99 protein-coding genes, 1 tRNA gene and 1 pseudogene (2 of these 101 cut by a window edge) are annotated in these 115,343 nt (G+C 67.8%); 47 read left to right on the top strand and 54 right to left on the bottom strand.

What is annotated here, in order from left to right:
• Positions 1–223, top strand: partial view of a glutathione S-transferase N-terminal domain-containing protein gene (locus CVV76_RS00705; protein ID WP_102222695.1) — the 3' portion only. It extends 482 nt beyond the left edge of the window; the window shows 223 of its 705 coding nt (coding positions 483–705); its start codon lies beyond the left edge, outside the window; the stop codon is at positions 221–223.
• Between the two features lie 78 nt (positions 224–301).
• Here CVV76_RS00705 and ptsP read toward each other — a convergent pair whose 3' ends face one another.
• The 5 genes from ptsP to CVV76_RS00680 are packed head-to-tail and all read right to left on the bottom strand — an operon-like array spanning position 302 to position 5,635.
• Positions 302–2,554, bottom strand: coding sequence for a phosphoenolpyruvate--protein phosphotransferase (ptsP, locus tag CVV76_RS00700; RefSeq protein WP_102222694.1), 2,253 nt, complete (start codon positions 2,552–2,554; stop codon positions 302–304).
• A gap of 39 nt (positions 2,555–2,593) precedes the next feature.
• Positions 2,594–3,853: an aspartate kinase gene (locus tag CVV76_RS00695; RefSeq protein ID WP_102222693.1), complete on the bottom strand. Its 1,260-nt coding sequence runs from the start codon at positions 3,851–3,853 to the stop codon at positions 2,594–2,596.
• Entirely contained in the window at positions 3,838–4,581 is a 744-nt protein-coding gene (locus tag CVV76_RS00690; RefSeq protein ID WP_199178453.1) for an AAA family ATPase, read from the bottom strand. The genes CVV76_RS00695 and CVV76_RS00690 overlap by 16 nt, the downstream gene beginning before the upstream one ends.
• 42 nt (positions 4,582–4,623) lie before the next feature.
• Positions 4,624–5,082: a DUF1178 family protein gene (locus tag CVV76_RS00685; RefSeq protein ID WP_102222692.1), complete on the bottom strand. Its 459-nt coding sequence runs from the start codon at positions 5,080–5,082 to the stop codon at positions 4,624–4,626.
• 49 nt (positions 5,083–5,131) lie between these two features.
• Positions 5,132–5,635 (bottom strand): NUDIX hydrolase, encoded by a 504-nt coding sequence (locus tag CVV76_RS00680; protein WP_233192654.1) that lies wholly within the window; start codon positions 5,633–5,635, stop codon positions 5,132–5,134.
• Positions 5,636–5,845: 210 nt separating this feature from the next.
• Between CVV76_RS00680 and thpR the strand changes: the two genes are divergently transcribed.
• Positions 5,846–6,430, top strand: a complete 585-nt coding sequence (gene thpR, locus CVV76_RS00675; protein WP_102222690.1) for an RNA 2',3'-cyclic phosphodiesterase — start codon at positions 5,846–5,848, stop codon at positions 6,428–6,430.
• Positions 6,431–6,497: 67 nt separating this feature from the next.
• Here thpR and CVV76_RS00670 read toward each other — a convergent pair whose 3' ends face one another.
• Positions 6,498–7,493: a threonine dehydratase gene (locus CVV76_RS00670; protein WP_102222689.1), complete on the bottom strand. Its 996-nt coding sequence runs from the start codon at positions 7,491–7,493 to the stop codon at positions 6,498–6,500.
• A 93-nt stretch (positions 7,494–7,586) separates the two neighbouring features.
• Entirely contained in the window at positions 7,587–8,132 is a 546-nt protein-coding gene (locus CVV76_RS00665) for a hypothetical protein (protein WP_102222688.1), read from the bottom strand.
• Positions 8,133–8,371: 239 nt separating this feature from the next.
• Between CVV76_RS00665 and CVV76_RS00660 the strand changes: the two genes are divergently transcribed.
• The 4 genes from CVV76_RS00660 (at position 8,372) to CVV76_RS00645 (ending at position 11,527) form a co-directional block, all read left to right on the top strand.
• Positions 8,372–8,446, top strand: a tRNA-Gln gene (locus tag CVV76_RS00660).
• Positions 8,447–8,863 (top strand): DUF6538 domain-containing protein, encoded by a 417-nt coding sequence (locus tag CVV76_RS25660; RefSeq protein WP_408607866.1) that lies wholly within the window; start codon positions 8,447–8,449, stop codon positions 8,861–8,863. It abuts the tRNA gene before it with no gap.
• Between the two features lie 613 nt (positions 8,864–9,476).
• A complete protein-coding gene (locus CVV76_RS00650; RefSeq protein WP_146010219.1) occupies positions 9,477–9,794 on the top strand; it encodes a hypothetical protein in 318 nt (105 codons plus the stop codon).
• A complete protein-coding gene (locus CVV76_RS00645; RefSeq protein ID WP_102222685.1) occupies positions 9,791–11,527 on the top strand; it encodes a lysozyme inhibitor LprI family protein in 1,737 nt (578 codons plus the stop codon). Before CVV76_RS00650 ends, CVV76_RS00645 begins: the two co-directional genes overlap by 4 nt.
• Positions 11,528–11,570: 43 nt before the next feature.
• Here CVV76_RS00645 and CVV76_RS00640 read toward each other — a convergent pair whose 3' ends face one another.
• Positions 11,571–12,446, bottom strand: coding sequence for a DMT family transporter (locus tag CVV76_RS00640; protein ID WP_102222684.1), 876 nt, complete (start codon positions 12,444–12,446; stop codon positions 11,571–11,573).
• A gap of 102 nt (positions 12,447–12,548) precedes the next feature.
• Between CVV76_RS00640 and CVV76_RS00635 the strand changes: the two genes are divergently transcribed.
• Positions 12,549–13,226: a helix-turn-helix transcriptional regulator gene (locus CVV76_RS00635; RefSeq protein WP_102222683.1), complete on the top strand. Its 678-nt coding sequence runs from the start codon at positions 12,549–12,551 to the stop codon at positions 13,224–13,226.
• Positions 13,227–13,625: 399 nt separating this feature from the next.
• On the opposite strand, the gene CVV76_RS00630 is transcribed toward CVV76_RS00635, so the two are convergent.
• Positions 13,626–14,210, bottom strand: coding sequence for a poly-gamma-glutamate hydrolase family protein (locus CVV76_RS00630; RefSeq protein ID WP_102222924.1), 585 nt, complete (start codon positions 14,208–14,210; stop codon positions 13,626–13,628).
• A gap of 343 nt (positions 14,211–14,553) precedes the next feature.
• On the opposite strand from CVV76_RS00630, the gene CVV76_RS00625 reads away from it, so the two are divergent.
• Positions 14,554–15,870 carry a PDDEXK-like family protein gene (locus tag CVV76_RS00625; RefSeq protein ID WP_102222682.1) on the top strand — a complete coding sequence of 439 codons (1,317 nt, stop codon included), beginning with the start codon at positions 14,554–14,556 and terminating at the stop codon, positions 15,868–15,870.
• Positions 15,871–16,273: 403 nt separating this feature from the next.
• Here CVV76_RS00625 and CVV76_RS00620 read toward each other — a convergent pair whose 3' ends face one another.
• The 9 genes from CVV76_RS00620 to hydA form a co-directional block, all read right to left on the bottom strand.
• Entirely contained in the window at positions 16,274–17,722 is a 1,449-nt protein-coding gene (locus CVV76_RS00620; RefSeq protein WP_102222681.1) for a DUF6880 family protein, read from the bottom strand.
• Between the two features lie 163 nt (positions 17,723–17,885).
• Entirely contained in the window at positions 17,886–18,197 is a 312-nt protein-coding gene (locus tag CVV76_RS00615; RefSeq protein WP_102222680.1) for an ETC complex I subunit, read from the bottom strand.
• Positions 18,198–18,290: 93 nt separating this feature from the next.
• Positions 18,291–19,700, bottom strand: coding sequence for an amidase (locus tag CVV76_RS00610; protein ID WP_102222679.1), 1,410 nt, complete (start codon positions 19,698–19,700; stop codon positions 18,291–18,293).
• Between the two features lie 31 nt (positions 19,701–19,731).
• Positions 19,732–20,427, bottom strand: coding sequence for a cyclase family protein (locus tag CVV76_RS00605; RefSeq protein WP_102222678.1), 696 nt, complete (start codon positions 20,425–20,427; stop codon positions 19,732–19,734).
• An 11-nt stretch (positions 20,428–20,438) separates the two neighbouring features.
• A complete protein-coding gene (locus CVV76_RS00600; RefSeq protein ID WP_102222677.1) occupies positions 20,439–21,740 on the bottom strand; it encodes a TRAP transporter large permease in 1,302 nt (433 codons plus the stop codon).
• A 15-nt stretch (positions 21,741–21,755) separates the two neighbouring features.
• Positions 21,756–22,313 carry a TRAP transporter small permease subunit gene (locus CVV76_RS00595; protein ID WP_102222676.1) on the bottom strand — a complete coding sequence of 186 codons (558 nt, stop codon included), beginning with the start codon at positions 22,311–22,313 and terminating at the stop codon, positions 21,756–21,758.
• A gap of 66 nt (positions 22,314–22,379) precedes the next feature.
• Positions 22,380–23,408, bottom strand: a complete 1,029-nt coding sequence (locus CVV76_RS00590; protein ID WP_102222675.1) for a TRAP transporter substrate-binding protein — start codon at positions 23,406–23,408, stop codon at positions 22,380–22,382.
• A gap of 41 nt (positions 23,409–23,449) precedes the next feature.
• A complete protein-coding gene (locus CVV76_RS00585; RefSeq protein ID WP_102222674.1) occupies positions 23,450–24,175 on the bottom strand; it encodes a maleate cis-trans isomerase family protein in 726 nt (241 codons plus the stop codon).
• A complete protein-coding gene (gene hydA / locus CVV76_RS00580; RefSeq protein ID WP_102222673.1) occupies positions 24,172–25,578 on the bottom strand; it encodes a dihydropyrimidinase in 1,407 nt (468 codons plus the stop codon). Before hydA ends, CVV76_RS00585 begins: the two co-directional genes overlap by 4 nt.
• A 75-nt stretch (positions 25,579–25,653) precedes the next feature.
• Between hydA and CVV76_RS00575 the strand changes: the two genes are divergently transcribed.
• Complete coding sequence (locus tag CVV76_RS00575; RefSeq protein ID WP_102222672.1) at positions 25,654–26,436, top strand: GntR family transcriptional regulator; 783 nt, start codon at positions 25,654–25,656, stop codon at positions 26,434–26,436.
• 19 nt (positions 26,437–26,455) lie between these two features.
• Here the strand turns inward: CVV76_RS00575 and CVV76_RS00570 are convergent, their stop codons facing one another.
• A complete protein-coding gene (locus CVV76_RS00570) occupies positions 26,456–27,775 on the bottom strand; it encodes an aspartate aminotransferase family protein (protein WP_199178452.1) in 1,320 nt (439 codons plus the stop codon).
• A complete protein-coding gene (locus CVV76_RS00565; RefSeq protein ID WP_102222671.1) occupies positions 27,772–28,815 on the bottom strand; it encodes a phosphotransferase in 1,044 nt (347 codons plus the stop codon). The genes CVV76_RS00570 and CVV76_RS00565 overlap by 4 nt, the downstream gene beginning before the upstream one ends.
• 311 nt (positions 28,816–29,126) lie before the next feature.
• Here CVV76_RS00565 and CVV76_RS00560 point away from each other — a divergent pair, with 311 nt between their 5' ends.
• From CVV76_RS00560 to CVV76_RS00520, 9 genes are all read left to right on the top strand, one after another.
• Positions 29,127–30,374: a Zn-dependent hydrolase gene (locus CVV76_RS00560; RefSeq protein ID WP_102222670.1), complete on the top strand. Its 1,248-nt coding sequence runs from the start codon at positions 29,127–29,129 to the stop codon at positions 30,372–30,374.
• 151 nt (positions 30,375–30,525) lie between these two features.
• Positions 30,526–31,476 carry a LysR family transcriptional regulator gene (locus CVV76_RS00555; protein WP_158243080.1) on the top strand — a complete coding sequence of 317 codons (951 nt, stop codon included), beginning with the start codon at positions 30,526–30,528 and terminating at the stop codon, positions 31,474–31,476.
• A 440-nt stretch (positions 31,477–31,916) separates the two neighbouring features.
• Positions 31,917–33,494 (top strand): ABC transporter substrate-binding protein, encoded by a 1,578-nt coding sequence (locus CVV76_RS00550; protein ID WP_102222668.1) that lies wholly within the window; start codon positions 31,917–31,919, stop codon positions 33,492–33,494.
• 123 nt (positions 33,495–33,617) lie between these two features.
• On the top strand, positions 33,618–34,586 hold the full coding sequence (locus CVV76_RS00545) for an ABC transporter permease (RefSeq protein ID WP_102222667.1): 969 nt from the start codon (positions 33,618–33,620) through the stop codon (positions 34,584–34,586).
• A complete protein-coding gene (locus CVV76_RS00540; RefSeq protein ID WP_102222666.1) occupies positions 34,583–35,422 on the top strand; it encodes an ABC transporter permease in 840 nt (279 codons plus the stop codon). The genes CVV76_RS00545 and CVV76_RS00540 overlap by 4 nt, the downstream gene beginning before the upstream one ends.
• A gap of 1 nt (position 35,423) precedes the next feature.
• Positions 35,424–37,043, top strand: a complete 1,620-nt coding sequence (locus tag CVV76_RS00535) for an ABC transporter ATP-binding protein (protein WP_102222665.1) — start codon at positions 35,424–35,426, stop codon at positions 37,041–37,043.
• A 52-nt stretch (positions 37,044–37,095) separates the two neighbouring features.
• Complete coding sequence (locus CVV76_RS00530; protein WP_102222664.1) at positions 37,096–38,457, top strand: aspartate aminotransferase family protein; 1,362 nt, start codon at positions 37,096–37,098, stop codon at positions 38,455–38,457.
• A gap of 2 nt (positions 38,458–38,459) precedes the next feature.
• The gene (locus CVV76_RS00525) at positions 38,460–39,905 is read left to right on the top strand and encodes an amidase (RefSeq protein WP_102222663.1); all 1,446 of its coding nucleotides are present in this window, start codon (positions 38,460–38,462) and stop codon (positions 39,903–39,905) included.
• A 3-nt stretch (positions 39,906–39,908) separates the two neighbouring features.
• Entirely contained in the window at positions 39,909–40,832 is a 924-nt protein-coding gene (locus CVV76_RS00520) for a 2-hydroxyacid dehydrogenase (RefSeq protein ID WP_102222662.1), read from the top strand.
• A 15-nt stretch (positions 40,833–40,847) separates the two neighbouring features.
• On the opposite strand, the gene CVV76_RS00515 is transcribed toward CVV76_RS00520, so the two are convergent.
• Entirely contained in the window at positions 40,848–41,741 is an 894-nt protein-coding gene (locus CVV76_RS00515; protein ID WP_102222661.1) for a LysR substrate-binding domain-containing protein, read from the bottom strand.
• A gap of 138 nt (positions 41,742–41,879) precedes the next feature.
• Here CVV76_RS00515 and CVV76_RS00510 point away from each other — a divergent pair, with 138 nt between their 5' ends.
• Complete coding sequence (locus CVV76_RS00510) at positions 41,880–43,043, top strand: TDT family transporter (protein ID WP_102222660.1); 1,164 nt, start codon at positions 41,880–41,882, stop codon at positions 43,041–43,043.
• Positions 43,044–44,008: 965 nt separating this feature from the next.
• A pseudogene (locus tag CVV76_RS25655) lies at positions 44,009–44,275 on the top strand (tripartite tricarboxylate transporter permease); the annotation flags it as partial.
• A 23-nt stretch (positions 44,276–44,298) separates the two neighbouring features.
• Here the strand turns inward: CVV76_RS25655 and CVV76_RS25135 are convergent.
• The 13 genes from CVV76_RS25135 to CVV76_RS00440 form a co-directional block, all read right to left on the bottom strand.
• Positions 44,299–44,469, bottom strand: coding sequence for a hypothetical protein (locus CVV76_RS25135; RefSeq protein ID WP_199178471.1), 171 nt, complete (start codon positions 44,467–44,469; stop codon positions 44,299–44,301).
• A 108-nt stretch (positions 44,470–44,577) separates the two neighbouring features.
• Complete coding sequence (locus CVV76_RS00495; protein WP_233192652.1) at positions 44,578–45,396, bottom strand: FadR/GntR family transcriptional regulator; 819 nt, start codon at positions 45,394–45,396, stop codon at positions 44,578–44,580.
• A complete protein-coding gene (gene yjfF, locus CVV76_RS00490) occupies positions 45,342–46,334 on the bottom strand; it encodes a galactofuranose ABC transporter, permease protein YjfF (RefSeq protein ID WP_102222657.1) in 993 nt (330 codons plus the stop codon). Before yjfF ends, CVV76_RS00495 begins: the two co-directional genes overlap by 55 nt.
• On the bottom strand, positions 46,331–47,419 hold the full coding sequence (locus tag CVV76_RS00485) for an ABC transporter permease (protein WP_102222656.1): 1,089 nt from the start codon (positions 47,417–47,419) through the stop codon (positions 46,331–46,333). The genes yjfF and CVV76_RS00485 overlap by 4 nt, the downstream gene beginning before the upstream one ends.
• Positions 47,416–48,942 (bottom strand): sugar ABC transporter ATP-binding protein, encoded by a 1,527-nt coding sequence (locus CVV76_RS00480; RefSeq protein ID WP_102222655.1) that lies wholly within the window; start codon positions 48,940–48,942, stop codon positions 47,416–47,418. The genes CVV76_RS00485 and CVV76_RS00480 overlap by 4 nt, the downstream gene beginning before the upstream one ends.
• 79 nt (positions 48,943–49,021) lie before the next feature.
• Positions 49,022–49,972 (bottom strand): galactofuranose ABC transporter, galactofuranose-binding protein YtfQ, encoded by a 951-nt coding sequence (gene ytfQ / locus CVV76_RS00475; protein WP_102222654.1) that lies wholly within the window; start codon positions 49,970–49,972, stop codon positions 49,022–49,024.
• A gap of 189 nt (positions 49,973–50,161) precedes the next feature.
• Positions 50,162–50,887, bottom strand: a complete 726-nt coding sequence (locus CVV76_RS00470) for an SDR family oxidoreductase (protein ID WP_102222653.1) — start codon at positions 50,885–50,887, stop codon at positions 50,162–50,164.
• A 46-nt stretch (positions 50,888–50,933) separates the two neighbouring features.
• Positions 50,934–51,665: an SDR family oxidoreductase gene (locus tag CVV76_RS00465; RefSeq protein ID WP_102222652.1), complete on the bottom strand. Its 732-nt coding sequence runs from the start codon at positions 51,663–51,665 to the stop codon at positions 50,934–50,936.
• Between the two features lie 95 nt (positions 51,666–51,760).
• Complete coding sequence (locus CVV76_RS00460) at positions 51,761–52,759, bottom strand: ABC transporter permease (protein ID WP_102222651.1); 999 nt, start codon at positions 52,757–52,759, stop codon at positions 51,761–51,763.
• Positions 52,749–54,266, bottom strand: a complete 1,518-nt coding sequence (locus CVV76_RS00455; protein WP_102222650.1) for a sugar ABC transporter ATP-binding protein — start codon at positions 54,264–54,266, stop codon at positions 52,749–52,751. Before CVV76_RS00455 ends, CVV76_RS00460 begins: the two co-directional genes overlap by 11 nt.
• 68 nt (positions 54,267–54,334) lie before the next feature.
• Positions 54,335–55,255 carry an ABC transporter substrate-binding protein gene (locus tag CVV76_RS00450; RefSeq protein ID WP_102222649.1) on the bottom strand — a complete coding sequence of 307 codons (921 nt, stop codon included), beginning with the start codon at positions 55,253–55,255 and terminating at the stop codon, positions 54,335–54,337.
• A 96-nt stretch (positions 55,256–55,351) separates the two neighbouring features.
• The gene (locus tag CVV76_RS00445; RefSeq protein WP_102222648.1) at positions 55,352–56,236 is read right to left on the bottom strand and encodes an AraC family transcriptional regulator; all 885 of its coding nucleotides are present in this window, start codon (positions 56,234–56,236) and stop codon (positions 55,352–55,354) included.
• Between the two features lie 407 nt (positions 56,237–56,643).
• Complete coding sequence (locus CVV76_RS00440; RefSeq protein ID WP_233192651.1) at positions 56,644–57,861, bottom strand: AGE family epimerase/isomerase; 1,218 nt, start codon at positions 57,859–57,861, stop codon at positions 56,644–56,646.
• Between the two features lie 274 nt (positions 57,862–58,135).
• Here CVV76_RS00440 and CVV76_RS00435 point away from each other — a divergent pair, with 274 nt between their 5' ends.
• Positions 58,136–59,188, top strand: a complete 1,053-nt coding sequence (locus tag CVV76_RS00435) for a homocysteine S-methyltransferase family protein (RefSeq protein ID WP_102222646.1) — start codon at positions 58,136–58,138, stop codon at positions 59,186–59,188.
• Positions 59,185–61,914, top strand: coding sequence for a methionine synthase (gene metH / locus CVV76_RS00430; RefSeq protein WP_102222645.1), 2,730 nt, complete (start codon positions 59,185–59,187; stop codon positions 61,912–61,914). Before CVV76_RS00435 ends, metH begins: the two co-directional genes overlap by 4 nt.
• Before the next feature lie 111 nt (positions 61,915–62,025).
• Here the strand turns inward: metH and CVV76_RS00425 are convergent, their stop codons facing one another.
• From CVV76_RS00425 to CVV76_RS00400, 6 genes are read right to left on the bottom strand one after another with little or no spacing between them, the layout of a single operon-like run.
• Positions 62,026–63,279 (bottom strand): four-carbon acid sugar kinase family protein, encoded by a 1,254-nt coding sequence (locus CVV76_RS00425; protein WP_102222644.1) that lies wholly within the window; start codon positions 63,277–63,279, stop codon positions 62,026–62,028.
• Positions 63,276–64,580 carry a RuBisCO large subunit C-terminal-like domain-containing protein gene (locus tag CVV76_RS00420; protein WP_102222643.1) on the bottom strand — a complete coding sequence of 435 codons (1,305 nt, stop codon included), beginning with the start codon at positions 64,578–64,580 and terminating at the stop codon, positions 63,276–63,278. The genes CVV76_RS00425 and CVV76_RS00420 overlap by 4 nt, the downstream gene beginning before the upstream one ends.
• Positions 64,581–64,598: 18 nt before the next feature.
• Positions 64,599–65,138 (bottom strand): VOC family protein, encoded by a 540-nt coding sequence (locus CVV76_RS00415; RefSeq protein ID WP_102222642.1) that lies wholly within the window; start codon positions 65,136–65,138, stop codon positions 64,599–64,601.
• Between the two features lie 11 nt (positions 65,139–65,149).
• Entirely contained in the window at positions 65,150–66,436 is a 1,287-nt protein-coding gene (locus CVV76_RS00410; protein WP_102222641.1) for a TRAP transporter large permease, read from the bottom strand.
• A complete protein-coding gene (locus CVV76_RS00405; RefSeq protein WP_102222640.1) occupies positions 66,433–66,969 on the bottom strand; it encodes a TRAP transporter small permease in 537 nt (178 codons plus the stop codon). The genes CVV76_RS00410 and CVV76_RS00405 overlap by 4 nt, the downstream gene beginning before the upstream one ends.
• Before the next feature lie 14 nt (positions 66,970–66,983).
• On the bottom strand, positions 66,984–68,015 hold the full coding sequence (locus CVV76_RS00400) for a TRAP transporter substrate-binding protein (protein ID WP_102222639.1): 1,032 nt from the start codon (positions 68,013–68,015) through the stop codon (positions 66,984–66,986).
• Positions 68,016–68,254: 239 nt separating this feature from the next.
• On the opposite strand from CVV76_RS00400, the gene CVV76_RS00395 reads away from it, so the two are divergent.
• The gene (locus CVV76_RS00395) at positions 68,255–69,289 is read left to right on the top strand and encodes a LacI family DNA-binding transcriptional regulator (protein WP_102222638.1); all 1,035 of its coding nucleotides are present in this window, start codon (positions 68,255–68,257) and stop codon (positions 69,287–69,289) included.
• 131 nt (positions 69,290–69,420) lie between these two features.
• Here the strand turns inward: CVV76_RS00395 and CVV76_RS00390 are convergent, their stop codons facing one another.
• The 8 genes from CVV76_RS00390 to CVV76_RS00355 all read right to left on the bottom strand — a co-directional run bounded on the left by CVV76_RS00390 (position 69,421) and on the right by CVV76_RS00355 (position 78,010).
• The gene (locus CVV76_RS00390) at positions 69,421–70,143 is read right to left on the bottom strand and encodes an ABC transporter ATP-binding protein (RefSeq protein ID WP_102222637.1); all 723 of its coding nucleotides are present in this window, start codon (positions 70,141–70,143) and stop codon (positions 69,421–69,423) included.
• Positions 70,136–71,920, bottom strand: coding sequence for a branched-chain amino acid ABC transporter ATP-binding protein/permease (locus CVV76_RS00385; protein WP_233192650.1), 1,785 nt, complete (start codon positions 71,918–71,920; stop codon positions 70,136–70,138). Before CVV76_RS00385 ends, CVV76_RS00390 begins: the two co-directional genes overlap by 8 nt.
• Positions 71,913–72,746: a branched-chain amino acid ABC transporter permease gene (locus CVV76_RS00380; protein ID WP_102222636.1), complete on the bottom strand. Its 834-nt coding sequence runs from the start codon at positions 72,744–72,746 to the stop codon at positions 71,913–71,915. The genes CVV76_RS00385 and CVV76_RS00380 overlap by 8 nt, the downstream gene beginning before the upstream one ends.
• Before the next feature lie 55 nt (positions 72,747–72,801).
• The gene (locus CVV76_RS00375) at positions 72,802–73,947 is read right to left on the bottom strand and encodes a substrate-binding protein (RefSeq protein ID WP_102222635.1); all 1,146 of its coding nucleotides are present in this window, start codon (positions 73,945–73,947) and stop codon (positions 72,802–72,804) included.
• Between the two features lie 58 nt (positions 73,948–74,005).
• Positions 74,006–74,839 carry a nitrilase family protein gene (locus tag CVV76_RS00370; RefSeq protein ID WP_102222634.1) on the bottom strand — a complete coding sequence of 278 codons (834 nt, stop codon included), beginning with the start codon at positions 74,837–74,839 and terminating at the stop codon, positions 74,006–74,008.
• Between the two features lie 179 nt (positions 74,840–75,018).
• Positions 75,019–75,648 (bottom strand): ANTAR domain-containing response regulator, encoded by a 630-nt coding sequence (locus CVV76_RS00365; RefSeq protein WP_102222920.1) that lies wholly within the window; start codon positions 75,646–75,648, stop codon positions 75,019–75,021.
• Positions 75,645–76,793, bottom strand: coding sequence for a transporter substrate-binding domain-containing protein (locus tag CVV76_RS00360; RefSeq protein WP_102222633.1), 1,149 nt, complete (start codon positions 76,791–76,793; stop codon positions 75,645–75,647). The genes CVV76_RS00365 and CVV76_RS00360 overlap by 4 nt, the downstream gene beginning before the upstream one ends.
• 197 nt (positions 76,794–76,990) lie before the next feature.
• The gene (locus CVV76_RS00355; RefSeq protein ID WP_102222632.1) at positions 76,991–78,010 is read right to left on the bottom strand and encodes a 1-aminocyclopropane-1-carboxylate deaminase; all 1,020 of its coding nucleotides are present in this window, start codon (positions 78,008–78,010) and stop codon (positions 76,991–76,993) included.
• Positions 78,011–78,156: 146 nt separating this feature from the next.
• On the opposite strand from CVV76_RS00355, the gene CVV76_RS00350 reads away from it, so the two are divergent.
• The 13 genes from CVV76_RS00350 to arsJ all read left to right on the top strand — a co-directional run bounded on the left by CVV76_RS00350 (position 78,157) and on the right by arsJ (position 93,991).
• On the top strand, positions 78,157–78,633 hold the full coding sequence (locus CVV76_RS00350) for an Lrp/AsnC family transcriptional regulator (protein WP_102222631.1): 477 nt from the start codon (positions 78,157–78,159) through the stop codon (positions 78,631–78,633).
• 152 nt (positions 78,634–78,785) lie between these two features.
• Positions 78,786–79,541 (top strand): IclR family transcriptional regulator, encoded by a 756-nt coding sequence (locus tag CVV76_RS00345; RefSeq protein ID WP_158243079.1) that lies wholly within the window; start codon positions 78,786–78,788, stop codon positions 79,539–79,541.
• Positions 79,542–79,763: 222 nt separating this feature from the next.
• Positions 79,764–81,353, top strand: a complete 1,590-nt coding sequence (locus CVV76_RS00340; protein WP_102222629.1) for an ABC transporter substrate-binding protein — start codon at positions 79,764–79,766, stop codon at positions 81,351–81,353.
• An 84-nt stretch (positions 81,354–81,437) separates the two neighbouring features.
• The gene (locus CVV76_RS00335) at positions 81,438–82,379 is read left to right on the top strand and encodes an ABC transporter permease (protein ID WP_102222628.1); all 942 of its coding nucleotides are present in this window, start codon (positions 81,438–81,440) and stop codon (positions 82,377–82,379) included.
• 80 nt (positions 82,380–82,459) lie between these two features.
• Complete coding sequence (locus tag CVV76_RS00330) at positions 82,460–83,263, top strand: ABC transporter permease (RefSeq protein WP_233192667.1); 804 nt, start codon at positions 82,460–82,462, stop codon at positions 83,261–83,263.
• 5 nt (positions 83,264–83,268) lie between these two features.
• On the top strand, positions 83,269–84,900 hold the full coding sequence (locus CVV76_RS00325) for an ABC transporter ATP-binding protein (protein ID WP_102222626.1): 1,632 nt from the start codon (positions 83,269–83,271) through the stop codon (positions 84,898–84,900).
• Positions 84,900–86,417 (top strand): M81 family metallopeptidase, encoded by a 1,518-nt coding sequence (locus CVV76_RS00320; RefSeq protein WP_102222919.1) that lies wholly within the window; start codon positions 84,900–84,902, stop codon positions 86,415–86,417. Before CVV76_RS00325 ends, CVV76_RS00320 begins: the two co-directional genes overlap by 1 nt.
• Complete coding sequence (locus CVV76_RS00315) at positions 86,404–87,561, top strand: M20 aminoacylase family protein (protein ID WP_102222625.1); 1,158 nt, start codon at positions 86,404–86,406, stop codon at positions 87,559–87,561. Before CVV76_RS00320 ends, CVV76_RS00315 begins: the two co-directional genes overlap by 14 nt.
• Positions 87,558–88,694 carry a M20/M25/M40 family metallo-hydrolase gene (locus CVV76_RS00310; protein ID WP_102222624.1) on the top strand — a complete coding sequence of 379 codons (1,137 nt, stop codon included), beginning with the start codon at positions 87,558–87,560 and terminating at the stop codon, positions 88,692–88,694. Before CVV76_RS00315 ends, CVV76_RS00310 begins: the two co-directional genes overlap by 4 nt.
• Positions 88,695–88,894: 200 nt before the next feature.
• Positions 88,895–90,697: a heavy metal translocating P-type ATPase gene (locus CVV76_RS00305; RefSeq protein ID WP_102222918.1), complete on the top strand. Its 1,803-nt coding sequence runs from the start codon at positions 88,895–88,897 to the stop codon at positions 90,695–90,697.
• A 95-nt stretch (positions 90,698–90,792) separates the two neighbouring features.
• Positions 90,793–91,617, top strand: coding sequence for an arsenate reductase/protein-tyrosine-phosphatase family protein (locus CVV76_RS00300; protein ID WP_102222623.1), 825 nt, complete (start codon positions 90,793–90,795; stop codon positions 91,615–91,617).
• Between the two features lie 62 nt (positions 91,618–91,679).
• Entirely contained in the window at positions 91,680–92,693 is a 1,014-nt protein-coding gene (locus CVV76_RS00295) for an ArsJ-associated glyceraldehyde-3-phosphate dehydrogenase (protein WP_102222622.1), read from the top strand.
• On the top strand, positions 92,690–93,991 hold the full coding sequence (gene arsJ, locus CVV76_RS00290; RefSeq protein WP_408607865.1) for an organoarsenical effux MFS transporter ArsJ: 1,302 nt from the start codon (positions 92,690–92,692) through the stop codon (positions 93,989–93,991). The genes CVV76_RS00295 and arsJ overlap by 4 nt, the downstream gene beginning before the upstream one ends.
• Before the next feature lie 15 nt (positions 93,992–94,006).
• On the opposite strand, the gene CVV76_RS00285 is transcribed toward arsJ, so the two are convergent.
• The 6 genes from CVV76_RS00285 to CVV76_RS00260 all read right to left on the bottom strand — a co-directional run bounded on the left by CVV76_RS00285 (position 94,007) and on the right by CVV76_RS00260 (position 100,462).
• Complete coding sequence (locus CVV76_RS00285; protein WP_102222620.1) at positions 94,007–94,825, bottom strand: sugar phosphate isomerase/epimerase family protein; 819 nt, start codon at positions 94,823–94,825, stop codon at positions 94,007–94,009.
• Positions 94,826–94,851: 26 nt separating this feature from the next.
• Positions 94,852–95,661 (bottom strand): carbohydrate ABC transporter permease, encoded by an 810-nt coding sequence (locus CVV76_RS00280; RefSeq protein WP_102222619.1) that lies wholly within the window; start codon positions 95,659–95,661, stop codon positions 94,852–94,854.
• Entirely contained in the window at positions 95,658–96,533 is an 876-nt protein-coding gene (locus CVV76_RS00275; protein WP_102222618.1) for a carbohydrate ABC transporter permease, read from the bottom strand. Before CVV76_RS00275 ends, CVV76_RS00280 begins: the two co-directional genes overlap by 4 nt.
• 65 nt (positions 96,534–96,598) lie before the next feature.
• Entirely contained in the window at positions 96,599–97,891 is a 1,293-nt protein-coding gene (locus tag CVV76_RS00270; protein WP_233192648.1) for an ABC transporter substrate-binding protein, read from the bottom strand.
• 3 nt (positions 97,892–97,894) lie between these two features.
• Positions 97,895–99,052 carry an ABC transporter ATP-binding protein gene (locus CVV76_RS00265; RefSeq protein WP_102222916.1) on the bottom strand — a complete coding sequence of 386 codons (1,158 nt, stop codon included), beginning with the start codon at positions 99,050–99,052 and terminating at the stop codon, positions 97,895–97,897.
• 240 nt (positions 99,053–99,292) lie between these two features.
• Positions 99,293–100,462 carry a BaiN/RdsA family NAD(P)/FAD-dependent oxidoreductase gene (locus CVV76_RS00260; protein WP_102222617.1) on the bottom strand — a complete coding sequence of 390 codons (1,170 nt, stop codon included), beginning with the start codon at positions 100,460–100,462 and terminating at the stop codon, positions 99,293–99,295.
• 226 nt (positions 100,463–100,688) lie between these two features.
• On the opposite strand from CVV76_RS00260, the gene CVV76_RS00255 reads away from it, so the two are divergent.
• The 11 genes from CVV76_RS00255 to CVV76_RS00205 all read left to right on the top strand — a co-directional run.
• Positions 100,689–102,143: a PAS domain-containing protein gene (locus CVV76_RS00255; RefSeq protein WP_158243078.1), complete on the top strand. Its 1,455-nt coding sequence runs from the start codon at positions 100,689–100,691 to the stop codon at positions 102,141–102,143.
• A 219-nt stretch (positions 102,144–102,362) separates the two neighbouring features.
• On the top strand, positions 102,363–102,947 hold the full coding sequence (locus CVV76_RS00250; protein WP_102222615.1) for an ANTAR domain-containing response regulator: 585 nt from the start codon (positions 102,363–102,365) through the stop codon (positions 102,945–102,947).
• Positions 102,944–104,122 (top strand): CmpA/NrtA family ABC transporter substrate-binding protein, encoded by a 1,179-nt coding sequence (locus tag CVV76_RS00245; protein WP_102222614.1) that lies wholly within the window; start codon positions 102,944–102,946, stop codon positions 104,120–104,122. Before CVV76_RS00250 ends, CVV76_RS00245 begins: the two co-directional genes overlap by 4 nt.
• A 318-nt stretch (positions 104,123–104,440) precedes the next feature.
• Positions 104,441–105,766 carry a CmpA/NrtA family ABC transporter substrate-binding protein gene (locus CVV76_RS00240; protein ID WP_408607869.1) on the top strand — a complete coding sequence of 442 codons (1,326 nt, stop codon included), beginning with the start codon at positions 104,441–104,443 and terminating at the stop codon, positions 105,764–105,766.
• Positions 105,767–105,923: 157 nt separating this feature from the next.
• Positions 105,924–107,006 carry an ABC transporter permease gene (locus CVV76_RS00235; protein WP_102222612.1) on the top strand — a complete coding sequence of 361 codons (1,083 nt, stop codon included), beginning with the start codon at positions 105,924–105,926 and terminating at the stop codon, positions 107,004–107,006.
• A gap of 6 nt (positions 107,007–107,012) precedes the next feature.
• The gene (locus CVV76_RS00230) at positions 107,013–108,698 is read left to right on the top strand and encodes an ABC transporter ATP-binding protein (RefSeq protein ID WP_102222611.1); all 1,686 of its coding nucleotides are present in this window, start codon (positions 107,013–107,015) and stop codon (positions 108,696–108,698) included.
• The gene (locus tag CVV76_RS00225; protein WP_102222915.1) at positions 108,698–109,660 is read left to right on the top strand and encodes a GAF domain-containing protein; all 963 of its coding nucleotides are present in this window, start codon (positions 108,698–108,700) and stop codon (positions 109,658–109,660) included. Before CVV76_RS00230 ends, CVV76_RS00225 begins: the two co-directional genes overlap by 1 nt.
• A 7-nt stretch (positions 109,661–109,667) precedes the next feature.
• Positions 109,668–112,103 carry a nitrite reductase large subunit NirB gene (gene nirB, locus CVV76_RS00220; protein ID WP_199178450.1) on the top strand — a complete coding sequence of 812 codons (2,436 nt, stop codon included), beginning with the start codon at positions 109,668–109,670 and terminating at the stop codon, positions 112,101–112,103.
• Positions 112,100–112,432, top strand: a complete 333-nt coding sequence (gene nirD, locus CVV76_RS00215) for a nitrite reductase small subunit NirD (protein WP_102222610.1) — start codon at positions 112,100–112,102, stop codon at positions 112,430–112,432. Before nirB ends, nirD begins: the two co-directional genes overlap by 4 nt.
• The gene (locus CVV76_RS00210) at positions 112,432–115,098 is read left to right on the top strand and encodes a nitrate reductase (protein ID WP_102222609.1); all 2,667 of its coding nucleotides are present in this window, start codon (positions 112,432–112,434) and stop codon (positions 115,096–115,098) included. The genes nirD and CVV76_RS00210 overlap by 1 nt, the downstream gene beginning before the upstream one ends.
• Positions 115,095–115,343: the 5' portion of a glycosyl transferase family protein gene (locus tag CVV76_RS00205; protein ID WP_102222608.1), read on the top strand. 723 nt of this gene lie beyond the right edge of the window; 249 of the gene's 972 nt are visible here — the first part of the coding sequence; the start codon lies at positions 115,095–115,097; its stop codon lies beyond the right edge, outside the window. Before CVV76_RS00210 ends, CVV76_RS00205 begins: the two co-directional genes overlap by 4 nt.

The raw sequence follows: 115,343 nt of genomic DNA, 5'->3' as shown, positions 1-115,343 counted from the left end.
TGCGGGCGACTTCGTCTCGATCGCGGATTTCGCGATCTGGCCCTGGGCCTCGCTCTGGGAGGGTCAGCAGCAGACGCTGGAGGACAAGCCGAACCTCGCACGGTGGCTCGACGAGATGGCGACCCGGCCGGGGGTGCAGCGCGGCCGGGCCCTCGCGGCCGAGAAGCGCGGCGACCTCGCCAAGGATCGCGACGCGCAGAAGGCGCTGTTCGGGCGCAAGTGACGGCCCCCGTTGGGGGCTCGGCGAGGGCCTCACTCGACGAGACGCGAAAGCGCCCGAGGAGGAGGCGGGAAGGGGCGGTCAGGCCTGCCCGCCGACCCCCGTGGCCAGCCAGTCCATCACCGCGGGCCGGACCGTCTGGCAGCCCGAGGCGCCCGCCTCGTCGATCACCTGGCGCAGTTCGCCCAGGTCGACGCGGCGGATCAGGTGCTTGACCGGCCCGATCGAGGCCGGGCGCATGGACAGCATCCTCAGCCCCATCGCGGCAAGGCAGATTGCCTCCACCGGCCGTCCGGCATCCTCTCCGCAGAAGCTGAGCGGCGTGCCGGTCTCGGCGCAGCGGCCGACGATCAGGTCGATGAACCGCAGGTAGGAACAGTTCAGCGCGTCGTAGCGCCGGCGCACCCGCTCGTTCTCGCGGTCCGCCGCGAAGAAGAACTGCTTCAGGTCGTTGCCGCCGATCGACACGAAATCGGCCAGCTCGAAGAATTGCTGCGGCGCGAAGGCGAGGCTGGGGGTTTCCAGCATCGCCCCGATCTCGACCTTCTCCGGCAAAACGTGGCCCATCTGCCGCTCACGCTCCACCTGCGCGAGGAACAATTCGCGCGCCTCGACGAATTCCTCGAACTGCGCAACGAAGGGGAACATCACGGTGAGCGGCCGACCGTTCGCCGCGCGGATCAGCGCCTGCGCCTGCATCTTCATCACGCCCGGCTTGTCGAGGCCCACCCGCAGCGCGCGCCAGCCCATCGCCGGGTTTGGCTCTTCCGTGGCCTTCATGTAGGGCAGGACCTTGTCGGACCCGATGTCGAGGGTGCGGAACACCACGCGCTTGCCCTGGGCCGCATCCATCACCCGGCCGTAGATCGCCGCCAGCTCCGACCGCTTCGGCACGTTCGAGCGGATCAGGAACTGCAGCTCGGTTCGGAAGAGGCCCACACCCTCGGCGCCCGACCCAGCCAGCGACGGCAGATCCGCCATCAGACCCGCGTTCATGTGCAGCTTGATCTCGGTCCCCGCGCGGTCGACCGCGGGCTGGTCGCGCAGCCCGGCATAGCGTTCCTGTGCCTTCGCCTGCATCGCGATCTTGTCGCGGAAGGCCGAGGCAACGGTTTCCTCGGGTCTGAGGTGCACCACCCCCTGGTCGCCGTCGACCAGGATCGGGTCGCCGTTCAGCGCCTCGGACGTGATCCGGCCGGCGTGGATCACCAGCGGAATCGCCAGCGACCGCGCCACCACCGCGGCATGGCTGCCGACGGCCCCTTCCTCCAGCACCACGCCCTTGAGCTTGCGGCCGTAATCCAGAAGCTCGCCGGGGCCGATGTTGCGCGCGACAAGCACCGGGTCCTCGGGCATCTCGGCCCCGGTCTCGCGGCCCTGGCCGGTGAGGATGCGCAGCAGGCGGTTCGACAGGTCGTCAAGGTCGTGCAGCCGCTCGCGCAGGTAGGGGTCGGGCACCTGGCCCAGCCGCGCGCGGGTCAGCGATTGTTCCTTTTCCACCGCCGCCTCGGCGGACAGACCCCGGCCGATATCCTCTTCCATCCGCTTCATCCAGCCACGGGAATTGGCGAACATGCGGTAGGCTTCCAGAACCTTGGTCTGTTCCATGTCGCCGGTGGAATGCGACAGCAGGTCATCGACCGACAGGCGCAATTCGCCCACCGCCTCCTGCAGGCGTTCCAGTTCCGCCTTGGGGTCGTCGGCGACCGGGTTGGTGACCACGACCCGGGGCTCGTGCAGCCAGACATGGCCCTCGGCCGCGCCCTCCTGCCCCGTCCCGCCGCGGAACATCACCGCGTGCTTGTGCGGCGCGGCCATCGCCTCGCCCTCGCCGATGAAGGCGCCGAGCTCGGCCATCTCGGCCAGGACCATCGCGACCACCTCGAGCGCGTAGACCTCATCCTCGGAATATTCGCCTGCCTCGCGCGACTGCACGACCAGAACGCCCATGCGTTCGCCCACCCGCTGGATCGGCACGCCAAGGAAGCTGGAATAGATCTCCTCGCCGGTCTCGGGCATGTAGCGGAAACCGCGCACCGACGGGGCGTCGCCGGTGTTGATCGGCCGCGCCTCGCGCGCGACCCGACCGACGAGGCCCTCACCCAGCCGCAGGCGCGTCTGGTGCACGGATTCGGCCTTCAGCCCCTCGGTCGCGCAAAGTTCCAGCGTCTCGTCGTCGCGAAACAGGTAGATCGAACAGACCTCGCAGCCCATTGAATCGGCGATCAGATGGGTGATGCGGTCAAGCCGCTCCTGCCCTGCGCCGCGCTCGGCCAAGGTATCCCGCAGGCGCCTGAGCAGGCGGCGGCTGTCTGTCTCGGTCCGCTCTGACATCCCCCTCGCCCCGGTCGTTCGCGGAGGGGCGGCCTTGCCTCAGCCCGCCTTCTCCAGTTCGAAGGCATCATGCAGTGCCTGAACCGCGAGTTCCATGTATTTCCGGTCGATCAGCACGGAAATCTTGATCTCTGAAGTTGTGATGACCTTGATATTGATCCCGTCAGCGGCGAGCGCCTGGAACATGCGCGCGGCAACGCCGGCGTGGCTGCGCATGCCGATGCCGACGACCGAGACCTTGGCCACGTCCGTGTCCTCGACAAGGTCGTCATAGGCGATCGCGCCGGAGGCCCGGGCCTCCTCCATCGCCTTGCGGGCGCGGGCGACCTGGTTCACCGGGCAGGAGAAGGTCATGTCCGTCACGGCGCCGGTGTGGCCCTCGTAGTCGCGCTCGGAGATGTTCTGCACGATCATGTCGACGTTCACCCCGGCCTCGGCCAGCGGGCCGAAGATCGCGGCGGCGATGCCGGGGCGGTCCTCGACGGTGACAAGGGTCATCTTCGCCTCGTCGCGGGAATAGGCGACGCCAGAAACGACTTTCGATTCCATGATATCCTCCTCGTCGCAGACGATGGTGCCGGAGTTTTCGTCGGTATCCTCGAAGCTGGAGAGCACCCGCAGCTTCACCTTGTAACGCATCGCAAGCTCGACCGACCGGGTCTGCAGCACCTTGGCACCGAGCGAGGCAAGTTCCAGCATCTCCTCGAAGGCAATGCGGTCAAGCTTGCGCGCCTTGGCGCTGATCCTCGGGTCGGTGGTATAAACGCCGTCAACGTCGGTGTAGATGTCGCAACGCTCGGCCTCGAAGGCGGCGGCGAAGGCCACGGCCGTGGTGTCCGATCCGCCGCGGCCCAGCGTGGTGATCCGGCCCTCGGGCGAAAGCCCCTGGAAGCCCGCCACCACGGCAACCTTCATTCCTTCGGCGAACTTCTGGTCGATGTTGGCGCGGGGGATGTCGACGAACCGCGCAGCGGCATGGGCCGAGGTGGTGTTGATCGGCACCTGCCAGCCCTGCCAGCTGCGCGCGGGCACGTCCATTTCCTGAAGCGTCAACGCCATCAGGCCAGCGGTCACGTTCTCGCCCGAACTGACGACGGCGTCGTATTCGCGCGCGTCGTAAAGCGGCGAGGTTTCCTCGACCCAGCCGACGAGCTCATTGGTCTTGCCGGACATGGCGGAGACGATGACGATGACGTCGTAGCCGCGCTCTACCTCGCGCCGGACCTTCGCGGCCGCGTTCTTGATGCGGTCGAGGTCGGCCACGGAGGTGCCGCCGAATTTCATCACCAGAAGCGGCATTTGCACCCCCCTGAAGGGACCCGGAAGCGGGTCACGGAACGGGGGCGGTGATAGTGAACGGGGCGAGGGGGCGCAAGGGGAGAATGCGGGACCGGGCCTTCCTGCCGAAGGCCCGCGGCATGGCCCGTGGGTGTGGCCCGTCGGTGTGGGATGGCGGTCGGGGATGACGGGACGCTGCCCCCCCCTGCCCGACTGCCCCGCCGGCACAGCCGCCCCGCTCTAAGATCAGGCCTCGAAACGGCGGCAATCCGGCTGGCGGCCTCGTCAGGGCTGAGGGTGGCGGTGTCGAGGCGGAGGTCAGCCCCGGGCCAGGGGCGGTAGTCGCGGGCAAGGACATCGGTCCAGGCGGGAAGCGTATGGCCGGGGATGTCGGGGCGGCGGCTCTCGACCCGATGACGGTGCTGTGCCGGGTCGGAACAAAGGATTTCGACCTCGAGACAGCGGGCACCGGCCCGCGCGGCGGCGTCGCGAAACATCGCCCGCGTCTCGGACCAGGGGTTGACGCAATCGGTGATCGCATTCTGGCCAATGCGTAGCGTATCGGTGGCAAGGCGGGCGGCGACGAGATAACCGGTCCCCGCGACGTCGACCCCCGGCCGGTCGTCGCGCAGCGCCTGCTCGATCGTGTCGACCCGGATCCAGTGCGCGGCGGTCCTTTGGGCAAGCATCCGCGCCACGGTGGACTTGCCCACCCCCGGCAGCCCGCCCAGTGAAACCAGCGTGATCACGGGAAAAGCGGGGGTCCGCCCTCTGCCCCGCCGGCCGGCATGTCAGTTCGTCTTGCGGGGGCCGGCGAAGGGCAGCGGCGAAACCGGCACGCCCTCCTCGATCAGGTCGCGCACCTCGTCCGGACGGGCCTCGCCGTGGATGATGCGGTCGGGCGCCTCCCCACCATGAATCGCGCGGGCCTCGCTGGCGAACCGGTCGCCGACATATTCGGAATTTTCCTCGACATGACGGCGGAGCGCCTTGAGCGCGGCCTCCATCGGGTGCGCCGGCGCGGAAAGCGGTCGGGCGCCGCCTTCGGGCGGGACGGCGGCGGCGGGTTCTGCGGTGGCCTTGCGACCCGGACGCACAGAGGGCGCCATCAGCGATTTCTCGACCTCGGTAGAGCCGCATTCCGGGCAACTCACCATCCCCACGCGCACCAGCCCGTCGAACGCCTCGGCCGAGGCGAACCAGCTTTCGAAGCCGTGGTCTTGCGTGCATCTGAGGGCGTAACGGATCATCCGGCACCTGCGAAAGGACAGGAAAGATGTAACGATCGCCGGGCGGAAATCAACCGGACTTGCGGCCGCGGCTACCCTTGTTGTCAGGCGACGCCACCGTGCGCGCCACGTTGAGAAGCAGGGCCCCCAGTTCCGGCTCATCCACCTTGCTGGCGGCCTTCTTGGGCGAGAACCACTTGCGCCGACGTTCCTGCGCCTCGGGGAACTTGCCCGCAAGCTTGCGCACCTCGATCGGGTAGACCGCCACCACGCAGGGCACACCGGTGGACCGGTCCGGCCCCAACACCTTGGTGTAGGAATAGAGACCGGCGCAGGCGTCGCGCACCTTGCCGTCGACCCCGGCCTCCTCATATGCCTCCTGCCGCGCGGTCTCGGACGGGCCGAGGCCGGCCATCGGCCAGCCCTTGGGGATCACCCAGCGCCCGGTGTCGCGGCTGGTGACAAGAAGCACCTCGACCCCGTCGCCCGCACGCCGCCAGCACAACGCCCCGTATTGTGTACAGGCGTCGCCGCCGTCCTTTGCCTCGGCAATGGCGGCGGATTTGGGCAGCACCGCCGGAGGCGCGGTTATTTTCGTTTTCTCTTCGGTTTTCATTAGGTCTTGCGCGCCGATGTTCGCTTCGGGTCGTGTATATAATCTGCTCGATCGGTGTAAACATAACGTTTCGTTGATGCTTTCTCAACGCCCTATCCTTTCGGAACGCGCATCCGACGGGCAGTGTGTCCCTTGTTTGCAAGGGAATTAAGCGAAGGAGAGATCCCTATGCCGAGGCGGAGACACCACGGGGGCGGAACGGCCGGTGCCGGCCGGCGGGTGTTCGTTGCGCTCGACCCGCCGGAAGACATCCGCGAAGCGCTCGACCGGCTGGCCTTGATGTTGCCGCTGCCGCGCCGGGTGGCCCGCGAAAACCTGCATCTGACATTGGCATTCCTCGGGCCGCAGCCCGATCCCGCCCTCGAGGAACTGGACCGGGAGTTGCAGGATCTTCACGCGCCGCCGTTCGAGATCGCGTTGCAGGGTCTGGGGCTGTTCGGCGGGACACGGCCGCGGGCGGCCTGGGCGGGTGTGGTGCCCTGCCCGGCGCTCGACACCCTGCAGGCGCAGGTGGCGGCCGCGGCGCGGCGGGCGGGAACGATGCCCGAGGCACGCCGCTTCGTGCCCCACGTCACACTGGGGCGCTTTCCGCCCCGGGCCGTGCTGGCGCCGGGGCTGGAACAGGCGCTGGTGACGCTGGGCGATTTCCGCGCCGGACCCTGGCCGGTCGGCGACCTCACCCTGTTCGAGTCGCTCCTGCACCCCGAAGGCGCGCGCTACACCCCGCTGGCCCGCTACCCCCTGCACGCCTGAACGGACGTTCGACTGCGGAAGATCGGCCAGGAGGAAGTCAGGCGCCAGAAGATCGGTTGGTGGAAGATCAGGCGGCGGGGGTGATCCCGCGCAGCACCTCGGCAAAGACCGCTGTGTCGACGTTGCCGCCGGACAGAACCACGCCGACCTTGCGCCCCTGCATCCGGTCCCGCTCCTGCATCAGGGCGGCAAGGGCGGCGGCCCCTGCCCCCTCCGCCACCGCGTGGATATCGGCGAAATAGACCCGCATCGCCTCGGCCACCTCGTCGTCGGTGACGGTGACGATGCGCTCGGCGCCCCGGCCATAGATCTCCAGCGCCTCTTCCACCGGCACCCGTACCGCGATGCCGTCGGCGAAGGTGCGGGCGCTCTCGGTCGCGATCGGGCGCCCCGCCTCGACCGACAGTCGCGCGGTCTGCGCCCCGATACTGACCACCCCGACGATCCGCGTCTTCAGCCCCAGCGCGTCGCGCACGGCGATCGCGCCGCAGATCCCCGAGCCGCAGCCGATCGACACGTAAAGCGTCTCGAGATCGGGCTGTGCCGAGAACATCTCCCATGCGCCGGTCGCGACACCGCGGACAAGCTCGCGATGGAACGGGGGCACGGGGAACAAACCTTCGGCCGCGGCGACGCGCATCGCCTCTTCCCGCGCGGTGTCGAAATCGGCGCCGAATTCGTGCAGATCCGCCCCGAAGGCCCGCATCGCCGCGTTCTTCTCGGTCGAATTGCCCTGCGGAACGTAGATCCGCGCGCTCAACCCGGCGCTGGTGGCGGCCCAGGCCTGGCCCTGGCCATGGTTGCCCCGGGTCGCGGTCACGATCCCCGGCGCCTGCGGATGGGCACGCCGCAACCAGTCGATGAAGGTGAAGGCCCCACGCAGCTTGAACGCCCCGGTCGGGGTGTGATTCTCATGCTTGACGTAGACCTCGGCCCCAAGCCGCGCGCGCAGGCGGGGCCAGGCGTAAAGCGGTGTCGGCGGCATCCGGGCATGCACGAAGGCGGCAGCGTCCGCCAGCTCCTCCCGGGAAAAATAGGGCCTGGTTTTCGGGGGCTGGGTCATCGCGCGCTCCTCTGCCACCCGCCATTCGTGCAAAGCGCAAACGCCCGCGTCAAGGGATCCCGCCCCCCCCCTCGGGGCCCGCCGCCTCGGCCGTCAGCCCCCGGGCCGGACGACACGGGGCGCCGCCCCGTCCTTCACCGCAGCCGCTCGCCCCGACCGCCGTGTCGTGCAGTCGAGCGCTACCGGGGCCGGCCGGACATTGATCCGGCTGGCGGCCCGCTCCGCTGCGCCCGCGTCGCCATCGCCCAGATACCGGGCACGCAATTCGCCCGCCCGCGGGGTGTAACGCCAGCACTGCGGCCCCGCGCTGTCCGCCGTGCCCCCCTCGTAGACGAAGCAGATCCTGTGCCCCCTGGCCGCGAACCAGTGCCCCGTGCGGCAGGGTTGCCCGTCGAAGGCCCAGACCACCGCCTGGCCCGGAAGGTAACGCTCGGCACCGTAGCGGATACCGTCGACCTCGTAGCTCAGGGTCTTGCCCCGCGTATAGGCGTCGAAGGCGGCCCCGTTGAGCGCCCCTCCCCCCGCCCTGGCATCGGCGGGAAGCGAAAGCGCGGCGAGCAGCGCCGCCGCGAACGTACCGGCAGCGGGACCGGCACCCGCCCCGCCAGGGGCGGCCGGTGCAAAGGGGACACGGCGCATGAGACTCCTCCTCCAGTCGAATGGGCGTGACCAAGGCCGTCAGCGTTACAGGTTCCCCTTCGCCGGACTACCCCCGCCGGGTGGCCTTATTGTCGCAGGGACGCGCCTGCGCCCGGCATTCACGCCTTGCCGCGATACCCGAACGGGCCCCCTCATTCCCCGACCTGAAGCCGGTTGTGAAAAAGTCTCCGCTTCCCTCTTGCGGCTCGCCCGCCCCTTGGATAATAACCGCCCCACGTTGGGGCGTAGCCAAGCGGTAAGGCAGCGGTTTTTGGTACCGTGTACCGTAGGTTCGAATCCTACCGCCCCAGCCAATGCACCAGAAAAAATCCATACTTCCCAATGGGATAGCCGACGATCAATCGGCCACCCTCCCGTCTGCACATCGCGGTGCTTCACATTGCGCTTCACATCGGCGCGGCGGAGCAGGACGTAGATGGGGGCTTCACCTCGTCCGCAGAAACGGAATCTTCCACTTTCGCCGGCGCTGGCCGGAGACCCTGAGACATCTCGGCGCCCCGGAATTTTTGTCGGTCTCGCTTCGGACAAATTTCCTATCCATCGCAACTGAGCGCGCCTGCGGCCTGCGGGCCGCGCTCTCGATCGGAGAACGGGAATTGATTGCCGAGCTTGAGACCAAACAGCTCTCCCCGGGCCAGGTGAGTGCTTTCCTGCGCGAGATGGTCCGCAGGGCCGTCGTCGGCATGCTGGGAGCTCAAGACGCACCGTAGCACCCGAACTGCCCGAGATGAGACTGGCGACACTCGAGACGCAGCAGGCAGAGCTCAGGGATGCCCTCCGTCAGAGAAACTGGGCGCCCACGAAGGCCATCGCACCCCACGCGGCCCTCGAATTCGGCCTCACTGAAGACGACCTTGGAGGCGCAGGTCTCGCGCGCCAGATTCTCACGACCAAGCTCCGATTGCTCGAACTCGAATCCCGCTTGGAAGAGACTTTCGACGACCCCCTGCATCTCGGGAAAACACTCCTCGAAACCCATGGCCTGACTGCAAGCCGAGAAAATTCTACTTCCGCATCCCCCTAAGATCGGGGAGGATTACCCGCCGGATGCGGCGTAGCTTCCATTCCGCCCTTGATGTCTGTCTGAGCTGTTGCGAAGCTGCCCTGACTGAACTCAACCCTGAAGAGAATCCAGGCGAGAGCCGGCCCCCACGCGGTGCCCGGCATTCGCCGCACAAGGCCACGCCGAAAAGTAACCATTCAATGCGATCCATCGTGAAAACCCTTCTTGTCATGCTCGGCCTGGGCGTCTCGGGTCCGGTCTTGCCCGCCAAGGCAGCCACCAAGGATGGCCCGGGACTGGGCGCGTGCACGAAAATCAGCATGGTGATGAGTCCGATCGCGATCGAGGCCGCGGCCGGCGAGATCGCCAAGGAATATCCCGCCGCCGCCGCTGCGGCCGCAGCGGAGGCGACGCCCGAGTATTTCGCGACCCTCCACGAGCAGGCGAAGGCGGTTCTTCAGCTGGCTGCGGGGGTGACCGCCCCGGACCCCAAGCGCGACATGCGGATCGCGGGCAATGAGCTGGAGCTGATGGCCAGCCGCCACGAGGTGACCTTCACGCCGCGGCTGATGCAGGCGATGACCGACTACAGCGCCTGGATGAAGGCGCATTGCAACGGCGCGGCCGTGCAGGGATGAGGGCGGCCGGGGCCATCGCACTGCTGGCGCTTCTTGCCGCCGCCTCGGTGGGGGCGCACGGTGTCTATCCTACCCTGCCCGCCACGCTCGCAGGCCCCGGGGCCGCCGTGCCGCAGGGCTGGCGGCAGGAGATCGCGGCGCGGGGCGATCTGAACGGGGACAGCCGCCCCGACCTCGCCCTCGTGCTGCGCGGCGCCGATCCCAACCTGAAGGGCAAGGACGACCAGGGCCTGCCGGTCGACCGCAATCCCCGCCTGCTCGCCGTCTATTTCGCGCGGGCGGCGGGCGGCTATCGCCTCGTCTTGCAGAACCACCGGCTGATCCCGGTCGTGCCCGCGCCCGATTACGATCCGCTCACCGGGATCGCGGCAGGCGGGGTGACGATCGCCCGGGGTACTTTGCAGGTCGCGCTCGGCAGCTTCGGGACATCCATCAATTCGGCCACCTTCACCTTTCGCTGGCAGGACAAGCGCTTCGTCCTGATCGGTTATGACAGCACCTCGGCCAGCCGGACCGACAACACCGTCACCACGGACAGCTACAACTACCTGACCGCGCGCTGGAAGCACGCCGTCGAGCGGGTCGAGGACGACGCGCCAAAGGTCACCTGGCACGACCTGCCACGCCGGCGGCCCGAGGCGCTGGCGGAGATCGGTGACGGCTTGGAATTCGACCCGCTGGCACCGCCGCCGATCCCCAAGGCGGACTGGACCTGGGCCGATGCGGACATTTCGGGGCTGGGCGACGATCCCGGCCTGCGCGCGACCCAGAAGATCTGCGCCCGGCTGCACGACCTGCATCCGCCCGCCAGCGACATCCCCGGCAGCGGCGGCGGGGCCCCCGAAGGCCGCTGTGACTCCACGGCGCTCTATTACGGCATTCGCGAACCGGCCGATCCGACCCGCGCCCGCGCCTGTGCCTTCTACGAGATCGACCGCCCCGATCTGGGCGACGATCCCTTCGCCGGGATCGGCATGTTAATGACGATCTACGCCAACGGCCGCGGCGCGAAACGCGATCTCGACCTCGCCACCGCGCTCGCCTGCCGCATCTACGGCGCGCCCGCGGAACTCGAGGGACGGATCGAGCATCTTCAGGCGATGAAGGCCGATCCGGCCGAGGCCAAGCCCTTCGACTATTGCGACGATATCACCAGCGGCTTTGCCGGGGCGCAATGCGCAGGGCGCGCCGCCGATATCGCCGACGCGAAGCGCGACGCGCGGATCGCGGCGATCACCGCGTCCTGGACCAAGGCTGAGCGGGCGGGGTTCGCGCCGCTGCGCCGCGCGGCGGAGGCCTATGCCGAGGCCAGTTCCGACAACGAGGTCGACATGAGCGGCACCGCCCGCGGCATGTTCGCGATCCAGCGCCGCGAGGCGGTGCTCGACGCCTTCGCGGCGACTCTGACGCGGGTCGCGGCAGGCAAGCTCCCACAGGCGGGCAAAGCCGACGCCCGCGCCGCCGACGCCGCGCTGAACGCGCTCTATCGCAAGATCATGGCGATCAGCCTCGCCCCGGGCGAGGTGTCGGGATACCAGAGCGCCGACAGCCTGCCCTCGACCACAGTCACCCATGCCGGCATCCACACGGCCGAGCGCGCCTGGCTCGCCTACCGCGACGCCTGGCGCAGCTTTGCGCGCCACCAGTTTCCCGCGATCGCACCGACCCGGCTCCTCGCCTGGCTGACGAAGGAGAGGATCGCGGATCTGAAACCCTTCGCCGACACCGAGTAACCACCCCGGTAGGGGCCCATCCCCCACCAGGTGTCAGCGCACTTCACTCAAGCAGCTCTGCTTCGCTCTGAGGCCGCTCCAGCAGCGAATAGAACACGGCCATGAGCACGACGAGGCCACCGAACAGTGTCCGGGGCGGCGGTGTCTCGGCAAGGATGAGAAAGGCGAGCAACGGCGCGAAGGGCAGCTCCAACGTGGACAGCAGGGCGGTCTCCACCCCGGGGAGCCGGCGCGCGCCGAGCGAGAGCGTGACCGACGCAACGGCGAAGACCAACCCGAAAAGGGACAAGATAATCAGTTCACCGCCCGAGACGTTTCCGATCTGTCCAAAGGTGGCCGCCAAGGGCAGAAGCAGCACAGATGAGAGCGCGGCGGGCAGACCGGCCGGCGTCTCGGGCCAGCGGCGATAGATCAGCATCAGGATCGCCATCGCCAGAGTCATGCCGAAAGCCAGGAGGTCACCTCGCAAGGCGTTGGGACGAAGAGCCAGATGCCCTGTATCGGAGACCGCCATCAGCACGCCGGCCAGCGCCACAAGGCTTGCAAACAAAACACGCGGCGAGGGGCGCTCCCTGAGCCACAACCACCCGAGCGCTGCGGTCACGAAGGGGCAGGTTCCGTAGATCATCGTGACGCTCGCCACATCCGTTAGCTTGAAGGACGGGATGAAGGCCGCCGTCCCGCTGGCGCCGATGACCGCCGCGGCCAAGGCGCTCCAGCCGAACCGGGGCCATTCCGCGCGCAACCGCCCCGTCAGGCCGAGGTAGGCAAGGGTAAAGCTGGCAGCCGTGATCCCGCGCCAGAAAACGATATCCCAGGGGCCGGCACTAACACCTTGCGTAAAGATGCCGGCAGAGCTGAAGGTCAGCGCCGAGCAGATCACGAGGGTACGCCCCTTTGCGCGGTCGGAGAGCGTCATGAAGATCGGATCCTTTGCATCGGTGGAGTTCCGGCGCAAATTACGGCATCACTCCTGACATCTTTTTGTCAGGAGTGATCGAGCCGGAGGCGGAAAGACGGCATGGCGCGGACCTCGAGACTGTTCGAAATCATCCAGATCCTGCGCGGCGCGACGGCCCCTGTCGTCGCGGCCGACCTTGCCGGTGCGCTCGAGGTTTCCGAACGCACGATTTACCGCGACATCGCTGCGCTTCAGGCGATGCGGACGCCGATCGAGGGGGCGCCCGGTGTCGGCTATGTCATGCGTCGCGGCTATGACCTGCCGCCGGTGAACTTCGACGAGGACGAGGCGGAGGCCGTCCTCATCGGCCTGAGCCTGATCGCGCGGACGGGCGACGAAGGCCTGTGGCAAGCCGGGCTTCGAGCTGCGCGCAAGCTCAGCGACGCGACGCAGACCGCCGAGCATCTGATCGCCTCGAGCTGGGGCACGGTTCCGTCCCGCGCGGTCGACCCCGGCAGCTTGCGCCAGGCAATCCGCCGCGAGCGCAAGGTGACCCTGCATTACAGCGATGCCGAGGGCCGCCAGACCGAGCGCAAGGTCTGGCCCCTGGTCCTGATCTACTATGCCGACAACACCGTCCTCGTCGCCCATTGCGAGCTGCGCCAGGACTTCCGGAGTTTCCGGCTCGACCGAATGCTCGCCGCACGGTGTGAGGAAGAAGGGTTCCCCGGACAAGGCGCGCCGTTGCGTGCACTCTGGGAAGAGCAATACCGCGCAGGCGCAGTTGATACACGTTGAATGGTTCACCGTGGCAGCGCGGCATCCTCGCGCGCACCAGGCAGAACGGGCATGGCTTGAACGTCTGCAACGGGCATATTCTGCCGAAATACTCCGGTCGTCGTTCGCGGCGGAGCGAAGCGCGGAACATTGTTCCTCGGTGATGCGTGGAAAGTCGGATTGACGACCGAAATTCCGCGTGGCAGGGAAAGTTTCCCGGCTAGTCGCCCGTCACAACCCATCAACCGAGTTTTCAACAGAATGGGCTCGGAGCAGACCTACGGTGGTGCGGCGTACTCGGTTCCCAAGTGAGTTGCGCTCAGCAAGGACGGCCCAAACCGGCCATTGATCGCCTCCCTCTGATGCTGCACCGCGGCCCGCCGAAGGCGACAGCCGTCGATTCTGCCGTGTAGGCGGCTCTCAGATCGCGGGTGGTGGCAGAACAGAAATTCGAACAGCCTCGCAGAAGGATTGCAAAAGGTTTGCATCGGCGACCAACTGGCTACGCAGCCGTCGTGAAAGCTCAAGCTGCACACCCTCGCCGGAGCGCGTCCGGTTGCAGATGTTTGTAACCTCCAAACCTGGAAGCCTTTCGTTAAGTTCAGCCTTGAATCCGGCGCCGCGCAGAGAGGCTCCCACAGCGTCACGTAGTTTAGTGGCGCGACCACCCAGCCAAACCGCGTCAGCCCCCTCGTTGCGCCTTCCATGGACTGCAACTGCGGTCCAACATCTACCGACAAGTGAGACGGCTTCAGGTTCGTCGAAAAGGTGGGAAGTTATGTGAAATTGGCCGTGAGGCCCATTCCTGAGTGCCTCGAAAGCGTAGAGCGAAATATCAGAGCCCGCGATTGCCTGGGCGATCTCAGAAGTGTCGGGCTCTATCCATCCGCCATGCGGCGCCAAGATCACCGTCTCTGAGCCACGATCCAAAGCCCGAATGCGATAGTCGGTATCGAGCCGCTCATTGGCAGCAAGGTCGAAGAAAGAGCGGTAGCGGTCGGCCATCATGATAGTTTCAGACATGAAGAAACGTTCGTCAAGCAAAGGACGACCAGATGACATCGGCCCGTTGCCAGCCTTCGTGCCAGGCGCGGCAGATGTCCGGTCCCCAACTCGAAGTTGCCGTTTGTGTTCGAAGTAGCCAATGGCCCGAGCCAGCCCTTCGCTAAAAGCGCGGCATACGGTGGCAGAAAGCAAATGCTGTGTGGGAAGAAGAATTTGCGCGCTTTGCTATTGCTCCCCCATAGCAACCGGTTACAATAAAAGCAGGGTTTGAGGCGCGGCTAGATAAGGTTCAGTAGCGGCCCTGAGGTTCACCCCAATAGAAAAATAGTTTTGAGATTTGCCAATGAATGCAGTTCCAGCTTTGCAGACCGCCCCAACCTTGGATGAGCTGGAAAGCTTATTCGTCAACAACCCAGACCTCGACGAGATCCGGGCGCATCTTTCGAAATTCAATCCGATCAAGACTATGGGGATGGCAAGAATGGAAATCCGCCATTCGGCCATTCTCGCTTGGCTTCTCACCCCCCAAGAAACGCACGGCCTTGGAGATAAATTTTTGAAAGCCTTTATTTCGGAGGCGCTACGGGGCCATCACGCGGCCATGCAGCCATCAGCCTTGAAGGTATCCCAAGCTGACATGATGGATACGGAGGTACGACGCGAGTGGAAGCATATCGACATCCTCCTGATGAGTCCAGCAAACAAATGGGTCTTCGTGATTGAGAACAAGTTCGATAGCGGACAACACACCAATCAGTTGACGCGCTATCTGGAGTTAGTCCGATTGACCTTCGACCAAGACGACTTCTCTCATATTCGAGGCATCTTTTTGTCACTATGGGACGAAGAACCTAACGACGACAGATATGCTCCTATTAACTACGGCTCAATCTGCGAGATATTGGAGCAACAAGTGGTGTCGGGGCGACACCCTCTGACTGCCGAAGTAGAAACATTTGTAAATCACTATCTGGAAGTTATAAGGGAAGCTGCCGACATGAGTGAAGAGCAGAAAGCTTTGGAACAGCTTGCCAAGCAGCTTTACCGAGATCATCGACGCGTTTTGGATTTTATCATTGAGCATGGGAAGGCAACAGACTTCTCGTTCGCCTGTGACACAGTCTTTGGAGAAGAACTGGAGTATGGAGATATAGCGGAGGTCGAAAGGAAGGGGTTCGTCTTCAATCACTCAGATGCAAGCCATATTAGCTTCCTTCCTCAAACCTGGTACGAAGCACTTGGTGAGGATGAATTTTATTGGCACGGCTGCGAAAATTGGTGGATGGGATTTCCCGTCATAATGTGGGTGCAGTTGACGGTTGATGCTGACGGCACATCAGGAAAGATTAGGCTGTTTTCCGAAGTTGGCCCCATCAGCGATCACGACTTTCGTCGTGATTTGATCAATGCTATCCAGGATACTACTGAGAAAAACGGAAGATTGCGCATCGGATTTCAAAGGGGGGCAGCTGATGAAGGCCGTAGATACTCCAAGATGTTCAAGAAAAACTCCTTTAGCTTGGATGACATCCACGACCAAGACAAGATTGCAAACACGATCAAGAAAGCCCTGAAAGATTTCAGGCCAGAGATTGACGCAATCGCTGCTGTACTGCCCAAATTCGCATCGCATGGCAAATATGAGCCGAACGAAGAATGACAAAGCCCTATCCTTCCGTTTTTACCCGGCGAATTTCGGATTCACCAAATCCAACAAGCGTGGCAGGCGTACAAGGTAGGAGAGCGCCTGCGAAAACTTGGCGAGAGACACTGACGCTGAAGATGCTTAGGTACGCTACGTTGCGCACTGCTGCCGTTCGTCTTTGACGCAGCGAAGGTCGGCTCTCCGCCCCTTGTACCAAGGCTGCCCTCCTGGCGCTTCGAACACAGCCGGCGCCTAGGAGACGCACGCGCGAGTCAGAGCTAAGGCCCCGAGCGCGAAAAACTGACGCTTCCATCCTCCAAACGCAACACAGGCGCGCGGCACCAATTACGTCCCTCAAGTATGGCACGTCTCTCGCCGCCGCTCCCACAGGATCCACATGCCCGGTCGTAGCCGATGGTCACGCCTCGACAAGCCGCCAGAACCCGTGTTTCCGCCCGTGCTCCTGCCTCAGCGTTTCCAGGAACTGCGCGTGGTTCGGATAAGCGCCATAGGTCTCGATCGCGGCATCGCAGGATTGGCATTCGGCCAGATGACGCGCCGCGTAGCGGTAACGCTTGGATTTTCCGCCTGACAGAGTGTCCAGCACCATGGCACGGCGCAGGAGCGTGGCGGCCAGCGGATGCTCTGCCGTGAGCGCGTCCGCCGCCGTGGTCAGGGTGAGATAGGCATCCCCGTCCAGATCGTCGGCCCGCGCGATGACGACCCGTGCGGTGCGGGCATGCGCTGGCCACTCGACGAGGAAGCCGATCGCCGCAACCAGCTGCGGATAGGCCTCCGCGAAGTCCAGCGCGGCCTCTTCGGCCTCGATGTCGTCGAAATCTGGCAAGAGCTTCAGATACTTCCGAAGACACGACACGCTGAGGGTCTGTTCGAACGTTGCCCACAGATGCCCCTTCAGCGCCTCCGTCTTGCCCTGCCGTTCAAGACAGTCCTCGTAGACCGCGTCCAGATCGTAGCGGAACATCCGGAACGGCTTGCCCTCTTCCGCGGCACGGGCGCGGGTGATGATGTCGAACGCCTCCTCCGTGCGGCCCGCGTCCAGCAGGCGGCGCGCAACGTCCGGGGCGATGGTGCCGTAGGTCAGTTGTTCGTCGGAATAGCGGGCCATGTAGGCGTCGACATCGCCCTGCGCATCCGCGATGTCCGCAAGGATGATCGACCGCGTCGCCTGCTTCTGGCGCCTTGCGCTGTCCGCGGCAGAGGGGCGGATCCCGATGCCGATCCCGATGCCATCGTACTGCGCCAGCTCGTGTTCAGTCAGCGGCGCATCGGCCCAGGCGACCGTGATCTCCTTGAGATGCTCCAGCCCGTCGTGGCCCAGCGCGTCGGCCGTCGCCGGGATGATCCCGTCGAATTCGCCATAGCCCGCCTCGGCCACCGCCTCGAGAATGCGCTCGGCCAGCGCGGTGCGGTCCTTGGCCATCACCGGCGACAGATCGGCGATCATCTCCACCGCGTCGCTCATGACCCCGCCGATCGCGCCGTTGCTGTCATCCGTGCGCCCATGGATCGACGGCGCAAGCTGCAGAAACGACCAGAGCAGTTCGAACGCCTCGTTCGGGTCCTGCGGCGCGACCTGGCTCTCGATCATCGCCAGAAGGCCCTGCAGGTCCTTCACCAGCCCCTTGTATTTGCGCCAGCCCACATAGGCGGTGGAGCGGCGCAGCGAGGCAAAGCGTTTGCGCAGGTCGGCCGCGACTTCCCCGGGGCCCTGTGCGGCGCTCAGCTCCATCCGGGCGCGGCGTTGCAGGGCGGCGCTGCCCTGAACCAGATCCATGACCAGCGCGGCCAGCGTCTCCGCGCCCAGCTTCTCAAGGTTGGCTTGGTTGAGGGTCTTCTTGGACATAGACGGAAGGCTGTGAAAGTTGGCGGCGCGGGAAGACCAGGGGACTCCCAGCATGCACAGAAGCGCCTGCCTCGCGAAGGGCCCGCATGCTCAAGCCCAAGAAAATCGGGCCTCGCCGGATCTTGACTGCGATTCCGCCGCAACTTGATCCGGATTTACACCCTCAGTGGGTCCAGGCACCCCGGCGTTCGGTGGCGAAGTTCTCGCCATAGCCGCGGGGGCGGACGTTCGGCTTGCGGCCGTGGGGCTGCATGACGACGTAGTCGATGCCGTGCTCGCGCGCGTAATCTTCGGCCTCTTCCTGGGTCTCGAAGCGCAGGCGCACCTGGCTCTGAGTGTCGGGCGACGAGGTCCAGCCCATCAGTGGATCGATCCCGCGGGGGCTTTCCGGCGCGAAGTCGAGCACCCACTGGTGCGTCTTGGCGGTACCGGATTGCATCGCGGTCTTGGCGGGCTTGTAGATGCGTGCGCGCATGATCGTCCTCGCGAAATCGACTCTGGCCCGGTTATCCCCAAATTCTCCAGGCCGCGCAAGGGGAAGCCGCGCCCCACCCGCCTTGCGTGGAGGCTAGAGCGGCGAGGGGAGCGGCGGCGGGGCGAAGGCGAAGCCCTGCTCTTCCAGCCGCGTGGCGAGATCCAGGAGCAGCGCCTCGCGCCCGGGGGCCACGACGAGTTGCAGACCGAAGGGCAGCATGCCCGCCGCGCGCGGCGCGGGGATTGCGAGCGCGGGGAAACCCACCAGCGAGATCAGGAAGGTGCACGCGAGGTAGTCGATGATCGAGCCGAGCCGCCGCCCGCCCACCTCCATCACCTCCTCCTGCGCGTTGGGGAATGGCAGGATCGCGCAGGCCGGCATCACCAGAACTTCATGCGCGGCGAAGAAGGCCATGAAATCGCGCCAGACCCGCGTGCGGACGGCGTCGGCCTCGAGCATGTCGGCCGCGCTCAGGCCGCGGCCCTGCCGGACGTTCCAGACGAAGGACGGGGTCAGCGCATCTTCATGTGCCTCGACCATGGCGCCCGAGCGGTACCAGCTTTCGGCCGCCCGCAGGGTCTTGAACGCCTCTGCCGCGCCATGGACCGGCGGCGCCGCGCGGGCCACGGGGCCGACCGCCGCCTCGATCCGCGCGACGGCCAGGTCGAAGGCGCGGGCGACCTCGGCGTCGACCGGGAAGGCCCTGCCGAGATCGAGGCTGGCGGCCAGCCGGAGCGGCGCGGGGGGTGGGGTATCCAAGGTGCCAAGATCGGGCGGCGGGCCGGAGAGCGGATCGCGCGGGTCCGGGCCTGCCATGGCGCCCAGCATCAGCGCCGCATCCGCCGCGCTCCGCGCAAGAACGCCTTGCGTGGACAGCCTGCTCCACCCCAGCGCGCGCTCGGGCTCGGCGATCGTGCCGGGCGCCGGGCGCAGGCCGAAGAGGCCGCAGAACGAGGCCGGCATGCGCACCGAGCCGCCGAAATCGGTGCCCTGCGCCAGGGGGACCATGCCGGTCGCCACCGCCACGGCCGAGCCGCCGCTCGATCCGCCGGAGGTACGCGACAGGTCCCACGGATTGCGGGTCGGGCCGCAGAGACGATTTGTGCAGACCGCGCCGAAGGCGAATTCCGGGGTGTTGGTCTTGCCGACGATCACCGCCCCCGCCCGCCGCAACCGCGCGACCGACAGCGCGTCGGCGGCGGGCACGTGATCGGCGAAGAGGGTGGAGCCCTGGGTCGTGCGCAGCCCGGCGGTCGCCGTCACGTCCTTGATCGCTACCGGCACACCGTGCAGCGGCCCGCAGGGCGCGCCCTCGGCGCGCTGGCGGTCCAGGTCGCGCGCCCGGGCGCGGGCGCCCTCGGCGTCGACGGTCAGGAAGGCGTTCAGTTGGCCGTCCAGCGCCGCGATCCGCGCCAGCGACGCCTCGGTCGCGTGCTGCGCAGAAACCTCGCCCCGCCGCAGCCGCCCGGCCAGGGAGGTGGCCGTTTCATAAGGGTCCGTCATGTCTCGCCCTTTCCCGGGGGCCGGCACGCGATCAGTCGACGAAGGCCAGCGCCCGGACCGGAGAGCCGGAGCCCCCCTTGATCCGCAGCGGTACGCCCTGGAACTGGAACTCGCCCACGCCCAGCACTTCCTCGAGGTTCCACATCCATTCGTAGTGCACCATCTTCAGGTCCCGGCAGATCCGGTGGTTGACGAACAGGTTCTCGTCCATCCGGTCGGTCGAGGGCCCCTCGACCCCATGCACCCGTGAGCCGTGGTCATGCAGCCAGTGTGTCGCGCCCGCGGTGACCTGCGGGTTCATGGAACAGATCACCGGGTCGGGCCAGTGCCGGGCGTTGATGCCGGTGCACATGAAGACGATGTGGCCGTCCACCTTGACCCCGGCCTTGCGCGCGGCCTCGTCCATGTCGGCGGCCGTGATATCGCCCCGATCGCCCACATGGCGCAGGTCGAGGCAGACCGCCTTGCCCATGAACCACTCGACCGGCATCTCGTCGACCGTCAGCCCCTCGGGATCGTTGTGCGAGAGCGCGTCGATATGGGTGCCCGAATGATCGAGCATGGCGAGATACCAGGTGGTAAAGGTCAGCAGATCCTCGGGCGTTCCCTGCTTGAGCTTCTTCGATTCCTCGTGCGTCGTGTGCGGCACGATCACCGGCGAGGCCAGCCGCCCGGGTGCGGGAAGCCCCTTTTCAAGCGGCAGGGTGAGATCGACGATACGCGTCATCGCGGCTCCTTTCAGTTGCTCATCTGGTTCGGCAGCCAGGTCACCAGTCCGGGAAAGGCGATCAGGATCAGCACGAAGACGATCATCAGCCCGACGTAGGGCACGGCGCCAAGCGCCACGTCGCGGAACGGCCCCCGGTCGGCGCGCACGCCGTGCACGACATAGAGGTTCATCCCCACCGGCGGGGTGATCAGGCCCAGCTCGCACATCAGGATGATGAAGATGCCAAACCAGATCGGGTCGATCCCCGCGTCCTTGACGATCGGCAGGGCCACCGGGATCGTCAGCACCATCATCGAAAGCACGTCCATGAACATGCCCAGCACGATGTAGAACACGATCAGCGCGATCAGCAGCCCGGTCGGCGGCAGCCCCAGCGAGGCGACCCAGCTTGTCGCCGCCTGCGCGACGCCGCCCAGCGACAGCGTGACGTTCAGCATGAAGGCGCCCGTGATGATCAGCAGGATCATCCCCGAGGTCCTCGCGGTATTGACGAAGCACTGGTGCAGGAATGCGACCGACAGCTTGCCGCGCGACACGACGATCGCCAGCGAACCGACCACGCCGAGCGCGGCAGATTCCGTCGGCGTGGCGAACCCGGTGTAGATCGACCCGGTGATGATGCCGAAGATCACCAGCGGCCCGAACAGGTGGCGCAGCGACCCGAAGCGATCGGACCAGCCCACGCGCGGCATCTCGATCTCGTGGCCGGGAAACATCCGCGCCTCGATCAGGATGTAGAGGCTGAAGAACGCGGTCAGCAGAAGGCCCGGGATGATCCCCGCGATGAACAGCCGGCTGACGGATTCCCCCGCGAGCGAGCCGTAGATCAGCAGGTTGACCGAGGGCGGAATCAGGATCCCCAGCGTGCCGCCCGCCGCCAGCGACCCCAGCGACCGGCGCACCGGGTAGCCGCGGCTGGTCAGCGCCGGAAGCGAAACGGTGGAAATCGTGGCCGCCGCCGCCACCGACGACCCCGAGGTCGCGGCAAAGAGCGCACTCGCCCCGATGTTGGAATGCAGAAGACCGCCGGGCAGCCGCCCCATCCAGAGCGACAGCGCCTCGTACATCTGGTCGGCGATACCGCTGCGGAGCAGGATCTCGCCCAGCAGGATGAACAGCGGCACCGCGGTCATCAGGTTGTCGTTCAGCACGCCCCAGACAACCGACCCCATGGAGTTGACCAGCGGCATGCCGTAAAGCATCAGCCCGCCCACCACGCCGGTGATCGTCATCACGGCGGCGACCGGCAGGCTGAGCAGCAGAAGCGCCAGCATGACGGCAAAGCCGATCGCTACGGTCTGGATATCCATCTTCGTGCCCCCGCCTCAGCGCCGCCGTTCGAGATCGGCCAGCTCGGCCTCGATCTCATCCTTTTCCCCGGCACTTCCGAACCGGGCGTTCAGCTCCTCCCACCGGCGCGCCACGAGGGCGCGGCTGGCCAGCGCCAGCTGCCACAGGGCGACCAGCGCAAACAGCGCGAGCGAGGCCAACCAGAAGCTTTGCGGCCAGGCCAGCGGCGTGGCCCAGGGCGTCTGCGCCGTGCTGTGGTAGGAGATCGAGTCGCGCAGCATCTGCCACCCCAGCATCGCCATCAGCAGCGCCATCGCGGCCAGCGTGACGAGCGACACCCAGTCGAGCACCGCGCGCAACGCGACCGGCAGCCGGGCATAGAGCACATCGATACGCATGTGCGCGCGCTGGGTCAGCGCCACGACAAAGGTCAGCTCCGCCCCGACCGCCAGGATATAGCCCCCCATCTCCCCCGTCCCCTCGAACGAGAAGCTGAAGAACTTCCGCGCGATCACGTCGGCGGTCACGAAGAAGGCCAGCCCGATCATGGCAAGGCCGAAGATCCAGGCGGACAGGGTGGTCAGGGCTTTCACGACGGTCGCCTCCGGCAGTCAGGTGCGAAGGCACGCCCCGCCACGGGCGGGGCGTGCGGTGCGGTATCAGAGGCCCTTGGCCTTGCCCACGGTATCCATCCAGGCCTTGGAGCAGCCGGGGGTCGACTTGTCGCAGATCGGCTTCCACGCGGGGTAGGAGATCGTCGCCAGCGCCTTGTTCACCGCCGCGAAATCCGCCTTCGAAGGCTTCGCGACCGTCAGGTTGTAGCTGTGCAGCGAGCAGGGCTTGCCGCCCGAGTTGCAGCGCATCGCCTCGTCGTACAGCTCTTCCGACCGCTTCCAGATCTTGCCGTCGAGGGTGTCGAAGGCGGATTGCATCTTCTTCTGCTGGTCGGGGGTCAGCTTATTCCAGCTGTTCATGTTCATGCCGTAGCCGTTGAACGCCATGCTGAAGCCGACCGGGATGACGGTGGTCGCAACCTCGGGCCAGCCCGCCGCATTGGCCGAGCTGGGCCCGGTCAGCGCGCAATCGACGACGCCACGCTGGAGCGCCTGCTGCACCTCGGGGAAGGCCATCGGCACCGGCGTGCCGCCGAGCGAGCTGATGAAATCGGCCATGCTCTGATCGAACACCCGCACCTTCTTGCCCTTCAGGTCGGCCAGGCCCGTGACCTTGGGCTTGCAGAACAGGACCTGCGGACCGAACGGCCAGACGCCCAGAAGCTTGGTGTTGAACTGCTTGGCGAAGACCTTCTTCACCTCCGGCAGGAACAGGTCGATCGATTTCTTCGCCGTCTTGTAGTCGGGGTTCTGCCCCACGAGGTCGAGCCCGAGCGCCACCGGCGCATCGCGCGAGATCGGCGAGAAGCGCAGCGACACGATGTCGAAGAGCCCGGATTTCACCATCCGCAGACCCTCGGTGTCCTTGATGCCGGTGGTGTCGATCGGGCTGAAGTTCGCCTTGACGTCAAGCCCCGTGCTCTTGCCGAAATTCTCGAAGAATGGCTTTTCCAGCTCATCGAAGATCTTGCCGATCGAGGTGGGCTGGCCCAGCACCTTGAACTGCATGGTCTGGGCCACCGCCGGCGAGGCCAGCGCCAGCGCCAGCACGGCGGAGGTCAGTAGACGTTTCATGGATGTCTCCCGTGTTGGAGGGGTGAGGGTTGAAAGCCGCTTTACGCGGTCGTCTTTTGCCTAAACAGCGCGCCCTGCCCCGGCACGACCGACGGGTCGACACCGGCAAGCACGAGGGCGTGCCAAAGGGTCAGCGTGGTCGAGTCGATCACAGGGATGCCCAGTTCCCGTTCGAGGCCGGGGGCGATGCGCACGCCGTTGAAGTTGGTGCAGAAGATGCTGATCGCGTCGGGACGCGCGGCCCCCACGCGGCGAACCATCCCCGAGATCTGCTCGGGCCCGTAGGTCGAGAAGGAGAAGTTGCCCGGATCTTCGAGATGCTCCTCGGCGGCGCAGTCGAAGCCGAGGCCGCCGAAGGTGTCGACGATCCGTGACTGGATGTCCGACAGGTAGGGTGTGACAAGGCCGTAGCTGCGCACGCCGAGGCTGCGGAAGGCCTCGATCTTGGCAAGCGTGGCCGTCGTCGCGGGCAGGCCCGTGCGCTCGGTGATCCCGGCGCAGAGCGCCTCGTCCTGCGCCGGCCCCATCCATCCGCCCGAGGTGCCGCACCAGGCGATCACGTCGGGCTTGCAATGGGCCAGCATCTCGGCCGCAGCAAGCTGCGGCTCAAGGCTGAACTGGCCGATCGCGGCCGCGTCCGTGCCGATCTTCAGCACGGTGAACCGGGCGAAATGCGCCGTGATGCCGGGCACGTCGCGCAGCAGGCCGTAGGTCTCTGGCTCCAGCACCGTGTTGGAAGAGGGGGTGATCAGTCCGATCCGCGTCATTGCCAGTACCTCTGGTCGGGTTGTCCACATTCGATGACGCCGCCCCGCCCCTCGACGAGGGCGCCGTCGCGCAACAGCGGCTTGCCGCGCAGGAAGCTGGCGACGGGCCAGCCCGTGACCTCGAAACCTTCCCAGGGCGTGTAGTCGGCACCGTGATGCAGGTCGTCCTGCGTCAGGGTGCGGGTCAGCGTCGGGTCCCACAGCACGATGTCGGCATCGGCCCCGATCGCGATCATCCCCTTGCGCGGGGCCAGACCATAGAGGCGGGCGTGGTTCGTCGCGGTGATCCGGGCAAAGTGCGGCAACGTGATCCGCCCCTTCACTACCCCTTCCGAGAACAGGATCGGCAGCCGCGTCTCGACCCCCGGGATCCCGTTCGGGATGTTGCGGAAGTTCGCGCGCGCCCCGGCCGCATCCTTGCCCGCGCTGTCGGCAAAGCGGAACGGACAGTGATCCGACGAGAACAGGTCGAAATCGCCCAGTTCCAGCCCCTGCCAGCAGGCCGCCTGCGCCTCGGTGTCGCGCGGCGGCGGAGAGCAGACGTACTTCGCCCCCTCGAACCCCGCGCGGTCCATGTCGTCGGCAGTCAGCGTCAGGTATTGCGGGCAGGTCTCGGCATGCACGGTCTGGCCGCGCATCCGGGCGCGCCGGATCTCGTCCAGCGCCTCGCCGTTCGAGACGTGCACGATGGTGATCGGAATCTCGCTGATCTCGGCCAGCGACAGCGCCCGGTGCGTCGCCTCGCGCTCGACCGGAACCGGTCGGGTCCGGGCGTGCATGTAGGGCGCGCCCTGCCCGGCCCGCTCGGCCTCGTCGCGCAGGTATTCGATCGCATCCTCATTCTCGGCGTGGATCATGACCGCGGCGCCCAGCCCCTTGGCCACCTTCATCACGTCGAGGATCTGCCGGTCGGTCAGCGCCATGTCGGCATAGGTCATGAAGATCTTGAACGAGGTGAAGCCCGCGGCGTGCAGCGCCGGCAGGTCCTGGCCCAGCGTCACCGGATCGGTGCGGTGCACGATCAGGTGCATCGCGACGTCGAGGTGGCACTTGTCCCGCGCCTGCGCCACGTAATCGGCCACCGCCTCGCGCAGGGTCATCGCCCCCTTCGGCAGGCAGAACGGCATCACTGTGGTATTGCCGCCGAAAGCGGCCGAGCGCGTGGCGCTGTCGAAATCGTCGGCCATGACCACCCCGGGCCCGGAGGGCTGCGAGATGTGGACGTGGCTGTCGATCCCGCCCGGCAGCGCGACCAATCCGGCCGCGTCGATCACCTCGGCAGCGGCATCTTCCAGCCGCTCGGCCAGCGCCACGATGCGCCCGCCGGCGATCCCGATATCGGCGACGCGGGCGTCGTCGCCCGTGACCACGGTCGCCCCGCGGATAATGCTGTCAAAATTCATGCGCGTCTCCTTGCGAATTTTTTGGTATGCAATCATCCTGAGATCGTCACGGAGGATTCAGGGTTTTTCACGGATATGCCCGAAATTTTTGCATACCTTTTGACAGATGCACAATTCCGCGGAGATGCGCGAAGACCCCTCCCCCGCCCGGCAGAGAGAAGAAACCGCGAGGACAGGCAGCAAGGCATGGATAATAAAAAAGAATTAAGAAAACTTGGCCAAAACCCCGAAGACATCGCCGCCGAGGTCCGCAGCCGAATCATCAACGGTAAGCTGGCGCCCGGCACCAGAATCATCGAAAGGGATATTGCTGAATTGCATGCAATCTCACGCACTCCGGTCCGTGAGGCGCTGAAGATCCTGTCGGCGGAGGGGCTGGTCGTTCTGCGCCCCCACAGGGGGGCCGAGGTGGCGGGGTTCGATGCCGAGGAGGCGCGCAACCTCTTCATGGTCATCGCCGAGCTGGAGGCGCTGGCGGCCCGCGAGTTCTCGGAGCGGGTGACCGCGGCGCGCATGCGCGAGATCGAGGATCTGCACGCCCGGATGCGCGGGCATTTCGAGCGTGGAGAGCTGGACGACTACTTCGCCGTCAACAGCGCGATCCACGAGCTGATCATCGCGGAATGCGGCAACCCGATCCTCGCCGATGCCCATGGCCGGCTGATGATGCGTGCGCGCCTCGGGCGGCACATGGCGCTGTCGGACGACAGCCGCTGGGAAGAGGCGATGGACGAGCATGAGCAGATGATGGAGCTTCTGCGCCGCCATGACCCCGCGGCGGTGGCGGCGATGTGGCGCCGGCACCTGCTCAACTCCGGCCGCGCCCTTGCGGAACGCCTGCGGGAAAGCGCGGCTTGAGGCGTGGCTCCCGGGCGCGTCACGCCCCGCCCGGCGCCAGGGTGCCGAGCGCCAGGTCGATGGCGGAGGACAGCTCCTCCGCCTGCGCAGCGGAGAAACACAACGGCGGGCGGATCTTCAGGCAGTTCCCCGCAGCACCGCAGCCGCTTATCAGGATGCCACGGCGGCGCAGATCGCCGATCACCGCCAGCGTGGTATCGGGATCCGGGACACCGGTCTCCGGATCCCGGAACTCGACCGCAAGGTAAAGCCCCGCGCCACGCACCGCCGCCACCCGGGCGTGCCGCAGCGCGAGATCTTCCAGCGCCGCGCGCAGCCCGTCGCCGACACGGCGGGCCCGGTCCACCAGCCCTTCGGCCACGATCGTGTCGAGCACGGCGGAGGCTGCGGCGATGCAGACCGGATTGCCGCCGAACGTGTTGAAATACCGCGCCTCGCGGCCGAAATCGGCGACATGCTCGGGCCGGGTGACCACCGCGGCGACCGGCAGGCCGTTGCCCATCGGCTTTCCCAATGCGACGAGGTCGGGCACCACGCCGTGGCGGTCGAACCCCCACAGCCCGTGCCCCATGCGGCCGAACCCCGGCTGCACCTCGTCGGCGATCCACAGCCCGCCCTGCGCCCGCGCGATCCCGGCCGCCCGGCCGAGAAGGCCCGCCGGCTCCAGCCACAGCCCGTCCGAGGAAAAGACAGAATCGAAGAGCACCGCGGCAAGGCCAAACCCGTGCCGCTGCAGATCGCAGATCGCCGCTTCGAGCGCGGCAAGGAACACCTCGGGCGCATCCTCGGGCGCGGGGATGACGCGCACCGCCGGATCCAGCGGCACCCCGGGCCCCGAGCTGGGCGAGAGGGCGGCGGTGGCCAGCGAGTTGCCGTGATAAGCGTTGCGGGTGACGACGATCCCCTGCGCCCCGGTCCGCCGCCGCGCAATCCTCAGCGACAGGTCCACCGCCTCGCTCCCCGAGCAGGTGAACATGACGTGGCCGAGGGGGCCCGGAAAGGTGGCCAGCAGGCGCTCAGCATAGTCGACGACCATGGGTTCGAGGTAGCGCGTGTTGGTGTTGTAGCGCCCCAGCTGCGCCGCCACCGCCTCGGCCACGGCGGGGTGCGAATGGCCCAGCACGGGAACGTTGTTGTAGGCATCGAGATAGCGCTCTCCCGCCGGGCTCCAGATCTCGGCGCCGCTGGCGCGGGCAACCTCGACCGGCTCGGCATAGAGCAGGCGGTACATCGGGCCCATTGCCTGCGCCCGGCGGCGGATCAGGTCCCCCGCGGCGGGGGACAGGCCGTCGGCGCGCGCGGGGTCGAAGGCGTTGATCATGCGGTCGCGCGGGCTCATGGTGTCGGGTCTCCGGCAGCGTGGAAGCGGGCGGCGGCGCGGCCGGGGTCAAGCGCCTCAAGCTCGGCCAGACGGTCGCGCAGCCGCGCGGTGTTTCGGGTCAGGTACGCATGGTTCGCGGGGTTGGCCGCGGCGCGCAGTTCGGCAATGGCGATGCGCAGGAAAAGCCGCATCAGGATCAGGTCGAAGACAAGCGCGCGCTCGATCTCCGTCAGCGGCTGCGCCTCGGCGAAACCCGCGACGAAGGCGGCGGAACGCGCCAGCGGATCCTCTCCACCCTCGAGAAAGTCGCAGGCCGCCACCGCAACGTCGCAGATGCGGTGCGATGCGGTGAGGTCGCCGAAGTCGAGGATCCCGGTCAGCCGTTCGGGCCGCTGCGGATCGACGAGGATGTTGTCGCCGCTGAAATCGTTGTGCACCGGGCAGAGCGGCAGCGCCGCGAAACCCGCCTCCAGCCCCGGCGCCAGCCTGTCGTGCAGCCGCGCCAGGGCATCACGCCGGTCCGCATCCGCCAGCCCGGAAAGCGCGGCACGGGTGGTGCCGGCCTCGCGCAGGTTCCAGGGGCTTTGGCGTTGCAGGCCGGGGTGATCGAAGCCCTCAAGGCTTCGGCTCAGCCCGGCCCAGGCGGCCCCCAGCGCCTGCGCCTGCACAAGCCCCGCCCGCGAATGACGGAAAAGCGCTCCGTCGAGCCAGGTCACCAGCCGCAGGTTGCGGCCGGCACCGCCCTGATCGCGGATCCGGGCCATCGGCGCGCCCGCCCGGGTCGGCACCAGCCGCTGCACCGGGATGTCGGGCGCCACCCGCGCAAGATGTTCCAGTACGGCAATCTGCAGCGCGGCTTCCTCATCCGTCTCGGTCGGGTGGGTGATGCGAAACAAGAGCCGTCGCCCGTCCGTCCGGGGCCCGTCCGCCCTGAGGTCGAAAAGCTGGTCCTTCTCGGCCGACAGCGGCGTGACCTCCCCGGTCAGGCCGTAGTGATCCGCGATCATCTCCCGCACGGCCGGAAGCGCGATCCGCTCGAAGCTGAGGTCAAGTTGCATTCGGGACTGCCCGCCGTGCTGCGCGCCCCTCGGACGCGGTGCCGCTGAAGGCCCGGGCAGGTCGCCCCGCCGGGCCGGACTGAGCTATCCGCAGACCTGCGACAGCGTCAACCCCGGAGCGGAACGGCGCGCATGCCACCCGAAATGCGCCGAAACGCCCCCGAAATTGCCCTTGCCGCGATCACCATAGACGCGGGCTATGGCCCCCATCGAGAGGTTTCATTGGCCGCCCCGGACGGGGCGTGCCTTCATGGCACCAGGCCCCGGCCGAGGACTGGCAGACGGGGCGTCCTTGATACGGGAGACGTCGCATGACCCGCGCGCAGCTTGCGATTGATCGCGACCGCCTGTGGTCGGATCTGATGACGCTGGGCGTGATCGGCGGCACGGCAGCCGGCGGATCCTACCGCCCCGCGCTGTCGCCCGCGGACCGCGCGGGCCGCGCGCTTTTCGCCCATTGGGCGCAGGAGGCCGGGCTGGCGCTGCGGATCGACGCGATCGGCAACATGTTCGCGCGGCGCGAGGGTACCGACCCGACCCTGCCGCCGGTCGTCATCGGCAGCCATCTCGACACCCAGATGCCAGGCGGTCGCTTTGACGGGCCGCTCGGCGTCTTGGCGGGCCTCGAGGTGGCGCGCGCCATGACCCGGGCGGGCCTTGCCACGCGCCACCCTGTCGAGATCGTCAACTGGACCAACGAGGAAGGCGCGCGGTTCCAGCCGGGCGTGATGGGGTCGGCCGTCTACGCGGGGCAGCTGGCGCTTGGCGAGGTACTGGAGCGGCGCGACAGCACGGGCGTCCGGCTTTCCGACGAGATGGCGAATGCACGGCCAGGGCTTTCCGGGATCGCCGATGCCCCCCTGCCCGGCCCCGTTCCCCACCGCTACCTGGAGCTGCACATCGAGCAGTCCGCGCGGCTGGAGACCGAGGGGCAGGACATCGCCATGGTGACGCGCAGCTCTGCCATGTGCTCGGGCTACGTCAGCCTGCACGGAGAGAACGGCCACACGCAGACCCTGCCGATGTCGCGCCGCCGCAATGCGCTGGCGGCCGCGGCGGAGCTGATTCTGGAGATCGAGAAGATCGGCGCCGGTGCCGAGCCCGACGGAATGGTCGGTGTCTCGGTGATCGAGAACTGGCCGAACAACCGTGTGAACGTGCCGCACCTGACACGAATGAGCTGGGCCGTGGTGCATCTCGATGCCGGCGAACGCGACCGGATGGTCGCGCGGATCGAGGCCGCGGTCGCGGCGATCCGCGATGCCCGGGGGCTGGAAATCACGCTTGAGCACCGGCATTACCGTGCGCCCGTGGCATTCGACCAGGGGTTGGTCACGACCGGGCTGGAGGTCGCCGCGCGCCTGGGGCTGGGCGCGATCACCATGCCCACGCTGACGGCGCATGACGCGCTGAGCCTGGCCGGCCTGTGCCCCACCGCGCTGATCTTCGTGCCCTGCCGCGGCGGCGTCTCGCACAGCGAGGCGGAATGGTGCAGCCCCGAGCAGGCAGCGAACGGCGCCCGCCTGCTGGCCGAGATGGCACGGCAGGCCGCCGGCTGATCCGCGCCCGCGCCGGGCGACATATGACGCCAAATAAGGCAGATGCCCTGTTCGGGGGCAGCGAAGTGCAGACGGGTTGTTGACCCTTCCCGCCGCTTCTGCCGTCCTGACTGCGTCGCCGCCGAAAGGGCGATGCAAGCAGGACAAGCCGGTGACGAAAGAGATCGTATCTCCACATCTGGACTGGAACCTCCTGCGCAGCTTCGTGACGATCGCGCGGGCACGGTCGATCACCGATGCGGCGCAGCGGCTGAACCTGACGCAGCCCGCCGTCTCGGTCAGCCTCAAGCGGCTGGAGGAACAGGTGGGCCGCCGCCTGATCGAGCGCAGCCCCACCAGCTTCGCCCTGACCGACGCGGGCCTTGCCCTGCTGGCCGAGGCAGAAGAGATCAACGCCGCCGTCTCGCGCCTGCCGATGCGGCTGGACCAGAGCGACGTCGAATTGCAGGGCGAGGCGGTGATCGTGCTGGCAAGCCACGTCATCTGCCGCGAGTTCGACGCGGCGCTGGCAACCTTCCACCGGCGGCACCCCAAGGTGCGGCTGACCCTCAGCGTCGTCGCCTCGCGCGAAGCGCTGGCGATGGTGGCCAGCCGCCGGGCACAGCTTGCGGTCTGCCTCGTCAGCGAACGCAGCCCGCAGCTCGACCTGACCTTTCTGTTCCAGGAGCATTTCGCGCTTTACTGCGGGCCGGCGCATCCGCTGTTCGGCCGCACCGACCTGACGCTGGCCGATCTGGAGGGAGAGGCCTCGGTCGGTTTCGTCACCGAACGCACCGACCGCGCCCTGATGGAGGTCGCGGCGCTCAGGCTGCGCGCCAAGTTGAGCGGCGATGTGGTCGGCACCTCGCACAACCTCGAGGAAGTCCGTCGCATGATCGTCGCGGGGCTCGGCGTCGGCCCCCTTCCCGTCCACGTGGCCGAACCCGACTGCGAGGCCGGTCGGCTCTGGCGTCTGCCGCCCTACGAGGACATCCCCCGCGCCGACATCTACGTCGCCACGCTGGCGGAACACGCCCGCTCGCCGATCGAGCAGGAGCTGTGGCGCGCCTTCACCGAACAGGCCCACCTGCGCCCGCCCGAGGAACGGGTTTACGGCTCCTGACTTCGCTCGCGCCCGTGGCGCGGGGGCGCGGTGCGGGGTGCGGCATCGGTTCCACGTGCACCATCGTTCTAGGCAGTCTGCCCGATAAAGTGGCGCCCCGGGGGGACGACCCGCACCCCGCTGGGGTGGCATGCGGCCCTCATCGGCTTGTTCCGACAGGGGAAAACCCGCGAAGCCGGTCGCCATAGCCCGCGCTAATGGCCCCGATTGGCGATTTTCATTGGACAGTGCCGGGGGGCCTTCGCAGTCTGGTTCCACGAGCCCCGATCCCGGATCCGGCCCCTGCCGGCGCTTTCGCAAAGGCGCCCCGAGGGACGGTCGGGACGAGGACCGAAGCCGGGCAAAACCGGCTCGCCCCACCGGCCCGGGTCCGCGCGACCGCGGGGCCGAACCGACCAAAAGGGCCCCGAAAGGACCCGCCAACAGGAAGGTAATTCGACATGCTTCTAGACCGCGCGCTTCGCAGCGGGGTTGTTGCGCTTGGCCTGACGCTGGCCGCGACCGCCAGCCATGCCGCAAGCTCCGATTCCACGCCCGTCAAGGGTGGCCGTCTCGACCTCGTGGTGCAGCCCGAACCCCCGGGCCTGATGATCGGCATCATCACCAACGGGCCCAGCCTGATGGTCGGCGGCTCGATCTACGAGGGGCTGCTGCGCTATACCACCGACCTCAAGCCCGAGCCGTCGCTGGCGAAAAGCTGGGAGATCTCGAAGGACGGGCTGACCTACACCTTCCACCTCCAGCCCGACGTCAAGTTCTCCGACGGCAAGCCGATGACCGCGGAAGACGTGGTCTTCACGATGGACAAGTTCCTGACCACCACCAAGCCGAAGTGGCGCGAGGTGATGCGTCACGTGGCCTCGGTCACGGCCCCCGACGACAACACCGTGGTGTTCAAGATGAAGGAACCCTACGGCCCCTTCATCCGCTCGCTCAGCTACAACGTGGCGCCCATCGTGCCCGAGCATATCTACAAGGGCACCGACTTCCTGAAGAACCCGGCCAACGATCGTCCGGTCGGCACCGGCCCCTTCATGCTCAAGGAATGGAAGAAGGGCAGCTATATCGAGCTCGACCGCAACCCCTACTACTGGAAGAAGGGGCACCCCTACCTCGACCAGGTGGTCTATCACGTGATCCCGGACGCCGCCTCGCGCGCGACCGCCTTCCAGACCGGCACGGTCAAGGTGCTGCCCGGCGGTTCGGTCGAGAACTTCGACATCCCGCGGCTGGCCAAGGGCAAGGGCGTCTGCCTGTCCGAGAAGGGTTGGGAATACAATGCGCCGCTGTCCTTCATGTGGCTCAACAACCGCGAGAAGCCGCTGAGCAACCCGAAGGTCCGGCAGGCGATCATGTACGCGCTGAACCGCAAGCTGATGCTCAAGGTGCTGTGGAACGGCTACGGCAAGGTGGCCTCCGGCCCGATCACCTCGACCATCCCGTTCTTTGACAAGGTCGATCCGCAGTATTCCTACAACCCCAAGAAGGCCAAGGAGCTGCTGAAGGAAGCGGGCTACGACGGCAAGCCGCTGCGCCTGCTGCCCCTGCCCTATGGCGAGACCTGGCAACGCTGGGCCGAGGTGGTGAAGCAGAACCTCAAGGCTGTGGGCATGCCGGTGGAGATCGAGTCGACCGACGTGGCCGGCTGGAACCAGAAGACCTCGCAATGGGATTACGACATCGCCTTCACCTATCTCTACGAGAACGGCGACCCGGCGATCGGCGTGGCACGGAACTACATTTCCAGCCAGATCCAGAAGGGCAACCCCTTCAACAACGTCGAGGGCTATTCCAACCCGAAGGTCGACAAGCTGTTCTCGGATGCCGCTGTCGCCGCCGACCCGAAGGACCGGCAGAAGCTGTATACCGAGGTGCAGAAGACGCTGCAGGCCGACGTGCCGGTGGCCTGGCTGCTCGAGCTGAGCTTTCCGACGCTTTACGATTGCAACATCCACAACCTGATCGAAACGGCCAACGGCGTCGGCAACTCGCTTGGCGATACCTGGATCGCGAAGTGACGTGACACCGTGACCTGACACCGTGACCTGAGACCCCCGGCGCACGCGACGCGCCGGGGGAAACTTCGGGGCCGCTGCCTTCCCTGCGGCCCCGCCTTTCCCCGCCCATACGGGACCCGACAGATGCTGCGTTTCCTTCTTGGACGGCTGGTGAAGATCGTGCTGATCCTTCTGGCCATCACCGTCCTGAACTTCTGCCTCATTCACATGGCGCCCGGCGATCCGGCGCTTGTCATGGCCGGCGAGGCAGGCGATGCCGACCCCAAGTTCCTGGCACAGCTGCGCACGCAGTTCGGGCTGGACCAGCCGTTCTATGTGCAGCTCTGGGCCTATGTCAGCCACGTGCTGATGGGGGATCTCGGCTATTCCTACCGCCAGCAGATGCCGGTGAGCACGCTGATCCTCCAACGCCTTCCCGCGACGCTGATCCTGTCGATCACCGCCTTCGCCCTCTCGCTGGGCCTTGGTGTGCTGGCCGGTGTGGTCGCCGCCGCCCGGCAGGGCCGCTGGTCCGACAGCCTGATTTCCGCGGTGGCGCTTTTGTTCTACGCGACGCCGCTGTTCTGGATGGCGCTGATGGCGGTGCTGCTGTTCTCGGTGCAGCTCGACTGGCTGCCGGCCTTTGGCTACGAGCAGGCGGCCTCGGGGCTGCACGGGCTGGCCCGGGCCTTCGACATTGCCCGCCACCTCGTGCTGCCGGCTACGACGCTGGGCCTGTTCTTCATGGCCACCTACGTGCGCATCACCCGTGCCTCGATGCTGGAGGTCAACCGCCTCGATTTCGTGAAAACCGCCCGCGCCAAGGGGCTGAAGCCCAGCGTGATCCAGCGCCGCCACGTGCTGCGCAACGCGATCCTGCCGGTCGTCACGCTGGCGGGCCTGCACGCGGGGCAGCTAGTCGGCGGCGCGGTGCTGATCGAGACGGTCTTTGCCTGGCCCGGCATCGGGCGACTGATGTTCGAGGCGCTGCAAAGCCGCGACTACAACACGCTTCTGGGCGTCTTCGTGGTCTCCTCGGCGCTGGTGCTGCTGTTCAACCTGATCACCGACATCCTTTACCGCATCGTCGACCCGAGGATCCGCGCATCATGAGTGAATTCTGGAAAGCCTATTGCCGCAACCGTGGCGCCGTCGTGGGGCTGGTCATCCTTGCCGTCGTGCTGATTCTGTCGATCGTCGCGCCCTTCTGGTTCCCCGGCTCGCCCTGGGACATGGTGCAGATGCCGTTCCTGCCGCCGTTCCAGGAAGGCGACGCCATCCTCGGCACCGACACGCTGGGGCGCGACATTGCCTCGGGCCTCGCGCACGGCGCCTATGTCTCGCTTCTGGTGGGGTTCGTCTCGACGCTGGTCAGCCTTGCCATCGGCATCCCGATCGGGGCGGCGGCGGGCTATTTCGGCGGCTGGGTTGATGACATCCTGTCGCGTATCACCGAGTTCTTTCAGGTGATCCCGGCCTTCGCCTTTGCCATCGTGCTGGTCGCGATCTTCCAGCCCTCGATCACCTCGATCATCGTGGCCATCGCGGTGGTCAGCTGGCCCCCCGTCGCGCGCCTGCTGCGCGGCGAGGTGATGTCGCTGAAACACCGCGAGTTCATCGAAGCCGCCGCGCTGTCGGGCCAGTCGGGGTTCACCATCATCTGGCGGCAGATCCTGCCCAACACCATCTCGCCGGTCATCGTGCTGTCGTCGATGATGGTGGCGACCGCGATCCTGACGGAAAGCGCGCTGGATTTCATGGGCCTTGGCGACCCGAACATCATGAGCTGGGGCTACATCATCGGGGCCGGGCGCACGGTGTTGCAGCAGGCCTGGTGGATCAGCTTCTTCCCGGGCGTCGCGATCCTTCTGACCGTGCTGGCCTTCAACCTGATCGGCGAGGGGCTGAACGATGCCCTGAACCCGCGGCTTTCCAAACGGAGGGACTGAGATGACCGACACCCCCTCTCCCAGCGTCACCATCGACCATCTGCGCATCGCCCTGCCCGAGGGCGCCGACCGGCCCTATGCCGTCGACCGCGTCGATTTCCGCCTCTACCCCGGCAAAGTGCTGTGCGTGGTGGGCGAATCCGGGTCTGGAAAATCCATGTCGGCCAATGCCTTGATGGGGCTGTTGCCCGAGGGCGTGCGGGTGGCCGACGGCAGGATCCGCCTGGGCGACACCGACATCCTTGCGCAGGACGAGGAAGGCATGCGCGGCCTGCGCGGACGGCGCATGGCGATGATCTTTCAGGAACCGATGTCGGCCCTGAACCCGCTGATGAAGATCGCCGACCAGATCGCCGAGGTGTTCGAAGCGCACAACCTTCTGCGCCCGGCCGAACGGCGTGCCCGCGCGCTGGAACTGCTGACCGAGGTGGGCCTGCCCGATCCTGCCCGCGCCGCGGCCAGCTATCCGCACCAATTGTCGGGCGGGCAGCGGCAGCGCGTGGTGATCGCCATGGCGCTGGCGCTGGAGCCCGAGGTTCTGGTGGCCGACGAACCCACCACCGCGCTGGACGTGACCACGCAGGCGCAGATCCTCGAGCTGATCCGCAGGCTGCAGGTCGATCACAACATGGCGGTGATGTTCATCACCCACGATTTCGGCGTGGTGGCCGAGATCGCCGATCATGTCGCGGTGATGCAGCTGGGCCGGGTGGTCGAGGAAGGGCCCGCCGATACCGTGCTGCGCAACCCGCAGCATGCCTATACCCGCAAGCTGATCGACGCGATTCCCAAGCTGGGCGCGGGCCGGGCCGAGGCGCCCGAACGCCCGCCGCTGTTGACGGTCGAGGGGGTGTCGAAGACCTACCACCTCGGCGGCGGCCTCTTCGCGAAATCCCGCAAGGTCGAGGCAGTGCGCGACATCTCGGTCACGCTGGGGCGCGGCGAGACGCTGGGGATCGTCGGCGAAAGCGGGTCGGGGAAATCCTCGCTCGGGCGCTGCCTCGTGCGGTTGCAGGACGTGAGCGCGGGGCGCATCGCGATCGACGGACAGGACATGACCCGTCTGCAGGGCGCGGAGCTGCGCGCGCTCAGGCGTCGGGTGCAGATGATCTTTCAGGACCCCTTCGCCTCGCTCAACCCGCGCATCCGCGTGGGCCGGGCCATCGCCGACGGGCCCATCGCCTACGGCACCCCCGTGGCCACCGCGATGGCGGAGGCCGAGGCGCTGTTGGAACGCGTCGGCCTGCCGGGCACCGCGCGGCGCTTCCCGCACGAGTTTTCCGGCGGCCAGCGGCAGCGGATCGGCATTGCCCGGGCGCTGGCGCTTAAGCCCGAGGTGATTGTCGCGGACGAGGCGGTTTCGGCCCTCGACGTGTCGATCCAGGCGCAGGTGCTGGACCTTCTCGATGAGCTGAAGCGCGAGCTGGGGCTGAGCCTGATCTTCATCACCCACGACCTGCGGGTCGCCGCGCAGATCTGCGACCGGGTGATGGTGATGCAGAAGGGCGCCTGCGTCGAACTCGGCCCCGGCGCCCAGATCTTCGACGCGCCGGCCCACGCCTATACCCGCAGCCTGATCGACGCCATTCCCGGCCGCGACTGGGACCAGTCCGCCGCCTGACCCTACACCCGGGCCGCCTCGCGGCCGACCACATCTCGAAGGACACCAAGACATGGATACCAAGTTCCCGCCGGGCGCCAACTCGATCGAGGCGCGCGACATCGCATACCAGATGCACCCCTCGGTCGACCTGCGGCAGTACGAGGAAACCGGCGGCCTGATCATCGACCGGGGCGAGGGGATCTATGTCTTCGACGCCGAGGGCAACCGCTATATCGAGGGTCTGGCGGGGCTGTGGTCGGTCGCCGTGGGCTTTGGCGAGGAACGCCTTGCCGACGTGGCCTATGCCCAGATGCGCAAGCTGCCCTATTACCACACCTTCAACTACAAGAGCCACGGCCCCTCGGTCGATCTGGCCGAGAAGCTGATCGAGATCTCGCCCGAGCATCTGAAGAAGGTGCATTTCACCTCGTCGGGGTCCGAGGCTAACGACCTCGTGATCAAGATGATCTGGTACCGGTCGAACGCGCTGGGGCTGCCCGCGAAGAAGAAGATCATCGGACGCATCAAGGGCTATCACGGCGTGACCATCGCCGCGGGTTCGGTCACCGGCCTGCCCGCCAACCACGGCAGCTTCGACCTGCCGCTGGACCGGATGAAGCACACGCTGACCCCCGACTATCCGCGCGACCACCTGCCCGGCGAGAGCGAGGAGGAGTTCTCCACCCGCATGGCCGCGGCGCTGGAGGATCTGATCGCGGCCGAGGGCGCCGACACCATTGCCGCGATGGTGGCCGAGCCGGTGATGGGCGCGGGCGGGGTGATCGTGCCGCCCGCCGGATACTGGGACAAGATCCAGGCAGTGCTGCGCCGCCATGACATCCTGCTGGTCGCGGACGAGGTGATCTGCGGCTTCGGCCGCACCGGCAACATGTTCGCCTGCGAAACCTTCGGCATCCGCCCCGACGTGATGGTCACGTCCAAGCAGATCTCGTCCTCGTACATGCCGCTCTCGGCGATCCTGATGTCGCAGGACTTCTTCGATCCGATCGCGGATGAGAGCCACCGGCTGGGGATCTTCGGCCATGGCTTCACCGCCTCGGGCCACCCGGTCGCCACCGCCGTGGGGCTGGAGAACCTCAAGATCATCGAGGAGCGCGACCTTGTCGGCAACGCCGCCCGGCTTGCCCCCCGCTTCCTTGCCGCGCTCAAGGCGCTCGAGGCGCATCCGGCAGCGGCCTGGTCGCGCGGTGTCGGCCTGATCGGCGCGCTGGAGCTGCACCCGGGCGAGACCCCGGCAGCGGTCGGCAAGCGCGCGCAGGCGCTTCTGCTGGAGGAAGGCGTGATCGCCCGGGGCGTGGGCGATGCGCTGTGTTTCTGCCCGCCGCTGATCATCACCGCCGAGCAGATCGACGACATGTTCGCAGCCGTCGGACGCGCGCTCGACCGGCTGGTGGCCGAACAGGAGGCGTGACCATGAACGAGCATACCAGTCACAAGACCGACCTCGGCGAAATGGGCGCGACAGAGCTGACCGCGCTCTACGCCCGGGGCGCGGCATCGCCGGTCGAGGCGGTGGAGGCGGCGCTGGCCCGGATCGACCGTTTCGACGGGGCGGTGAACGCCTTCGTCACCGTGGTGCCCGACGCCGCGCTGGCCGAGGCCCGCGCCTCCGAAGCGCGCTGGAAGGCCGGCACGCCGGCCTCGCCCCTCGACGGGGTTCCGGCAACGATCAAGGAACTGACCCGCGTCAAGGGCATCCCGTTCCGCAAGGGCTCCATCCTCGGCGAGACGGAGCCCAGCCCCAATGATCTGGAAATCGTCACCCGGCTGCGGGCGGCGGGCACGCCGATCCTCGGCACCACGGCCTCGCCGGAATTCGGCTGGAAGGGGCTGACCCACGGGCCGGTCGGCGGCAACACGGTGAACCCGTGGAACACCGCGCGGGCCTCGGGCGGGTCGTCGGGCGGCGCGGCGGTGGCGGCGGCGCTGAACATGGGCGTGCTGCACGAGGGGTCGGACGGCGCGGGCTCGATCCGCATTCCCGCGTCGTTCTGCGGCGTCTTCGGGATCAAGCCGACCTTCGGCTGGGTGCCCTCGACGGCGCCGACCGGCCTGATGGAACTGGCCCACCGCGGCCCCCTCACCCGCTCGGTGATGGATGCGGCGCTGTTCCTCAATGCGGTGGCCGGCCCGTCGACCGAACAGCTTTACGGCCGTTGCCCGCCCGAAGTGCCCGATTTCACCCGGGCCGTCACGGCGGGCGCCGAAGCGGTGAAGGGGATGCGGATCGGCTATGCCCGCACCCTCGACGGCGCGCCGGTTGCCCCCGACGTGGCCGCCGCGGTGGACCGCGCGGCGCAGCGGATGGCCGATCTCGGTGCCATCGTGGAAGAGGTCGACCCGGGGTTTGCCAGCCCTCAGAAAGCGCTTCTCGATCTGTGGTACGCGGCGCAGGCCTGGGCGGTGGAGCAGGTGAACCCCACGCCCGAGCAGCGCGCGATGATGGACCCGGGCTTCCTGTCGATCTGCGAGCAGGGGCGCCTGTTGTCGGCGCGCGACTTCATCGCCGCCGACCAGGTGCGTGCCCAGCTGCGCGTGACCATGGCGCGGTTCCACCAGAGCTATGACGCGCTGATGCTGCCCACCATGCCGCTGGTGGCCTTCGAGGCGGGCGTCGACGTGCCGCCGGGCAGCGGCATGACCGAATGGACCGACTGGTCGCCCTTCACCTACCCGTTCAACATGACCGAACAGCCCGCCGTTTCGGTCAGGTGCGGGGTCTCGGAGGACGGGATGCCGGTGGGCCTGCAACTCGTGGGGCCGCTGTTTCGCGACGACATCGTGCTGGCGCTGGCCGCTGCCTACCAGGCGACGTACCCCGAGCCGTTCCCCGATGCCCCGCAGACGCACACGGCCTGAGCGATGTTCTATTGTCACGGCAACGCGCATGACGGCGAGCGCATCGACACCCTGCGCCGGGTCTTCGCCGAGGAGATCCCGGAGCTGCCCATCGTCACCGACCACGACGGGTTCGACCCCGAGGCGGTGCGCTATCTCTTCAGCTTCGTCCCGCCCGAGGATTACGGGCGCTTTCCCGGGCTCGAGGTGCTGTTCTCGGTCAGCGCGGGCGTCGACCAGTTCGCCGCGCTGCCCGCCGGGGTGCCGCTGGTGCGGATGGTCAGCCCGACCAACGCCAGGCGCGTGTCGCAATATGTCGCCATGGCCGCGCTTGCCCTGACGCGGGAATTGCCGCGCTACCTGTCGGATCAGCAGGCGCGGCGCTGGCACCCCGTCTCGCCGGTGCTGACCGAGACGCGGACCGTCGGGGTGATGGGGCTTGGCACCACCGGCCTCGCCTCGGCCGAGGTGCTGGCCGGGCTGGGGTTCCGCGTTGCCGGCTGGTCGCGCAACCCGCGCCGGATCGACGGCGTGACCTGCCTCCATGGCCCCGAGGGCCTCGACCGGCTGCTTGCGATCTCGGACATCGTGGTCTGCCTGCTGCCGCTGACCGACGAGACGCGTGGCCTGATGGATGACGGGTTCTTCGCCCGGATGAAGCCCGGCGCCGGGCTGATCCATGCCGGCCGGGGCGCGCATTGCGACTACCCCGCGCTCGCCCGCGCGCTGGAGAGCGGGCACCTCTCGGGCGCCTTTGCCGACGTCCAGCCGGTTGAGCCGCCCGGTCCCGACGATGCGGTCTGGGCCATCCCCGGTCTGGTTGTCACCCCCCATGTCGCCGGTCGGCTGGACCCCGAGGAAGCCGCGCGCAACATCGTGCTCAACATTCGCCGCCACGCGCGGGGCGAGCCGCTGATGTGGCAGGTCGACCGCGCGCGGGGGTACTGACCCGGCGCCCCGGCCTCAGCCCTCCGGCAAGGCGATCCCCAGCTGTCCCAGCAGCGCGGTCGCGGCGCGGGTCGGGCGGCTGCGGCCCAGGTGGAGGACCTCGAACACCCGCTCGGGCAGCGCGAAGGGGACGTGGTGCAGCAGCCCGGCCTCAAGGCTGGGCGCCACGACCGAGGCCGAAAGCACCGCGGCCCCCATCCCGGCCTCGGCCGCCGCGCGCACCGCCTCGTTCGAGGGAAGTTCCATCGCCACCGGCAGGCGCGTGCCATCGATCCCAAGCCCCGCCGTCGCGTGTTCGAAGGCCGACCGCGTGCCCGACCCGGGTTCGCGGCGGACCCATGCGCTCTCGGCCAGCCGGGCGGGGTCGAGCGCGCCCTCCCCCGCCCAGGGGTGATCCGGCGCGACGACGACGACAAGGCGGTCGGCGGCGACCGCATGGGCGGACAGCCGCGGGTCGGTCACCGCATCTTCGACAAAGCCAAGTTCGGCCGCGCCCGACAGCACCGCCTCGGCGACCTGCGCGGTGTTGCCGATCGTCATGCGCAGCGCGATTGCCGGATGCGCCCGGCGGAAGGCGGCCAGACGCGCGGGCAGCCAGTAGCCGGCGATGGTCTGGCTGGCCGCAACCCGCAGCGTACCGCGCGACAGGCTGTCGAACTCCGTCAGTGCCTGCTCGGCATGGTCGACCTGGCCGAGGATGGCGCGCGCCTCGCCCAGCAGCATCCGCCCCGCCTCGGTCAGTTCGATCCGCCGCCCGATACGGTGGAACAGCGGCGTGCGGTACCGCTCCTCGAGGGCGGCGATGGCATGGCTTGCCGCCGATTGCGCGATACCCAGCGCCTCGGCCGCGCGGGTGACATGCTGCCGCTCGGCGACCTCGACGAAGATCCGAAGCTGGTCGAGCGTCATCGGGGAACCTCCTTGCTTTCAATCTTCATTGCAGATTGGTTTGATCTAAACAATGCATTGGATAGATTGGTTGACCACCGCTACCTCTCTGCGCAAGGGCCGGGCCAGCTCCCGGGACCAACCAAGAGGATGCTTACCATGTCACTTGCCGATACCGCCCCGGGGGCCGCCAGCACGGGGCTGACCCGGGTGATCCGCGACTTCACGCCGAACTGGTTCACCGTAACCATGGGGACCGGCGCGCTTGCCCTCGTGCTCAACCTCTACCCGCTGCGGATCCCCGGCCTGCACGAGGTCTCGGCAGTGTTGTGGATGGTCAACATCGTGCTGTTCACCGCGTTCTCGGCGCTCTACCTCGCCCGCTGGGCGATGTTCCCGGACGAGGCGGTGCGGATCTTCCGTCACCCGGTGATGTCGATGTTCTTCGGCGCCATCCCGATGGGGCTTGCCACCATCGCCAACGGTTTCCTTGCCTTCGGGATCGACCGGATCGGCCCCGCCGCGGTCGGGATCGCAACCGTGCTGTGGTGGATCGACGCCGCGATGGCCCTGATCTGCGGGCTGGCGATTCCCTACTTCATGTTCACCCGTCAGGACCACGGGTTCGAACGGATGACGGCGGTTTGGCTTCTGCCGATCGTCGCGGCAGAGGTCACGGCGGCCAGCGGCGCGCTGCTGGTGCCGCATCTTGCGCCCGCCGCGGCCTACACGGTGCTGATCTTCAGCTACGTGCTCTGGGCCTACTCGGTGCCGCTGGCGATGAGCGTTCTGGTCGTGCTGTTCCTGCGCCTTGCCCTGCACCGGCTGCCGGGGCGCGACCTCGGTGTGTCGGGCTGGCTGGCGCTGGGACCGATCGGCACCGGGTCGCTGGGCCTCGTGTCGCTGGGCAAGGACGCGCCGGCGGTTCTGGCCGCCCAGGGGCTGGCGGCGGTCGGCCCGGTGGCGCAGGGGGTGGGGATCCTCGGCGGGCTGATGCTCTGGGGCTACGGAGTGTGGTGGCTGTCGCTCGCGGTGCTGAAGACCGCACGCTACATGACCGGCGAGGGGCTGCCGTTCAACCTCGGCTGGTGGGGCTTCACCTTCCCGCTGGCCGTCTACACGCTGGCGACGCTGGCGCTGGCCGGGGCCACGCACTTCGCGCTCTTCTCGGTGGTGGGCGGCGTGCTGGCGACCTGCCTTGCAATCTTCTGGGCGATCGTCGCCAGCCGCACCCTGCACGGCGCCCTGACCGGTGTGCTGTTCGACTCGCCCTGTCGCAAGAGCGGCCCGTGGTCGGCACATTTCGAAAGCGACGCGGTCTGAGCGCCGCCCTCCCCCATGCCCCGCCGGCCTCTGCCGCGGGGCATGGCGAACGTCACGGGGGATGGGCGCGGCATCGTGGCGCCCATCCCCGACCGGATCAGTCGCGGCACAGGTGGGCGGGCTTGTCCAGTCCTGGTTGCCATCCTCGAAGGTGACACGGATCCAGACCGGGGTATCGCCGGTGGCCGCAGCCGACACCTCGCAGGTCAGTTTCACCGTACGCGCCAGCGGCGCGTCGGGCAGGCGCTGGATCCAGAGCCGCCGCTCCAGCCCGGCGGCCTCCAGCATGACCGGGTCGCAGCCCAGTTCCGCGGGCGCGACGACATGCAGGGCGTCGTGGTTGGTCTGAACGCTCACCGCACTGCCCTCGATGCGGTCCAGCATGACGTCGAACCCCATCCGATTGCCCGTAGTGACCGGGCGCCAGAGCGCCTGCGACGCCCCGACCTGGCGTAGTTCCAGTTCCGGGTTCAGGCGGTTGACCGGGGTGAGGCCGGTGAGACGCGCGCCCGTCACCTGCGCGCTGCCCTGCCACAGCGTGTTCCGCCCGCGGCCGCGGTATTCCGCCCCGGCCCACACCACCCGCACCCGGTTGCCGAGCGCCGTCGCGTCGTAGGGGCGCAGGCGGTGGATGACGTCGGTCCCGACCCGAAGCTCGATGCTTTCGATCCCGACCGGCGCCGCCACCTTCAGCCGCAGTGTGCCGCTGTCACCGCCGACCCGGACGATATCGCCCATGGTGCAGGATTTGACCTCCTCGCGCGCGCAACCGGGCGGGGCTTGGGGGTTGCGCAGGAAAAGCGTGCCGCCCCCGGGCAGGTCGAGACCGAGGTCGATGAAGGCGCGCGGCCCGGTGGTGCCGTAGGTATGGCGGCGGCGGATCGCTTCGAAAATCGCGGCGCGGCTGTTCTCGGCGGTGCGGAAGATGTAGGCGCGGTTCCTGCCTGACGGACTCAGCCGCGCTGATGTTCGCCGACCGCCACGCCCTGCGGATGCCGCCCGAGGGCAAGGCCCACCTGCTGCCGGGCGGGGCGGCGATCTATGGCCTTGCCTCGGTCGCGGTGCTGTCCGCGCTGGGGCCGTTCATGCTGCAGCAGCAGGGCGACCCGATCTATGCGCTTTTCGCCTCGATGATCCTTGCCAACGGCATCCACCTTGCGATCGGGCGGATCGGGCTCAGCCTCTGGGTGCGGTTCGCACGGGTGCCGCGGTCGCGGATCCTACGGCCGGTCATGGTGCTGTGCATCCCCGGGACCTACATGCGGAACCAGTCGATGTGGGACGTGCGCACGATCGTGGAAAAGACCGTGGGCGTGAAGGCGGTGCGCGGCCCCCATGTCGCCACCTGCATACGGCTGGCCGACCGGCAGGCCGCGCTCTTCTCGCTGCCCTGCGGCGCCACCTGCTTCCAGGTCGACGCGCGCACCCACACGACCCGGGGGAAAGCCGCTCTACTTCCAGAGGATCTACGCCCCGGCGGAGCAGTCCTCGCTGTACTTCTAAGGGTCGGAATTTCGGGGGATCGGCCGGCCGCTCATCCCCCCGCGCCGCGTTGTCCGCGGGAGCGCAGCAATTCATCGCGCGCACCTTCCAGCACGGCCGCCATGGCACGGCGCGCCGCCTCGGCGTCGCCCGCCTCGATCGCCTGCACCACCTCGCGGTGGCGCGCCACGACCTCGGCGAAGTCCCGCGCGCTGCGCGGGGCGTCGCCCGTCCGGGATACGGCCTCGGCCTCGCTCGCCAGCAGGGAATAGAGCGCGGTCTGCACCAGGTCGCCCAGCGATTGCAGGAAGCGGTTGCCCGAGAGATGCAGGATCAGCTTGTGAAACTCGAGATCCGCGATCGCGAACTCGGCCCGCGTCGCTGCCTCTTCCAGCGCATCGCAATGGCGCGAAAGCGCGACGCAATCGCCCCGCCCCGCATGCCCCGCGGCCGAGGCCGCGGCAGCGGGTTCGACGATCAGCCGCATTTCGAACATCTCGGCCAGGAATTTGTCGGGCCGCCGCTGCATCGTGTGCCAGCGCAGCACGTCCGGGTCGAACATGTTCCATTCCGCGGCGGGACAGACCCGGGTGCCGACCTTCGCCTTGGACACCAGCAGGCCCTTGGCGATCAGCGTCTTCTTGGCCTCGCGGATGACGGTACGGGAAACGCCGAACAGCTCCTCCAGGTCGGGATCGAGCGGGATCATCGTGCGCTCGGGGTATTCGCCCGACACGATCGACAGACCGAGCCGGTCCACCACGAAGGCGGTGTGGTTGGAGGCACGGTCCGACAGGCCCCCCGCCGTGGCCAGGTTCATGATCGCGCGGCGGATGCGCTCGCCCGCGGGATGCGTCCCGTCGTTACCCAAGCAAGTCCCTTCTGCAGCATGATGAAGGTGAACAGCAGGACGCCGATCACGATCTTGGTCCACCAACTCGACAACGTGCCATCAAAGACGATGTAGGTCTGTATCAGCCCCATGATCATGATGCCAAAGAACGTGCCTGCGACGAAACCGCTGCCCCCGGTCAGAAGCGTGCCCCCGATCACGACCGCGGCGATCGCGTCAAGTTCCGTGCCGACCGCCGCAAGCGAGTAGCCCGCAGAGGTATAAAGCGAGAAGACGATGCCCGCCAGCCCGGCCAGCCCGCCCGAGACGGCGTAGATCAGGACGGTGGTGCGTGCACAGGGCACCCCCATCAGCTGCGCCGTCTGGGCCGATCCGCCGATGGCATAGACGTTGCGGCCGAACCGGGTGCGGTGCAGCACCAGCATCGCGCCTGCGAAGGTCAGCACCATCAGCAGGCCGGTGATCCGGAACCGTCCGCCGCCGGGCGCCTTCCAGTAGAGCGACTGGAGCCAGCCGTAGAACTCGTGGTCGATCGGCACGGAATCGGTCGACAGCACGTAGGCGAGGCCGCGCATCAGGAACATCCCCGCCAGCGTGACGATGAAGGGCGGCATCTCCAGGTAGTGGATGATCAGCCCCATCGCGGCCCCGAACAGCGTGGTGATCAGCAGCACGATCACGAAGGCCGCCAGCGGGTGGATATGGGTATCGCGCAGCACTACCGCGAGGAACACCCCGGTGAAGGCGATGACCGATCCCACCGACAGGTCGATCCCGCCGGACAGGATGACGAAGGTCATGCCGACCGCAGTGATGCCGAGAAAGGCGTTGTCGGTCAGCAGGTTCGCCACCACCCGCGTGGACAGCATCGACGGGTACTCGGCGATGCACAGCGCATAGGCCAGCAGGAAGGTCGCGATGGTGATGTAGAGCGGCAGCTTGGTGGAATGCCTCATGGCCGGCCCTCCTCGGTGGTGTGGTCGGTGCGGCTCGCGGCGCTTCGGGGTGCGGTATTTCGGGGTGTGGAGGCACCGCGCGAGGCGCCCGGCGAAAAGGCCCCGGACGAGGCGCGGAGCAGGTAGAGCGCGTGGTTCACCCGCGGCGACTGGATCACCAGGATGGCGATGATGATAAGCGCCTTGATCACCAGGTTGAACTCCACCGGCATGCCCGACAGCAGGATGGCCGAGTTCACCGACTGGATGATCAGCGCCCCGATCAGCGACGCGGTGATCGAGAACCGCCCGCCAAGCAGCGAGTTGCCCCCGATGACCACCGCAAGGATCGCGTCGAGCTCCATCCACAGGCCCGCGTTGTTGGCATCCGCCCCGCGGATGTCGCCGGCCACCACGATCCCCGCCAGCGCGGCACAAAGGCCCGTGACCAGGTAGACCGCGATCAGCAGGACGCGCGCATTGATGCCCGCCAGCCGGGCGGAACGTTCGTTGATGCCCGTGGCCTCGATCAGGAGGCCGAGCGCGGTGCGGCGCACCACGAGGCCCACCACGACCGCCAGCACGATCCAGATCCAGATCGGGGTCGGCACGTGCAGGATCGTCCCGCCGCCCAGCCGCACGAGGCCGGGATCGTTGAAGGTCAGGATCGCGCCATGGGTCAGCAGCTGCGCGATGCCGCGCCCCGCGACCATCAGCACCAGCGTCGCCACGATCGGCTGAATCCGCAGCACCGCGACCAGCACCCCGTTCCACAGCCCGCACAGGGCCCCCGCCCCCAGCGCCGCCAGCACCGCGACGACCCAGTCCGACCCGCCGGTCACGACCGAGGCCGCGACCGCCCCGGCAATCGCCATCACCGCCCCCACCGACAGGTCGATGCCCCGGGTGGCGATCACCAGCGTCATCCCCACCGACAGGAGCGCCACCGGCGCCCCGCGGTTGAGCACATCGATCAGGTTGCCGAACAGCCGGCCGTTATGCATCTCGACCCGGAAGAACCCGGGGAACATCGCGAAGTTCAGAAGCAGCACCAGCGCGAGGATGATCAGCTGTGGCGCCACCCGGCGAAGTGTCGTCAGGATCATGCCAGCACCTCCTCTTTCGCCGCGCCCTCTTCGGCCGCGATCGCGCGCACGATGGCGGCGGGAGAGATCTCGCCGCCCGCCAGCTCGCCCACCTGCCGGCGGTCGCGCAGCACCACGATGCGGGTGGAATAGGCGACCAGTTCCTCCATCTCGGACGAGGCGACCAGAAGCGCCATGCCATCGGCCCGGAGCCGCTCTATCAGCGCGATGATCTCGGCATGCGCGCCGACGTCGATGCCGCGCGTCGGCTCGTCGAGGATCAGAAGCGCCGGGTCGGTCGCCAGCCACCGTGCCAGCAGCGCCTTCTGCTGGTTGCCGCCCGACAACAGGCGGATCGGCGTGTCGAGGCTGGCCAGCCGGATGTCGAGCGCCTTGACGTAATGCTCGGCGATCGCCTCGATCCGGGCGCGCGGCAGCGGGCGGAACCAGCCCTGGCGTGCCTGCAGCGACAGGATGATGTTCTCACGCACCGACAGCTCACCGACGATACCGTCGGTCTTGCGGTCCTCGGGACACAGCGCGAAGCGCTGCCGGATCGCGGCGCGCGGGTTCGAAAGGCCCAGGGGCGCGCCGCGCAGCCGGGCCTCGCCCCGGTCGGCGGGGTCGGCCCCGAAGACCGCGTTGCAGGTCTCGCTGCGGCCCGATCCCAAGAGGCCCGCAAGCCCCACCACCTCGCCTTCGCGCAGGTCCATGTCGAAAGGTTCGATCGCGCCGCGGCGGCCGAAGCCCCTGAGCGACAAGAGCACCTCGCCCGGAACGCCGCGGTCGGGATGGCGGGTCACCTCCTCCAGCTGACGGCCCAGCATCATGGTCACGATGTCGGTGCGCGAGGCCTCGGCCAGCTTCAGCGTGCCGACGACGCGACCGTTGCGCAGGATCGTGGCGCGGTCGCAGATCTCCTGCACCTGATCGAGGAAATGGGTGATGAAGACCACGGCGAGGCCCCGCGCCGTCAGCCGGCGGATCACCGAGAACATCAGCTGGACCTCGTCGCGGTCGAGGCTGGCCGTGGGTTCATCGAGGATCAGCACCTTACCCGAAAGCTCCACCGCGCGGGCGATCGCCACGATCTGCTGCACGGCGATGGAATAGCTCGACAACAGCCGCGCCGGGTCGACCTCCAGCCCGTATTCGGACAGGATCCCGCGGGCGTCGCGCACCATCCGACGCTGGTCGATCATGCCGAAGCGACGCGGCTGGCGCCCGAGGAAAAGGTTCTCGGCAACCGAGAGGTTCGGCAACAGGTTCACCTCCTGGTAGACCGTGCCGATGCCCGCTTCCTGGCTCGATAGCGGGTCGCGCGGGTCGATCTCCTGCCCGTCGAGCGTGATCGTGCCGCCGTCGCGCCCGTAGGCGCCGGTCAGGCACTTGATCAGCGTCGACTTGCCCGCGCCGTTCTCGCCCAGCAGCGCGTGCACCTCGCCGGGATAAAGTGCCAGCTCGACGTCGTCGAGGGCGATCACCCCGGGAAAGAACTTGGAAATGCCCGTGGCGTGAAGCACGGGCCGCGTGTCCGTCTGCATGATGTCCCCCTTCGTGAACCCTGGCCCGTCCGGCCCCATGCCGGAAGGCCGGGCGCAGCTGGTGCGCCCGGCGAGGGGATCAGTAGCCCAGGTCCTTCTTGCGCTCGTAGGCGGCCATGTTGTCGCTGTCCTGGGTGTAGAGGGTGGATTTCGTCTGGATCCACTTCGGCGGCATGGTGCCGTCCTTCCAGTAGGCCTTGAGCGCCTCGAAGGCCGGCCCGGCCATGTCGGGCGTCAGCTCCACCGTGGCGTTCGATTCACCGTGGGCGATGGCAAGGTGCATGTCGGGGACCGAGTCGACCGAGACGATCTTGATGTCCTTGCCCGGCTTCAGCCCGGCTTCCTTGATCGCCTGGATCGCCCCCAGCGCCATGTCGTCGTTATGGGCGTAAAGCGCGCAGATGTCCTTGCCGCCATCCTCGGCCTTGAGGAAGCTTTCCATCACGATCTTGCCCTGCGCGCGGGTGAAATCGCCGGTCTGGCTGCGGATGATCTTGATGTTGGACGCATCCGCGATCGCCTCGGCAAAACCCTTCTTGCGGTCGATGGTGACCGAGGCGCCGGTGGTGCCCTGAAGCTCCACCACCTTGCAGGGCTTGCCGCCCACGGCCTTCTTCAGCCAGTCGCCCGCGACCTCTCCCTCGTGCACCGTGTCCGAGGTGACGGCGGTCATGTACAGGTCCTTCGGCGCGTCGACCTTGCGGTCGAGCAGGATCACCGGGATGTCGGCGTCCTTCGCCTCGCCCAGCACCTCGTCCCAGCCGGTGGCCACGACCGGCGCGAGGAAGATCGCGTCGACGCCCTGCGCGATGAAGCCGCGGATCGCCTTGATCTGGTTTTCCTGCTTCTGCTGGGCATCCGCGAATTTCAGCGTGACGCCTTCCTTCTTGGCATCCGACTTGGTCACCGCCGTCTCGGCCGCGCGCCAGCCGGATTCCGATCCGATCTGCGAAAAGCCCACGGTCTTGGCCATGGCGGATGCGGGCAGCAGAACGGCCGCGCTGATCAACAGCGTCTTGAGTATTTTCATGATGTCCTCCCTAGACTCGGTCCTCCAACCGGCCTTCATTAAGTATTACTTTATTATCTTTGTAAAGCAGGAACGACCGCCAAGGTTGCAAAGTTTCGGCCCCGGCCCGGAGACCGGGGGGGGAAACGGGCGCCTGCTGGCACCGAGTGCATGATGATCGGTATCGCAGGGGGCGGGCTGAGCCCCCACTCAGACGGCGAGGAATCCGCCGTCGACCGGAAGCACCGCGCCGGTGACCATGGCCGCGTCCGCCGACAGCAGCATGGCGATGGCTTCGGCCACCTCGGCGGCTTCGGCGAAGCGGTCGAGCGGATGGCGCACCCGCATCGGCGTGCTCTTGGCCGGGTCGCTCCACGCCACCGCCGCCAGTTCCGTCAGGGTTATGGTCGGCGCCACCGCGTTGACGCGGATGCCATGCGGGCCCAACTCCTTCGCCATCACACGCGTGGCCCCCTCCAGCCCCGCCTTGGAGGCGGCGTAGCACAGGTGATCGGGAAAGCCGCGGTGCCCTGCGATCGAGGTGATGTTGACGATCGCCCCCCCGCCGCCCGCCGAGATCCGGGCCCTGGCGAATTCCTGGCAGCAGATCAGGGCGGCGCGCAGGTTGATGCCCAGCACCGCATCATAGCCCGCCTCGGTCATGTCGAGCACGCTTTCCAGCACGTTTGTCCCCGCGCTGTTGACCAGGTAGTCGCAGGCGCCCGCCTCGGCCATCGCCGCCCGGGCCGCCGCAGGATCCGCCAGGTCGACGCGGATCGTCCGCGCCCCCAACTCGGCCGCCAGCGCGTCGAGATCGGCCTGGGTGCGGCTGAGCGCCACCACCTCGGCGCCCCGCGCGGCCATCACCTCGGCGCAGGCCCGGCCGATGCCCTTGCCCGCGCCGGTGATGACCACGGATTTGCCTGAAAACTGCATCTTGATGCCTCCCCTTCCTAGGCCCGCCACCCCAGACCCGTCACCTTCAGACCCGGTCGAAGTTGGTGGGCAAAACGATCATGTCGCGGATCGTCACGTTGCGCGAGCGGGTCAGCATGTAGACCACCGCGTCGGCCACCTCCTCGGGTTCGATCAGGCTGCCGCTCTCGCGCGCCTTGCGCAGGTTCTCCTCCGGCCAGTCGGCCAGAAGGGCCGAGACCACCGGCCCGGGCGAGACCTGCCCCACCCGCACCCCGTGCGGGATCATCTGCCGCCGCATACCCTGCACGAAGGAGGTGATCGCCCATTTGGAGCCGGAATAGACCGGTTCCCAGTAGGTCGGGAAATGCCCGGCGATGGAGCAGGTGACGACGATGTCCCCGGTGCCGCGCTCGATCATGTGGGGTACCACGTCACGGACGTTCTTCATCACCGCGTTGACGTTGAGGGTCAGCATACGGTCGATGGTGGGGCCGTCGGTTTCGGTCAGGTCACCGCCGATGTAGGTGCCCGCGTTGCAGTAGAGGATGTCGATGTGGTCGACCTTGGCCAGGATCTCGGGGATCATCCGGCCGCAGCTTTCCGGATCGATCAGGTTGGTCACCTGTGCCACCGCCCGATCGCCCAGCCCGGCCGTCAGCTTCTCCAGCTCGGCCGCGTTCCAGTCGACCATCACCACCGTCGCCCCACCGGCGAGAAGCGCCTTCGTCGTCGCCAGCCCGATGCCCGAGGCCGCCCCGGTGATGACCGCGATCCGGCCCTCAAGTGAACTTGCCATGTTCTTGCTCCTTCTGTTCGGAAACCCGCGTCCGGGACGCGCCGTTGAGGGGCCGCCACCCGGCGGCCCCGATGAGGGAAAAGCGCGGGCCGGCCTCAGCGCCACTCGCGCCCGATGTAGATCGCCAGCAGGATGATGAGACCCTTGATCACGTCCTGCAGGTAGGGGTTGATCCCCATCAGGTTCAGCCCGTTGTTGAGGATGCCCAGCAGAACCGCCCCGATCAGCGTGCCGAGGATCAGCCCCCGCCCGCCGGCGATCGCCGTGCCGCCGAGGACGACCGAGGCGATGGCGTCCAGCTCGAACCCCACGCCGGCGTTGGGCTGGCCGCTCATCAGCCGGCCGGTCAGGATCACCGCGGCAAGCGACGAGGTGAGCCCCGAGATCGCGTAGACCGCCAGCGTCACCCGCTGAGTCTTGACCCCCGAGAGCCGCGCCGCGACGGCGTTGCCCCCGATGGCATAGACATGGCGGCCGAAGGCGGTGCGCTGCAGCAGCACCCAGGCCAGCGCGTAGATCGCAAGCATCACGACGACCGGCACCGGTACCGTCCAGATACGCCCGATCCCGAACCACGAGATCCAGTCCGGCAGACCGCTGATCGGGTAGCCGCCGGAGTAGATGAGCCCGAGGCCCCGCGCGACGCCCATGGTGGCCAGCGTGACGATGATCGCGGGCATCTTGCCCCAGGCCACCAGCGCCCCGTTGAAAAGCCCGAACAGCACCCCGATGCCCAGGCCCGCCAGCAGGCCCAGCGGCCCGGGCAGGCCCATGTTCGCCATCAGCCCCGCGCTGATCGTGCCGGCCAGCGCCATCACCGCGCCGACCGACAGGTCGATCCCGCCGGTCAGGATGACGAAGGTCATCCCCACGGCAAGGATGCCGACGATCGACACCTGCCGCAGCACGTTGAAGATATTCGAGACGGTAAAGAAATTGTCGCTGGCGATCCCCATCAGGACCGAGACCGCGATCAGCCCCGCCAGCGGCAGCGCCAGCGGCGAGTGGATCAGCCACGACAGGCTGACCCGTCCGCTCAGCCCGCTGCCGCCGGACCGCTTCACCGCCGCCGCGTCGTTCGCCTCATGCGACATGATCCATCCTCCCCGTCTCGACCTTTCCGGTCGTCGCCTGTGTCATGATGTCCTCGGAATTGATCCGCGCCCCCTCGACCGTCGCCACGATCCCGCCGGAGCGGAACACGCAGACCCGGTCCGACATCCCGATGATCTCGGGCAGTTCGGACGAGATCATGATGATGGCGAAGCCCTGCGCGGTGAATTCGCGCATGAGCTGGTAGATCTCGGCCTTGGCGCCGACGTCGATCCCGCGGGTGGGCTCGTCGAAGATCAGGACCCGCGTGTCGTGGTTCAACCACCGCGCGATCACTACCTTCTGCTGGTTGCCGCCCGACAGCGTGTCGACCCGCGCCTCCGGCCCCGAGGCCTTGACGCCCACCCGCGCCATCACGTCCTTCGTGCAGGCAAGCTCCTTCTTCCGGTCGATGAGGCCGTTCGACCGGCGGTACTTGCGATAATTGTTGAGCGAGATGTTCTGCATCACCGAGAAGGAGGTGATCAGCCCCTGCTCCTTGCGGCTTTCGGGCAGCATGCCGATGCCGCGCGCCAGCCCCTCGGCCGGGTCGCGCAGCCGCACCTCGGCGCCGTCGATCCGCACCTCGCAGGCCGCCGCCGGGTAGGCGCCAAGGATCGACAGCGCGGTCTCGGATCGGCCCGAACCCACGAGACCCGCGAAGCCCAGGATCTCGCCCGCGCGCAGATGGAAGGACGAGACGGGCCCGCCCTTGCGCAACTGCACGCGCGGCACCTCGAGCACCTTGCGCGCCTCCTGCGAAACCTCGCCCCGGGCGGGAAAGCTGTTCTCGATCCGCCGGCCCACCATCATCTCGACCAGCGTGTCGATATCGACCTCCGCGGTCTCGCGCAGCCCCACGAAGGCTCCGTCACGCAGCACGGTGATGCGGTCGCAGATCTCGAAGATCTCTTCGAGGTGGTGCGAGATGAAGATGATCGCCACGCCGTTTCGGCGCAGTTCGCGCATCACCTTGAAGAGGTGCTCCACCTCCGCGGGCGTCAGGGTCGCGGTGGGTTCGTCCAGCACCAGAAGACGCGCGTCCAGCGCCAGCGCCTTGGCAATCTCGACGAATTGCTGCTCGGCCACCGACAGCCGCCCGACTGGCACGTCAAGCGGCATGTCGATGCCCAGCCGGTCGAGGATGGCACGCGCCCGCGCCTTCATCTCGCGCCGTCGCATCAGGCCGAAACGGCCCCGGATCTCGCGCGAGAGAAAGATGTTCTCGACCGCGTTCAGATAGGGCACGAGGCTGAATTCCTGGAACACGATGCCGATCCCCGCCTCGATCGCCGCGTCGTAATCGGCAAAGTGGCGCTCTGTCCCGTCGACCCGGATCGTGCCCGCGTCGGCACGCAGGATCCCGCACAGGATCTTCATCAGCGTCGACTTGCCGGCGCCGTTCTCGCCCAGAAGCGCGTGCACCTCGCCCGCGCGCACCTCCAGATCGACGCCGTGCAGCACCCGCACGCCGACGAAGCTTTTCTCGATCCCCCTGAGTTCCAGCATTTCCGTCCCTCCGTGGCCGGCGTGTCGTGATGGGGGCGCCCGGCGCGAACCGGGCGCCCGGGCCGCGCTTACCAGTGGAAATCGGCGGCGTTCGACTTGTCGACGACCTTCACCTCGATCGGCACCGACTTCGGCACCGCCTTGGCGCCCCAGTGGATCGACATCGCGAGGCCGAGCGCGATCCGTACCATGTCGGCAGGGTATTGCGCCGTGGTCTCGATGAACGGCCCGCCCTTCTGGATCGCCTTCACCGCCTCGGGCGCGCCATCGACGGACACCAGCTTGATGTCCTTGCCGCTTTCCTGGATCGCGGCGAGCGAGCCCATCGCACCGCCGTCGTTGACCGAGAAGATCCCGTTCAGGTTCGGATGGGCCTGGATCATGTTCTCGGTCACGCCGAGCGCGATCGACCGGTCCTGCTTGCCGTTCTGGGTGTCCACCAGCTTGATGTCGGGGAATTTCTTCAGCGCCGCCTTGCAGCCCTCGACCCGTTCGAGGATCGGCACGACCGGGATCCCGTCGAGGATCGCGACCTCGCCCTTGCCGCCCAGCGTCTTGCCCAGGTAGGTGCAGGATTCGAACCCCGCGTCGCGGTTCTTCGAGCCGACGAAGGTGTCGACCGGGCCCTTGGCGTTGGCGTCCACCGCGACCACGATCACGCCCTTGTCCTTGGCCGCCTTCACCGCGCTCTCGATGCCGGTGGAATCGGTCGGGTTGACCAGCAGGATGTTGATCCCCTTCTGCAGCATGTCCTCGACGTCCGAGGTCTGCTTGGCGATGTCGTGGTTGGCGTCGGTCGTGATGACGGTCGCCCCGATCTCCTTCGCCGCCGCCTCCAGCGCCTTGCGCATCGCCACGAAGTAGGGGTTGTTCATCTCCTGGAACGTCATCCCGATCTTCAGCGGCGCCTTGTCCTGTGCCAGCGCCGGCGCGGCGGCCAGCGCAACGCCCATCGCCGCCGCTCCGGCCAGCTTCCATGTCCCTTTCATTGCGTCCTCCCGTTATGGTGTCGGCAGGCAATCCCTGCCCGTTGACAGACGGCTGCATGCCGCCTGAATTGCTTGAAGTCCGTTAGGTGCGATGCCCTATTCCGCCGCGGCCAGCTCTCCGTTCGCCGCGAAGGTCGCCCTGAACTGCGTGGGCGACATGCCCTTGAGCTTCAGGAAATGACGGTTGAAATTCGACAGGTTCGAAAACCCCACGTCGTAGCAGATCTCGGCCACCTTCGCGTCAGGCTGCGTCAGCAGCATCTGGCAGGCCAGATCGACCCGAAGCTGGTTCTTGTAGCGCACCAGCGTGCTGCCGGTGTGGCGCTTGAAGGCGCGGGAAAAGGCGCTCTGGCTCTGGCCCACCATGGCGGCCAGCTCGCGCTCTCCCACCGCGTCGGTCAGGTGTTCGCGGAGGTAGGCGATGGCCCGGTTCACCCCGCCCTCGTTGATTGCGCTGAGGTCGAGCTCGTAGCTCAGGCTGGCCAGCACCTCGGGCTCGGGTGCGGTGGCAAGGATGTCGAGGATCTCCCAGAACAGCGCGAGTCGGCGCAGGCCGCGGGCCTCGATAAGCGCCTCCATCCGCGGGCGGATCGTGGCGCTGGTGGCGGCATCGAACAGAAGGCCGCGGTGGCTGCGTTCGAGCAGTGGCGTGATCGCCTCCATCTCAGGCAGGCTTTCGGCGGCTGCCTCGACAAGGGAGGCGGGAAACTGGATCACGAGGGAGCGCGCGGGCACCACCTCGCCCGGCTCGATCTCGCTGATCCAGTTCTGCGGCAGGTTCGGGCCGGTCACGATCAGCTGGCCGGGGCCGAAATCGCCGATATAGTCGCCGACGTAGAACTTGCCGGAGGTCGCGGCGACAAGGTGGATCTCATATTCGGGATGGTAGTGCCAGCGCACCGTCCGGAACGGGTAGCCATGCATCCAAGCGGCGAAGGATTCGCCCTTGCGGATGTGGACCAGCTCCAAGTCGGGTTGCATCGCCTTATCCTCCCACGACGCCCGGGCGGCGGCCTCTGCCCCCCCGCCCGGCCGCGGAGCCTCCCCGCCCCCCGGTCCTTCACGTCTGCCTCACGATAAGCTCAGAATCGCGGCCCGGGCTACCTCACCACGCGATTTATGTTGATACTTTTTTTACGCGCGCGGCGATCAAAATGCGCAGCCCTGCCGGGCCGGTCTGGATGCGGGCCGGGATGCAGGGGCGCCCTTCCGCCGGGCGCGATGCCGCGTCGCAGCGACAGCCCCAATGTTTCAAGGGAAAACCGCCCAGTTTCACGAAGATCCCGCGATGCGGCGGCGCGGATCGCGGCGCCGGGCCCGCATGGCGCATGTCATACTTTTTCGCCGCCCGTCATGCTGTTCCCGGGGTCGAAGGCGCCCCGGGTCGATCAGGCGGCAAGGAGCCCCTTCACCCCTTCGTAATAGCCCGAGGGCGCGGGGCAGAGCGGGTAAAGCTCGGCCTGGAGCGCGTGATAGATGTCGGGCTTGCCGGTGAACTGGGTGGCGTCGGGGCGGCCTGCGGCATCCACCTCGGGGAACCAGCCGCCGCGCGCAGCGTCGATGAACAGGCGCTCGGCCACGTCCCACAGGCGGTCGTACCAGGCGGCATCCTCGGGCCCGGGCCCCAGCTTCATCAGCGCAGCCACCGCACCGATCGCCTCGGTCACCGGCCACCAGTAGCGGTTGCGCACCGCCACCTTACCGTCGAAATCGAGCGTGTAGGCCACACCCCCTTCGGGCAGCCAGGCATCCGCAAGCGCCCGCGCGATCAAACGGCGCCCGAGCGCCGGCGCATCGGTGGCGGGCCGGCCCGAAAGATCCCAGTGCTGGATCAGTAGGCGCCCCAGTTCGAACGAATGGCCCGGCGTGGTGCCGGCGGGGCGGAACATCGGGTCGCCGCTGTAGGCCCGGTCGACCTCCCAGTTCTCGGTGTAATGTTCGGGCAGTCGGTCGCCATGGGCCGGCGCCATTCGCCCGGTGAAGAAGCCGAGGATCCGCCCCGCGCGGTCGAGGAACACCCTGTCCCCGGTCGCCTCATAGGCCGAGAGATGTGCCTCGACCCCGTGCATGTTGGCATTCATCCCGCGATAGCCCGACAGGCGCGACCAGTCGCGGTGGAACTCCTCGCGCATCAGGCCCGCGTCCTCGTCCCAGAAGTGACGGTCGATCACGTCGCTGATGTCGTCGAGAAGGGCCCCCGCCCGGGGGTGCCCCGCCGCCATCCCGCTGGCCGCGGCCAGCAGCACGAACATGTGCCCATAGGCCAGCTTCTCGCCGGCTAGCGGACCGTCGGGGCCGAAGGACCAGACATAACCGCCATGCGCCGGATCGCGGTGGCGGTCGAGCAGCGCGTCGATCCCGGCCGAGACCACCTCGGCGCAATCCGGCGCCCCGGCAAGCTGACCCAGAGCGTAGGAATGCGCCATCCGCGTGGTGGTGATCAGCTCCTGCGGCTGGCCCGGGATCGGGCGGCCATCGAGGTCGAGCACATCGAACCGCCCGTCCGATGTCAGGCTTGCGCGGAAGAAGGCAAGCTGACGCCGCGCGCCGCGCTTCATGGCGGCCGTGCGGGCCGGGTCGGCAAGACCGGTTCCGGAGGGCGGCATTCCTGAGGGGGGCATTCCTGGGGCTGGGGGGACGGTCATCGGGACGCTCCTCGCTCGTCTGGACTGGCGCGCGAAAGACGCGCAGCGGCAGGTTAACCGCCCGGTCCGATCGCGTGAAGGGTGCGTGAAACGCGGCGGAGAACGGGGGGGGTATCCTCTGGCAGCGCCAAATCGAACTTGAGCCAGATTCATAAAATTCACCAACAACATTCAATTTTACTCATGTACATGACGCCCTATATTTCAAGCTTATCCCAAGACCCGGACGTGACCGATGCTGAACTTCTCCCTTCCCGATGCTCCATCCCTCGCCACGCTCCGCGCCCTCGCGGCCGAGCGGATCCTGATCCTCGACGGGGCGATGGGGACGATGATCCAGACGCTGAACATGACCGAGGAGGATTTCACCGGTGCGGGTGAAGGTCATGTCCACGGCCCCGGCTGCCGCCACCATTCGGACCACCCGCAGAAGGGCAACAACGACCTGTTGTCGCTGACCCAGCCGCAGGCGGTCGAGGACATCCAGTTCACCTTTGCCATGGCAGGGGCGGACATCATGGAAACCAACACGTTTTCGTCCACCACGATCGCGCAGGCCGATTACGGGATGCAGGCGGCGGTGCACGACCTCAACGTCGCGGGCGCGCAGGTGGCGCGCCGCGCGGCCGATCGCGCCACGGCCGAGGACGGGCGCCCGCGCTTTGTCGCCGGTGCCGTGGGGCCGACGAACCGGACGGCCTCCATCAGCCCCGACGTGAACGACCCGGGCTACCGCGCCGTCAGCTTCGATGACCTGCGCATGGCCTACGGCCAGCAGATCGACGGGCTGATCGAAGGCGGATCGGACCTGATCCTGATCGAGACGATCTTCGACACGCTGAACGCCAAGGCCGCGATCTTCGCCGCCTTCGAGGCCTTCGCCCGCGCGGGCAAGCGCCTGCCGATCATGATTTCGGGCACCATCACCGATGCCTCGGGGCGCACGCTGTCGGGCCAGACGCCCACCGCCTTCTGGCACTCGGTCGCCCATGCCCGTCCCTTCAGCGTGGGGCTGAACTGCGCGCTTGGCGCATCGGCGATGCGGCCGCACATGGCCGAGATCGCCTCGGTCGCGACCTCGCTCACCTGCGCCTATCCGAACGCAGGGTTGCCCAACGCCTTCGGCGAATACGACGAGGGGCCGAACGACACCGCCCCGCAGGTCGCCGACTTCGCCCGCGAGGGCATCGTCAACATCGTCGGCGGCTGCTGCGGCACGACCCCCGACCACATCAAGGCCATTGCCGAGGCGGTGGCCCCCTTCGCCCCGAGGAAACTGCCCGTATGACCCGTTACCTTCGTCTCTCCGGCCTCGAACCCTTTGTCCTGACGCCCGACATTCCCTTCGTGAACGTGGGCGAGCGGACGAATGTCACCGGGTCTGCCCGTTTCCGGAAGCTGGTCGTCAACCGCGACTATGCCGCGGCGCTGGAGGTCGCGCGCAATCAGGTCGAAAACGGCGCGCAGATCATCGACGTCAACATGGACGAGGGGCTGATCGATTCCAAACAGGCGATGATCGAGTTCCTGAACCTCGTGGCGTCGGAACCGGACATCGCCCGCGTGCCGGTGATGATCGACAGCTCAAAGTGGGAGGTGATCGAGGCCGGGCTACAATGCGTTCAGGGCAAGTCGGTGGTGAATTCCATCAGCCTGAAGGAGGGCGAGGACGCCTTTCGCCACCATGCGGGCCTTTGCATGGCCTATGGCGCAGCGGTCGTGGTGATGGCCTTCGACGAGAAAGGCCAGGCCGACACCTACCAGCGCAAGACCGAGATCTGCGCCCGCGCCTACAAGATCCTGGTGGAGGAGATCGGCTTCCCGCCCGAGGACATCATCTTCGACCCCAACGTCTTTGCCGTCGCCACCGGCATCGAGGAGCATGACAATTACGGCGTCGACTTCATCGAGGCGACGCGCTGGATCCGCCAGAACCTGCCGCATGCCCATGTCTCGGGCGGCGTGTCGAACCTGTCGTTCAGCTTCCGCGGCAACGAAACCGTGCGCGAGGCGATGCATGCCGTGTTTCTCTATCACGCCATTCAGGCGGGGATGGACATGGGCATCGTCAACGCGGGGCAGCTGGCGGTCTACGACCAGATCGACCCCGAGCTGCGCGAGGCCTGCGAGGACGTCGTGCTGAACCGCACGCCCAAGGCCGGCGGCACCGCGACCGAACGCATGCTCGACATCGCCGAACGCTACCGCGGCGACAAGCGCGAGGAGAAGGTGCGGGACCTCGCGTGGCGCGACTGGCCGGTCGAGAAGCGGCTGGAACATGCCCTCGTCAACGGCATCACCGAGTTCATCGAGGAAGACACCGAGACCGCGCGCGCGGCGGCCGAGCGCCCTCTGCATGTCATCGAGGGCCCGCTGATGGCGGGTATGAACGTGGTCGGCGACCTCTTCGGCGCGGGCAAGATGTTCCTGCCGCAGGTGGTGAAGTCGGCCCGCGTGATGAAGCAGGCCGTCGCCGTCCTCCTGCCCTACATGGAAGAGGAAAAGCGTCTTAATGGCGGCGAGGGCCGCCAGTCGGCGGGCAAGATCCTGATGGCCACGGTGAAGGGCGACGTCCACGACATCGGCAAGAACATCGTGGGCGTCGTGCTGGCCTGCAACAATTACGAGATCGTCGATCTGGGCGTCATGGTCCCGCCGCAGAAGATCCTGCAAGTGGCGCGCGAGGAAGAGGTGGACATCATCGGCCTCTCGGGCCTGATCACGCCGTCCCTCGACGAGATGGTGCATCTGGCCGCCGAGATGGAGCGTGAAGGCTTCGAGATCCCGCTGCTGATCGGCGGGGCGACCACGTCGAAGGTCCATACGGCCGTCAAGATCGCGCCGCGCTTCACCAGGGGTCAGGCGGTCTACGTGACCGATGCCAGCCGCGCCGTAGGCGTGGTGGGCGCGCTGCTGAACCCGTCGCAAAAGCTCGACTACGTCGAGGGGATCCGTGCCGATTACGCCGACGTGGCCGAACGGCACGAGCGTGGCGAGCGGGCCAAGAACCGCCTTCCCCTCGCGACGGCCCGGTCCAATGCGCTGAAGCTGGCCTGGGACGGCTATGCGCCCAAGGCCCCCTCCTTCACCGGGACAAAGGTGATCGAGGATTGGGACCTGGCCGAGATCGCGCCCTACATCGACTGGACGCCGTTCTTCCAGACCTGGGAGATGCGCGGCGTCTACCCCAAGATCCTCGACGACGAGAAGCAGGGCGAGGCCGCCCGCGCCCTCTTCGCCGATGCGCAGGAGATGCTGGAAAAGATCATCGCCGAGCGGTGGTTCACCCCCCGCGCCGTGGTGGGCTTCTGGCCCGCCAACACGGTGGGCGACGACATCAGGCTGTATGCGGATGCGGACCGGGCCGAGACCCGCGCCACGCTGCACACGCTGCGCCAACAAACCTCGAAACGCGACGGCCGCCCGAACGTGGCGCTGTCGGATTTCGTGGCGCCCGAGGGCAAGGGCGCCGATCACGTCGGCGGCTTCGTCGTGACGGCGGGCCCGGAAGAGGCCGCGATCGCCGAGAAGATGGACAAGGCCAACGACAATTACGGCGCGATCCTCGTGAAGGCGCTGGCCGACCGGATCGCCGAGGCGATGGCCGAGATGCTGCACCAGCGCGTGCGGCGGGACTACTGGGGTTACGCCCCCGATGAAGCCTTCGATCCGCAGGAACTGATCGCCGAACCCTATGCCGGCATCCGCCCGGCGCCGGGCTACCCCGCCCAGCCCGACCACACCGAGAAGACCACGCTCTTCGCGCTGCTTGACGCCGAGAAAACGACCGGCGTCAAGCTGACCGAAAGCATGGCGATGTGGCCCGGCTCCTCCGTCTCGGGCCTCTATATCGGCCATCCCGACAGCTATTACTTCGGCGTCGGCAAGGTGGAGCGCGACCAGGTCGCGGATTACGCCGACCGCAAGGGGATCAGCGTGGAAGAGGCCGAGCGCTGGCTCGCCCCGGTGCTGAACTACATCCCCGGCACGGGCGAAAAGCAGGCCGCCGCCTGACCCCACTTCCCCCGCCGCGTGCACGGCGGGGGGAACCTCCTGCCCTTTCATTGTTCCCCAAATACGCAAGCGGCCTCTCCGTCCCGCCCCAGCGCCGGGACGCCGCCTTTCCTATCCCTCCGCCAACCCGCGGAACCGGTCGAAAAGATCGTCCGGCCCAAGCTGCCCGCCCTTGAGCAGGATCCGCATGCCGTCGCGCGCCGGGTCGGGGTGGCGGGCCGCGCAAAGCGCGACGCCCGGCGCCAGGGGCTGCACGAACTCCAGCGCCGAAAAGCCCAGACCCGCGACCACGCGGCTGGAGCTGTCGCCCCCCGCCAGCCCCAGCCAGCCCGGCGCAGGACCCGCGCAGAGCCGCGCGAGCAGCGCCGCCGCCAGATCCGCGATCTCCCCCGGCCCGCGGTCGTAGGCGGCCTCGGGCAGCAGGTGCAGGAGAAGCGGAACCCCCTCGGCCAGCGCCTGCACTGCCGGCACGGGCGGTGCGCCCCTAGCCAGCGTTGCAGGGTCGAGGGGGACGCGGCGGAACCCGGTCGCCGCCGCCACCTGCCGCGCGGTGACCGAGGACCGGCTGCCCGCAAAGATCACCACCGCCCTGCCCGGAGGCGGAGGCGGAGGCGGCAGCGGTGGGGTCGGCGGATCCGGCGCGGTCGCCCGTCCCGTCCCCGGCGCCAGGATCTCGGCGACCGAACTTGCCCCGACGATCAGCTGCCGCCCCCCGGCACGCGCCAGCGCGGTGCCGATCCGAACCTGGTCACCTGGCCCGGTAGCGTCGAACAGCACCGGCCCGGCGCGAAGCCGCGCGGCCAGCGCATGGGTTTCGCCCAGCTCCGGCAGGGTGGCCCCGACCACCCCGGTCAGCCCCTGCGCGGCGAGGTGGCGCGCAAGGTCGGCCTCGGCCATCGGCGTGACCGGGTGGCGGGCCATTATCGGGTGCCGGTCGATGCGATGGATCGCCCCGTCCGGGCCCCGGGCAAAGAGCGTGCCGAAGGCGCAATAGCGCCCGAGGCTGGGCTGACCGCCGATGATCGCCGTGACGTCCGGTCTGAAGCGTGCCGAAAGCGCCGCGACCGCCGCCCCGATGGAGCCAACCCGCGGCGCGGAATCGAAGGTCGAGCAAACCTTGTAATGCAGGATCCGCGGCGCCAGCCGGGCCACCTCGGGCCAGAGCCTGCCGATCACCGCCACGGCCTCCTCCGGCGTGCGCGAGCGCAGGTCGGTCGCGAAGCCGGTCACCTCCACCGCGCCTTCGCTCTCCCCCTGCCAGGGATCCAGCCGCAGCCTCGTGGCACGGCCGGCGCGGGCATAGGTCGACAGGCTGTCCGAGGCGCCGGTGAAATCGTCACCGATGAAGACGATGCCGCCGCTCAATGCAGCCCCCCGTAGAACCCGAGCGCGGCGGCCAGCGCAGGGCGGGTCCTCGCCCCCTCCTCCAGCGCGCCGCCCCCGGCCACCACCTCCCACGCCTCGCGCAGGGAGGCCACGCCGGCAGCGGGCCCGCCCGGGTGGGCAAGGATGCCCCCACCGCACATGAACATGAAATCCGCCGACCCTGCCGCGGCGAAGGTCTGCGGCAGCGTGCCCGCCCACTGCCCCGAGGAAAACGCGGGCATCACGCGGTCGTCGGAGCCGCCGTCGGGGCAACCGTCGGAGCGACCGCCGGGCAGACCGTCCGCCAGGGGGGCAAGGCAGAACCGCGCGGCCTCCCTCACCTCGCCGGGCAGGTCCACGAACTTGCCGTCAAGCCCGTGGACATGCAGATGATCCACCCCCGCCAGCCGGAAAAGCGCGCCATAGGCCGGGAATGCCATGCCCAGCAGCGGATGGCGGCTCATCGCGCCGAAGCCGTTGCGATGGCCATGGAGCGCCAGCGGCGTGTGGGCGCGCAGCGTCTCGATCCCCGAGAGGCCGCACCAGTTCAGGCTTGCCATCACGCAGCTGCCCTCCTCGGCCAGGACGAGGTCGGCATGGCGGCGCATGGCGTCGGTCTCGTCAGTGATGTTGAAGGCCATCATCACCTGCCGCCCGGTGCGCTCGCGCCACTTGCGGATCACCGCCATCACCGCCGGAACCCGCGCGGCCAGCGGCGCGCAATCGGGGTTGGCGCAAACCTCGTCGTCCTTGATGAAATCGACCCCAGCGGCGCAGAGCGTGTCGACCAGCGCGGCGATCTCTTCGGGGCGCATCCCCACGTTGGGCTTGATGATCGTACCGAAGACGGGCCGCCCCGCCACCCCGATGGCGGATCGGGTTCCCGCGATGCCCTGCGCGGGGCCGGGATAGCGCGCGCGGTAGGCCGAAGGCAGATCGAGCGACAGAAGCTTCAGCCCCGTCACCTCGCCCAGATCATAGAGGTTCCCCGACACCGTGGCCGCCAGCGTGGCCAGGTTGCGGCCGATGTTCCCCGCCGGATAGGCGATCCGCACCAGCGCGCGGCGCCACGGCCCCCGCGCGCCGCGCCGCTCCAACCAGGCGGAGCGCAGCGCGGGCGCCGCGGTCTCGTCCTGCGGTTCGATCGACAGGACCTCGGCTGCGGTGCGGGCGCGAAGCTCGTCCGTCTCGCCCGCGACGCGCACGAACGTGCCCGAGGATTGCTCCCCCGCCATCATCCCGGCGACTTTCTCCACCGGCTCGGGCGTCTCCAGAAGGTAGGTCGCGGTGATCCGCTCCATCGTCGCGCCTCGCCCCGCTCAGGCCTCGACCAGCGAGGGGAAGGGACGCACCGGATCGGCCCCGTCCCAACCCTCGGAGGCCGCGCGTATCGTGTCGAACATCCGGCCCTTGGGGCCCACCACTTCGGACAGCTCGATCACCGTGCCCGGGTGCATTTCCTCGGCGAAATACACGAAGCGGCCGTTCGCACCCACCGTGCCACCCATCTTCACGGTGAAGCCCCGCGCCTCCATCATCGCAAGATCTGCGTCGAAATCCTGCGTCCAGTAGGCGACGTGCTGAAGACCCGTGTGCCCCGCCTGCTGGAAATCGCGGTACATCGAAGGCACGTCGTTACGGGTCTGGATCAGCTCGACCTGGACAAAGCCGGAATTGGCCAGCGCGACCGAGTTGTGCGGCACATGGGATTGGCCGTCGTACTGGTAGCCCTCGATCGGCACCTTGGGGTTGTAGAACCACGGCCCCACCCCCATCACGTCTGACCAGTGGGCCATCGCCGCCTCGATATCCGGCACGACATAGCCCAGCTGGCGGATCTGTCCGAGAAATCTGCTCATCAGGTCTGTCCTCAGTTCGGTCCCTTGAAGAGAAGGTTGGGCAACCACGTCGCGATCGCCGGGAAAAGCGTGACCGCCAGCAGCGACAGAAGCAGCGGCAGGAGAAAGGGCAGAACGCCCCGGATCACGCGGTGAAGCGGCATCTTCGCGATGATCGACACCATGTAGAGACTCATCCCCACCGGGGGCGTCAGCAGGCCGATCATCAGGTTCAGCACGAAGACGATGCCGATCTGAAGGGGGTCGATCCCGGCGTGCACCAGCGCGGGCGTCACGATCGGCGCGATGATCAGGATCGCGGCGATGGAATCGAGGAACATCCCCACGACCAGCAACAAGAGGTTCAGGATCAGCATCAGCGCCAGCGGCGAGGCCTCGAACCCCGAGAGCGCCTCGGACACCAGAGCGGGCACCCGGTCCACCGTGAGTACCCAGGCAAAAAGCGCGGCGTTTGCGACGATGAAAAGAACGCTCGCCGTGGCCTCTACCGTGTCGAGGCCCGCGCGCAGGAAGGAGCGCCAGCTGAGATCGCGGTAGAGGAAGACGCCGATCAGGATGGCGTAGGCCACGGTCACGCCCGCCACCTCCGTCGGGCCGAAATACCCGCTCATCAGCCCGCCGATCAGCAGGACGGGCGCCAGGATCGCAGGCAGAGAGATCACGAACTTGCGGCCGATTGCGGCAAGGCCGGGCACCATCGTGTCGCGCGGCAGCTTGCAGAGCCGCGCCATGAGGCCGACCTGCGCCATCAGCAGCACCGCGATCAGGAGGGCCGGCACGATCCCCGCCAGCAGCAGCCGCACGGCCGAGACATTGGTCGCCGTGGCGAAGATGATGATCGGGATCGAGGGCGGAAAGATCGGCCCGATGGTGGCGGCGGCCATGGTGATGCCGGCGGCGAACCCGTCCTTGTAGCCCTGCTCGCGCATCATCCGGATCTGGATGCCCCCCAGCGCGCCGATATCGGCCAGCGCCGCCCCCGAGATGCCCGAGAACACGAGGCTGACAAGCACGCTCACCTGCGCCACGCCGCCCCGCACCCGCCCGACGACGAGGCGGACCAGGTCGAAGAGGTGGCGCGTGACGCCGGTGACGCCGAGGAGGTTCGCCGCGAAGATGAACAGCGGCACCGCCAGCAGCGGGCTCGAGTCGAGCGCATTGGCCAGCCGCTGCGCCAGCACCGTCACCGGCAGGTGCCAGGCCAGCACGACGATGGCCGACGACAGCCCCAGGCACACCGCCACCGGCAGCCCGATGACCAGCATCGCGGCAAAGAGGACAAGCAGGGTCAGGGTCACGCGTCCGGCTCCGGCAGGGTTTCGTCTTCCGCCTCGCGGGCAGCATCCCGCGCAGGCGCATGCACCAGTCGCCATGCCGCGATCAGCGCGACGAGGGCAAAGCCCAGCACCAGCGGCAGGTAGAAGAGGGTGTTTGGGATCCCCAGCGCGGGGGTGCCGAAGCGCCCGGCGCGCAGAAGGAAGCGGTACAGCGCCCACAGCATGACCCCCGCGAAGCCGATCAGCGCGAGCCGCCCCAGCGTCGCCAGCGCCCATTGCCCCGCCCGGGGCAGCATCGCGGGCACGAGATCCATCGCGATGTGGCGCTCTTCCAGCAGCAGCCGCGGCACCGCGAGGAATACCAGCGCGATCCCGAACCAGCGCGACAGCTCGTCCGCCCAGGGCAGCCCGAGGTCGAGCAGGTTGCGCGCCAGCACCTGCAGGATCACCAGCGCGGTCAGGCCCAGAAGCATGACCAGCGCCAGCCACAGCATCCCCCCCGTCACCCGCGACAGCAGCCGTTCGGGCAAGGGGGGCAAGGCGGATCTCGGCATCTTTGCCCCCGGCCTCAGCTGACCGCGGCGATCTGCTTGTAGAGATCGCCGTACTGGTCGCCGAACTTCTTCTCGACCAGCGCCTTCACCGAGGTCTTGAAGGCGGCCAGATCCAGCCCGCTGTCAGGGCCGATCACCGTCATCCCCTTGTCCTTCAGGGCGGCAAGATCCGAGGCCTCGGCGTCCAGCGTGGCCTTCGACGCCCGGGCACGCACGGTGTCGGCGGCCTCCGCGATCGCCTCCTTCGCCTTTGGCGACAGCATCTGGTACTGGTCCTCGTTCATCACGACCAGCTCCGCCGCGCGGATATGGCCGGTCAGCATCAGGTGCGACTGCACCTCGTAGAGCTTGTTGTCGAGCACCACGTTGACCGGGTTCTCCTGCCCCGATACGACCCCGGTCGCCAGCGCGGTCGGCACCTCCGACCAGTCCACCGGCACCGGTACGGCGCCCAGCCCCTCGACCGTGGTCAGGTAGATCGGCGAGGGGATCGCGCGGATCTTCACCCCCTTGAGGTCGGTGGGCGACTTGGCCGCCACGTTCGCCGAAAGCTGCCGCGTGCCGAAGTAGAAGGCATAGAGCACCCGCACCCCGGCCTTTTCGATCAGCCCCTTGTTGATCCCCTCCATCACCGGCGAGGCGGTGTCGACCACCTTCATCAGGTGATCCACATCGCGGTAGAGGTAGGGCGTGTCGAGCGCCGCGATCGGCGCGTAAAGCGGTGCCAGCGCTCCCGCGGTGTTGTGCGAGATCGGAACCGCCCCGGTCGAGACGCCTTCGGCCAGTTCCTTGATCGAGCCCAGCTGCGACGATGGGAACACCTGGATATCGACCTCGCCGCCAGAGGCTGTCTTGACCGCCTCGGAAAACCAGACCGCCTGCTGCCCGTTGATGCTGGTGGGCGAGTTCATGTGGCCGTAACGCAGCGTTGTGCCCGCGGCCAGCGCATGGCGCGGCAGCCCAAGCGTGGCAAGGCCGGTCGCCCCGGCCACCGCGAACCCCGATGTCTGAAGAAAGCCCCTGCGGGACATCGCCTCCCTGGTCATTCCCCGATCCTCCCCGATCCGGTCGCCGGGCCACGATGACCCGGCATGATGTCCATCGACCGGCAGACCAAGCCTCCCCTCCTCGGGATGCGGGCGCCATTCCGCCTTAAATATATGTATTTAAAGCGAAAAATGTAAGTCTGGTCGATTTGTGGTTTGATCGTAGGAAGCGGGGGCTGTACCGTCAAATCCAATTCTATGATGGTTTTTGATGGGTTTTCAGAAAGGATCATGTTCCGATGCCGCGCAAGACGGGGCCGCTTCTGACCGATATCGCCCGCATCGCTGGTGTCTCGCCCGCGACGGTGGACCGGGTGCTCAACCGCCGTCCCGGGGTGCGCGAGGCGACGGCGCGGCGGGTTCTGCGGGCGGCGGCCGACACCGGTTACCTCGACGAGGCGGAGATCGGCGCCGCCCTGCGCCCGCGGCCCCTGCGGCTGGTGTTCCTGCTGCCCGCGGGTACCAATCCCTACCTGCGGCTGCTGGGCGACACGGCCAAGCGGCTGGCGGCCAATCCGGGCGATGCCAATGCCACGGTGCGCTGCTTCTTCATCGACAGCTTCAACCCCGAGGCGCTGGCCGAGGCCCTGCTGCGACACGGCGAAAAGGCCAGCGGCGTCGCCTTCATGGCGATCGATCACCCGCTTGTGCGCGAGGCGGTCAACGCGCTGGTGGCGAAGGGCAAGCAGGTGGTGACGCTGGTGTCCGACATCTCCAACGCCGCGCGCACGGCCTATGTCGGCCTAGACAACCGCTCCGTCGGACGGACGGCGGCGCACCTGATGGGGCGGTTCGTCGGGCGCGGCGGCGGGTCGGTCGCGCTGATCGCTGCCAGCCGCACCTACCGCGCGCACGAGGAGCGCGAGATGGGCTTTCTCGGGCTGATGGAGGAGGATTTCCCCGGCCTTCGCGTGGTCGGCGTGCGCGAAGGCCACGACGACCGCGACGAGAACTACCGCCACACCCTGCGCCTGATCGCCGAATATCCCGACCTCGTGGGGATCTACAACGTCGGCGGCTCGTCCGACGGGATCGCCCGCGCGCTGCGCGAGAAGGGGCGCGGGACAGAGGTGGTGTTCATCGGCCACGGGCTGACGCCCGACACCCGGCGCAACCTGGTCGAGGGGGTGATGGACGTCGTCCTGACCCAGAGCCCGGAACTCGTGGCGCTGAACGCGATGCAGATCATCCGCAACGCGGCGGAGGGCAGCGCGGCAGAGGCCGGCGTGCCCCGGCTGGCGATCGAGGTGGTGGTGAAGGAAAACCTTCCCTGAGCCAAAGGGCCGGTCCTGCGGCGGGCACGATGTGCGCCGGTCCGGCGGTGGGAGGGGCGCCCCTAGCGCCACTCTTGGCCCATTTCGGCGATAAACGAAGGCGGCGCCGAAGGGCCGCGCCTGCGCGGGCCTCAGATCTGCAGGTGGCGGAGGATGCGGGAATGGGCGTCGGCCCCGGCAGGACCGGCGTCGTCGATCGTGCCGAGCTTGAGCACCGCCCAACGATCGGCGATGCCGAGCGCGAAGTCGAGGTTCTGCTCGACCAGAAGGATCGTCGTGCCGCGGCTGCGGCGTTCCTCGCGCAGGGCCTCGGCGATGCGGGCGATCACGGTGGGCTGGAGGCCTTCGGAGATCTCGTCGATCAAAAGGAGGCGTGGCTCGGTCATCAGGGCGCGGGCGATGATCAGCATCTTCTGCTCGCCCCCGGACAGCGTACCCGCCTTCTGCGCCAGCCGGTCGGCAAGGAAGGGGAAGTGCCCATAGACCCGCTCAAGCGCGGAGGGAAGGTGGGCGTCTCCCGGAAGGGCAAGGCGCAGGTTGTCGCGGATCGAAAGATCCTGAAACAGCGGCTGGTCCTGCGGCGCATAGCCGATGCCGGCGGCAATCAGGGCACGCGGTTCCGCGCCGGTGATCTCTGCCCCCTCGTAACGGATCCGGCCGGCGCTGGCGCGGATCGCGCCGAGGATCGTCTTCAGCAGGGTCGTCTTGCCCATCCCGTTCTTGCCCATCAGCGCGAAAATCTCGCCCTCGCGGATGTCGAGCGACACGCCGCGCAGCACGTCGATCGCACCGTAGCCGCTTGTCACCCCGTCGAGAGAAAGCTTCACCGTGGCGTCCTGCAAGGCCTCAGCCATGGTCGCCCCCCGAATAGATCCGCTTGACGATGTCGTCGTTGACCACCTCCTCGACCGTGCCGTCGAGGACCAGACGGCCCTGATGCAGCACCACGATCCGGCTGGAAATGTCGCGCACGAAGTCGAGGTCGTGCTCGACCAGGATGGCGGCAAGGCCCAGCTCCGAGGTGAGGGTCTGCAGCACGGTGCCGATGGTGGTCCGCTCGGCCTTGGTCAGCCCCGCGGTCGGTTCGTCGAGCAGGATCAGCGCGGGTTCCAGGGCCACCACCATGGCAAGCTCGAGGCTCTGCTTCTGGCCGTGGGAAAGCAGCGAGACCTCGGCCCCCAGCTGCCGGTCGAGGCCGGTCAGGCGGAGGATCTCGATCGCCGGCTGCGGCAGGGCGAGGGTGTCGCGGCGGCGGGTGAAGCTGGGGCGTTCATGGGCCGCGCGCGCCATGCGCAGGCATTCGGCCACGGTCAGGCTTTCGAAGACCGACGCCACCTGGAACTTGCGCCCGATGCCGCGGGCGACGATGCGGTTCGGCACGAGGCCCGTGATGCTTTCGCCGTTGACCCGCACGGTGCCGCCGCTGGCCGCCTGCCCGTCAGTCATGCAGCGCATCAGCGTGGTCTTGCCCGCACCGTTGGGGCCGACGAGGCTTACCAGTTCGCCCGGTCGGACTGTGAGGGTAATGTCCTCGAGCACCTTGTGGCTGCCATAGGCCTTCTCCAGCCGCTCGATCTGCAGAAGCGGCGCGTCGGAGGCCGGTCCCCGCGCCCTGCGCGCAATCGGCACCAGTGCGGGAGCGGCGGCGGCAGGACCCTTGCGGACCCGCCGCCAGCCGGTCACCAGCGCGGCAAGGCCATTCGGCATGAAGATGATCATCACGACGAACATCAGCCCCACGACCAGCTGCCACAGGAACGGAAGCTGCCCGGACAGCTGAGCGCTGAGATAGTCGATCGCCACCGCCCCCAGTGCCGGGCCGATGATCGTGCCGCGTCCGCCGAGCGCGGTCCAGACCACCAGCTGGGTGCCGAAGACAAAGCCGGTATTCTCCGGCGCGACCACGCCCGAGGCGTTGGCGTAGAGGAACCCCGCGATACCCGTCACCCCCGCCAGCACGGTGGTCAGCGCGATCTTCACCGCCTGGGTGTTGATCCCGAGATAGGCGCAGCGCGTCTCGTTGTTGCGGATCGCGGTCAGCACCCGCCCGGCGTCGGAGCGCACGAACACGAGGGCCGCGAAGACCACCGCGACAAGGCAGAGCCCCGCCAGACGGAAGAAGCCGCCAAGGCTCAGGTCCAGCCCGAAATAGCCCACGAGGCCGGAGCTGGAGCCTGTCCACGTCCCGCCGGAATAGATCAGCTGCGTCACCACGATGGGCACGACCAGCGAGATCACCGTCGCGTAGAAATCCGACGAACCGGGATAGAAGGTGAGCCATCCCACCGCGGCGGCCAGCGCGACCGGCACAAGGATCGAGAGCAGAAGCCCCAGGGCCATCAGCCCCGGCCCGCTGCCCATGTGGGTCAGCACCATGGCGGTGGCATAGGCGCCTGCCCCGAAGAAGGCGGCCTGGCCGAAGGTCAGGATCCCGGTGAAGCCCCACAGCAGGTCCACCGTGACCGCAAGGATCGCGAAGATCATCGACCGGGTCAGCACGTTGACGGTGAAGCGGTCGAGGAACAGCGGCGCGAGGATCATCATCGCCGCCGCCGCGATGGCCAGCGCCCCGAGGCGCCAGAGCGGCCCCGGGCGCGCCGGGCCGGCACTGTCGAGCGTGGTGTCAGACACGGGAGAACCCCTTCGGTGAGATGCGCAGGATGATCGCGGCCAGCACGGCCACGGTGATGCCGCCGAGGATGGGGCTGAGGAAAGTCGAGACCAGCACCTGCGCGCCACCCAGGAGGAGGCAGGCCAGTGCCAGCGCGGCAAAGCTCTGCCCCGCGACCATGACCAGCATGAACGACCCCACGAGCCAGGCCAGCCCCATGTTCGGATCGACGCTGGTCAGCGGCGTCAGCAACACCCCCGCCAGCCCGGCGAGACCGCAGCCGATCATGAAGGTGACCCAGCGGATCCGCCGCGTGTCGAGGCCCAGAACATGGGCCAGCGCCTCGTTCATGATCACCGCGCGGGCCGAGAGACCCAGCCGCGTGCCTTCCATCAGCCACGAGAAGCCGAGGCCGATGACGATGGCCGCGCCGAGGGCGAACAGCCGGTAGATCGAATAGGAAGTGCCGAGGATGTCGGCGGTGCCGGGCAGGAGCGGCGCGGTGAATTGCACGTCGCGCCCGAAGCCCAGGGTGATCAGCTGCCCCACCACGATACCCAGCCCCCAGGTCGCAAGGATCGCGTCCAGCGGGCGGGCGTAGAGCGGGCGAACGATGAACCGTTCGGTCAGCCCGCCCAGCACGGCGCCGACCACGAAGGCCACGGGAAAGGCCAGCCACGGCGACCAGCCGAGCTGCCCCACCGCGACGGCGCAATAGGCACCGATCGTCAGCCAGGCGCCATGGGCGAAGTTGATGATCTTCAGCACGCCGAAGATCGTCAGCAGGCCGGTGGCGATCACGAAGAGGATCGCCGCGGTGGTGAGGATGTCGAGGATGAGCGTCATGGTCCGGCCCCCTGGCGGGTGGAGGGGCCACGCGGCCCCTCCGGTCTGGCGATTGTCAGAGGTTCGGGCACTGGTCGCCCGGATCCACGTCCTTGAACGACTTGACCACCTTGACCGAGCCGTCTTTCTGCACCTGGCCCAGATACATGGTCAGCGGCGCATGGTGCTGTTTCGACATGGTGATCGTGCCGCGTGGCCCCTTGTACGAGACCTCTCCCAGCGCCTTGAGCACCGGCCGCGTGTCGGTCGTGCCCGCCTTCTTCAGAGCTGCGGCGTAAAGGTAGACGCCCTCGTATTCCGGCACCGACAGGTCGTTCGGCGTGCGGGCCTTGTCGCCGAACTTCTTCTTCAGCGCGGCCATGAAATCCTTGTTGGCCGTGCTGTCGATCCCGGTGATGTAGGAGGCCGAGATCAGGATGCCCGCGGCATCGGCGCCCATGCTCTTGGCCGTGCCCTCGTCGACGGCAAGGTTGGCGTAGGGGATGGTGACGCCGGCGCTGCGCAGCTGCTTGGTCAGGGTGACGTTCGGCGCCCCGCCAGCAGTCGAGGTGATCAGCGCGTCGGCGCCCGAGGATTTCAGCTTGGAGATGATCGGCGTCCAGTCGGTGCCGTCCATGGGCAGGTATTCCTCGCCCACCACCTTGCCGCCGGTCTTGTCGATGTACTTCCGTGCGAACTCCAGCATGCCGCGGCCGAAAGCATAGTCGGACCCGATCAGGAAGTAGCTCTTGGCGCCCTCGGCCTTGAGGTAATCCACCACCGGCGGCACCTGTTGCTGCGGCACCCAGGCGTCGACATAGAGATAGGGCGAGCAGGAATGCCCCTCGTAGAACGAGGTGTAGATGTAGGGGATCTTGCCCTTGCCGACGATCGGAAGACCGGCGTTGCGCGCCGCGCTCGTCTCCATCGAGATTATGGCGTTCACGTTCTTCTGGAACACGAGCGAGTCGAACGCCTTCTGCGCCCCCACCGCGCCCGAGCCGTCATCGGCAACCACCACCTTCAGCTGACGGCCCAGCACGCCGCCCTTGGCGTTGATCTCGTCCACCGCAAGCTCGGCCGCCTGCACGACCGAGGGCGCAACGACCGAGTTGGCCCCCGACAGGCCCACCGGAATGCCGATCAGGAACGGTTCCTCGGCCATCGCGGGGCCGGCCAGCATGGTGGCTGCAAGAGCGGTAAGAAGAAGTCTCCGTTTCATCGTGTTTTCCCTGTTTCAGATGTTCTGGTTGGGTCGGAGGCCGGGGCCAGCGCAGGCCTCAGCCGTAGACATCGGTGCGGCGGTCGCCGAGGATGTTGTTGAATTCGTTGAGTTGTCTCTTCTCAGCCAGCGCCCCGGGGCTGACGCGGGCGATCAGGATCGCCTCGTCGGTGCGGGGGGCGGGGCCCGCCAGCGGCCAGCCCGTGGCGTCGAGGATCAGGCTCTGCCCGATGAAGGGCTGGCCGCGTTCGGTCCCCACGCGGTCGGCGCAGGCGATGTAGATCCCGTTGGAATGCGCCGCCGCCTTATGGAGCGCGTTGGCCATCGCCTCGACCCCGGGGTCCTGATCCGGCATCGGCACCCAGTTCGTGGGCACGCAGACGATCTCGGCCCCCGCAGCCGTTAGCGTGCGGAAGGTTTCGGGGAACCAGCCGTCGTAGCAGATCGCCATCCCGATCCGCCCGATCGGCGTGTCGAACACCGGCAACCCGAGGTTGCCCGGCTTGAAGAACAGTGTCTCGCGGTTCCACAGGTGCAGCTTGCGGTAGGCGCCGATGAAGCCCTCCGGCCCACAGAGCATGGCCGAGTTGTAGAACACCCCCTCCGCCGCCTCGGCGAGCCCCGAGACGATGTAGACCCCCAGCTCCCAGGCCAGTGCGATCAACCGCGCCGCACTTTCACCGTCGGGGATCGGGCGGGCAAGCCGCGCGGTTTCCTCCGGGCTTTCGAAGACATAGCCGCTGTCGGCGAGTTCCGGTAGAACGATCAACCCCGCGCCCCTGTCATGGGCGGTGCGGATCCGATCCTCCATCGCGTCGAGGTTGCGGTCGGGATCACCGAAGAGGGGTTCGTACTGGATGCAGGCGAGTGTGATGTCTGGGCGTTCCGCCATGAGCTCCTCAAAACGCAAAAAAGCCCCTGGCGCGGTCGCGACCGCGGATCAGGGGCTGCATAGCCAAGATGTGAGACGGCAACCTTGCCGTCGAGCAAACATGCTCTTGTTCGTTCAGGCTGACACGGCACCCCGACCCGTTCAAGACGAAGATATGGGCGAAGGAGCGGAAAATGCTCCTACTTTTTCGGCGCCCGTGAATCGCCGCGACCGAGGCCCAGCCGTGCCATGGTCTCGTAGGCCGCGACGATCTCCTCGGCGATGGAGATCAGCGTGACGCGCTCGGCCGTGGCCTGGTCGCGCAGAAGGCGGTAGGCCGCGTCTTCCTCCATCCCCTGCACGTCGATCAGCAGACGGATCGCCCGGTCGACCAGCCGGCGGCCCTTCAGCGTGTCCTCAAGCTTGCGGACCTTGGCCGAGAGTTGCGCCTCGTAGCGGTGGCGATAGAGCGCCAGGGTGAACTGGGTCAGGATGCCCAGGGGGCGCAGCGGCTTGCTCAGCACGCCATGGGCGTTCAGGTCGTAGATCGCCTTGAGCGTGGTCGGGCTCTCGTAGGTGGCGATGGCGATGAGGGCGAGGTCGCGCGCCTCGATCGTCGCCGCGATCTCCTCGACCGGGGCATCGTCGACGCTGACGAACAGCGTGTCGATCTCTTCGGGCAGGTGGCGCGGCACAGGCCAGGCCATCGCCACCTCGCAACCCAGCCGCCGGAGGTGGTCGCGCAACAGCGCGCCATCCTCGTCGTCGGGATGCAGGACAAGCACGCGGGCGCGCCGCAGCTCCTCCATGATCCGCCGCGCGCCCTTCATGCCCATTCCCTCAGAGACGCTTCCTCGAACCGCGTCGTGGCAAGGTAGGGATCGGGCCGCGTGGGGGCGCCCCCGCCCCAGACAATGTCGAACAGTCCGTCGGCCCGCACCCGGCCGATCCGCGGCGTCAGCCACAGGGGGCGGGTCTCGGGATCGACGCGCACCCGGCCCTCGGGCATGTCGAATTCCTCGCCCATCAGCGCGCGGCCGATGCGCCCGGGGTCCATCTGCCCCACCCGCGCCAGCCCTCGCGCGAAAAGGTGAACCTGCATGTAGGCCACCTCGGACCAGGTCGATGTCCGCTCTGCCGAGCCATAGCGGCCGTGGTAGGCGGCGGTGAAACGGCGGTTGGCGTCGTTCTCCAGCGTCTGGAAATAGGTGGCCGCGAGGATGTGGCCGTCGCAATGCGCGGGGCCGATATGGGCGATCTCGCTTTCCGCCATGGTCAGACTTGCCACCGGATGCGCGGCCCGGTCGATCCCGGCCCGGTCATAGAGCCGGTAGAAGGCATGGGCCGAGGTTCCGATCACGGTCGAGAACACCGCGTCGGGCCGGGCGATGCGGATGGCGTCGATCAACTCTTCCACCGCCGGACCGGTGGCGCCGAGGGGAAGGTAGACCTCTCCCGCCACCTCGCCGCCCTTCGATTCGATCAGGTCCCGCATCACGCGGTTCGATTCGCGCGGGAAGATGTAATCCGAGCCCACGAAGAAGATCCGCCGCCCATGATGCGCCAGCAGGTATTCGGCCAGCGGCAGGCAGGTCTGGTTCAGCGTGGCGCCGGTGTAGAGCAGGTTCTCGCAATATTCGAACCCCTCGTACATCGAGGGGTAGAACAGCAGGCCGTTGTAGCGCTCGATGATCGGCAGCACCGCCTTGCGGCTGGCCGAGGTGGAGCAGCCGAAGATCACGTCGATCTCGTCTTCCGCCAGCATCCGCCGGGCGAGCGCGCGGAAGGCCGCGCTTTCCGCCCCGGGGTCGTAGCTGACGGGTACCAGGGGCCGCCCGAGAACACCGCCCGCTTCGTTGATCTCCTCGACCGCGAGGAGCGTGCCGCGCAGATGGTCGCGCTCGGTCACGTGCGTCGTCCCGCTTTGCGAGAAGAGTACGCCGATACGCCAGCCGTCCTGGGTTTCCGATGCCAACCGCCTGCCCTTTCGCTCCCGTCCAGTGCCGGGTTCGGCAGGACTCCTCCGACTGATAGCGCAACGGCGCGGCAGGCCCAAGCCGCTCTGCCCGGGCGCCGAGGGCGGGGCGCGGATCGCGATGGCGGCCGGGCCCGCGAAGGCCCGGCCGCCGGAACAGGGGGGACGCGGGAGGTGTCCGTTCCCGCGCGTCGGCCTCAGCCGTCCTTGTAGTAGTAGCTGTAGCCGTTCAGCGCCGGCGCGCCGCCGAGGTGGGCGTAGAGCACGCGCGACCCCTTGGGGAAGAACCCCTTGCGGGTCAGGTCGATCAGGCCCTGCATCGATTTCCCCTCGTAGACCGGGTCGGTCATCATGGCCTCGGTCTGCGCCGCGAGGCGGATCGCGTCGTTGGTTTCCTCGGAGGGCACGCCGTAGGCCGGGTAGGCGTAATCCTCGTTGATGACGATCTCGTCGTCGCGGACCTTGCGGCCAAGACCCACGAGATCGGCCGTGTTGTCGACGATCCCGCGCACCTGCGCGCGGGTCTGTTCCGGCGTGGCCGAGGCGTCGATGCCGATCACCCGGTCGGCGCGGTCTTGCGCGGCGAAACCCACGATCATGCCGCCCTGGGTCGAGCCGGTGACGACGCAGACGACGATGTAGTCGAAGGTGAACCCCAGCGACTTCTCCTGCTCGGCCACTTCCTCGGCGAAGCCGATGTAGCCCAGGGCGCCGTACTTGTGCACCGAGGCGCCGGCAGGAATGGCGTAGGGCTTGCCGCCCGAATCCTTGACCGACTGGATCGCGTCTTCCCAGCTCTTGCGGATGCCGATGTCGAAACCGTCCTCGACCAGCCGGCTGTCGGCGCCCATCAGGCGGGTCATCAGGATGTTGCCGACGCGGTCATAGACGGCATCGTAATGCGGCACCCACTTTTCCTGGATCACCACGCATTTCATGCCGATCTTGGCCGCCGTCGCCGCGACCATCCGGGTGTGGTTCGACTGCACGCCACCGATGGACACAAGCGTGTCGGCGCCCGAGGCGATGGCATCCGGCACGATGTATTCCAGCTTGCGCAGCTTGTTGCCGCCCATTGCCAGGCCCGAGTTGCAGTCGTCGCGCTTGGCATAGATCTCGACCTCGCCCCCCAGCGCCGCGCTGAGACGCGGAAGGTGTTCGATCGGGGTCGGGCCGAAGGTCAGCGGGTAGCGCTCGAATTTGTCGAGCAGGGACATGAGGAACTCCTTGTTGGGTCGTATCACATGCCGCCAGACTAGCGAAAACTTGGTGAAATGTGCTTTCCAAATGGCCTCATATTTTTCTATTATAAAAAATCATTGGCACTTTATTTCTACCTTACTTCTCATAATGGGGCGAGTTTTTGGAAGATTCTTCCACCCATGACATCGACAGAATCGACCGCAACATCCTGCGGCTTCTGCAGCAGGACGGGCGGCTGACCAATGCCGAGATCGCAGAGCGGGTGAACATCAGCCCGGCGACCTGCCATCGGCGGATCCGGCGGCTCTTCGACGGGGGGCATGTGATGGGCGTGCGCGGACGGATCAATCCGCAGTCGATCGGGCTGGGCACGCTGGTGATGGTCGGCGTCGTACTGGACCGCTCGACCCCCGACAGCTTTGCCGCCTTCGAAGAAGCGGTGACCGGGATGAAGGAGCTGCTGGACTGTCACCTCGTCGCCGGGGATTTCGATTACCTGCTGAAGATCCGGGTGCGCGACATGGCCGATTTCAACCTGCTGCACAGCCGGATGCTGATCGCCCTGCCCGGGGTGCGCCAGATCCGCAGCTTCTTCGTCATGAAGGAGGTGAAGGACAACGCGCCGCTTCCGCTCTGAACGCCGCGCGGCGGGGCGTCGGTCCGCACGTGTGTGTTGGGGGGCGAGTTAAACCTTGCCCGATGCCGCAGCTTCCTCTATCGGCCACAACTATTGTAATGCAATAATGGCATCTGATGAGCAGTAACGATTCCCCGAAGCGCGATGCCTTGATGATCGCCTCCCTTTTCCGCGCGACAGAAGTGATGGAGCTGTTCTCGCGGCCCCCCCACGCCTTGGGCCTGACAGAGGTCGCCAGGCAGACGGGGATGGAACGCAGCGCGGTGCAAAGGGTGCTCTACACCCTGCACGCGGCGGGATGGCTGCACAAGGATCCGGTCTCGCGGCGCTATTCCCCTTCGATCCGGTTTCTCGAAGGGGCGTTCGGCTACCTCGTCTCGGATCCGCTGATGCAGAATGCCTCACCGCATGTCATCTCGCTCTCGCGCGAGACCCGCGAGACGGTGAACGTCGCGCGGCTGGATGGCACCGACATCGTCTATGTCTCCCGTCTTCCGGCACGGCGCGCGGCCTATGTTTCAACGGTGGTCGGCAGGCGGCTGCCGGCGCTGAACACCTCGTCGGGGCGGGCCGTGCTGTCGACCCGCTCCGAGGCCGAGATCGACGAGGCCTGCGCCACCTGGCCGCTGGGCACCTATCTTGCCACCACGACCACGGACCGCACGCTGATCCGCGACCAGATCCACGAGGCCCGCGCCGTGGGCTATGCCGTCGCCGAAGAGCAGCTGCTGCCGAACGAGCTCGATATCGCGGCACCGATCCGGGACCTCTCGGGCGTGGCGATCGGCTCCGTCCAGATCGCCGTGTCGAACCTGCGCTGGGATCGCGCGCGCCTGCGCACGGAGCTGGCCCCTGCCCTCGTCGATGCCTCCAAGGCGATCACGCCCCCCCAGGACACCCGGGACTGAGAATCGAATTTATTTCATTGCAATAACCGAAATACGCATAGCGTTAACAAGGTGCGAAAAATTCCGTCATTCGGAACCTTTTGCTGACGTGACAGCGGTCAATTGACGCAGCTGACGCCAAGATCACGGACTTGAGAGTTCCCGCTCAGCCTGCGGCACACCCATCGTTGGATCAGGGCCCCGCAGATGGGTCCGCATCACCGAACGCAACAGGGAAAGACTATGACCTCACATTCTTCGCCATCCGTCTGGATGGCCTCGATTGGCGCTGCCGTGCTCTCGTCCGTCGTGGCCTTCGGTAGCCCCGCGCGCGCCGAGACCACGATCACGGCGGTCATGGAATCGGGCGTCCGCGTGACCGACCCGATCCTGACCACCGCGCATATCACGCGCGACTTCGCCTACATGATCTACGACACGCTGCTGGGCATGAACTCGAAATTCGAGGTCGAGCCGCAAATGGCCTCGGTCAAGATTTCGGACGACAAGCTGACCTACACCTTCACCCTGCGCGACGGGCTGAAATGGCATGACGGCAGCGACGTGAAGCCCGACGATTGCGTGGCATCGCTGGAACGCTGGATGAAGCGCGACAGCGGCGGGCAGCTGATCCACGACGATATGGCCTCGCTCAAGGTCACCGGCGACAAGACCTTTGCCCTGACGCTGAAGAAGCCCTTCGCACCGGCGCTGCAGATCCTGGCCAAGCCGTCGTCGCTGGTGCCCTTCATGATGCCGAAGAAGGTGGCCGAGACGCCCGCCGACCAGCCGATCAAGGGCTTCGACGGCTCGGGCCCGTTCAAGGTGGTCGACTTCAAGCCCGGCGTGAAGGTCGTCTTCGAGAAGTTCAAGGACTACAAGCCCGCGCCCGGCAAGGCGGATTGGTTCGCGGGGGGCAAGGTCGCCGATGTGGACAAGGTCGTGTGGGAAACGATGCCCGACAGCCAGACCGCAATCAACGCGCTGATGTCGGGGGAGATCGACTTCTACCAGACGCCCTCCTACGATCTTCTGCCGGTGCTGCAGGCCAACCCGGAACTTACCGTCAAGGTGATGGACAAGACCGGCAGCCAGTTCATCGGCCGGATGAATTTCCTCTACCCGCCGTTCAACAACAAGAAGCTGCGCCAGGCGGCGCTGGCGGCCTTCGACCAGAAGGACTTTCTCGACGCCGCGGTCGGTCACCCCGAATACTTCCAGAAATGTGGCGCGACGATGGGCTGCGGCACGCCCTACGGCTTCGCCGATGGATCAGAGACACTGACTCATGGCGGCGACATGGCGAAGGCCAAGAAGCTGCTGAAGGAAGGCGGCTACGACGGCACGCCGATTGTGATCCTGCAACCGACGGACAACGCCTCGATCACCACACAGCCGCTGGTCGCGGCGCAGCTGCTGCGCAAGGCCGGCTTCAAGGTGAAGCTCGAGCCGATGGACTGGCAGTCGGTGGTGATCCGACGGGCGAGCAAGGCCAAGCCCTCGGAAGGCGGCTGGAACATGTTCTTCACCGGCTGGGAGATCCCCGAGATCAACACGCCGCTGAACAACCCGATGCTGAACGCCCGCGGCGACCAGGCCTGGTTCGGCTGGCCCAAGGACGAGAAGTTCGAAGGCCTGCGTAAAGAGTTCATGGACGCCAGCGACGAAGCCGGGCGCAAGGCCGCGGCCGAGAAGATCCAGTCCTACGCGATGGATGACGTGCTGTTCGTGCCGCTGGGCCAGTACACCTCGCCCTGGGCATGGTCGAACAAGCTTTCGGGCATCCCGGACACGCCCTTCCCGGTGTTCTGGGGCGTCTCGAAGAAGGACTGATCTTCGGTCCTGACGGCGCGCGCAGGGGTCTTCCTTCCCTCCCCCCGCGCGCGCCGACCCCTCCCGGTCAAGGAGCCTCTTCTCATGCGCGGCTACATCACACGGCGTGTCCTCGCCACGATCCCGGTCCTTCTGGTGGTCGCGGTCTTCGTCTTCCTGCTCTTGCGGCTGACACCCGGCGACCCCGCGGCGATCATCGCGGGCGACACCGCGACCGACGCCCAGATCGCGGCGATCCGGCACAACCTCGGGCTCGATCAGCCGATCGTGGTGCAGTTCGCGCTCTGGGTCGGCCAGTTGCTGCATGGCAATTTGGGCACCTCTATCCTGTCGGGAAAGACCGTCGCGTCGCTGATCGCCGACCGCGCGCCCCCGACGATCTGGCTGGCGACGATCACCATGGTGCTGACGATCGTCGTCGCGGTGCCGATGGGCGTGCTGGCCGCCTGGCGCCACAAGACATGGGTGGATCACCTGATCATGTCGCTGTCGGTGCTTGGCTTTTCCGTTCCGGTCTTCGTCATCGGCTACCTGCTGATCGGCCTGTTCGCGGTCGACCTGCACTGGTTCCCGGTGCAGGGCTACACCCCCCCGAGCCAGGATTTCTGGGCCTTCCTGCAAAAGATGATCCTGCCCGCGATCACGCTGGCCTCGATCTATGTCGCGCTGATCGCACGGATGACGCGCGCCAGCCTTCTGGACGTGCTGGGCGAGGATTACGTCCGCACCGCCCGCGCCAAGGGGATCGCCGAGCGCAAGGTGCTGTTCCGCCACGCCCTGCGCAATGCCGCAATCCCGGTGATGACGGTGATCGGCACCGGCTTTGCCCTGCTGATCTCGGGCGTGGTGGTCACCGAAAGCGTGTTCAACATCCCCGGCCTCGGCCGGCTGACGGTCGATGCGATCTTTTCGCGCGACTACCCGACGATCCAGGCGCTGATCCTGCTGACCTCGGGGATCTACATCGCGGTCAACCTGCTGATCGACCTGTCCTACACCCTGCTCGACCCGAGGATCCGCTACTGATGGCCTCTGAGACCACCCCCATCCGCGCGCGTCTGCGCCTGCCCACACACCTGCTCCGCCCGGGCGGCGGCGGCTTCGGCATGGTGCCGATGATCGCCTCGGTCGTGCTGGCGCTAATCGTGCTCGCCGCGCTGTTCGCGCCCTTCATCACGCTGCACGACCCGGTGCAGATGTCTCCCGCCCAGCGGCTGAAACCACCCTCGGCCGGCTTTCCCCTGGGCACCGACGCCTATGGCCGCGACCTGATGGCAAGGGTGATCTACGGTGCGCGGGTCTCGCTGATCATCGGGATCGGGGCGTCGATCTGCTCGGTGGTGATCGGCCTCGCCATCGGCCTCGTGTCGGGCTTCTTCCGCTACGCGGACGCGGTGGTCATGCGGATCATGGACGGGCTGATGGCGATGCCCTCTGTCCTTCTGGCGATCGCCATCGTCTCGCTGGTAGGCCCGTCGATCTGGACCGTGATGTTCGCCATCACCATCCCCGAGATCCCCCGCGTCGTGCGCCTCGTGCGGTCCATCGTGCTGGCCGCGCGGGATGAACCCTATGTCGAGGCCGCGATCGCCGCGGGCACCTCGCTGCCCCGCATCTTGTGGCGGCACCTGATGCCCAACACCTTCGCGCCGCTGTCGGTACAGGCCACCTATGTCTGCGCCTCGGCGATCCTGACAGAGGCGATCCTGTCCTTCCTGGGCGCCGGGGTCTCCACCGAGACGCCGACCTGGGGCAACATCATGGCCGAGGGGCGGATGTATTTCCTGATCAAACCGGAACTCATCTTCTGGCCCGGCCTCGCGCTGTCGCTGTGCATCCTGTCGATCAACCTGATCGGGGACGCCGCCCGCGACATCCTCGACCCCCGCATGGCCCGCCGCAAGGAGTGACCCACATGCCAGCCGTGAATATCGAAAACCTGCGCGTGGCCGTCACCCGCGGCGGCCCCGAGGTCGTCAAGGGCATCTCACTGACCATCGAACGGGGCGAGACAGTGTGCCTTGTGGGCGAAAGCGGATCGGGCAAATCCGTCACCTCGCTGGCCGCGATGGGCCTTCTGCCCAAGGGCAGCCTGGAGATTCGGGGCGGCAAGATCGAGATCGACGGCGAGGATGCGCTGGCCGCCTCCCCCGCCGCGCTGCGCCGGATGCGGGCCTCGAAGATGGCGATGATCTTTCAGGAGCCGATGACCGCGCTGAACCCGGTGATGCGGGTGGGCGACCAGATCGACGAGGTGCTCAAGGAGCACACGAAGATGCCCGCGCCGGAGCGCGAGAAGCGGGTGCTCGACATCCTCGAACAGGTGGGCCTGCCCGACATCGCGCGCGTCCGGATGAGCTTTCCGCACCAGCTTTCGGGCGGGCAGCGCCAGCGCATCATGATCGCCATGGCGCTGGTGCTGGAACCCGTCCTGCTGATCGCCGACGAACCCACGACCGCGCTGGACGTGACGACGCAGAAACAGATCCTGAAGCTGATCAAGGACTTGCAGGTGGACCACGGCACTGCGGTGCTGTTCATCACCCACGACATGGGCGTGGTGTCGGAAATCGCCGACCGGGTCTATGTGATGAACCACGGCGACATGGTCGAGGATGGACCGATCGGCGCCCTGCTGCGCACGCCGCAGAAGGAATACACGCGCAAGCTCCTTTCCGCGGTGCCCTCGCTGGTGCCCCGCCCGGGGCGGGAAAAGCCGCAGAAGGCGCCGGTTCTCGACGTCAACAACCTTGAAAAGATCTATGGCGCGACCAGCCTTTTCGCCAAGGCGGCGGGGACGCGCGCGGTGGATGACGTCAGCTTCAACATCCTGCCCGGCCGCACGCTGGGGATCGTCGGCGAAAGCGGCTCGGGCAAGTCGACCGTGGCGCGCTGCATCATGCGGCTGATCGACCCGAGCAAGGGGCAGGTCCGCATCGACGGCACCGACATCGTGGGGTTTTCCCGGCAGGGGCTACAGCCGCACCGAGCCAAGTTCCAGATGGTGTTTCAGGATCCCTACCGCTCGCTCAATCCGCGGCTGACGGTGGGAGAAAGCATCATCGAGGCGCCTGTGAACTACGGCATTTCCCGCACCCTGGCGATGGAGCGCGCGCGCGAATTGATGGTCGAGGTGGGCCTGCCCGCCGACGCCGTGGGGCGCTATCCGCACCAGTTCTCGGGCGGGCAGCGCCAGCGCATCGCCATCGCCCGCGCAGTGGCGATGGAGCCGAAATTGCTGGTCGCGGACGAGGCCGTCTCGGCCCTGGACGTCTCGGTCCAGGCGCAGGTGCTGGACCTTCTGGACCGGCTGCAACGCAAGTCGGGCTTCGGCATGCTGTTCATCACCCACGACCTGCGGGTCGCGGCCCAGATCTGCGACGAGGTGGTGGTGATGAGCCGCGGCAAGATCGTCGAGGCCGGCCCCGCCGACCGCGTTCTGGGTGCGCCGTCCGATCCCTACACAAGGTCGCTGATCGACGCGGCGCCCGGACGCGACTGGGATTTCGCCAATTTCCGGCCCATGGCCAGGGCGGAGGGCGCATGATGGCAAAGCGTGTCGCTGTCGGCGGTTTCCTGCATGAAACCAACACTTTCGCCCCCACCAAGGCCGGGCTTGACGATTTCCTCGGCGGCTCGGGCGCGATCCCGATGAGCCGGGGCGACCAGATCCTCGCGATCCCGCCCACCGCCAACCAGTCGATCGCCGGCGCCCTGGCCCATGCCGCCCGCGTGGGGTGGGAGGTGGTGCCGACGCTCTGGTGCGCGGCCAGCCCCTCGGCCCACGTGACGGAGGAGGCCTACGAGACGATCACCGCCGAGATCATCGGCCGGATCGCCGCCGCGCTGCCGCTCGACGGGATCTACCTCGACCTGCACGGCGCGATGGTGGCCGAACATGTCGACGACGGCGAGGGAGAGCTTCTGGCGCGGCTACGTGCCGTGGTGGGCGACATCCCGATCGTCGTCAGCCTCGATCTTCACGCCAACGTCACGCCGCGGATGGTCGAGACGGCCGATGTCCTCGACAGCTACCGCACATACCCGCATGTCGACATGCGCGAGACCGGGGCGCGCGGCGCGCGGGCGCTTGACCTTCTGATGGCGGGCGAGTCGCTGGAAAAGGCCTTTCTCCAGGCGCCCTACCTCTCGGCCATCTCGTGGCAATGCACCGACATGGAGCCCGCCCGCGGCCTCTACGCCGAGATGGAGGAGCTGGGCGCGGGCCTGCCCTCCATCAGCTTCAACATGGGGTTCCCGGCCGCGGATTTCGCCGATTGCGGCATGTCCGTCACCGCCTACGGCCCCGGCGCGACCGAAACGGCCCGCGCGCTGATGGACCGGATCGAGGCGGCCGAACCCGCCTTTGCCGGCGAAGTGTTGACACCCTCCGAGGCCGTGGCCCGCGCCAAGGATCTGGCGCAGGCGGCCACCCGGCCGGTGATCATCGCCGACACGCAGGACAACCCCGGCGCGGGCGGCGACAGCAACACCACCGGCATGCTGCACGCGCTGATCGCGGCGCGGGCCGAGAATGCCCTGCTCGGCGGGCTTTACGATCCGCAGGCGGCGATGGCGGCCCATGCCGTGGGGGTGGGCGCGGAAGTGGAGATCACGCTGGGCGGCCAGTCGGGTGGCGACCCGCCGGTCGCGGCGCGCTTCACGGTCGAGGCGCTCTCGGACGGCGTGTTCGAGGCGAAGGGCCCCTATTACGGCCGGCGCCGCATGACCCTTGGCCCCTCGGCCGCGCTACGCATCGGTGGTGTCCGGATCGCGGTGGTCTCGGCCAAGTGCCAGATGGCCGACCGCGAGATCTTCCGCCACCTCGGCTTGCATCCCGAGGAGGCCTCGATCATCGTCGTGAAAAGCTCGGTCCATTTCCGGGCCGATTTCGCGCCCATCGCCGAAACCATCCTCGTTGCCGCCGCCCCCGGCCCGATGGCCGTCGACCCGGCCCTTCTGCCCTGGCGCCGGCTGCGCCCCGGATTACGGCTTTCCCCCGGGGGAGCCGCGTTTTCACCAGACGACCTGTCCTCCAAGGAGACCCAGAATGCCAACGCTTGAGCGCATCGAAGCCTTTGCCGACGACCTGACCGCGATCCGCCGCGATTTCCACGAACACCCGGAGCTGGGGTTCCAGGAGGTGCGGACCTCGGGCAAGGTCGCCGAGATGCTGGAAAGCTGGGGGATCGAGGTCACCCGCGGCATCGGCAAGACCGGCGTGATCGGCGTGCTGGAAGGCAACCGACCGGGCAAGACCATCGGGTTGCGCGCCGACATGGACGCCCTGCCGATCCATGAGCAGACCAACCTGCCCTATGCCTCGAAGACCCCCGGCGTGATGCATGCCTGTGGCCACGACAGCCACACGACGATGCTCTTGGGGGCCGCGCGCTACCTCGCCGAGACCCGCGATTTCGCAGGCAAGGCGGTGTTCATCTTCCAGCCGGCGGAAGAGGGCCTGGGCGGTGCGCGGGCGATGATCGCCGACGGGCTTTTCGACAAGTTCCCCTGTGACGAGCTCTACGGCATCCACAACTCGCCCTTCCACGATCCGGGCGTCTTCGGGGTGAAGAAGGGCGCGGCCATGGCGGGGGCCGATTTCTTCGACATCACGATCACCGGAAAGGGTAGCCACGGCGCCCGGCCCGAGGGGTCGAAGGACCCGGTGGTGATCGGCGCGGGGCTGGTGAAGGAGATCCAGTCCATCGTCTCGCGCAATCTGCCGCCGACCCATCCGGTGGTGGTGTCGATCACCCAGTTCCACGCAGGGTCCGCCTACAACGTCATCCCCGAGACGGGCACGCTGTCGGGCACCGTGCGGTACTTCGACATCGAGGACGAGAAGCTGGTGGCGGAACGGATGCGGGCGATCTGCGCGGGTTTCGCGATCGCCCATGACTGCCAGATCGACGTGGACATCCGCAACGTCTTCGACGTGCTGATGAACGACGACCAGCGCTCCGATGACCTGCTGGCCGCGGCCACCGATGTGGTGGGGCCCGAGAAGGCGCAGCTCAAGGACGACCTTGCCATGGGGTCCGAGGACATGGCCGACATGCTGCGCATCGTGCCCGGTGCCTATGCCACGCTGGGCCATGGCGGCAACGTGGCGCTGCACAACCCTGCTTTCGTCTTCGACGACGAGGCGCTGCCGGTGGGGGCCTCGTTCTTTGCACGCATGGTCGAGATGCGGGGGGCGGCATGACCCTGCCCGACCTGCCCTTCGACGAAGACGCGATGATCGCGGGGCTGAAGCCGTGGGTGGAATGCGAAAGCCCCACCTACGACCCCGCCGCGGTGGGTCGAATGATGGAGATGGTCGCCTTCGACTGCGCCCAGATGGGCGCGCAGGTCGAGATGCTTCCGCCCCGCGGCGGTTGCGGCCCCTCGGTCCGCGCCCGCATGCCGCACGCCGACATGGGCGCGCCTGGGATCCTGGTGTCGGGCCATTTCGACACGGTCCACCCGGTGGGCACCTTGGCGAAGAACCCGTTCCGGCAGGAGGGCGGCAAGGTCTACGGCCCCGGCATCCTCGACATGAAGGGCGGCAATTACATCGCGCTGGAGGCGATGCGGCAGCTGATGGCCGCGGGGATGGAGACGCCCCTGCCCGTCACCTATCTCTTCACCCCGGACGAAGAGATCGGCACCCCCGCCACCCGCAGCCTGATCGAGAACGAGGCGCTGCGCAATCGCTACTTCCTCTGCCCCGAGCCCGCGCTGCCGGACAACGGGGTGACGACCGGGCGCTACGCCATCGCCCGGTTCGAGATCACCGCCGAGGGCAAGCCCAGCCATGCGGGCGCCAAGCTCAAGGACGGCGTATCGGCGGTGCGCGAACTGGCGCGCCGGATCCTCGAGATCGAGGAGATGACGTCCGACAGCTGCACCTTCTCGGTCAATGACGTGACCTCGGGCCGATGGGTGAACTGCGTGCCCAGCCATGCCCGGGCGCAGGTCCTGTCGATGGCCAAGGAGCAGGCCGATCTCGACACGGGCGTCGCACGGATGCTGGCGATGGCCGGCACCCGCAACGGCGTGACCTTCAGCGTGCGCGAGACGGTCACCCGCCCGGTCTGGGAAAACGGCCGGCCGGAGACCATGGCGCTCTATCACGTCGCCAAGGAGCTGGCCGGGAAGATGGGCCAGGATCTGCCCTGCTTCTCCTCCGGCGGCGGGTCGGATGCGAACTTCTCGGGCGCGCTTGGGGTGGCTTCGCTCTGCTCTCTGGGGCTGGCGGGCGACGGGTTCCATACGCTCAGCGAGCATATCGACACGGACAGCCTGATCCCCCGGGCCCGCCTCTTCGCCGGGCTGCTGGCCACGCTCCGGGCCTGAGGCCTGGCCCTCTCGCCGCGCCGCCTGCGAGCCCCACCCCCACCGTGCCGCTGGAACTTGGTCGCCATCTGGCGGATGATCGCGCCAAGGGAGGCCCGTGGCCTCGGCAGGGGGAGGGTCCGCCCGTGACTTTCGCGCATCGCACCGGGCTCAGGCAGGCGCTGCTTGGCCTCGCGCTGGCCGGTCTCGTGGCCGGGCTGATGCTTCAGGCGATGGGACAGGCAGCGCTTGCGCCGCTGTTCTGGGCCACCGCCGTGGTGCCCGTGCTTGCCGCGCTGGTGGTCGAGATCCTGCTCAGCCTCCGGCGTGGTCAGGTCGGCCTCGATATCGTCGCAGCGCTGTCGATGTCGGCGGCCCTCATCGTGGGCGAGGAGCTGGCCGCGGCGGTGGTCGCGGTGATGTATTCCGGCGGCACCTTCCTTGAAAGCTATGCCGAGGGTCGCGCCCGGCGCGAGATGCGCGATCTGCTGTCGCGGGTGCCGCGCGCAGCGACCCGCCACGTGAACGGCGCGCTGGAAGAGGTCCCCCTCGACGCCGTGGTTCCGGGCGACCGGCTGCTGATCCGGCAGGGCGAGGTGCTGCCGGTCGATGGAACCCTCGCCTCGGACACCGCCTTTCTCGACACCTCGGCGCTGACCGGAGAGGCGCTGCCCGTGCGGCTGGACCGCGGCGCCGCCGCGATGAGCGGCGCGACCAATGCGGGCGCGGCCTTCGACCTGATCGCCGAGCGGCCAGCGGCGGAAAGCACCTATGCCGGGATCCTGCGCCTGGTCGAGACGGCGCAGCAGTCGAAGGCGCCGATGTCGCGGCTGGCCGACCTCTGGTCACTGGGCTTTCTTGCCGTCACGCTGGCCCTGGCCGGGGCCGCCTGGGCCCTGACCGGCGATCCGGTCCGCGCCGTGGCGGTGCTGGTCGTGGCCACGCCCTGCCCGCTGATCCTGGCGGTGCCGGTGGCGCTGGTGGCGGGCCTGTCGCGGGCGGCGCATTTCGGGGTGCTGATCAAGGGCGCCGGGCCGCTGGAGGCGCTGGCGCGGGTGAAAACGCTGATCCTCGACAAGACCGGGACGCTGACCGACGGGCGCCCCCGGATCGTGTCGGTGGAGCGGCGCGACGACACCCCCGAGCCGGAGATGCTGCGACTGGCCGCGGCGCTGGACCAGGCTTCGAGACATCCGATCGCGCAGGCCCTCGTCGCCGCGGTCGCCGCACAGGGAGCGCCGCTTCCGGTGCCCACCGGGGTTCAGGAGATCCCGGGCGAGGGCCTGACCGGCCAGGTTGGGGGGCGCGACGTGGCGGTCGGCGGCCTCGGGTTCGTCGCACGACACCTTGGCGGCGCGGCGCCGGCGCCCCCTGCCGCGGATCCGGGCGCGCTTGTCGTCGCGGTGGCGATCGACGGGCATCCCGCCGGTTTCGTCGTGATGGCCGATCCGCTGCGCCAGGAAGTGGGCCAGATGCTGCCGTTGATCCGCCGCCAGGGCATCGCGCGCATCCTGCTGGCCACCGGCGACCGTGCCGAGGTCGCCGAACGGGTGACCCGCGGGCTGGGCCTCGACGCCCTTTCGGCGGGGCTGACGCCGGGCCAGAAGGTGGACCTCGTGCTGGAGGAGCGACGCCGGGCGCCGGTGATGATGGTGGGCGACGGGCTGAACGATGCCCCCGCCCTCGCCGTCGCCGATATCGGCGTGGCAATGGGTGCGCGCGGGGCCGCCGCCGCCGCGGAGGCCGCCGACGTGGTGCTGCTGGTCGACCGGATCGGGCGGCTGGGCACCGGGATCGAGATCGCCCGCCGCACCCGGCGGATCGCGCTGGAAAGCGTCGCCGTCGGGCTTGGGCTGTCGCTGGCCGGCATGGTCGCGGCCGCATTCGGGTTCCTGACCCCGGTCGAAGGGGCGCTGCTGCAGGAGGGCATCGACGTCGCCGTGATCCTGAACGCGCTGCGCGCGCTGGCTATCAAACCGGAGACGATACCCGAAGCGCCCCCGGCCCCGGCCCCGACCCTCTGAAACCGGCTAAAACCGCCCGAAGCGGCCTGCCCCCCTGGCCCACTGTCGCAAAACATTCACTTTCCCCATCGCCATATTTCACGAATACATGAAATATGGAAAACCTGATTCCCGACCGCCTGACGATCCTTGGCCACCCGCAGCGGCTGGCCTTGTTCCGACTGCTGATGCGGCGCTATCCCGACCGGGTCCCCGCGGGCGAGATCGCCGAGGCGCTGGGGGTCAGGGCGAACACGCTGTCGAACTACCTGTCGGCCCTGATGACGGCGGATCTGGTCGAACAACGGCGCGAGGGACGGTCCCTCCTCTACCGCGTGAACATCGCCTCGGTGCGCGACACTTTCGATTTCCTGCTGCGCGATTGCTGCCGCGGGCGGCCGGATGTCTGCGCGCCACTGTCACGCGCCGCCCCCTTGGCCCGATCCGGCAGGGGGCTGCGTTATCACGTGCTTTTCCTGTGCACCGGGAATTCCGCCCGCTCGATCCTGGCCGAGGCGATCCTGCGCACCGAGGCAGGCGACAGGTTCGACGCCTGGTCGGCGGGCACCCGGCCCGCCCCCGGGGTCCATCCCGCCGCGGCCGGCCTCTTGCAGGCGCAGGGGCATGACATCTCGGGGTTGCGCCCGAAGGCCGTCGCAGAGGTCTCGGGTCCGGATGCGCCGCGCTTCGATTTCGTCTTCACCGTTTGCGACCGCGCCGCGAACGAGGAATGCCCGGCCTGGCCCGGCCAGCCGGTCAGCGCACATTGGGGCATGCCGGACCCGGTGGCGGTGGCGGGGACAGAGGCCGAACGGGGCCTTGCCTTCCGGCAGACCTACCGCGCGCTGAAACGCCGGATCGGGGCCTTTGCGGCGCTGCCGGTGGAAACCCTCGATCGGGTCGCCCTGCAGGCGGAAGCCGACCGGATCGGGCGCTTGTGACCCCGGCTCGACAGGCCCCCACGTGATGCCCGGCCGGACCGGTCGGGGGATAGGAGACAGACATGACCACCTACGCCCTCAACGGCCTTGGCCGGATCGGGAAGCTCGCGCTGCGCCCGCTGATCGAACGTGGCGCACGGATCGCCTGGATAAACGACGCGGTGGGAGATCCGGCGATGCATGCGCATCTTCTGGAATTCGACAGCGTACATGGACGCTGGCCCGCCCACTTCGCACATGATGCGGACAGCGTGTCGATCGACGGAACCCGCCTGCCCTTCGTCGGTGCGAAGCGGTTGGAGGATCTGCCGCTCGATGGCATCGACGTGGTGATCGACTGCACCGGGGTCTTTAAGTCCGAGGCCGCCCTTGCCCCCTATTTCTCGGCCGGGGTGAAGAAGGTCGTCGTGTCGGCACCGGTGAAGGATGGCCCGGTCAAGGATGGCCCCACGGCGAACATCGTCTTCGGCGTGAACGACGCGACCTATGACCCGGCGGCGCATCACATCGTCACGGCGGCAAGCTGCACCACGAATTGTCTCGCCCCGGTCGTCAAGGTGATCCACGAGGGGCTTGGCATCCGCCATGGCTCCATCACCACGATCCATGACGTGACCAACACACAGACCATCGTCGACCGCCCCGCCAGGGACCTGCGCCGCGCGCGTTCGGCGCTGACCTCGCTGATCCCCACGACAACCGGATCGGCCACCGCGATCACCCTGATCTACCCCGAGCTGAAGGACCGCCTGAACGGCCATGCCGTCCGCGTGCCGCTCTTGAATGCCTCGCTGACCGACTGCGTCTTCGAGGTGGAGCGCGCCACGACCGCCGAGGAGGTCAACGCCCTGTTCCGTGCGGCCTCCGAGGGGGCACTGAAGGGCATACTGGGCTATGAGGAGCGCCCGCTGGTCTCGGCCGATTACGTCAACGATGCCCGATCCTCGATCGTCGACGCGCCCTCGACCATGGTGGTGAACGGTACGCAGGTGAAGGTGTATGCGTGGTATGACAACGAATTCGGCTATGCCCACCGCCTTGTGGACGTGGCGCTGATGGTGGGGGCCGCGCTTTGACCCAGCAGCCGGAGGGGCGGCCCGACAAGCGGCCCCGGGGGCGGCCCAGGGAGCGGCCTCAGGGGCTTTCGGCCTATGTCGCGGTGACGGCGGCCTACTGGGCCTTCATGCTGACCGACGGGGCGATGCGGATGCTGGTGCTTCTGCATTTCGACCGGCTGGGGTTCTCGCCGGTGCAGCTTGCCTATCTCTTCGTGCTGTACGAAGTGGCGGGGATGGTGACGAACCTCTGCGCCGGGTGGATCGCCGCGCGGTTCGGGCTGACCTCGACGCTTTATGCAGGGCTTGCGTTGCAGGTGGTCGCGCTGCTGGCGCTGGCGCAGCTCGATCCCGGGTGGTCGCTGGGGGTGTCGGTCGCCTATGTGATGGTCGCGCAGGGGCTGAGCGGGGTGGCCAAGGACCTTGCCAAGATGTCCTCCAAATCCGCGGTGAAACTGCTCGCCCCGGCCGAGGGGGCCGGGCTGTTTCGCTGGGTCGCCGTACTGACCGGGTCGAAGAACGCGGTGAAGGGGGTGGGCTTCCTCATGGGGGCCGCGTTGCTTGCCACGCTGGGGTTCACAGGGTCGGTGCTGGCAATGGCGGGGGTGCTTGCGGCGATCCTGCTGGCGGTCCTGCTGGCAATGCCCGCGGGCCTGCCACGCGGCAGGAAGGGTGCGAAATTCTCCGAGGTCTTCTCGAAATCGCCCAATATCAACTGGTTGTCGGCAGCCAGGGTATTCCTGTTCGGGGCGCGCGACGTCTGGTTCGTCGTCGGCATCCCGATCTATTTCTACGCCGCGCTGTCAGACGGCACGCCCGAAGGCGACCGCGCCGCCTTCTTCCTGATCGGCGGGTTCATGGCGGTCTGGATCATCCTCTATGGCGCGGTGCAGGCGGGTGCCCCCCGTCTCCTCGGCGCGGGACACCGGACGGAAGCCAGCCTTGTGGTCGGCGCACGCCACTGGGCCTGGGGCCTTTTCACCGTGCCCGCCGTGCTGACGCTGGCCTCGCTCACGGCCCCCGGCCCCGCGGACTGGTTCAGCCTGCTGCTGGTCGTGGGGCTGCTTGCCTTCGGGGCGGTCTTCGCGGTGAACTCCTCACTGCATTCCTACCTCGTCCTCGCCTTCTCGCGGTCGGAGCGGGTGACGATGGACGTGGGGTTCTATTACATGGCCAATGCCGGCGGGCGGCTGATCGGAACGCTGCTGTCCGGGCTGACCTACCAGCTGGGCGGGCTCTCCCTCGTCCTCGCGACCGCGACGCTGATGGTCGCGGCCTCGGCGCTGATCGCGGGATGCCTCGTGCCCGAGGAAGGTTGAGACCGCCCCTAGCCCTCAGCGGGCGAGGCCAAGCGCCTCGAGACGGGCCACCGTCGCGGGCAGCAGCTCGGGCCGGTCGCGCACCTCGAGGATCAGCCGCGGGCGGACCGGCAGCCGGGCAATCGCCGCAAAGATCGCCGCCCACGGCAGGCGCCCCTCGCCCGGATGCCAATGGCGGTCGGCATAGCCGTCGACATCCTGCAGATGGACATGGCCGAGCACGGCCCCGGCACGGGCGATGAAATCCACCACCGGCGGCGCGCCGTAACGGCCATGGGCCAGATCGGCGTGCCCGGTGTCGATCGAGGCCTGAAGCCGCGGATGCCCGATGCGCCGGATTGCCTCGATCCGGTGTGCGGGATCGGTGTCGTCGATGTTCTCCAGCATCAGGGTACAGCCCGCCTCGTCCGCCCGGGCCAGCACCGGCGTCAGGCAGCCCTCGATCGCGTCGAGCATCTGGCCGTGGATCGCCGGGTAGTTGTCGCGGTTCAGGTGGTGCCAGAAGGTGAACGGGCTGTGGATCACCATGTGCGTGGCGCCCAGTGCCTCGGCGATCTCCACCCCCCTGAGCAACCGGCGCTGGATCACGCCGCGGATCTCACGGTCGGGGTTGGCGAGGTCGAGGCCGAAGAACGGGCCGTGGATGCCGCGCGGCCCCTCGTGGCCCTGCAACGCCTGCCGATAGTCCGCGACCAGGCCCGACGGGTCGCCCGCGATCACTTCGGGAAACACGAAATCCTGGATCTCGATGGCGCGGCCCGCGTCGAAGATCCAGTCGCGCAGGACGGTAAGGTCGTTGCGCTTGATGGCGGTGCCGAGGAGCGGAAGGGTCATTCAGGGGGCCTTTCGGGAGGAGGGGATCACTTGATCCCGGCGCGCATGAAGCTCTGGACGAACTGGCGCTGGAACAGGAGGAAGGCGATCAGCAGCGGGGCCGAGGTCATCAGCGTGGCGGCGTTGATCACCGACCATTCGACGCCCGAGTCGGTGGTGGCAAAGACGCTCAACCCCACCGTTACCGGTCGCGTGGTGACCGAGTTGGTGACGATCAGTGGCCAGAGGAAGTTGTTCCAGTGGTAGCTGACCGACACGAGGCCATAGGCGATGTAGGTGGGCCGGGCGAGCGGCACGTAGACCCGCCAGAGGATCTTCAGCGGCCCCGCCCCCTCGATCCGCGCGGCATCGTCCAACTCGTGCGGGACGGTCATGAAGGTCTGGCGGATCAGGAAGATGCCGAAGCCCGACGCGACATATGGCAGCGCGACCGCCCCCAGCGTGTCGACGAGGTTCAGCGCCCGGATCGTCTGGTAGTTCTCGACGATCAGGATGTCGGGCATGACCAGCAATTGCAGCAGCACCAGCGCGAACAGGATCCCCGCGCCGGGAAAGCGGAAGCGCGCAAAGCCATAGGCCGCCAGCGTGCACAGGACGAATTGCGCGGCGGTGATGCCCGTCACCAGCAGGAAGGTGTTGAGGAAATAGCGCGCAAAGGGGGCGGCGTGCCACGCGGTGACGAAATTCGCCCAGGTCAGCGGGGCTGTCAGGGTGAAATGCGCCTCGTATGCCGAGGGGTGTATCGCGGTCCAGACGGCATAGAGAAAGGGCGCCACCCACAACAGCGCCAGCAGCGCGGCGCCGGTGATCCACAGCGGGGTGTCGAGGCGGCTCATCTGTAGTGCACCTTGCGGTCGAACAGGAAGAACTGCCCAATCGCGAGAAGGCACAGCAGCGCCAGCAAAACCACCGTCAGCGTCGCGCCATAGGCCGTGTCCCAGTAGCGGAACGAGGTCTCGTAGATGTAGAACAGAAGCAGCGACGAGGCGTTGTCCGGCCCGCCCCCGGTCAGAATGAAGATGTGGTCGACAAGGCGGAAGGCGTTGATCACCGCGTTGATCGACACGAACAGCGTTGTCGGCATCAGGAGCGGAAAGGTGATGCGGCGAAAGATCGTCCATCGACCGGCGCCCTCGATCCGGGCGGCCTCGACCAGCTGCGGCGGGATCGCCTGAAGCGCGGCGAGGTAGAAGATCATGAAGAACCCCGCCTCCTTCCAGACCGACACCACCATCACCGCGGGCAGCGCCGTCGCGGTGGAGCCAAGGAGGTTGGTCTGCCCGATGCCGAAGAGGCCGAGGATCTGGTCGATCAGGCCGAAGCCCGGCAGGTAGAAGAAGACCCAGATATTGGCGACCGCGATCAGCGGCAGGATCGTCGGCGTGAAGAAGGCCATCCGCGCCAGCGCCCTGCCCCGGAACGGCCGGTTGACCAGCACCGCCATGACCATCGCCAGCACGATCGAGGCGGGGATCGTCACCACGGCGTAGAGCACGTTGTTGCCCAGCACCTGCCAGAAGGTCGGGTCGTGGATCAGGCGCTCGTAATTGTGCAGCCCGACGAAGCGCGACGGACGCCCGCCGCGCGGCGTCGACCAGAAGCTTTCGCCGATGGTCATCACGGCGGGGTAATGGGTGAAGAGAAAGATGAAGACCAGCGCGGGCGCGATCAGCAGCCAGCCCCAGATCCAGTCTTTTCTGCGCGTCATCGCGGGATGTGTCCGTCGAAAAGGTCCACGGGGCGCGAACGTCGTCGCCCCGCGGAAAAGAGGGCTCAGCGGTAGGCGGCGAGGATGGCGTCGGCCTTCTTCTGGGCTTCCTTCATTGCCTGTTCGGGCGTCTTCTGGCCCGTGATCGCGGCCTCCAGCCCGTCGTTGAGGATCTGCGTCACGCGCTGGTTCTCATGCGTCGACAGCTCCGCCACCGCGTATTTCAGCTGGTCGCGGGCGACGAGGACCGGGGGGAAATCCTCGGCGTATTTCTGCATCGTCGGCGTGTCCCAGGTCGCCGGGCGCGGGGCGACATAGCCGGTCGCCATGGTCCACTTGGCCGATTGCTCGGGCGCGGTGATCCACTCGATGAACTTCACCGCCGCAGTCAGCTGCTCGGGCGACGACCCCTTGAAGAGGTAGAAGTTGCCACCGCCGGTGGGCGCGCCGCGGCTCTTCATCTTCGGCAGCATCGCCACGCCGAAGGGGAAGGGCGCGTTCTTGCGCACGTTGGTCAGGTTGCCCGTCGTCGTCCACATCATGGCGATCTGGCCCTCGAAGAACGCCTTGGGGGCCGACCCCCAGCCGGTCAGGCCCGGCTCCATCGCCTTGTCCTTGGTGGACAGGTCGACAAGGTATTGCAGCGCCTCGACCACGGGTTTGGAATCGAAATAGGTCTCTGTCCCTTCGGCATTGGCAAGCTTGCCGCCGTTCTCGGCCACGAGGCCCTGGAACAGCCAGTAGGGGAAGCCTTGGGTCGGGATGCGGATGCCCCATTGGGTGACGTTGCCGCTGGCATCGCGCCTGGTCAGCTTCTTCGCATCCTCGGCCATCTCGGCCCAGGTCTGGGGGGCCTTCTCGGGGTTCAGGCCGGCGGCCTTGAACGCGTCCTTGTTCCAGTAGAGCACCGGGGTCGAGCGCTGGAACGGAATGCCGTAGGTCTTGCCGTCAAGCTGGCTGTTTTCCATGAACGCCGGATAGAAGCCGCCCAGCCATTTCTTGCCCTCGTCGCCCTTGGCATAATCGTCGAAGGGCAGGATCAGGTTGTCATCCAGCAGGGTAAACATGTCGGTCGACAGCGCCACGGCGATCTGCGGCGCGTTGCCGCCGCGGGCCGCGGTGATGACCTTGGCAATCGTGTCCTGGTAGGAGCCGGCATAGATCGGGTCGATCTTCACCTCCGGGTGGGCCTTTTCGTAATCATCGGTCAGCGACTGGATCACGTTCGCCGCGCCTCCGCCGACGGCCACGGGAAAGTAGAACTGCAGATTCACCGCGTCTGCCGCGCGCGCGGGCATCGCGGCCAGGAGGGCAAGCGCCGCGGCGCCGGCCGCACCCTTGATCATCGGTCCGAACATGGGTCAGGGATCCTTCCGGTTGGGATGTGGCGCATGGGCGCCCGTGGCACCCGCCGGATCTTCCGGACGGGCGATCAGCTGGGCCAGCCCGGGCAGGTCGACCCTGTCCCCGGTGCCGGCATCGAAAAGGTGGAGGTCGCGCGGATCGAGCGCGAGCCGCAGCGCGGCGCCCGGCACGGGCAGGGATTGCCCGGGCACCCGCATCAGAACGGGCGCCTCGCCGATGCGGCCTTCGACCAGCGCATCGGCGCCATGATACTCGCCCCCCGTCACCTGCATCCGCCAGGGCCCGGCGCCCGCGCGCAGGGCCTCGGGACGGATGCCGATCTCAAGCGCGCGGCCCGCCGCGGTTTCCAGCCGTGCACCGGTTGCGCCCAGTGCGGCGGCGGGCAGGATGTTCATCGGCGGCGTCCCGATGAAGCGCGCGGCGAAGGTGGTGGCGGGGCGTTCGTAAAGGTCGTGCGGGCTGGCGACCTGTTCGATCCGGCCGGCGTTCATCAGGACGACCTGATCAGCCATGGTGATCGCCTCGACCTGATCATGGGTGACATAGAGCATGGTGAAGCCGAGGCTGCGCTGCAGTGCGCGCAGCTCCGCCCGCATCGACTGGCGCAGCTTCGCGTCGAGGTTCGACAGCGGCTCGTCCATCAGGCAGACTGGCCGCTCCGAGATCACCGCACGACCCAGCGCCACCCGCTGCTGCTGCCCGCCCGACAATTGCGCTGGCTTGCGGTCGAGATAGGGCGCAAGGCCCAGCAGATCGGCCACCTTGCCCAGCCGCGCGCGGCGTTCGGCGCGCGGCACGCCCCGGGTGCGCAGGCCGAAGGTGATGTTCTCGGCCACATCGAGATGCGGGAAGAGGGCGTAGGACTGGAACACCATCGACAGGTCGCGCTTGTCGGCGGGGCGCGCGCCCATGTCCTCGCCCCCGATCAGGACGCGGCCCGCCGTGGGATCCTCCAGCCCCGCGACGATGCGCAGAAGCGTGGACTTGCCGCAGCCCGAGGGGCCCAGCAGCGCGGTGAAGCTGCCCGCCGGGACGGTCACCCCGACCCCGCCCAGCGCGGTGGTCCCGCCCCAGCGTTTCGCGATGCCCTCCAGCCGGATCTCGCGGCCACGGGTGGCAGCGGTGGCGGCGGGTTCGAGAATGGGGCCGGTCATGTCGCCCATGTCACGACCGGGCAGCGGCGGCAGCGCGCGCCGTGGTCAGGGGCCCGGCTGCATCAGGGAAGTGCTCGGTCGGAAGTGGGAACATGGGGCGGTGGGATCCGGGACGATGAACTCTGCGCGCCCCGTTTGCTGCATCCCGATGAAGGTTTCCCGGCAGTCTCGTGAAGATCTCGTGTCACGCCTCGCCCCAGAGGGGCGGCACTAACGAGACCCCCGAAGGTGCGGCCCCCGTCACCCCCGCCGGGCGGCGATCGCCTGTCCCGCGGCCACGCCCGAAGACCACGCCCACTGGAAGTTGTAGCCGCCAAGCCAGCCGGTCACGTCGACCGCCTCGCCGATGGCGTAGAGGCCCGGCACCGCCGTGGCCTCCATCGTCCGCGACGACAGCCCGGCGGTGGAGATCCCGCCCGCCGTCACCTCGGCCTTGGCATAGCCCTCGGTCCCCGTGGGATGCAGCACCAGTCGCTCCAGCCCCTCGGCCACGCGGTCGATCTCGGCGTCCGGCGTGTTGGCCATCTCCTGCGCCAGCCCAGCGCGCGCCGCCAGAACCTCGGCCAAACGGTTCGGCAGATGTTCGGCCAGAACCGCGCGCAGATGCGCCCGGGGCGTCCGCCGCCGGGCCTCGCGCAGAACCGCCGCCGCGTTCTCCAGCACCGAAAGCTCCACCGCGCTTCCCGGCGTCCAGTAGGACGAGACCTGCAGGATCGCGGGCCCCGACAGCCCGCGATGGGTGAAAAGCGCGGCCTCGCGGAACGATGCCGCGCCGGCCCGCGCCGTGACCGGTAGCGACACCCCCGGGATCTCGCGAAACGCCTGATCGGCGGGGCCGAGCGTGAGCGGCACCAGCGCCGGGCGTGGCGTCTCGATGGCCAGGCCGAAGCGGCGGGCGATGTCATAGGCCACGCCGCTTGCCCCCATCTTCGGGATCGAGGGGCCGCCGGTCGCGATCACCAGCTGCGGCGCGACCGCCCCCGCCACGTGGTACTTTCCATCCGCATGCCCGATCTCGCCGATCGCGGTGGAAAGCCGGACCTCTACCCCTCCCCTGGCGCATTCCTCAAGCAGCATCGCGACGATCTGCCGGGCCGAGCCGTCACAGAAGAGCTGCCCCAGGGTCTTCTCGTGCCAGGCGATGCCATGTGCCTGGACGAGGCCGAGGAAATCCCACTGGGTGTAGCGGCTGAGCGCGGACTTGGCGAAATGCGGGTTCTGCGACAGGTAGCAGGCGGCCTCGGTCCCGGTGTTGGTGAAATTGCACCGCCCGCCGCCGGAGATCAGGATCTTCTTGCCCGCCTTGTCGGCATGATCGAGGACGAGGACGCGCGCGCCGGCCTGACCCGCGGTGGCCGCCGCCAGCAACCCCGCGCCGCCGGCGCCCAGAACGATCGCATCATACTCCATCCCCGCCTTCTACGTGGCCCCGCCGTCGGCGAAAAGGGGCCGCGCAAGGCATGCCGGCCGGGCGTCTTTCGACCACCCCAATCCGGGGGACCGGCGGCGGCGGCCCGCTGCACCGCGCGTCATCACGGTCTTGCGAACTGGCTAAAATCTTTGACCGGATTGATCTTTTCTCTCGGCGCACGACGTTTAAGGTATGACGCCCCGGGACGGCCGCGAAAGGACAGACATGAGCCTGATCGACTTCGAGCGCGTATTTGCGGCGCTGCCCAGCCCGTACATGCTGCTCGACCGCGACCTGCGCTACGTCGCTGCCAACCAGAGCTACCTCGAGGCCACCGGACGGACCCTTGAGGATCTGCTTGGCCAGCACATCATGGAACAATTCCCCAACCCCGGCGAAAGCGGGCGGCGACTGGAGGAGTCCCTGCGCAAGGTGCTGGCCACCGGCGAGGCGGATACCCTCGCCTACCTGCCCTATCCGATCGCGAACGAGGACGGCACGCTCCAGAACCGCTACTGGACCGCGGTGCATACGCCGGTCTATGACGCCGCGCAGCGCGTCGCCTATGTCCTGCAGAACACCGTCGACGTGACCGAGTTCGCCCGCCTGCGTGCTACCTCCTCGCCCTTCCCGTCGCTTCTGGCCGAGACCAGCCTGATCGAGCGCACCCTGGAGGCCGAGGAACGCAGCGCCGAGTTCCGCCAGCTGTTCCAGCAGGCTCCGGCCTTCTTCGCCGTGCTGTCGGGGCCCGATCACATCTTCACCTTCACCAGCGATTCCTACGTCCGGCTGATCGGTGGGCGGGAGGTAATCGGCCAGCCGGTCGCCGAGGCCCTGCCCGAGGTGGTGGGCCAAGGCTTCGTCACCCTGCTTGACCGGGTCTATGCCGAGGGGCGCGCCCATGCCGCCGAAGGCGCCAGGGTGATGCTGGCCACAAGCCCCGACGGCCCGGTGGAGGAAGTGTTCCTCGACTTCTCCTACAACCCCGTCAGGGATTCCTCCGGCCAGGTGACGGGGATCTTCGTGCAGGGGATGGACCGCACCGATTCCGTGCGCGCCCATCAGCGTCAGCGCCGGCTGATCGACGAGCTGAACCACCGGGTGAAGAACACGCTGGCCATCGTGCAGTCCATCGCCTCGCTGACGCTGAGGTCGGTCGAGGATCTGGCGACCTTCCGCGAAGATTTCGCGGGCAGGATCTCGGCGCTGGCGCGGGCGCATGACATGCTCAGCGCGCGGCACTGGGAAAGTACCGACCTCGAAACCATCGTGCGCGAGGAACTGGGCGAGGCCACCGGCGCCACGCTGTCGATCTCGGGGCCGAGGCGGCTGGTCGATGCCAAGACCACGGTGGCGCTGGCCCTGATGCTGCACGAGATGTCGGTGAACGCGCGGCGACACGGTGCCCTCTCACGCCCCGGCGGGGCGCTTTCGGTCAGCTGGCAGGACCGGCCCGACGGCGCGCTGGCGCTGGACTGGCAGGAGCGCGGCGGCCCCGAGGTGGTGGTGCCCACCCGCACCGGCTTTGGCACCCGCCTGTTGCGGGCCACCGCGGCGGGAGAGCTGGGCGGCACGATCGACCTCCGCTACCCGCCCGAAGGGTTCTCGGCCACGCTGGTACTGCCCGCCCCGCATCCCGGGCAACCCGAGGGCCCGGCCCCGCGCGCCCTGGACGGCTGAGGGTGCATCCGGACGCTTACCGGGAGGCACAGTAGGAGACCCATGGGGAGGCGTGCCGAAACGGCGCCCTCCGTCCGCGCCCAAAACAGGCAGTCCGCCCAAATATTCATCGAGCCCCTCGGGATTTTCCGGGCCATGCCCTTCACCGGCGCGGCGGCCATCCCGCCCGTCGGGGCGCATGCCTAGGGTCGGGAAGCCAGTTTTTGCGCAAAGCGAGCCATGCCCAGCCGTCTGTCCATCGTCGTCGTCGAAACCGATCGTGACCGGGCGCTGCTGATCGTCGACAGCCTGCGCGGCGCGGGCGATTTCGACATCTCCGTGATCGGCGAGGTCACCGGCCTCGCGCGTCATATTTCGCGCCACAACCCGGACGTGGTGTTGGTCGACATCACCAGCCCCTCGCGCGACATGCTGGAGGAGCTGGCGCTGGCCTCGGGGCCGCTGGAGCGGCCGGTCGCGATGTTCGTCGACCGCTCGGACGACGGGCTGACCAAGGCGGCGATCGAGGCGGGGGTGTCTGCCTATGTCGTCGACGGACTGCGCCACGACCGGATCAAGCCGATCCTCGACGCCGCGATCGCCCGCTTCCACCTGTTCCAGCGCATGCGGGTGGAACTTGAGACCACCAAGCGCGCGCTTGAGGAACGCAAGGTGATCGACCGCGCGAAGGGCCTTCTGATGAAGGCCCGCGGCATCGACGAGGATGCCGCCTACGCCCTTCTGCGCAAGGCCGCGATGGATCAGGGCCGCAAGGTGTCCGATGTCGCGGAGGCGCTGGTCACCGCCGCGGGGCTGCTTGCATGAGCGCCGATACGCTCCGGGCCGGGTTCATTCCCCTGGTCGACGCGGCGCCGCTGATCGTGGCCCGCGAGGTGGGCTTTGCCGAGGAAGAGGGCCTCGCGCTCGACCTCGCGAAGGCGCCGAGCTGGGCGACGCTGCGCGACATGCTGGCCTACGGGCAGATCGAGGCGGCGCACATGCTGTCGGTGGTACCGGTGGCGATGGAGATGGGCCTTGGCGGAGCGCCTGCGCGGATCGACGTGCTGCAGGTCATGTCGGTCAATGGCGATGCGATCTGCGTCTCGCGGGCGCTGGCCGACAAGATGCGCGCCGCCGGTCATGGCTTCGATTTCGCCGATGCGACGGATGCCGGGCGCGCGCTGATCGCCGTCGCCGGGGACCGGCCGCGCATCGGTGTGCCGTTCCCGTTCTCGATGCATGCCGAACTGCTCTACCACTGGCTGGGCGCGCTTGGTCTTCCGGTGCCGCAGGGCCTCGATGTCGTCACCGTGCCGCCGCCGATGATGGAACAGGCGATGGCCGCGGGCGAGATCGACGCCTTCTGCGTGGGCGCGCCCTGGGGGTCGATCGCGGTGGAGACGGGGGTGGGTGAACTTCTGCTGCCGGGCACCGCGATCCGGGCCTTCGCGCCCGAGAAGGTGCTGGCCGTGCGCCACGACTGGGCCAAGGCGGAGCCGGACCTGACCCGCCGCCTGATGCGCGCGGTGTGGCGCGCCGCGCGCTGGACCGCGCAGCGGGCGAACCACGACACGGTGTCCGAGATCCTCTCGCGCAGCGACTACCTCGACATCCCGGCCGAGATGATCGAACGCTCGCTCTCCGGCCGACTGGTGATCTCGTCGCGCGGTGAGATCCGCCAGGTGCCGCGTTACATCGAGTTCCACGAGGGCGCCGCGGCCTATCCCTGGCGCTCGCAGGGGGCACTGATCGGCCATGCGCTGGCGGCCCGTCTTGGCCTCGACCGGGCGGCGGCGATGGCCGCGGGACGGCGCGTGTTCCGCACCGACCTCTACCGCGAGAACCTGCGCGACACCGGCGCCGAACTGCCCGGCGCGGCCGAAAAGGTCGAGGGCGGGATCGACACGCCGACCCCCGCCGCCTCGGAATCGGGAAAGCTGATTCTGCTGCCCGACCGTTTCTTCGATGGTTACGTTTTCGACCCGAAGCATCCGAACTGACGCAATCTTGGGCAGTCCACTCCCCGGACGCCGCCCGATCCCGTTCCAGCGGCCCGCACGGCAAGAGAACGTTGACAGATCGCGGGGGGCTATGCACCCATAGCGGGAGAACAGGGCAATGGCGTCCGGTTCCCGATTTCACCCTCACAGTTGTGGGTAGCTGAGCACAGCCGCTCGACCTTACTGACACTCGGTCAGTGATGGTCTGGCGGCTTTTTGCATTTTCGGCCCCCGCCACGGGGCCCCGGACAGGACTCGGACACAATGAAACTGACCCTCGCCAGAACGACGATGGCCACGATTGTGGCAGGCACCCTGATGGCCGTCCCCGCCTTCGCCGACATGCTGAACGTCGAGAAGCCGGAGCTGAAGCTCGGCTTCATCAAGCTGACCGACATGGCACCCCTCGCCATCGCGAAAGAGAAGCACTTCTTTGAAGATGAAGGACTTTCCGTCACGCTTGAGGCGCAGGCCAACTGGAAGGTGCTGCTCGACCGCGTGATCTCGGGAGAACTGGACGGCGCCCATATGCTGGCCGGCCAACCGCTGGCCGCGACCATCGGCTACGGCACCAAGGCGCATATCGTCACGCCGTTCTCGATGGATCTGAACGGCAACGCGATCACCGTGTCGAACACGATCTGGAAGCAGATGCTGCCCAACATCAAGATGGGCGCGGACGGCAAGCCCGAACACCCGATCTCGGCCGAGGCGCTGAAACCGGTGGTGGCCAAGTACCGCGCCGAGGGCAAGCCGTTCAACATGGGCATGGTCTTCCCGGTCTCGTCGCACAACTATCAGTTGCGCTACTGGCTGGCCGCCGCGGGCATAGACCCGGGGTTCTATTCGCCCAGCGATTCCAGCGGCACGATCGACGCGCAGGTCCTGCTGTCGGTGACCCCGCCGCCGCAGATGCCCGCCACGCTCGAGGCCGGCACGATCTACGGCTATTGCGTGGGGGAGCCCTGGAACGAAGCCGCCGTCGCCAAGGGCATCGGCGTGCCGGTCGTGACCTCCTACGAGATCTGGAAGAACAACCCCGAGAAGGTGTTCGGCGTTACCGCCGCCTTCGCCAAGAAGTACCCCAACACCACGATCGCCCTGACCAAGGCGCTGATCCGCGCCGCGATCTGGCTGGACGCGGACAACGGCAAGAACCGTGCCGAGGCGGTCAAGATCCTGTCCGAACCGCAATATGTCGGCGCAGACGCCAAGGTGATCGCCAACTCGATGACCGGCACCTTCGAATACGAGAAGGGCGACAAGCGCGCGATGCCCGACTTCAACGTCTTCTTCCGGCATGACGCGACCTACCCGTTCTATTCGGATGCGATCTGGTACCTGACCCAGATGCGCCGCTGGGGCCAGATCGCCGAGGGTCATCCCGACAGCTGGTACGTCGATACCGCCAAGTCGGTCTACAAGCCCGAGATCTACCTCGAGGCAGCGAAAAGCCTGATCGAGGACGGCGAGGCCAAGGAAAGTGACTTTCCGTGGAAGAGCGACGGGTTCCGCCCGGCGACCGCGGACTTCATCGACCACAAGTCCTACGACGGGCACATGCCGAACGCCTACATCGACAGCTTCAAGATCGGGCTGAAGGACAAGCAGACCGTCGCCAACGGCCAGATCGCGAACAACTGACGCGATCCGGGGGCCCGGGCGGAATGCGCCGCCCGCCCCCTTCCCCGCCCCGACCAAGCCAGTTTCGAAACCGACCAGAGCCTTCCGTATCGGCAGACCGAGACCGAAGCGCGTCTGGCCGCGGGCGCCCGCCGTCCACCAGAGATCGGAGACAGCCATGACCGTCGTCGACCCCGACACCCTCAAGTCCAGCGCCCGCGCCGCGCGCCGCGAACGAATGTTCACCCGCATCAACAAGGCCGACGGCTTCCTGCGTGTCCTCGGCCTCGGCTGGGCGACGCCCGTTCTACGCGCCGCGGCCGGCGACGACCCCAAGGCCCAGATGGGCGAGATCTGGCGCCAGCTGGGCGTGCCGCTTCTGGCCATCGCCCTGTTCATCGCGGCCTGGGCTGCGCTCGCGCCGACGGTCAAGACGTCGCTCGGCACCGTGCCCGGTCCGGCGGCCGTCTGGCATCAGGCGGTGGCCCTGAATGCCGACGCCGCGGCCCAGGCGCAGGACGCCAAGGCGTTCTACGCCCGGCAGGAAAAGCGCAACCAAAAGCTGATCGCGCAGGGCCACCCTGATTGGGTGAAACACCTGCCCTACACCGGCGCGCCGACCTACTACGACCAGATCTGGACCTCGATCAAAACCGTGTTCTTCGGCTTCCTCGTCGGCTCCATCGTGGCGATCCCGCTGGGCATCGTGGCGGGCCTGTCGAAGACCGCGAACGCCGCGATGAACCCGCTGATCCAGATCTTCAAGCCGGTCTCGCCGCTGGCATGGCTGCCGATCGTCACCATGGTCGTCTCGGCCGTCTATGCCACCAACGACGGGATGTTCTCCAAGTCGTTCCTCGTCTCGGCGATCACTGTGACGCTGTGTTCGATCTGGCCCACGATCATCAACACCGCGCTTGGCGTGGCCTCGATCGACAAGGATCTGGTCAACGTCTCGAAGGTCTTGAAGATGGGCACCTGGACCAAGATCACCAAGCTGGTGCTGCCCTCGGCCCTGCCGCTGATCTTCACCGGCCTGCGGCTCAGCCTCGGCGTGGGCTGGATGGTGCTGATCGCGGCCGAGATGCTGGCGCAGAACCCAGGCCTTGGCAAATTCGTCTGGGACGAGTTCCAGAACGGATCTTCGCAGTCGCTGGCCAAGATCATGGTGGCGGTGATCACCATCGGGATCATCGGCTTCATCCTCGACCGGATCATGTTCACGATCCAGTCGCTCTTCACCTTCTCCGCGAACCGGTGACGCGCCATGGCCATTCTTGAACTGACCAACGCATCCAAGGGCTTCGGCGAAGGCGAAAGCCGCGAAGAGGTTCTGAAAGACATCTCTCTCGCCGTCGAGGAAGGCGAGTTCCTGGCGATCCTCGGCTTCTCGGGCACCGGCAAGTCGACGCTGATCAACCTGCTCGCCGGGCTGCATCTGCCCGACACCGGCAAGGCATCCTTCAAGGGCGCGCCGATCGAGGGGCCGGGGCCGGAGCGCGGGCTGGTGTTCCAGTCCTATTCGCTGATGCCGTGGCTGACCGTGCAGGGCAACGTGGGCCTTGCCGTCGATGCCGTGCACAAGGGCAAGCCGAAGGCTGAGCGCGCGAAGCTCGCGCAGAAATACATCGACATGGTGGGCCTGTCGCACGCCACCGGCCGCCGCCCGGCCGAGCTTTCGGGCGGGATGCGGCAGCGGGTGGGCATTGCCCGCGCGCTGGCGATGGAGCCCGAGGTGCTGCTGCTGGACGAGCCGCTGAGCGCGCTGGACGCGCTGACCCGCGCCAACCTGCAAGACGAGATCGTGCGGATCTGGGAAGGCGACCGGCGCACCGTGGTGCTGATCACCAATGACGTGGACGAGGCGATCCTTGTCGCCGACCGCATCGTCGCGCTGAACCCCGACGGGACGCTGGGCGACCAGTTCAAGGTGACGCTGCCCCGCCCGCGCGACCGATCGGCGATGAACCATGACGAGGCGTTCAAGGCACTGCGCGCGAAGGTGACGCGCTACCTGATGGATGTGGGCGTCGCGGCGAAGGTGGAGGAAACCCACCACCTGCCGAACATCCAGCCGATCCATGCCCTGCCCCGCGCGGTGGCGGATGCGACGCAGAGCCCGATCGAAAGCCGCTATCTGGACTATTCGCAGCTGCACAAGATCTACCCCACGCCCAAGGGGCCGCTGACCGTGGTCGAGGGCTTCGACCTGAAGGTCAACAAGGGCGAGTTCATCTCGCTCATCGGGCACTCGGGCTGCGGCAAGTCGACCGTGCTGACCATGACCGCCGGGCTGAACTCCATCTCCAAGGGCGTGATCAAGCTTGACGGTTACGCGGTCGAGGGGGCGGACCCGGAGCGCGCGGTGGTGTTTCAGTCGCCCTCGCTCTTTCCGTGGCTGACGGCGAAGGAGAACGTCTCGGTCGGTGTCGACCGGGTCTATCCCAAGGCCAGCCGGGCCGAGCGTCAGGAGGTGGTGGAATACTATCTCGAGCGCGTGGGCCTGGGCGACGCGATGGACCGGCAGGCGTCGGAGCTGTCGAACGGCATGCAGCAGCGGGTGGGCATCGCGCGGGCCTTCGCGCTGTCGCCCAAGCTCCTGCTGCTGGATGAGCCCTTCGGCATGCTCGACAGCCTGACCCGCTGGGAGTTGCAGGAAGTGCTGATGGAGGTGTGGTCGCGCACCAAGGTCACCGCGGTCTGCGTCACCCATGACGTGGACGAGGCGATCCTGCTGGCCGACCGCGTGGTGATGATGACCAACGGCCCGAACGCCACGATCGGCAAGGTGATGGAGGTCGACCTGCCCCGCCCGCGGTCGCGCAAGGCGCTGCTGGAGCACCCCGATTACTACCTCTACCGCGAGCAGGTGCTGACCTTCCTCGAGGAATACGAACAGGGCCACAAGCCCGCGAAGTCCGACAAACCCAAAGCCAGATCGGAGGCCGCATGATGGGCGACGTCATTGAAACCACGCAACGCGCCTTCGTCGGCGTCACCGAGGTCTGGGTGCCGAAGGACGGGCGCCTGATCCATGCCACGGGCGACTACGGCGGGCGCTCGGCCTTCGAGGTCGCCTCGGTCGTTGAGAGCTTCGGCCCCGGCGAGGGGCTGCCCGGCAAGGCCTGGGCCGAGGCCCGGCCCGTGGTCCTCAAGGGCTTCGACGGGTCGTATTTCAAGCGCATCGAGGCGGCGCGCGAGGCGGGCCTGACCTCTGCCGTGGCGCTGCCGGTGTTCGACGGGGATGAGCTGACCGCGGTCCTCGTGGTGCTGTGCGGCGACGACGACACCACGACCGGCGCGATCGAGGTGTGGAAGGAACGCGACGGCCTGCTGCTGCTTGAAGACGGCTATTACGGCGCGGCGAAGCATTTCGAATGGGTCAGCCAGCACACCCACTTCCCACGCGGCCAAGGGCTGCCGGGGGGCGTGTGGGCGGCGCAGACCCCGATCCTGATGCGCGATCTCGGGTCGGGCTACCGCTTCATCCGGGCCGAAAGCGCGGGGCGCGCGGGACTTACCACCGGCCTTGGCCTGCCGGTCCCGGTGCCGGGGGGCGAGACCTATGTCGCCACGCTGCTGTCGGCGCGCGGCACGCCCATCGCGCGGCGGTTCGAGATCTGGGACGCGCGCGAGGCGCGGGTCGGCAAGGCCCGTGGCGGCAAGGGCGGCGGTTGCAAGGGCGGCGGCGCGGTGCTGATCGACGGCATCTGCGAACGCGAAGGCCCGCTGTGGAACGAGGATACCCCGCGCCGCGCCGCGGTCTGGGAAGGGCCGGTGGGCCAGGCGCTGGGGTCGGGCCTGCCGCAGGTGCTGTCGGGCGCGGCGTCCGTCGCGGCGGGCTACGCCTCGATGGTGGCCCTTCCGATCCACCGCGGCGGCGAGGTTGCCCATGTCGTCGCCTGGTACGTGTAAGGAGGGTATGATGCAGAAACTGGTCGTGATCGGGGCCGGGATGGCCTCGGGTCGGATGCTCGAACACCTGTTCGAGACCGTGCCGGACAGCTACGAGGTCACCCTGTTCAACGCGGAACCGCGCGGAAACTACAACCGCATCATGCTCTCGCCCGTGCTCTCGGGCGAGAAGAGCTATGCCGAGATCGTCACCCATGACGAGGCCTGGTACGAAAGCCACGGCGTGCACTGCCGCTTTGGCGAGCGGGTCACCGGCATCGACCGCGACGCCAGGGTGGTGCGCGGCGAGAACGGCGACGTGCCCTATGACAAGCTGGTCATCGCCACCGGTTCCACCCCCTTCATCGTGCCGCTACCGGGTCATGACCTCGACGGCGTGGTCGCCTACCGCGACCTCGAGGACACCAACCGCATGATCGAGGCCGCGGGCCCCGGTCGCCGCGCCGTGGTGATCGGCGGCGGGCTTCTGGGACTTGAGGCCGCCGCGGGCCTACGCCTGCGCGGGATGGAGGTGACGGTGGTCCACCTGATGGGCCATCTGATGGAACGCCAGCTGGACGAGGCCGCGGGCTACCTTCTGCGCCGCGCGCTGGGGGATCGCGGAATCGACGTGATCTGTTCGGCGAATTCGAAGGAGATCCTGGGCCGGGACGGAAAGGTCCGCGCGCTGATGCTGGACGACGGCACCGAACTACCCTGCGACATCCTGGTGATGGCGGTGGGCATCCGCCCGGCCTCGGCCCTCGGCAAGGTGGCGGGGGTCGAGACCGGCCGCGGCATCGTCGTCGACGCGCAGATGCGCACCTCGGATCCCGACATCCTGGGCCTTGGCGAATGCGTGGAGTTCGACGGCCAGCTCTTCGGCCTCGTCGCCCCGCTCTACGATCAGGCCAAGGTGGCGGCGGCGACGCTTGCGGGCGCGCCGGCCGCGTTCCGGCCGCGCGAGGTGTCCACCAAGCTCAAGGTGACGGGCTGCGATCTCTTCTCGGCCGGCGACTTCGCCGAGGGCGAGGGCCGCGAGGACATCGTCTTCCGCGACCCGGGCCGCGGCATCTACAAGCGCCTCGTGCTCAGGGACGACCGCATCATCGGCGCGGTGATGTATGGCGACACCGCCGACGGCAACTGGTTCTACGGGCTGATGAAGGACGGCACCGACGTCTCGGACATGCGCGAGACGCTGATCTTCGGCCCCAGCTTTCAGGGAGGCGCCCCCGCGGACCCTATGGCGGCCGTTGCAGCCTTACCGGATGACGCGGAGATCTGCGGCTGCAACGGCGTGTGCAAGAAGGACATCGTGACGGCGATCGGCGGGGGAGCCAGCACCCTCGACGCGATCAAGGCCACGACCAAGGCCTCGGCCTCGTGCGGAAGCTGCTCGGGCCTCGTGGAACAGCTGCTGGCGGTGACGCTGGGCGACGGTTTCGTCCGCGACACGGTCAAGCCGGTCTGCGCCTGCACCGATCTGACGCACGAGGACGTGCGTCGCCTGATCAAGTCGCAGGAGCTGAAGTCGATGCCCGCCGTGATGCAGGAGTTGGGGTGGAGAACCTCGTGCGGCTGCCACGTCTGCCGCCCGGCGCTGAACTACTACCTGCTGGCCGACTGGCCGCTGGACTACCGCGACGACCCGCAGTCCCGGTTGGTGAACGAGCGCAACCACGCCAACATCCAGAAGGACGGCACCTTCAGCGTGATGCCCCGCATGTGGGGCGGCATGACCACGCCGGAGGAGCTGATCGCCATCGCCGAGGCCGCGAAGAAATTCGGCGCGGCGGTGAAGGTGACGGGCGGCCAGCGGATCGACCTGCTGGGTATCCGCAAGGAGGACCTGCCCGAGATCTGGGCCGATCTGAACGACGCGGGCATGGTGTCGGGCCAAGCCTATACCAAGGGTCTGCGCACGGTGAAGACCTGCGTGGGCTCGGACTGGTGCCGCTTCGGCACGCAGGATTCCACCGGTCTGGGCATCAAGCTGGAGAAACGGCTGTGGGGCGCGTGGACGCCGCACAAGGTGAAGCTCGGCGTTTCGGGGTGCCCGCGCAACTGCGCCGAGGCGACCTGCAAGGACGTGGGCGTGATCTGCGTCGACAGCGGTTATCAGGTCGGTGTCGCCGGCGCGGCCGGCATGGACGTGAAGGAGACGGAGCGTCTGGTCGATGTCGCGACCGAGGAAGAGGCGATCGAATGGACCGTGGCCTTCGTCCAGCTTTATCGCGAGAACGCCAGGTACCTCGACCGGCCCTACAAGTGGGTCGCCAAGGTGGGCCTCGACTGGGTCAAGGAAGTGCTGGTGGACCCCACCGCGCGGGCCGATCTGGTCGCGCGGTTCGACCTGTCGCAGACCGTCTATCAGAAGGACCCTTGGGCCGAACGCACCGACGCGGCGACGCGCCGGGCCTGGGCCCCGCTTGCAGACCTCAGCCAGGAGGCCGCGGAATGAACTGGATCGATATAGGCGCATTGGACGACATCCCCCGCCGCGGGGCCCGCGTGGTCAGGACGGCAGAAGGCTGCGTCGCGGTGTTCCGCACCGAGGCGGACGAGGTCTTCGCCCTCGACGACCGCTGCGCCCACAAGGGCGGGCAATTGTCCGAGGGGCTGGTGCATGGCACCCGCGTCACCTGCCCGCTGCACAACTGGGTCTACGACCTGGAAACCGGCAAGGTTCAGGGGGCCGACCGGGGCGAGGTCGCGACCTATTCCGCGCGGATCGAGGAGGGGCGGATCCTTCTCGATCCCGAACGCCTTGCACGGCGGGGGGCGGCCTGATGGACGGCGCGCGCGCCGGCCACACGGTCTGCACCACCTGCCCCTATTGCGGGGTCGGCTGCGGCGTCGTCGCCCGGCGCGACGCGTCGGGCGAGATCACCATCGCGGGCGACAAGGCGCACCCCGCCAACGCCGGACGGCTATGTTCCAAGGGCTCGGCACTGGCCGAGACGACGGGTCTTGAGGGGCGCCTTCTGTCGCCCCGGATCGGCACGCGGGAGGCCGGCTGGAACGAGGCCCTCGACCTCGTGGCGCGGCGGTTTCGCGACGCCATCGCCAAGCACGGCCCGGACAGCGTGGCATTCTACCTCTCCGGCCAGATGCTGACCGAGGATTACTACGTCGCCAACAAGCTGGCCAAGGGCTACATCGGCACCGCGAACATCGACACCAATTCGCGCCTGTGCATGGCCTCGTCGGTGGCCGGCCACCGCCGCGCCTTCGGCACCGATACCGTGCCGGGCCGGTACGAGGATCTCGAAGAGGCCGACCTCGTGGTGCTGGTGGGATCGAACCTCGCATGGTGCCACCCGGTCCTCTACCAGCGGCTGGCGGCGGCGCGGAAGGCGCGGCCCGCCATGCGCATCGTCACCATCGACCCGCGCCGCACCGCGACCTCGGACCTTGCCGACCTGCACCTCGCCATCGCACCGGGGGCGGATGCCGTGCTGTTCAACGGCCTGCTCGCCGGGATCTCCGCGCGGGGCGCGGTCGATCCGGCCTACACCGGCGCCCACGTGACCGGGGCCGAGGCTGCGCTCGAGGCTGCGCGCAGCACCGACCTTGCTGCCACCGGGCTGCCCACGCAGGAGCTGGAACGCTTCTTCGCGATGTGGATCGGCACCGAGAAGGTCGTGACGGTCTACAGCCAGGGGGTGAACCAGTCCTCCTCGGGCGCCGACAAGGTGAACGCGATCCTGAACTGCCACCTTGCGACCGGCCGGATCGGACGGCCCGGAATGGGGCCCTTCTCGGTCACCGGCCAGCCCAACGCCATGGGCGGGCGCGAGGTGGGGGGGCTGGCCAACATGCTGGCCTGCCATCTCGACTTCGAGAACGCCGATCACCGCGCTGCGGTGCAGGACTTCTGGCAGAGCCCCGCGATGGCGCAGGCACCGGGGCTCAAGGCCGTCGACATGTTCCGCGCCGTCGGCGACGGCCGCATCCGTGCGCTCTGGATCATCCACACCAACCCCGCCGTCACGATGCCCGACGCCGACCGCGTCCGTGCGGCAATCGAAGGGTGCGATTTCGTCGTGGTCTCGGACGTGACCGGCGCGACCGACACCGCGCGGCTGGCCGACGTCCTATTGCCCGCCACCGGATGGGGCGAGAAGGACGGCACCGTCACCAATTCCGAACGCTGCATCTCGCGTCAGCGGCCGTTCCTGGCCGCCCCGGGCCTGGCGCGCCCCGACTGGTGGGCGATCTGCGAGGTCGGCCGGCGGATGGGCTGGGAGGCGGCGTTCAGCCATGATGGGCCGGACCGGATCTTCGCCGAATACGCGGCGCTCTCGGGGGTGGCCGGCCGGCTTGGGCGCGACTTCGACATTTCGGCGCTGGCCGGGATCGGGCGGGCCGAATACGACGCCCTCGCCCCCTTCACCTGGCCGCGCAGCGCCACCCGGAACACCGCGACACAGGGCGGGCGCTTCTTCGGCACAGGCGGGTTCTACACCGACGACCGGCGCGCGCGGATGCTGGCGATCCGGCCCCGACCGCCGGTCGCGCGGCCCTCGGCCGCCTTTCCGCTGCGGTTGAACACCGGACGGGTGCGTGACCACTGGCACACCATGACCCGCACCGCGAAATCGCCGCGGCTGAGCCAGCACATGGCCGAACCCTACCTTGAGGTACACCCTGAGGATGCCGCCCGGCTGGGCCTGACACCCGCCGCGATCGCCGAGGTGACCAGCCCCGAAGGCCGCGCCCTTCTGCGCGTGATCGTCACCGACCGGACGCCGAGGGGCAGTGTCTTCGCGCCGATGCACTGGACAACCGAGACCGCCTCGGCCGGCCGGGTCGACGCGCTGGTGGCGGCGGTGACCGACCCGGTCTCGGGGCAGCCGGAAAGCAAGGCGTCCGTGGTCCGCGCGACCCCCTTCGCGGCGCGCTGGTACGGGTTCGCGGTGTCGTGCGACGCCGCCGCCCCCGCGACCGCCTACTGGGCCCGCGCCCGCAGCCGCGGCGGCTGGCGGACCGAGCTGGCCGACACCGCCCTGCCCGCGGATTGGGAAGCCTTCGCCCGCGACCTCTTCGGCCTGCCGGGCGCGCAGGCGGTGACGGTCGAGGACCCGGGCCGCGGCCTTGCGCGCGTCGCGCTCATCGTGGAGGGCCGCGTCGCGGCCGCACTCTTCGCCGCCCCCGATCCGGTGGCGGTGGCCCGCGCCCATGTCTCCGGGCTGATCGGCGCGGAGGCGGGAACCGGGCCGGGCGCCACCGTACTCTCGGGCCGCCCCGGCGCCGACCGCCCCGATCCGGGCGCCACGATCTGCGCCTGTTTCGACGTCGGCGTGAACACGATCCTCGCCGCGATCCAGGACCAGGGGCTTGCCTCGGTCGAGGCGATCGGTGCAGCATTGCAGGCAGGTACGAATTGCGGCTCGTGCCGGCCGGAGCTGGCCGCGTTGCTGGCCGCAGCCCATGCAAAGGAGGCCGCCGAGTGAGCCTTGCCCCCTATATCCACGCCATGGGCCGGGGACCCGGCCGCGCGCGCAACCTGACCCGGGACGAGGCGCGCGACGCGATGCGCGCGATCCTTGCGGGAGAAGCCGCGCCCGAGGCGGTGGGGGCGCTTCTGATGCTGATGCGCTATCGCGGCGAGCGCCCGGAGGAGATCGCGGGCTTCGTCGAGGCGATGCGGGACACGCTGCCCGAATGGCAGGGCCCGCGCCCGGCGCTCGATTGGCCC

This window comes from Acidimangrovimonas sediminis, assembly GCF_002871005.1.
In the GTDB taxonomy this organism is placed as follows: domain Bacteria; phylum Pseudomonadota; class Alphaproteobacteria; order Rhodobacterales; family Rhodobacteraceae; genus Acidimangrovimonas; species Acidimangrovimonas sediminis.
Note: the sequence above shows the minus strand (reverse complement) of the source record. Positions and strands in the feature narration are given on the sequence as shown.

Excerpts from the sequence above, each read along its gene's own strand:
- ptsP (WP_102222694.1), bottom strand. The coding sequence starts at position 2,554 with ATGTCAGAGCGGACCGAGACAGACAGCCGCCGCCTGCTCAGGCGCCTG.
- CVV76_RS00695 (WP_102222693.1), bottom strand. The coding sequence starts at position 3,853 with ATGCCGCTTCTGGTGATGAAATTCGGCGGCACCTCCGTGGCCGACCTC.
- CVV76_RS00685 (WP_102222692.1), bottom strand. The coding sequence starts at position 5,082 with ATGATCCGTTACGCCCTCAGATGCACGCAAGACCACGGCTTCGAAAGC.
- thpR (WP_102222690.1), top strand. The coding sequence starts at position 5,846 with ATGCCGAGGCGGAGACACCACGGGGGCGGAACGGCCGGTGCCGGCCGG.
- CVV76_RS00670 (WP_102222689.1), bottom strand. The coding sequence starts at position 7,493 with ATGACCCAGCCCCCGAAAACCAGGCCCTATTTTTCCCGGGAGGAGCTG.
- CVV76_RS00665 (WP_102222688.1), bottom strand. The coding sequence starts at position 8,132 with ATGCGCCGTGTCCCCTTTGCACCGGCCGCCCCTGGCGGGGCGGGTGCC.
- CVV76_RS25660 (WP_408607866.1), top strand. The coding sequence starts at position 8,447 with ATGCACCAGAAAAAATCCATACTTCCCAATGGGATAGCCGACGATCAA.
- CVV76_RS00650 (WP_146010219.1), top strand. The coding sequence starts at position 9,477 with ATGGTGATGAGTCCGATCGCGATCGAGGCCGCGGCCGGCGAGATCGCC.
- CVV76_RS00645 (WP_102222685.1), top strand. The coding sequence starts at position 9,791 with ATGAGGGCGGCCGGGGCCATCGCACTGCTGGCGCTTCTTGCCGCCGCC.
- CVV76_RS00640 (WP_102222684.1), bottom strand. The coding sequence starts at position 12,446 with ATGACGCTCTCCGACCGCGCAAAGGGGCGTACCCTCGTGATCTGCTCG.
- CVV76_RS00635 (WP_102222683.1), top strand. The coding sequence starts at position 12,549 with ATGGCGCGGACCTCGAGACTGTTCGAAATCATCCAGATCCTGCGCGGC.
- CVV76_RS00630 (WP_102222924.1), bottom strand. The coding sequence starts at position 14,210 with ATGGCCGACCGCTACCGCTCTTTCTTCGACCTTGCTGCCAATGAGCGG.
- CVV76_RS00625 (WP_102222682.1), top strand. The coding sequence starts at position 14,554 with ATGAATGCAGTTCCAGCTTTGCAGACCGCCCCAACCTTGGATGAGCTG.
- CVV76_RS00620 (WP_102222681.1), bottom strand. The coding sequence starts at position 17,722 with ATGTCCAAGAAGACCCTCAACCAAGCCAACCTTGAGAAGCTGGGCGCG.
- CVV76_RS00615 (WP_102222680.1), bottom strand. The coding sequence starts at position 18,197 with ATGCGCGCACGCATCTACAAGCCCGCCAAGACCGCGATGCAATCCGGT.
- CVV76_RS00610 (WP_102222679.1), bottom strand. The coding sequence starts at position 19,700 with ATGACGGACCCTTATGAAACGGCCACCTCCCTGGCCGGGCGGCTGCGG.
- CVV76_RS00605 (WP_102222678.1), bottom strand. The coding sequence starts at position 20,427 with ATGACGCGTATCGTCGATCTCACCCTGCCGCTTGAAAAGGGGCTTCCC.
- CVV76_RS00600 (WP_102222677.1), bottom strand. The coding sequence starts at position 21,740 with ATGGATATCCAGACCGTAGCGATCGGCTTTGCCGTCATGCTGGCGCTT.
- CVV76_RS00590 (WP_102222675.1), bottom strand. The coding sequence starts at position 23,408 with ATGAAACGTCTACTGACCTCCGCCGTGCTGGCGCTGGCGCTGGCCTCG.
- CVV76_RS00585 (WP_102222674.1), bottom strand. The coding sequence starts at position 24,175 with ATGACGCGGATCGGACTGATCACCCCCTCTTCCAACACGGTGCTGGAG.
- hydA (WP_102222673.1), bottom strand. The coding sequence starts at position 25,578 with ATGAATTTTGACAGCATTATCCGCGGGGCGACCGTGGTCACGGGCGAC.
- CVV76_RS00575 (WP_102222672.1), top strand. The coding sequence starts at position 25,654 with ATGCCCGAAATTTTTGCATACCTTTTGACAGATGCACAATTCCGCGGA.
- CVV76_RS00570 (WP_199178452.1), bottom strand. The coding sequence starts at position 27,775 with ATGAGCCCGCGCGACCGCATGATCAACGCCTTCGACCCCGCGCGCGCC.
- CVV76_RS00565 (WP_102222671.1), bottom strand. The coding sequence starts at position 28,815 with ATGCAACTTGACCTCAGCTTCGAGCGGATCGCGCTTCCGGCCGTGCGG.
- CVV76_RS00560 (WP_102222670.1), top strand. The coding sequence starts at position 29,127 with ATGACCCGCGCGCAGCTTGCGATTGATCGCGACCGCCTGTGGTCGGAT.
- CVV76_RS00550 (WP_102222668.1), top strand. The coding sequence starts at position 31,917 with ATGCTTCTAGACCGCGCGCTTCGCAGCGGGGTTGTTGCGCTTGGCCTG.
- CVV76_RS00545 (WP_102222667.1), top strand. The coding sequence starts at position 33,618 with ATGCTGCGTTTCCTTCTTGGACGGCTGGTGAAGATCGTGCTGATCCTT.
- CVV76_RS00540 (WP_102222666.1), top strand. The coding sequence starts at position 34,583 with ATGAGTGAATTCTGGAAAGCCTATTGCCGCAACCGTGGCGCCGTCGTG.
- CVV76_RS00535 (WP_102222665.1), top strand. The coding sequence starts at position 35,424 with ATGACCGACACCCCCTCTCCCAGCGTCACCATCGACCATCTGCGCATC.
- CVV76_RS00530 (WP_102222664.1), top strand. The coding sequence starts at position 37,096 with ATGGATACCAAGTTCCCGCCGGGCGCCAACTCGATCGAGGCGCGCGAC.
- CVV76_RS00525 (WP_102222663.1), top strand. The coding sequence starts at position 38,460 with ATGAACGAGCATACCAGTCACAAGACCGACCTCGGCGAAATGGGCGCG.
- CVV76_RS00520 (WP_102222662.1), top strand. The coding sequence starts at position 39,909 with ATGTTCTATTGTCACGGCAACGCGCATGACGGCGAGCGCATCGACACC.
- CVV76_RS00515 (WP_102222661.1), bottom strand. The coding sequence starts at position 41,741 with ATGACGCTCGACCAGCTTCGGATCTTCGTCGAGGTCGCCGAGCGGCAG.
- CVV76_RS00510 (WP_102222660.1), top strand. The coding sequence starts at position 41,880 with ATGTCACTTGCCGATACCGCCCCGGGGGCCGCCAGCACGGGGCTGACC.
- yjfF (WP_102222657.1), bottom strand. The coding sequence starts at position 46,334 with ATGAGGCATTCCACCAAGCTGCCGCTCTACATCACCATCGCGACCTTC.
- CVV76_RS00485 (WP_102222656.1), bottom strand. The coding sequence starts at position 47,419 with ATGATCCTGACGACACTTCGCCGGGTGGCGCCACAGCTGATCATCCTC.
- CVV76_RS00480 (WP_102222655.1), bottom strand. The coding sequence starts at position 48,942 with ATGCAGACGGACACGCGGCCCGTGCTTCACGCCACGGGCATTTCCAAG.
- ytfQ (WP_102222654.1), bottom strand. The coding sequence starts at position 49,972 with ATGAAAATACTCAAGACGCTGTTGATCAGCGCGGCCGTTCTGCTGCCC.
- CVV76_RS00470 (WP_102222653.1), bottom strand. The coding sequence starts at position 50,887 with ATGCAGTTTTCAGGCAAATCCGTGGTCATCACCGGCGCGGGCAAGGGC.
- CVV76_RS00465 (WP_102222652.1), bottom strand. The coding sequence starts at position 51,665 with ATGGCAAGTTCACTTGAGGGCCGGATCGCGGTCATCACCGGGGCGGCC.
- CVV76_RS00460 (WP_102222651.1), bottom strand. The coding sequence starts at position 52,759 with ATGTCGCATGAGGCGAACGACGCGGCGGCGGTGAAGCGGTCCGGCGGC.
- CVV76_RS00455 (WP_102222650.1), bottom strand. The coding sequence starts at position 54,266 with ATGCTGGAACTCAGGGGGATCGAGAAAAGCTTCGTCGGCGTGCGGGTG.
- CVV76_RS00450 (WP_102222649.1), bottom strand. The coding sequence starts at position 55,255 with ATGAAAGGGACATGGAAGCTGGCCGGAGCGGCGGCGATGGGCGTTGCG.
- CVV76_RS00445 (WP_102222648.1), bottom strand. The coding sequence starts at position 56,236 with ATGCAACCCGACTTGGAGCTGGTCCACATCCGCAAGGGCGAATCCTTC.
- CVV76_RS00440 (WP_233192651.1), bottom strand. The coding sequence starts at position 57,861 with ATGCCGCCCTCCGGAACCGGTCTTGCCGACCCGGCCCGCACGGCCGCC.
- CVV76_RS00435 (WP_102222646.1), top strand. The coding sequence starts at position 58,136 with ATGCTGAACTTCTCCCTTCCCGATGCTCCATCCCTCGCCACGCTCCGC.
- metH (WP_102222645.1), top strand. The coding sequence starts at position 59,185 with ATGACCCGTTACCTTCGTCTCTCCGGCCTCGAACCCTTTGTCCTGACG.
- CVV76_RS00420 (WP_102222643.1), bottom strand. The coding sequence starts at position 64,580 with ATGGAGCGGATCACCGCGACCTACCTTCTGGAGACGCCCGAGCCGGTG.
- CVV76_RS00415 (WP_102222642.1), bottom strand. The coding sequence starts at position 65,138 with ATGAGCAGATTTCTCGGACAGATCCGCCAGCTGGGCTATGTCGTGCCG.
- CVV76_RS00405 (WP_102222640.1), bottom strand. The coding sequence starts at position 66,969 with ATGCCGAGATCCGCCTTGCCCCCCTTGCCCGAACGGCTGCTGTCGCGG.
- CVV76_RS00400 (WP_102222639.1), bottom strand. The coding sequence starts at position 68,015 with ATGACCAGGGAGGCGATGTCCCGCAGGGGCTTTCTTCAGACATCGGGG.
- CVV76_RS00395 (WP_102222638.1), top strand. The coding sequence starts at position 68,255 with ATGCCGCGCAAGACGGGGCCGCTTCTGACCGATATCGCCCGCATCGCT.
- CVV76_RS00390 (WP_102222637.1), bottom strand. The coding sequence starts at position 70,143 with ATGGCTGAGGCCTTGCAGGACGCCACGGTGAAGCTTTCTCTCGACGGG.
- CVV76_RS00380 (WP_102222636.1), bottom strand. The coding sequence starts at position 72,746 with ATGACGCTCATCCTCGACATCCTCACCACCGCGGCGATCCTCTTCGTG.
- CVV76_RS00375 (WP_102222635.1), bottom strand. The coding sequence starts at position 73,947 with ATGAAACGGAGACTTCTTCTTACCGCTCTTGCAGCCACCATGCTGGCC.
- CVV76_RS00370 (WP_102222634.1), bottom strand. The coding sequence starts at position 74,839 with ATGGCGGAACGCCCAGACATCACACTCGCCTGCATCCAGTACGAACCC.
- CVV76_RS00365 (WP_102222920.1), bottom strand. The coding sequence starts at position 75,648 with ATGAAGGGCGCGCGGCGGATCATGGAGGAGCTGCGGCGCGCCCGCGTG.
- CVV76_RS00355 (WP_102222632.1), bottom strand. The coding sequence starts at position 78,010 with ATGTCCCTGCTCGACAAATTCGAGCGCTACCCGCTGACCTTCGGCCCG.
- CVV76_RS00345 (WP_158243079.1), top strand. The coding sequence starts at position 78,786 with ATGATCGCCTCCCTTTTCCGCGCGACAGAAGTGATGGAGCTGTTCTCG.
- CVV76_RS00340 (WP_102222629.1), top strand. The coding sequence starts at position 79,764 with ATGACCTCACATTCTTCGCCATCCGTCTGGATGGCCTCGATTGGCGCT.
- CVV76_RS00335 (WP_102222628.1), top strand. The coding sequence starts at position 81,438 with ATGCGCGGCTACATCACACGGCGTGTCCTCGCCACGATCCCGGTCCTT.
- CVV76_RS00330 (WP_233192667.1), top strand. The coding sequence starts at position 82,460 with ATGGTGCCGATGATCGCCTCGGTCGTGCTGGCGCTAATCGTGCTCGCC.
- CVV76_RS00325 (WP_102222626.1), top strand. The coding sequence starts at position 83,269 with ATGCCAGCCGTGAATATCGAAAACCTGCGCGTGGCCGTCACCCGCGGC.
- CVV76_RS00320 (WP_102222919.1), top strand. The coding sequence starts at position 84,900 with ATGGCAAAGCGTGTCGCTGTCGGCGGTTTCCTGCATGAAACCAACACT.
- CVV76_RS00315 (WP_102222625.1), top strand. The coding sequence starts at position 86,404 with ATGCCAACGCTTGAGCGCATCGAAGCCTTTGCCGACGACCTGACCGCG.
- CVV76_RS00310 (WP_102222624.1), top strand. The coding sequence starts at position 87,558 with ATGACCCTGCCCGACCTGCCCTTCGACGAAGACGCGATGATCGCGGGG.
- CVV76_RS00305 (WP_102222918.1), top strand. The coding sequence starts at position 88,895 with ATGCTTCAGGCGATGGGACAGGCAGCGCTTGCGCCGCTGTTCTGGGCC.
- CVV76_RS00300 (WP_102222623.1), top strand. The coding sequence starts at position 90,793 with ATGGAAAACCTGATTCCCGACCGCCTGACGATCCTTGGCCACCCGCAG.
- CVV76_RS00295 (WP_102222622.1), top strand. The coding sequence starts at position 91,680 with ATGACCACCTACGCCCTCAACGGCCTTGGCCGGATCGGGAAGCTCGCG.
- CVV76_RS00285 (WP_102222620.1), bottom strand. The coding sequence starts at position 94,825 with ATGACCCTTCCGCTCCTCGGCACCGCCATCAAGCGCAACGACCTTACC.
- CVV76_RS00280 (WP_102222619.1), bottom strand. The coding sequence starts at position 95,661 with ATGAGCCGCCTCGACACCCCGCTGTGGATCACCGGCGCCGCGCTGCTG.
- CVV76_RS00275 (WP_102222618.1), bottom strand. The coding sequence starts at position 96,533 with ATGACGCGCAGAAAAGACTGGATCTGGGGCTGGCTGCTGATCGCGCCC.
- CVV76_RS00270 (WP_233192648.1), bottom strand. The coding sequence starts at position 97,891 with ATGTTCGGACCGATGATCAAGGGTGCGGCCGGCGCCGCGGCGCTTGCC.
- CVV76_RS00265 (WP_102222916.1), bottom strand. The coding sequence starts at position 99,052 with ATGACCGGCCCCATTCTCGAACCCGCCGCCACCGCTGCCACCCGTGGC.
- CVV76_RS00260 (WP_102222617.1), bottom strand. The coding sequence starts at position 100,462 with ATGGAGTATGATGCGATCGTTCTGGGCGCCGGCGGCGCGGGGTTGCTG.
- CVV76_RS00255 (WP_158243078.1), top strand. The coding sequence starts at position 100,689 with ATGAGCCTGATCGACTTCGAGCGCGTATTTGCGGCGCTGCCCAGCCCG.
- CVV76_RS00250 (WP_102222615.1), top strand. The coding sequence starts at position 102,363 with ATGCCCAGCCGTCTGTCCATCGTCGTCGTCGAAACCGATCGTGACCGG.
- CVV76_RS00245 (WP_102222614.1), top strand. The coding sequence starts at position 102,944 with ATGAGCGCCGATACGCTCCGGGCCGGGTTCATTCCCCTGGTCGACGCG.
- CVV76_RS00240 (WP_408607869.1), top strand. The coding sequence starts at position 104,441 with ATGGCCGTCCCCGCCTTCGCCGACATGCTGAACGTCGAGAAGCCGGAG.
- CVV76_RS00235 (WP_102222612.1), top strand. The coding sequence starts at position 105,924 with ATGACCGTCGTCGACCCCGACACCCTCAAGTCCAGCGCCCGCGCCGCG.
- CVV76_RS00230 (WP_102222611.1), top strand. The coding sequence starts at position 107,013 with ATGGCCATTCTTGAACTGACCAACGCATCCAAGGGCTTCGGCGAAGGC.
- CVV76_RS00225 (WP_102222915.1), top strand. The coding sequence starts at position 108,698 with ATGGGCGACGTCATTGAAACCACGCAACGCGCCTTCGTCGGCGTCACC.
- nirB (WP_199178450.1), top strand. The coding sequence starts at position 109,668 with ATGATGCAGAAACTGGTCGTGATCGGGGCCGGGATGGCCTCGGGTCGG.
- nirD (WP_102222610.1), top strand. The coding sequence starts at position 112,100 with ATGAACTGGATCGATATAGGCGCATTGGACGACATCCCCCGCCGCGGG.
- CVV76_RS00210 (WP_102222609.1), top strand. The coding sequence starts at position 112,432 with ATGGACGGCGCGCGCGCCGGCCACACGGTCTGCACCACCTGCCCCTAT.